The organism is Actinoplanes lutulentus (assembly GCF_003259845.1).
GTDB classification, from domain to species: Bacteria; Actinomycetota; Actinomycetes; order Mycobacteriales; family Micromonosporaceae; genus Actinoplanes; species Actinoplanes lutulentus.
Map to the genome: position 1 here is coordinate 1 of NZ_QLMJ01000024.1, position 115343 is coordinate 115343.

106 protein-coding genes and 3 tRNA genes (1 of these 109 running past the window's edge) are annotated in these 115343 nt (G+C 67.3%); 55 read left to right on the plus strand and 54 right to left on the minus strand.

The annotated features are described in order from the left end of the window. Positions 1 to 1217: 1217 nt before the first annotated feature. Positions 1218 to 1302 (minus strand) — tRNA-Ser (locus tag B0I29_RS38225). Positions 1303 to 1369: 67 nt separating this feature from the next. Here B0I29_RS38225 and B0I29_RS38230 point away from each other — a divergent pair. The 4 genes from B0I29_RS38230 (at position 1370) to B0I29_RS38245 (ending at position 5064) form a co-directional block, all read left to right on the plus strand. Next, entirely contained in the window at positions 1370 to 2332 is a 963-nt protein-coding gene (locus B0I29_RS38230) for an NAD(P)H-quinone oxidoreductase (protein WP_111654205.1), read from the plus strand. A 118-nt stretch (positions 2333 to 2450) separates the two neighbouring features. Then, complete coding sequence (locus B0I29_RS38235) at positions 2451 to 3143, plus strand: DUF4352 domain-containing protein (protein WP_245973113.1); 693 nt, start codon at positions 2451 to 2453, stop codon at positions 3141 to 3143. 639 nt (positions 3144 to 3782) lie between these two features. Next, positions 3783 to 4202 (plus strand): C40 family peptidase, encoded by a 420-nt coding sequence (locus B0I29_RS38240; protein ID WP_245973114.1) that lies wholly within the window; start codon positions 3783 to 3785, stop codon positions 4200 to 4202. Between the two features lie 331 nt (positions 4203 to 4533). After that, complete coding sequence (locus B0I29_RS38245) at positions 4534 to 5064, plus strand: YbhB/YbcL family Raf kinase inhibitor-like protein (protein WP_111654067.1); 531 nt, start codon at positions 4534 to 4536, stop codon at positions 5062 to 5064. A 75-nt stretch (positions 5065 to 5139) separates the two neighbouring features. Here the strand turns inward: B0I29_RS38245 and B0I29_RS38250 are convergent, their stop codons facing one another. Next, complete coding sequence (locus tag B0I29_RS38250; RefSeq protein ID WP_111654068.1) at positions 5140 to 5853, minus strand: class I SAM-dependent methyltransferase; 714 nt, start codon at positions 5851 to 5853, stop codon at positions 5140 to 5142. 278 nt (positions 5854 to 6131) lie between these two features. Between B0I29_RS38250 and B0I29_RS38255 the strand changes: the two genes are divergently transcribed. Next, a complete protein-coding gene (locus tag B0I29_RS38255) occupies positions 6132 to 8120 on the plus strand; it encodes a DUF6311 domain-containing protein (protein WP_111654069.1) in 1989 nt (662 codons plus the stop codon). Positions 8121 to 8171: 51 nt separating this feature from the next. On the opposite strand, the gene B0I29_RS38260 is transcribed toward B0I29_RS38255, so the two are convergent. After that, a complete protein-coding gene (locus B0I29_RS38260; protein ID WP_111654208.1) occupies positions 8172 to 8888 on the minus strand; it encodes an IucA/IucC family C-terminal-domain containing protein in 717 nt (238 codons plus the stop codon). Between the two features lie 329 nt (positions 8889 to 9217). Here B0I29_RS38260 and B0I29_RS38265 point away from each other — a divergent pair, with 329 nt between their 5' ends. After that, positions 9218 to 10747, plus strand: coding sequence for a peptide deformylase (locus B0I29_RS38265; RefSeq protein ID WP_111654070.1), 1530 nt, complete (start codon positions 9218 to 9220; stop codon positions 10745 to 10747). Here B0I29_RS38265 and B0I29_RS38270 read toward each other — a convergent pair. Continuing rightward, complete coding sequence (locus B0I29_RS38270) at positions 10744 to 11856, minus strand: globin domain-containing protein (RefSeq protein WP_111654209.1); 1113 nt, start codon at positions 11854 to 11856, stop codon at positions 10744 to 10746. The genes B0I29_RS38265 and B0I29_RS38270 overlap by 4 nt on opposite strands. A 118-nt stretch (positions 11857 to 11974) precedes the next feature. Here B0I29_RS38270 and B0I29_RS38275 point away from each other — a divergent pair, with 118 nt between their 5' ends. After that, positions 11975 to 12751 (plus strand): CPBP family intramembrane glutamic endopeptidase, encoded by a 777-nt coding sequence (locus tag B0I29_RS38275; RefSeq protein ID WP_111654071.1) that lies wholly within the window; start codon positions 11975 to 11977, stop codon positions 12749 to 12751. Here the strand turns inward: B0I29_RS38275 and B0I29_RS46140 are convergent. After that, entirely contained in the window at positions 12709 to 13422 is a 714-nt protein-coding gene (locus B0I29_RS46140) for a hypothetical protein (protein ID WP_181558193.1), read from the minus strand. The two genes, B0I29_RS38275 and B0I29_RS46140, sit on opposite strands and share 43 nt — an antisense overlap. 561 nt (positions 13423 to 13983) lie before the next feature. Between B0I29_RS46140 and B0I29_RS38290 the strand changes: the two genes are divergently transcribed. The 9 genes from B0I29_RS38290 (at position 13984) to B0I29_RS38330 (ending at position 24669) form a co-directional block, all read left to right on the plus strand. Continuing rightward, a tRNA-Ser gene (locus tag B0I29_RS38290) sits at positions 13984 to 14073 on the plus strand. A gap of 41 nt (positions 14074 to 14114) precedes the next feature. Continuing rightward, positions 14115 to 14187: transfer RNA gene (locus tag B0I29_RS38295), tRNA-Arg, on the plus strand. Positions 14188 to 15036: 849 nt separating this feature from the next. Further along, positions 15037 to 15894 carry an alpha/beta fold hydrolase gene (locus B0I29_RS38300; RefSeq protein ID WP_111654074.1) on the plus strand — a complete coding sequence of 286 codons (858 nt, stop codon included), beginning with the start codon at positions 15037 to 15039 and terminating at the stop codon, positions 15892 to 15894. A gap of 83 nt (positions 15895 to 15977) precedes the next feature. Further along, on the plus strand, positions 15978 to 16649 hold the full coding sequence (locus B0I29_RS38305; RefSeq protein ID WP_111654075.1) for a TIR domain-containing protein: 672 nt from the start codon (positions 15978 to 15980) through the stop codon (positions 16647 to 16649). Continuing rightward, the gene (gene fsxC, locus B0I29_RS38310; protein WP_146617038.1) at positions 16646 to 17848 is read left to right on the plus strand and encodes an FxsC protein; all 1203 of its coding nucleotides are present in this window, start codon (positions 16646 to 16648) and stop codon (positions 17846 to 17848) included. The genes B0I29_RS38305 and fsxC overlap by 4 nt, the downstream gene beginning before the upstream one ends. After that, positions 17841 to 21728: an FxSxx-COOH system tetratricopeptide repeat protein gene (fxsT, locus tag B0I29_RS38315; protein WP_111654077.1), complete on the plus strand. Its 3888-nt coding sequence runs from the start codon at positions 17841 to 17843 to the stop codon at positions 21726 to 21728. Before fsxC ends, fxsT begins: the two co-directional genes overlap by 8 nt. Positions 21729 to 21935: 207 nt before the next feature. After that, positions 21936 to 22139, plus strand: coding sequence for a hypothetical protein (locus tag B0I29_RS38320; RefSeq protein ID WP_146617039.1), 204 nt, complete (start codon positions 21936 to 21938; stop codon positions 22137 to 22139). A gap of 3 nt (positions 22140 to 22142) precedes the next feature. Then, positions 22143 to 23393, plus strand: coding sequence for an FxsB family cyclophane-forming radical SAM/SPASM peptide maturase (locus B0I29_RS38325; protein ID WP_245973115.1), 1251 nt, complete (start codon positions 22143 to 22145; stop codon positions 23391 to 23393). Further along, positions 23380 to 24669, plus strand: a complete 1290-nt coding sequence (locus B0I29_RS38330; protein WP_146617040.1) for an aKG-HExxH-type peptide beta-hydroxylase — start codon at positions 23380 to 23382, stop codon at positions 24667 to 24669. Before B0I29_RS38325 ends, B0I29_RS38330 begins: the two co-directional genes overlap by 14 nt. Here the strand turns inward: B0I29_RS38330 and B0I29_RS46440 are convergent. The 3 genes from B0I29_RS46440 to B0I29_RS38340 form a co-directional block, all read right to left on the minus strand. After that, entirely contained in the window at positions 24647 to 25117 is a 471-nt protein-coding gene (locus tag B0I29_RS46440) for a hypothetical protein (RefSeq protein WP_220091547.1), read from the minus strand. The genes B0I29_RS38330 and B0I29_RS46440 overlap by 23 nt on opposite strands. Continuing rightward, the gene (locus tag B0I29_RS46445; protein ID WP_220091548.1) at positions 25114 to 25557 is read right to left on the minus strand and encodes an HIT family protein; all 444 of its coding nucleotides are present in this window, start codon (positions 25555 to 25557) and stop codon (positions 25114 to 25116) included. Before B0I29_RS46445 ends, B0I29_RS46440 begins: the two co-directional genes overlap by 4 nt. A gap of 359 nt (positions 25558 to 25916) precedes the next feature. Continuing rightward, positions 25917 to 26408, minus strand: a complete 492-nt coding sequence (locus B0I29_RS38340) for a MarR family winged helix-turn-helix transcriptional regulator (RefSeq protein WP_245973116.1) — start codon at positions 26406 to 26408, stop codon at positions 25917 to 25919. Positions 26409 to 26529: 121 nt separating this feature from the next. On the opposite strand from B0I29_RS38340, the gene B0I29_RS38345 reads away from it, so the two are divergent. The 3 genes from B0I29_RS38345 to B0I29_RS38355 all read left to right on the plus strand — a co-directional run bounded on the left by B0I29_RS38345 (position 26530) and on the right by B0I29_RS38355 (position 29346). Continuing rightward, a complete protein-coding gene (locus tag B0I29_RS38345; RefSeq protein WP_111654080.1) occupies positions 26530 to 27780 on the plus strand; it encodes an amidohydrolase family protein in 1251 nt (416 codons plus the stop codon). A 187-nt stretch (positions 27781 to 27967) separates the two neighbouring features. Beyond that, entirely contained in the window at positions 27968 to 28276 is a 309-nt protein-coding gene (locus B0I29_RS38350; RefSeq protein WP_111654081.1) for a hypothetical protein, read from the plus strand. 14 nt (positions 28277 to 28290) lie between these two features. Next, positions 28291 to 29346, plus strand: a complete 1056-nt coding sequence (locus B0I29_RS38355; protein WP_111654082.1) for a hypothetical protein — start codon at positions 28291 to 28293, stop codon at positions 29344 to 29346. Here B0I29_RS38355 and B0I29_RS38360 read toward each other — a convergent pair. From B0I29_RS38360 to B0I29_RS38375, 4 genes are read right to left on the minus strand one after another with little or no spacing between them, the layout of a single operon-like run. Beyond that, complete coding sequence (locus tag B0I29_RS38360; RefSeq protein ID WP_181558194.1) at positions 29270 to 31069, minus strand: sensor histidine kinase; 1800 nt, start codon at positions 31067 to 31069, stop codon at positions 29270 to 29272. The genes B0I29_RS38355 and B0I29_RS38360 overlap by 77 nt on opposite strands. Then, on the minus strand, positions 31066 to 32283 hold the full coding sequence (locus tag B0I29_RS38365) for a sensor histidine kinase (RefSeq protein WP_111654084.1): 1218 nt from the start codon (positions 32281 to 32283) through the stop codon (positions 31066 to 31068). The genes B0I29_RS38360 and B0I29_RS38365 overlap by 4 nt, the downstream gene beginning before the upstream one ends. Beyond that, on the minus strand, positions 32273 to 32938 hold the full coding sequence (locus B0I29_RS38370; protein ID WP_111654085.1) for a response regulator transcription factor: 666 nt from the start codon (positions 32936 to 32938) through the stop codon (positions 32273 to 32275). Before B0I29_RS38370 ends, B0I29_RS38365 begins: the two co-directional genes overlap by 11 nt. Continuing rightward, positions 32929 to 33477 carry a sensor histidine kinase gene (locus tag B0I29_RS38375; protein ID WP_181558195.1) on the minus strand — a complete coding sequence of 183 codons (549 nt, stop codon included), beginning with the start codon at positions 33475 to 33477 and terminating at the stop codon, positions 32929 to 32931. Before B0I29_RS38375 ends, B0I29_RS38370 begins: the two co-directional genes overlap by 10 nt. A gap of 97 nt (positions 33478 to 33574) precedes the next feature. Between B0I29_RS38375 and B0I29_RS38380 the strand changes: the two genes are divergently transcribed. The 8 genes from B0I29_RS38380 (at position 33575) to B0I29_RS38410 (ending at position 42640) form a co-directional block, all read left to right on the plus strand. After that, the gene (locus tag B0I29_RS38380) at positions 33575 to 35833 is read left to right on the plus strand and encodes an Hsp70 family protein (RefSeq protein WP_181558196.1); all 2259 of its coding nucleotides are present in this window, start codon (positions 33575 to 33577) and stop codon (positions 35831 to 35833) included. Positions 35834 to 36085: 252 nt separating this feature from the next. Beyond that, complete coding sequence (locus tag B0I29_RS47635) at positions 36086 to 36214, plus strand: hypothetical protein (protein WP_260329692.1); 129 nt, start codon at positions 36086 to 36088, stop codon at positions 36212 to 36214. Between the two features lie 122 nt (positions 36215 to 36336). Beyond that, positions 36337 to 36837 (plus strand): SigE family RNA polymerase sigma factor, encoded by a 501-nt coding sequence (locus B0I29_RS38385; protein WP_111654212.1) that lies wholly within the window; start codon positions 36337 to 36339, stop codon positions 36835 to 36837. Beyond that, positions 36834 to 37880, plus strand: a complete 1047-nt coding sequence (locus B0I29_RS38390; protein WP_111654088.1) for a hypothetical protein — start codon at positions 36834 to 36836, stop codon at positions 37878 to 37880. Before B0I29_RS38385 ends, B0I29_RS38390 begins: the two co-directional genes overlap by 4 nt. Before the next feature lie 309 nt (positions 37881 to 38189). Then, a complete protein-coding gene (locus tag B0I29_RS38395) occupies positions 38190 to 39284 on the plus strand; it encodes an SGNH/GDSL hydrolase family protein (RefSeq protein ID WP_245973117.1) in 1095 nt (364 codons plus the stop codon). Positions 39285 to 39619: 335 nt separating this feature from the next. Next, a complete protein-coding gene (locus tag B0I29_RS38400) occupies positions 39620 to 40684 on the plus strand; it encodes a WD40 repeat domain-containing protein (RefSeq protein ID WP_245973118.1) in 1065 nt (354 codons plus the stop codon). 185 nt (positions 40685 to 40869) lie between these two features. Beyond that, positions 40870 to 41613, plus strand: coding sequence for a hypothetical protein (locus B0I29_RS38405; protein ID WP_111654091.1), 744 nt, complete (start codon positions 40870 to 40872; stop codon positions 41611 to 41613). Between the two features lie 211 nt (positions 41614 to 41824). Further along, complete coding sequence (locus B0I29_RS38410; protein WP_111654092.1) at positions 41825 to 42640, plus strand: DNA adenine methylase; 816 nt, start codon at positions 41825 to 41827, stop codon at positions 42638 to 42640. Here B0I29_RS38410 and B0I29_RS38415 read toward each other — a convergent pair. Genes B0I29_RS38415 through B0I29_RS38445 form a run of 7 tightly spaced genes read right to left on the minus strand, consistent with a single transcriptional unit; the run spans position 42618 to position 50616 of the window. Further along, entirely contained in the window at positions 42618 to 44033 is a 1416-nt protein-coding gene (locus B0I29_RS38415) for a calcium-binding protein (RefSeq protein WP_111654093.1), read from the minus strand. The genes B0I29_RS38410 and B0I29_RS38415 overlap by 23 nt on opposite strands. 27 nt (positions 44034 to 44060) lie before the next feature. Continuing rightward, positions 44061 to 45485 (minus strand): calcium-binding protein, encoded by a 1425-nt coding sequence (locus B0I29_RS38420; protein ID WP_181558197.1) that lies wholly within the window; start codon positions 45483 to 45485, stop codon positions 44061 to 44063. 50 nt (positions 45486 to 45535) lie between these two features. Further along, positions 45536 to 46957, minus strand: a complete 1422-nt coding sequence (locus B0I29_RS38425; RefSeq protein WP_111654095.1) for a calcium-binding protein — start codon at positions 46955 to 46957, stop codon at positions 45536 to 45538. 44 nt (positions 46958 to 47001) lie between these two features. After that, positions 47002 to 47760, minus strand: coding sequence for a heme ABC transporter ATP-binding protein (locus B0I29_RS38430; protein WP_111654096.1), 759 nt, complete (start codon positions 47758 to 47760; stop codon positions 47002 to 47004). Next, on the minus strand, positions 47757 to 48758 hold the full coding sequence (locus B0I29_RS38435) for a FecCD family ABC transporter permease (RefSeq protein ID WP_245973119.1): 1002 nt from the start codon (positions 48756 to 48758) through the stop codon (positions 47757 to 47759). The genes B0I29_RS38430 and B0I29_RS38435 overlap by 4 nt, the downstream gene beginning before the upstream one ends. 50 nt (positions 48759 to 48808) lie before the next feature. Beyond that, the gene (locus B0I29_RS38440) at positions 48809 to 49834 is read right to left on the minus strand and encodes a heme/hemin ABC transporter substrate-binding protein (RefSeq protein WP_181558198.1); all 1026 of its coding nucleotides are present in this window, start codon (positions 49832 to 49834) and stop codon (positions 48809 to 48811) included. Beyond that, positions 49831 to 50616, minus strand: coding sequence for a hypothetical protein (locus B0I29_RS38445; protein ID WP_111654098.1), 786 nt, complete (start codon positions 50614 to 50616; stop codon positions 49831 to 49833). Before B0I29_RS38445 ends, B0I29_RS38440 begins: the two co-directional genes overlap by 4 nt. A 119-nt stretch (positions 50617 to 50735) precedes the next feature. Between B0I29_RS38445 and B0I29_RS38450 the strand changes: the two genes are divergently transcribed. From B0I29_RS38450 to B0I29_RS38460, 3 genes are all read left to right on the plus strand, one after another. Continuing rightward, positions 50736 to 51911: an HtaA domain-containing protein gene (locus B0I29_RS38450; protein WP_111654099.1), complete on the plus strand. Its 1176-nt coding sequence runs from the start codon at positions 50736 to 50738 to the stop codon at positions 51909 to 51911. A 76-nt stretch (positions 51912 to 51987) separates the two neighbouring features. Beyond that, the gene (locus tag B0I29_RS38455; RefSeq protein WP_111654100.1) at positions 51988 to 52968 is read left to right on the plus strand and encodes a WxL protein peptidoglycan domain-containing protein; all 981 of its coding nucleotides are present in this window, start codon (positions 51988 to 51990) and stop codon (positions 52966 to 52968) included. Between the two features lie 118 nt (positions 52969 to 53086). Continuing rightward, entirely contained in the window at positions 53087 to 53740 is a 654-nt protein-coding gene (locus tag B0I29_RS38460; protein ID WP_111654101.1) for a biliverdin-producing heme oxygenase, read from the plus strand. Positions 53741 to 53901: 161 nt separating this feature from the next. Here the strand turns inward: B0I29_RS38460 and B0I29_RS38465 are convergent, their stop codons facing one another. Next, positions 53902 to 57192, minus strand: coding sequence for a DUF4132 domain-containing protein (locus B0I29_RS38465; RefSeq protein ID WP_111654214.1), 3291 nt, complete (start codon positions 57190 to 57192; stop codon positions 53902 to 53904). Between the two features lie 59 nt (positions 57193 to 57251). Between B0I29_RS38465 and B0I29_RS38470 the strand changes: the two genes are divergently transcribed. Continuing rightward, the gene (locus B0I29_RS38470; protein ID WP_111654102.1) at positions 57252 to 58355 is read left to right on the plus strand and encodes a threonine aldolase family protein; all 1104 of its coding nucleotides are present in this window, start codon (positions 57252 to 57254) and stop codon (positions 58353 to 58355) included. Here B0I29_RS38470 and B0I29_RS38475 read toward each other — a convergent pair. Both B0I29_RS38475 and B0I29_RS38480 read right to left on the minus strand, forming a co-directional pair. Beyond that, the gene (locus B0I29_RS38475) at positions 58324 to 59976 is read right to left on the minus strand and encodes a pectate lyase family protein (RefSeq protein WP_220091549.1); all 1653 of its coding nucleotides are present in this window, start codon (positions 59974 to 59976) and stop codon (positions 58324 to 58326) included. The two genes, B0I29_RS38470 and B0I29_RS38475, sit on opposite strands and share 32 nt — an antisense overlap. Positions 59977 to 60098: 122 nt before the next feature. After that, positions 60099 to 61913 carry a sigma-70 family RNA polymerase sigma factor gene (locus tag B0I29_RS38480; protein ID WP_111654103.1) on the minus strand — a complete coding sequence of 605 codons (1815 nt, stop codon included), beginning with the start codon at positions 61911 to 61913 and terminating at the stop codon, positions 60099 to 60101. Positions 61914 to 62189: 276 nt separating this feature from the next. Here B0I29_RS38480 and B0I29_RS38485 point away from each other — a divergent pair, with 276 nt between their 5' ends. The 6 genes from B0I29_RS38485 to mgrA all read left to right on the plus strand — a co-directional run bounded on the left by B0I29_RS38485 (position 62190) and on the right by mgrA (position 69248). Continuing rightward, a complete protein-coding gene (locus tag B0I29_RS38485) occupies positions 62190 to 64070 on the plus strand; it encodes a calcium-binding protein (RefSeq protein WP_181558199.1) in 1881 nt (626 codons plus the stop codon). Positions 64071 to 64203: 133 nt separating this feature from the next. Beyond that, entirely contained in the window at positions 64204 to 65352 is a 1149-nt protein-coding gene (locus B0I29_RS38490) for a Gfo/Idh/MocA family protein (RefSeq protein ID WP_111654105.1), read from the plus strand. 1 nt (position 65353) lies between these two features. Then, the gene (locus B0I29_RS38495; RefSeq protein ID WP_111654106.1) at positions 65354 to 66496 is read left to right on the plus strand and encodes a dihydrodipicolinate synthase family protein; all 1143 of its coding nucleotides are present in this window, start codon (positions 65354 to 65356) and stop codon (positions 66494 to 66496) included. Beyond that, positions 66493 to 67308, plus strand: coding sequence for a sugar phosphate isomerase/epimerase family protein (locus B0I29_RS38500; RefSeq protein ID WP_111654107.1), 816 nt, complete (start codon positions 66493 to 66495; stop codon positions 67306 to 67308). The genes B0I29_RS38495 and B0I29_RS38500 overlap by 4 nt, the downstream gene beginning before the upstream one ends. Before the next feature lie 122 nt (positions 67309 to 67430). Further along, positions 67431 to 68219 carry a protein kinase family protein gene (locus tag B0I29_RS38505; RefSeq protein WP_111654108.1) on the plus strand — a complete coding sequence of 263 codons (789 nt, stop codon included), beginning with the start codon at positions 67431 to 67433 and terminating at the stop codon, positions 68217 to 68219. Positions 68220 to 68270: 51 nt separating this feature from the next. After that, a complete protein-coding gene (mgrA, locus tag B0I29_RS38510; protein ID WP_111654216.1) occupies positions 68271 to 69248 on the plus strand; it encodes an L-glyceraldehyde 3-phosphate reductase in 978 nt (325 codons plus the stop codon). On the opposite strand, the gene B0I29_RS38515 is transcribed toward mgrA, so the two are convergent. Then, a complete protein-coding gene (locus tag B0I29_RS38515) occupies positions 69234 to 70151 on the minus strand; it encodes a sulfotransferase (RefSeq protein ID WP_111654109.1) in 918 nt (305 codons plus the stop codon). The two genes, mgrA and B0I29_RS38515, sit on opposite strands and share 15 nt — an antisense overlap. A 668-nt stretch (positions 70152 to 70819) precedes the next feature. Between B0I29_RS38515 and B0I29_RS38520 the strand changes: the two genes are divergently transcribed. Continuing rightward, complete coding sequence (locus B0I29_RS38520; protein ID WP_111654110.1) at positions 70820 to 71689, plus strand: NAD(P)-dependent oxidoreductase; 870 nt, start codon at positions 70820 to 70822, stop codon at positions 71687 to 71689. On the opposite strand, the gene B0I29_RS38525 is transcribed toward B0I29_RS38520, so the two are convergent. Further along, complete coding sequence (locus B0I29_RS38525; RefSeq protein ID WP_111654111.1) at positions 71686 to 72045, minus strand: ArsR/SmtB family transcription factor; 360 nt, start codon at positions 72043 to 72045, stop codon at positions 71686 to 71688. The two genes, B0I29_RS38520 and B0I29_RS38525, sit on opposite strands and share 4 nt — an antisense overlap. A 220-nt stretch (positions 72046 to 72265) precedes the next feature. On the opposite strand from B0I29_RS38525, the gene B0I29_RS38530 reads away from it, so the two are divergent. Further along, complete coding sequence (locus tag B0I29_RS38530) at positions 72266 to 72637, plus strand: hypothetical protein (RefSeq protein ID WP_111654112.1); 372 nt, start codon at positions 72266 to 72268, stop codon at positions 72635 to 72637. Positions 72638 to 72661: 24 nt separating this feature from the next. Here B0I29_RS38530 and B0I29_RS38535 read toward each other — a convergent pair whose 3' ends face one another. The 4 genes from B0I29_RS38535 to B0I29_RS38550 all read right to left on the minus strand — a co-directional run bounded on the left by B0I29_RS38535 (position 72662) and on the right by B0I29_RS38550 (position 76757). Then, entirely contained in the window at positions 72662 to 73216 is a 555-nt protein-coding gene (locus B0I29_RS38535; RefSeq protein WP_311733586.1) for a GNAT family N-acetyltransferase, read from the minus strand. Positions 73217 to 73297: 81 nt separating this feature from the next. Beyond that, complete coding sequence (locus B0I29_RS38540; RefSeq protein ID WP_111654218.1) at positions 73298 to 73897, minus strand: biotin transporter BioY; 600 nt, start codon at positions 73895 to 73897, stop codon at positions 73298 to 73300. A gap of 149 nt (positions 73898 to 74046) precedes the next feature. Then, positions 74047 to 76008: a M4 family metallopeptidase gene (locus B0I29_RS38545; protein ID WP_111654113.1), complete on the minus strand. Its 1962-nt coding sequence runs from the start codon at positions 76006 to 76008 to the stop codon at positions 74047 to 74049. Between the two features lie 107 nt (positions 76009 to 76115). Further along, a complete protein-coding gene (locus B0I29_RS38550; protein ID WP_181558200.1) occupies positions 76116 to 76757 on the minus strand; it encodes a DNA mismatch repair protein MutL in 642 nt (213 codons plus the stop codon). 28 nt (positions 76758 to 76785) lie between these two features. Here B0I29_RS38550 and B0I29_RS38555 point away from each other — a divergent pair, with 28 nt between their 5' ends. The 8 genes from B0I29_RS38555 (at position 76786) to B0I29_RS46450 (ending at position 84295) form a co-directional block, all read left to right on the plus strand. Beyond that, positions 76786 to 77472 carry a response regulator transcription factor gene (locus tag B0I29_RS38555; protein ID WP_111654219.1) on the plus strand — a complete coding sequence of 229 codons (687 nt, stop codon included), beginning with the start codon at positions 76786 to 76788 and terminating at the stop codon, positions 77470 to 77472. Then, a complete protein-coding gene (locus tag B0I29_RS38560) occupies positions 77469 to 78788 on the plus strand; it encodes a sensor histidine kinase (protein ID WP_111654115.1) in 1320 nt (439 codons plus the stop codon). The genes B0I29_RS38555 and B0I29_RS38560 overlap by 4 nt, the downstream gene beginning before the upstream one ends. Before the next feature lie 90 nt (positions 78789 to 78878). After that, the gene (locus B0I29_RS38565; protein WP_111654116.1) at positions 78879 to 79724 is read left to right on the plus strand and encodes a lytic polysaccharide monooxygenase; all 846 of its coding nucleotides are present in this window, start codon (positions 78879 to 78881) and stop codon (positions 79722 to 79724) included. Then, positions 79721 to 80341 carry a DUF305 domain-containing protein gene (locus tag B0I29_RS38570; protein ID WP_111654117.1) on the plus strand — a complete coding sequence of 207 codons (621 nt, stop codon included), beginning with the start codon at positions 79721 to 79723 and terminating at the stop codon, positions 80339 to 80341. Before B0I29_RS38565 ends, B0I29_RS38570 begins: the two co-directional genes overlap by 4 nt. 118 nt (positions 80342 to 80459) lie before the next feature. After that, positions 80460 to 81632 carry an outer membrane protein assembly factor BamB family protein gene (locus B0I29_RS38575; protein WP_111654118.1) on the plus strand — a complete coding sequence of 391 codons (1173 nt, stop codon included), beginning with the start codon at positions 80460 to 80462 and terminating at the stop codon, positions 81630 to 81632. A 235-nt stretch (positions 81633 to 81867) separates the two neighbouring features. Next, on the plus strand, positions 81868 to 82104 hold the full coding sequence (locus B0I29_RS38580; RefSeq protein WP_111654119.1) for a hypothetical protein: 237 nt from the start codon (positions 81868 to 81870) through the stop codon (positions 82102 to 82104). Positions 82105 to 82241: 137 nt separating this feature from the next. Beyond that, entirely contained in the window at positions 82242 to 83519 is a 1278-nt protein-coding gene (locus B0I29_RS38585) for a DNA cytosine methyltransferase (protein ID WP_111654120.1), read from the plus strand. 395 nt (positions 83520 to 83914) lie between these two features. After that, positions 83915 to 84295, plus strand: a complete 381-nt coding sequence (locus tag B0I29_RS46450; protein WP_220091550.1) for a very short patch repair endonuclease — start codon at positions 83915 to 83917, stop codon at positions 84293 to 84295. Between the two features lie 101 nt (positions 84296 to 84396). Here B0I29_RS46450 and B0I29_RS38595 read toward each other — a convergent pair whose 3' ends face one another. Genes B0I29_RS38595 through B0I29_RS38610 form a run of 4 tightly spaced genes read right to left on the minus strand, consistent with a single transcriptional unit; the run spans position 84397 to position 90359 of the window. Continuing rightward, complete coding sequence (locus B0I29_RS38595) at positions 84397 to 85008, minus strand: hypothetical protein (RefSeq protein WP_111654122.1); 612 nt, start codon at positions 85006 to 85008, stop codon at positions 84397 to 84399. A 9-nt stretch (positions 85009 to 85017) separates the two neighbouring features. Then, a complete protein-coding gene (locus tag B0I29_RS38600; RefSeq protein ID WP_111654123.1) occupies positions 85018 to 87861 on the minus strand; it encodes a Z1 domain-containing protein in 2844 nt (947 codons plus the stop codon). A gap of 8 nt (positions 87862 to 87869) precedes the next feature. Beyond that, positions 87870 to 88838, minus strand: coding sequence for a PD-(D/E)XK motif protein (locus B0I29_RS38605; protein WP_111654124.1), 969 nt, complete (start codon positions 88836 to 88838; stop codon positions 87870 to 87872). A gap of 15 nt (positions 88839 to 88853) precedes the next feature. Beyond that, complete coding sequence (locus tag B0I29_RS38610; protein ID WP_111654125.1) at positions 88854 to 90359, minus strand: ATP-binding protein; 1506 nt, start codon at positions 90357 to 90359, stop codon at positions 88854 to 88856. A 534-nt stretch (positions 90360 to 90893) separates the two neighbouring features. On the opposite strand from B0I29_RS38610, the gene B0I29_RS38615 reads away from it, so the two are divergent. Beyond that, positions 90894 to 91394 carry a DUF4259 domain-containing protein gene (locus B0I29_RS38615; RefSeq protein ID WP_181558201.1) on the plus strand — a complete coding sequence of 167 codons (501 nt, stop codon included), beginning with the start codon at positions 90894 to 90896 and terminating at the stop codon, positions 91392 to 91394. A 73-nt stretch (positions 91395 to 91467) separates the two neighbouring features. Beyond that, positions 91468 to 91800 carry a hypothetical protein gene (locus B0I29_RS45430; RefSeq protein WP_146617041.1) on the plus strand — a complete coding sequence of 111 codons (333 nt, stop codon included), beginning with the start codon at positions 91468 to 91470 and terminating at the stop codon, positions 91798 to 91800. A gap of 598 nt (positions 91801 to 92398) precedes the next feature. Here the strand turns inward: B0I29_RS45430 and B0I29_RS38620 are convergent. After that, positions 92399 to 93298: an Eco29kI family restriction endonuclease gene (locus B0I29_RS38620; RefSeq protein ID WP_181558202.1), complete on the minus strand. Its 900-nt coding sequence runs from the start codon at positions 93296 to 93298 to the stop codon at positions 92399 to 92401. A gap of 222 nt (positions 93299 to 93520) precedes the next feature. On the opposite strand from B0I29_RS38620, the gene B0I29_RS38625 reads away from it, so the two are divergent. Continuing rightward, positions 93521 to 94381, plus strand: a complete 861-nt coding sequence (locus B0I29_RS38625) for a phosphoribosylaminoimidazolesuccinocarboxamide synthase (RefSeq protein WP_111654128.1) — start codon at positions 93521 to 93523, stop codon at positions 94379 to 94381. Between the two features lie 44 nt (positions 94382 to 94425). Here B0I29_RS38625 and B0I29_RS38630 read toward each other — a convergent pair whose 3' ends face one another. The 4 genes from B0I29_RS38630 to B0I29_RS38645 all read right to left on the minus strand — a co-directional run bounded on the left by B0I29_RS38630 (position 94426) and on the right by B0I29_RS38645 (position 95956). Then, entirely contained in the window at positions 94426 to 95037 is a 612-nt protein-coding gene (locus tag B0I29_RS38630; RefSeq protein WP_111654129.1) for a malonic semialdehyde reductase, read from the minus strand. Positions 95038 to 95114: 77 nt separating this feature from the next. Then, positions 95115 to 95441, minus strand: a complete 327-nt coding sequence (locus tag B0I29_RS38635; protein WP_111654130.1) for a winged helix-turn-helix transcriptional regulator — start codon at positions 95439 to 95441, stop codon at positions 95115 to 95117. 21 nt (positions 95442 to 95462) lie between these two features. After that, on the minus strand, positions 95463 to 95633 hold the full coding sequence (locus B0I29_RS38640) for a hypothetical protein (protein WP_245973122.1): 171 nt from the start codon (positions 95631 to 95633) through the stop codon (positions 95463 to 95465). Between the two features lie 8 nt (positions 95634 to 95641). Then, on the minus strand, positions 95642 to 95956 hold the full coding sequence (locus B0I29_RS38645; protein ID WP_111654132.1) for a hypothetical protein: 315 nt from the start codon (positions 95954 to 95956) through the stop codon (positions 95642 to 95644). A 272-nt stretch (positions 95957 to 96228) separates the two neighbouring features. Here B0I29_RS38645 and B0I29_RS38650 point away from each other — a divergent pair, with 272 nt between their 5' ends. Continuing rightward, positions 96229 to 97119 carry a helix-turn-helix domain-containing protein gene (locus B0I29_RS38650; RefSeq protein WP_111654133.1) on the plus strand — a complete coding sequence of 297 codons (891 nt, stop codon included), beginning with the start codon at positions 96229 to 96231 and terminating at the stop codon, positions 97117 to 97119. A gap of 67 nt (positions 97120 to 97186) precedes the next feature. Here the strand turns inward: B0I29_RS38650 and B0I29_RS38655 are convergent, their stop codons facing one another. Further along, positions 97187 to 97423: a DUF397 domain-containing protein gene (locus B0I29_RS38655; protein WP_111654134.1), complete on the minus strand. Its 237-nt coding sequence runs from the start codon at positions 97421 to 97423 to the stop codon at positions 97187 to 97189. A 259-nt stretch (positions 97424 to 97682) separates the two neighbouring features. Between B0I29_RS38655 and B0I29_RS38660 the strand changes: the two genes are divergently transcribed. Next, the gene (locus B0I29_RS38660) at positions 97683 to 97934 is read left to right on the plus strand and encodes a hypothetical protein (RefSeq protein ID WP_146617042.1); all 252 of its coding nucleotides are present in this window, start codon (positions 97683 to 97685) and stop codon (positions 97932 to 97934) included. Between the two features lie 61 nt (positions 97935 to 97995). Next, the gene (locus B0I29_RS38665) at positions 97996 to 98301 is read left to right on the plus strand and encodes a hypothetical protein (RefSeq protein ID WP_245973123.1); all 306 of its coding nucleotides are present in this window, start codon (positions 97996 to 97998) and stop codon (positions 98299 to 98301) included. 131 nt (positions 98302 to 98432) lie between these two features. On the opposite strand, the gene B0I29_RS38670 is transcribed toward B0I29_RS38665, so the two are convergent. The 4 genes from B0I29_RS38670 to B0I29_RS38685 all read right to left on the minus strand — a co-directional run bounded on the left by B0I29_RS38670 (position 98433) and on the right by B0I29_RS38685 (position 103177). Further along, positions 98433 to 99245, minus strand: a complete 813-nt coding sequence (locus B0I29_RS38670) for an SAM-dependent methyltransferase (RefSeq protein ID WP_111654137.1) — start codon at positions 99243 to 99245, stop codon at positions 98433 to 98435. A 118-nt stretch (positions 99246 to 99363) separates the two neighbouring features. Further along, on the minus strand, positions 99364 to 100965 hold the full coding sequence (locus B0I29_RS38675; protein ID WP_245973124.1) for a GGDEF domain-containing protein: 1602 nt from the start codon (positions 100963 to 100965) through the stop codon (positions 99364 to 99366). 167 nt (positions 100966 to 101132) lie between these two features. After that, a complete protein-coding gene (locus B0I29_RS38680) occupies positions 101133 to 102713 on the minus strand; it encodes an MDR family MFS transporter (RefSeq protein ID WP_111654139.1) in 1581 nt (526 codons plus the stop codon). Next, positions 102710 to 103177: a MarR family winged helix-turn-helix transcriptional regulator gene (locus B0I29_RS38685; RefSeq protein WP_111654140.1), complete on the minus strand. Its 468-nt coding sequence runs from the start codon at positions 103175 to 103177 to the stop codon at positions 102710 to 102712. The genes B0I29_RS38680 and B0I29_RS38685 overlap by 4 nt, the downstream gene beginning before the upstream one ends. 103 nt (positions 103178 to 103280) lie before the next feature. On the opposite strand from B0I29_RS38685, the gene B0I29_RS38690 reads away from it, so the two are divergent. Next, on the plus strand, positions 103281 to 103883 hold the full coding sequence (locus B0I29_RS38690; protein WP_111654141.1) for a TetR/AcrR family transcriptional regulator: 603 nt from the start codon (positions 103281 to 103283) through the stop codon (positions 103881 to 103883). Between the two features lie 121 nt (positions 103884 to 104004). On the opposite strand, the gene B0I29_RS38695 is transcribed toward B0I29_RS38690, so the two are convergent. Continuing rightward, positions 104005 to 105504: a cellulose binding domain-containing protein gene (locus tag B0I29_RS38695; RefSeq protein WP_111654142.1), complete on the minus strand. Its 1500-nt coding sequence runs from the start codon at positions 105502 to 105504 to the stop codon at positions 104005 to 104007. An 89-nt stretch (positions 105505 to 105593) separates the two neighbouring features. Beyond that, complete coding sequence (locus tag B0I29_RS38700) at positions 105594 to 106154, minus strand: TetR/AcrR family transcriptional regulator (RefSeq protein ID WP_111654220.1); 561 nt, start codon at positions 106152 to 106154, stop codon at positions 105594 to 105596. Between the two features lie 90 nt (positions 106155 to 106244). Here B0I29_RS38700 and B0I29_RS38705 point away from each other — a divergent pair, with 90 nt between their 5' ends. After that, the gene (locus tag B0I29_RS38705; protein WP_111654221.1) at positions 106245 to 106979 is read left to right on the plus strand and encodes a dienelactone hydrolase family protein; all 735 of its coding nucleotides are present in this window, start codon (positions 106245 to 106247) and stop codon (positions 106977 to 106979) included. On the opposite strand, the gene B0I29_RS38710 is transcribed toward B0I29_RS38705, so the two are convergent. The 10 genes from B0I29_RS38710 to B0I29_RS38755 all read right to left on the minus strand — a co-directional run. Continuing rightward, positions 106972 to 107400 carry a VOC family protein gene (locus B0I29_RS38710; protein WP_111654143.1) on the minus strand — a complete coding sequence of 143 codons (429 nt, stop codon included), beginning with the start codon at positions 107398 to 107400 and terminating at the stop codon, positions 106972 to 106974. The genes B0I29_RS38705 and B0I29_RS38710 overlap by 8 nt on opposite strands. Before the next feature lie 38 nt (positions 107401 to 107438). Then, a complete protein-coding gene (locus B0I29_RS38715; RefSeq protein WP_111654144.1) occupies positions 107439 to 107789 on the minus strand; it encodes a hypothetical protein in 351 nt (116 codons plus the stop codon). 6 nt (positions 107790 to 107795) lie between these two features. Further along, positions 107796 to 109415, minus strand: coding sequence for a DUF2334 domain-containing protein (locus B0I29_RS38720; RefSeq protein WP_111654145.1), 1620 nt, complete (start codon positions 109413 to 109415; stop codon positions 107796 to 107798). Beyond that, positions 109415 to 110590 (minus strand): non-hydrolyzing UDP-N-acetylglucosamine 2-epimerase, encoded by a 1176-nt coding sequence (gene wecB, locus B0I29_RS38725; protein ID WP_245973125.1) that lies wholly within the window; start codon positions 110588 to 110590, stop codon positions 109415 to 109417. The genes B0I29_RS38720 and wecB overlap by 1 nt, the downstream gene beginning before the upstream one ends. A 46-nt stretch (positions 110591 to 110636) precedes the next feature. Beyond that, on the minus strand, positions 110637 to 111971 hold the full coding sequence (locus tag B0I29_RS38730) for a glycosyltransferase (RefSeq protein WP_111654147.1): 1335 nt from the start codon (positions 111969 to 111971) through the stop codon (positions 110637 to 110639). A 323-nt stretch (positions 111972 to 112294) separates the two neighbouring features. After that, positions 112295 to 113086 (minus strand): hypothetical protein, encoded by a 792-nt coding sequence (locus tag B0I29_RS38735; RefSeq protein ID WP_111654148.1) that lies wholly within the window; start codon positions 113084 to 113086, stop codon positions 112295 to 112297. A 92-nt stretch (positions 113087 to 113178) separates the two neighbouring features. Then, positions 113179 to 113808, minus strand: a complete 630-nt coding sequence (locus B0I29_RS38740) for a GTP-binding protein (protein ID WP_111654149.1) — start codon at positions 113806 to 113808, stop codon at positions 113179 to 113181. Next, positions 113786 to 114244, minus strand: a complete 459-nt coding sequence (locus B0I29_RS38745) for a DUF742 domain-containing protein (RefSeq protein WP_111654150.1) — start codon at positions 114242 to 114244, stop codon at positions 113786 to 113788. Before B0I29_RS38745 ends, B0I29_RS38740 begins: the two co-directional genes overlap by 23 nt. Beyond that, positions 114241 to 114687, minus strand: coding sequence for a roadblock/LC7 domain-containing protein (locus B0I29_RS38750; protein WP_111654151.1), 447 nt, complete (start codon positions 114685 to 114687; stop codon positions 114241 to 114243). Before B0I29_RS38750 ends, B0I29_RS38745 begins: the two co-directional genes overlap by 4 nt. After that, a protein-coding gene (locus B0I29_RS38755) for a HAMP domain-containing sensor histidine kinase (RefSeq protein ID WP_111654222.1) crosses the window boundary here: on the minus strand, positions 114684 to 115343 show its end. It continues 2538 nt past the right edge of the window; the window shows 660 of its 3198 coding nt (coding positions 2539-3198); its start codon lies off the right edge, out of view; its stop codon occupies positions 114684 to 114686. The genes B0I29_RS38750 and B0I29_RS38755 overlap by 4 nt, the downstream gene beginning before the upstream one ends.

Below are 115343 nucleotides of genomic sequence, written 5' to 3' on the forward strand. Positions count from 1 at the left end.
TCGGCGTCAACTATCGCGCCACCCTCGACCTGGTCGAACTACTCGACTGGCTACGCGCAGTCCCCGATGGGCATGATCCGCGGGACAGAACCTAGCCGCAGCCCCAACCCCACTCCCGAGCCGAACTCCCGAGCGGCGTGTCGATTTCGGGTGCGGATTGCGCGCCTTAACTCGACACGCGAGCGGGGAGCACGGGGTGGTGCGTCGGCTTCGGATGCGGATCGAACCGTCAGTCGACACGCGTGCCGAAAATCCGTGCCACGTGTCGATTTGGGGTGCGGTCCAGGGGCACACGGTGGGGGCTTGAGCCGCGGGCCGAGAGCACACGGTGGGCCTTGGGACGCGGGGTGGGCGCGGGGGCGGAAGCACACGGTGGGCCCTGGGACGCGGGGTGGGCGCGGGAACGGGGGCACACGGTGGGCCCTGGGACGCGGAGTTGGGCGCGGGGACGGAACAGGGATGGGAGCACACGATCGCTCGGATTTGTGTGGATGGGGGCACACGGTTGCGATCTGTGCGACTTCATCACGGCCAGGGCGTTGATGGGAGCACACGTTGACGTTCTGTGCGACCTGATCCACCCTGCGCCGGCCTTGCCGGCGCCGAGTGCGTGCGGCGTGGCAAATTCGGGTGCGGGGTGGGTGGCTCTGGGCGGGACCCGCGTGATGACCTGGCTGGGCCTCTGATCGCGGGCGCGACCCCGCGCCTGCTGGGCTGGCGTTACGGCTCGGGCCACGACGGGCGGGCGCTGGCGTCCCCACCTCCGCGCAGGGAGCCGCCGAACGGCCGGCACCCGCGACTGATCGCGAGCTCGACCATGCGCCGACAGCAACGCCACCAGACGGCCTGCCCGCGTATACGGGATTCGCCGGGTGACCCAGCGACGGCGGCGCCTGGCAGCGCAGACGGATCGCGGGGGTGGCCCAGCGACGGCGGCGCCTGACAACGCAGACGGATCGCAGGGTGACTGAAGAGGTGGCCATGCGGCGCCGCCCATGCGGCGCCGCCCATGCGGCGCCGCCCGTGCGGCGGTGAACCGTGCGGCGGTGAACCGTGCGGCGGTGAACCGTGCGGCGGTGGCAGCGCAGACGGAGCGCAGGGTGGCTGAAGCGGTCGTCACGCACCGGTAGCGATGGGCGCCGGACGGCCTGGGGCACCCGCCTGCGTCGCGCTGGGGGAGGCGGAACCGCTGCGCTCACCCCGTACGAACTAAAAAGCGGAGGACGTGGGATTCGAACCCACGAAGAGTTTCCCCTTACCGGTTTTCAAGACCGGCGCCATCGGCCACTAGGCGAGTCCTCCTGTGTTGCTGGTTCAGTTTGCCACCCGCCCGAGTTTCCTGTCGTACCGGTGGGGCAGAGTCGGGTTCATGCGCGCGATCGTGATCGAGGACAAGCGGTTGGTGTGGGCTGAGGTGGGTGACCCGGAGGCGCGGGATGGCGAGGTTGTCGTCGACGTCACCGCCTCCGCGGTCAACCGGGCTGACGTGCTGCAGCGGCAGGGTTTTTATCCTCCGCCGCCGGGTGCGCCGGATTATCCGGGGCTGGAGTGCTCAGGGGTGATCAGCGCGATCGGGCCCGGTGTGACCGGGCATCATCTCGGCGAGCGGGTGTGCGCGCTGCTCTCCGGCGGGGGTTATGCGGAGCGGGTGGCCGTTCCGGCGGGTCAACTGCTGCCGGTTCCGGCCGGGTTGTCGCTGGTGGAGGCCGCCACGCTGCCCGAGGTGGCCTGCACGGTCTGGTCCAACGTGGTTGACCGCGATCGGCTGCGCACCGGCGAGACGCTGCTGGTGCACGGTGGCGGCAGCGGCATCGGCACGTTCGCGATCCAGCTCGGCGTGGCGCTGGGCGCCACCGTGATCGTGACGGCGCGGGCCGAGAAACACGAGCGGTTGCTCGCGCTGGGCGCGTCGCTCGCGGTCGACTACAAGGACGACGATTTTGTACGCGCGGTGCACGACTTCACCGGCGGCCGTGGCGCCGATGTGATCCTCGACATCGTCGGGGCGAAATATCTGGCCCGCAACATCGAGGCGCTCGCTCCGGACGGCCGGATCACCGTGATCGGCATGCAGGGCGGGCGCACCGCGGAGCTCGATCTGGGCGCCCTGATGGCGAAACGTGGCCGCATCTCGTCGACGTCGTTGCGGGCGCGTCCCACCGAGGACAAAGCACGGATCGTGGCCGGCGTGCGTGACCAGGTGTGGCCGCTGATCGCGGCGGGGCTCATCAAGCCGATCATCCACAGCACGTTTCCGCTGGCTGAGGCGGCTGAGGCGCAGCGACTGATGGAGTCCAGCGAGCACCTCGGAAAGATCGTTCTCCAGCGCTGACGACCCGTTGAAGACCCTCTGACGACCCCCTGACGACCCGTCGACAACCTGTCGATCACTCGTTAGGAGGAAGTATTCCGGAGGCATATGTCCGATAAAGTCGGATATGCGGCGAGTCGTGACCGCGTTTCGCCACGTTCAACCCCAGCATGGACGGACAGCGCGTCCGTTGGTCGCGCTGCGTATCCGACCGCTGGGGGACTTCGTGACGTACGCACCGCACCGTTCCGCACCACCCCTCGTCGAGGATGTCGGGGACGTCGAGGACGATATCTGGCTGGAACCCGGCACATCCGTGTTGCGGGCGAAGCTCTGGATAGCCGGCGGCATCGTCGCGGTCGTCGCGCTGATCTCGTTCGGCGTCTGGGCCGTGGTGACCGCCGATCACCGTTCCACAGCGGTCACCACGAACGTGCCGGGAGGCGCGATGGCCGGTCACTTCGAATTCGCGGTCGACGGCGTCCGATGCGGTCTCGACGCGGTCGGTCCCGATGGCATGGAACAGCGAGCGACAGGCCATTTCTGCCTGCTCGACGTATCGGTGAAGAACGCCGGCACCGAGCCGGAACTGTTCGACAGCGGCTCGCAGCGGGTTTACGACAAAAACGGCGTAGCGTACGCCGCCGCGGATCAGGCCGCGGTCTTTCTCAACGATCACAGCCCGACGCTGTTGAACGAAATCGCGCCTGGCGAGACGGTTACCGGCGTGCTTCCTTTCGACGTGCCGACCGAGGTTGAGCTCGTCGAGGTCTCGGTGCACGGCGCGTTGTCGACACCGGGAGTGCGCATCACTCTCCCACCGGCTGGGTGACCGCAGCACGTTTATCTTTCCGAGATCGGGGGGATCAATTAGCTGAATCCTGCCCCGGCTCAATCGATGTTGTGTTGGCATGGTCCACGGAATACGCATGGTTGTCCGGGTTCCCATTGCTCACCTTCAACGGAGGCAAAAGCGCGGCAAGCAGTTCCGCCGCGCTGATGGGATTCGCGTGAGTGCCCCGGGCCTATTTCGGAGGCAACACTGCACGGTTCGTCCACCCGCCGGGTGCTGACCGCTGGCGCGCTCGCGCTCGCCGTCATCGCACCGGCGCTAGATCCCGCCGAGCACGCCGCGGAAGCGAAAGCCGCGCCCCTGCCGGCCGTACCGGAAGTTCCCGACTCCCCGATCCGGACTGGAATCCCGGATTTCACCATGGGTCTGCTGCAGGAGCGGATGACCGCCCAGACACGGGCGTCCCGTTCGATGCCGCGCCGGCCCGGGATCCGTGCCGTGCCGAACGTTCGCCCGGTGGGCTCTCCGGTATTCCGGCGTCCGGTGGGCACGACGCCCGGCCGGATGGTCCGAGCAATCCCCCCGAAGCGCGCCGTGGCTCCCCAGAGCCGGGTCGCAACAGCACACAAAGCCCAACGGGCTCAGAAGGCCCAGAAAGTCGCCGTACAGCGCAAGCGGGTGACCGTGGCGAAGCGCGGCGCCGTCTCGGTACGCACGACGACCCGCAGCACCGCGATCCGTCGTCTGCGGGCCGGCGCCGGCCGGGACATGCGCGCGGTCCTCGCGTTCGCCCGGTCGCAGGTCGGCAAGCGGTACGTCCGCGGCGGTGAGGGGCCGGGCGGGTTCGACTGCTCGGGCTTCACGAAGCGGGCCTACGCGAGGGCCGGAGTGAGCCTGCCGCACTCGTCGGGGGCGCAGGCACGCCGCGCGCGTACCGTCGACCGTTCCCAGGCCCGTCCTGGCGATCTGGTGGTCGGCCCGGGGCACGTGGGCATCTACATGGGCCGCGGCATGATGATCGACGCCGGCAACAGCAAGACCGGGGTGGTGTACCGCAAGGTCTACCGCGGCCTGCGAGTAGCGCGCGTGGGGCAGTGACCCTGCCCAAAAAGACCCTGCCCAAAAGCAGAAGACCCTGGCCCAAAAGGCAGAAGGCCCCTGGACAAGCAGCGGGCACCCGCCGGAATGACGGGTGCCCACTCGCTCGACCGCAACCGGGCGCGGGGATCTCTGCCGCACGCACCCGGTCGGATGTCTGACAGAAGCATCCCCGAGCATGCCGCCGGGCACGCGCACCACCTGTGCGTTTACCCAATCGAGTGACAGCGCGTCGCAATACGGGCGAAAGGCGCTCGTGACCTAGGCCGGTTAATCTCGGCCCATCGTGGGAAAACCTGATCAGTTACTCACCACGCCGCCGGAGGCCTTCATGAGTCTTGACCGTGCCCTGGCTCCCGACCCGTACGATCTCCTGCCGCCGGTCCCGTCATTCACGGTGACCAGCACGGACGTGACGGACGGGCAGCCGCTTGACGAACTGTTCGCGCACACCAGCGTCGGCGGGAAAAACCTGTCGCCGCAGCTCTCCTGGTCCGGTTTCCCGGACGAGACGCGCGCCTTTGTGGTGACCTGTTACGACCCGGACGCCCCGACCGGCAGTGGTTTCTGGCACTGGGTCGCGGTGAACCTGCCGGTGTCGGTCACCAGTCTGGACCGTGGCGTCGATCCACTGCCGGACGGCGCTTTCTGCGTCCGCAACGATTACGGCGAGCGCAATTACGGCGGTTCCGCGCCGCCGCCCGGTGACCGCGCGCACCGATACGTTTTCGCGGTGCACGCGATCGACGTCGACGCCCTCGAGGTGACGCCCGACGCGTCTCCCGCTTACGTCGGCTTCAACCTGGCGTTCCACACCCTGGCCCGGGCCACCCTGCGCCCGACGTTCCAGGTCCGCGGCTGACAGGTTCTCCACACGAAAAAGCCGCCGGCTTGCCGGCGGCTTTTCGATTGCTTGCGCTTCTTGCTTGGGTACGCCTCAGCGAGGCGTCCGTGCCACGCAGAAGACCGACTGGCCGAACGGCGGCCGCACGACGCGCTCGGCGGCCTTGGTCACCGGCAGCACGACCGAGTCGTAGATCTTGACCATCGGGCCCTCTTTCGGTGCCAGCTTGAAGATGCTGGTCGCCGTGTAGTAGCCGAGGAGGCCGAGGGCGTTCGCGTAGTGGATTTTCTCGATTTCCAAGCCGGCCTCGGTGAAGGCAGTGGCGAGGGTCTTCTTCGTGTACCGCCGGATGTGGCCGGTGGCGATGTCGACCTGGCTCATCGCGAACATGAAGGCCGGCACGATGATGATCACGGCGCCGCCGGGGCGGACCAGATCCTTCATGCTGCTCAGCGCGCCCACGTGGTCCTCGATGTGCTCGAGAACGTTGTAGGACACCGCTGCGCTGTACTGCCCGTTCGCCTCCGGCGAGGGCAGCAGCATCTGCTTCACGTCGATGGCCGGGTAGTCCGCCATCCGCTCTTTGAGCAGCACGAGACGGTCCGGGTCGGCCTCGGTCGCGGTGAACCGCGGGAGGTGCTCGGACCACTCGATAGCGTAATCACCGAGGCCGCTACCGATCTCGATCGGATTATCGCCGAGGTACGGGAGCGCGAGCTCGACGAACCACCTGCGGTGGTTCACAGCCGTGGCGAGGCCTTCGAGCACTTCGGACTGGATCCGCTGGTCTCCAGTGATGTCTGCCATAGGTGAGGTTCCCTCATCTTGCCGATCTGAGCTGACAGCGGGACCGGAGAAGTTAACCATCTGAAGCGCCTATCCGAAAGTTGAGCACCGGTTCGAACTGATTTTTTGGCCTGATTGAGACATAGGTAGGTCAGGTACTCGTTTGGGTTACGCGCTGAAAGCTCCCTGAGAGTGCACCATCGCAGGACACGCGGAAAACACGCGTACATATCGGCTCTATCACGCATCGGGCGCTCATCGCTGAACTCTTCGCAACCTCGGTTAGGCTCGCCGATGCTATGACGATTACGGGTTTTGACTCGACAGGCCAGTCGACCGGTGAGAACGTTCTTCCGCCGCGCCAAGCGACCGCCGACGTCGACCTGGACGCGGAGCTGATCGCCCTTGAGGGCGACGTCGGGGTGCGTGCGCCGGCCGCTGTTACTCCGACCGTGGAGACCACCGATGAGCAGGAGATACGCCCTGCTCGACGCCGCCTTCCATGGCGTGCGCTCACTTGGCGCGACGTGTGCGCGATCGGCAGTTTCCTCGCCGTCGCCCTCTTCGTCACGGCACCGTTGTGGCTCAATCTTGATCATGAGTTGCGCGATGATCCACAGGATCAAGCATTCTTCGAGTGGATGCTGGCGCACGGTGCCCGAGTGCTCACGGATGGCGTCTATCCGTTCTTCTCGGACCGCATGAATTACCCCGACGGGGTGAACATGATGGCCAACACGTCAGTCTTGGCCGTTTCCTTGCCACTGACGCCCATCACTCTTCTGTTCGGTCCGCATGTGTCGTTCAACGTATTTCTTACCGGGGCATTGGCATTAACAGGTACTTCGTGGTACCTCGTACTCTCGCGCCGGTTCGTCGCGTCTCGGCTGGCGGCCTGGGTCGGCGCTCTCTTCTGCACCTTCGCGCCGAGCATGATCTCGCACGCGGGCGGCCACCCGAACATCGTCTCCCAGTTCCTCGTCCCGCTGATCATCTGGCGCACCCTTGAACTGCGGACACCGCGCCGGGCGATGCGCAACGGGCTGATCCTCGCCGGGCTGCTGATCTGGCAGGCGTTCATCAACCTCGAGATCCTCTTCATGACCGCGGTCGGACTCGGCATCTTCTGCGTGTTCATGGCGGTCATCCGGCGTAAGGCGTACCGCGGTGAGGTTCTGACGTTCGTCCGCGCCCTGGGCGTGACCGCGGCGGCCACCCTGGCCGCGCTGGCGTACCCGCTGAGCGTGCAGTTCTTCGGTCCGCAGAGTTACGCGGGCCTCGCCGAGTTCGTCCGGAACTTCGGCGCCGACCTCGGGTCGTTCACCGCGTACGCGAGCCGGTCGGCGGCCGGCAACAGCGCGGTGGCCGCCGGCCTCGCGCAGAACCCGGCGGAGGAGAACGCGTTCTTCGGCTGGGGCATGGTCGTCCTCTTCTTCGGACTGATCCTGTGGATGCGCCGGAGCGCCGCCGTGGTCATCCTCGGTGGCATCGCGGTCTTCTTCGCGGCGATGTCGCTCGGCCCGCGCATCTACCTCAACGGTGTGAACACCGGCGTGCCCGGCATCTGGTCGATCCTGCACAGCGTTCCGGTGCTCGACTCGGCCGTGCCGACCCGGTGGGCCATGGCGATCGCCCCGATGGTCGGCATCGTGCTGGCCCTGGGCGTCCAGCGGGCCTTCGACATGGTCCGCACCCAGCCGCAGTCCCGTGGCCCGGTCCGGGTCGCCATGATCACCGCGGTGGCGATGGCGCTCGTGCCGCTCGCGCCGACCCCGCTGCAGACCACGCTGATGGACCCGGTCCCCGAGTTCGTCACGTCCGGCGCGTGGAAGCAGTTCGCTGACGAGGACCACACCGTGGTCGCGCTGCCGCTGCCCGACTCGAGTTACCCGGACCCGCTGCGCTGGACCGCGTACACCGGGCACGAGATGCGCATCGCCGGCGGGTACGCACTGCTGCCGAACCAGGACCCGCGCAACCCGGACGACCGGACCGCGATCTTCTCGCCGCCGTGGCGGCCCACCAGCGGCCTGATCACCTCGGTCCGGCAGGGCAACCCGATCCCGGAGATCGACGACACCCGGCGCGAGATGGCCCTGGCCGACCTGCGTTTCTGGCAGGCCGGCGTGGTGGTGCTGACGCCGCAGCCCCGGGACATCGAGATGCTGCGGACGTTCTCCGAGCTGATCGGGTTCCGCCCGACCTGGACCGGTGGCGTGTGGATGTGGGACGTGCGCGCCCTGGTCGACAACCCGGACGCGAAAGTAACCGCCATCGGCATGAAGTAAAGCCACGGAGAAGACAGAGAAGGCGGGCCGATGGCCCGCCTTCTGGCTTTCCTACTTGATGCAGCAGCCGGGGCAGACCTTGGGCTTCGGGAGCGTGAAGGCCAGGCAGCAGGTCTTGCGCCGGACGTCCAGCTTGCCGTGGTGGCTCGGGTACAGCTCGATCAGGTCCCGGACGCCCAGGCTGCCGAGCAGCTTGTCGATGCTCTCCGCGGACGAGCCGGGCAGGGCGTCGGCCGACCGCAGCACTCCGTACGCCACACCGGAGGCGAGTGAGCCGAGCAGCGTGCGCTTGCCGAGCCGCACCTTGCTGTGGATCGCGTCCAGCAGCGGGCCGAGGTGCTCGTCGAAGACGGATCTGCGGAACTCGGCGAGCAGCGCGGTTTCGTCGGCGACTACGCGTACCCCAGGGTGGTTGGTGAGCGCGAGCGGGTCGCCTGGCAGGACCGCGACCGGGGTGTCCGGCCGGAGGCCGAGGGTGACCAGCGGGCGTGGGTCGTCGAAGTGCACGACGGCGTCGGTGGCGCTGAGCAGCGGGACGCGGCGCGCGGAAGCCCAGCCGAGAACGGCCGGGAGGGTGAGCCAGTAGGTGTACGCCTTCCAGGCGAGCGCGGCGGCCGCGTGGGGCTGCGCGTTCCAGCGGCGGGAGGCGTTGTCGAGGAGAGTCTCGAGGTGGGCGTCGGTGAGGCGCGCGGCGGGCATCCAGCCGGCGAGGTCGGGCACCACCAGATCGGGGGCGAGACCGGGAATCTCGGTGCTCGTGCCGAACATCGCACGGAGAGTGGTCGTCACCGGAACGAGGGGCTGATCCGCGGGGCGCGACCGGGAGAGTTCCAGGGTGGTGCTGGTCACGGACGCCTGCCTCCTCGCCAGGGGGTACTTCAAGAGGTCTGAGGCGACCCACCGTACTCCGTTAAGGGTAGCCTAACCACACCTGGGAGCGGGATCTTTCGGACGAATACCCTCGGCGACAATTACTTTACGTAGCGTTGCTGCGCTGCCGGGTTCGTCAAGGTATCTGTCGGCAACGCGCTACTAGCACCTTGCGGACACGGAGAGCCAGCGACACTTAACGTGCCGTCGCGAAGGGGACATCCGTGATGACCACCTCGCCCATTGAACGGGCCGCAGATCAGTTCGTTACGGCGCTTGCGCAATGGCGGGTCGAGCGCGGAATGACCAAGAAACAGCTCGCCGCGCGCATGGGCTTCGATCCCTCCTATGTCAGTCACGTCGAGGGGCGTCGCCACAAGCCCACCGAGGACTTCGCCCGCCGAGCCGAGGCGGTGCTCGGCGCCGGCGGCATGATCTGGCAACGCTTCCAGGAGTACGACGAACTCCGGCACGCCCGCGGCTCGTCCCTGCACCGTGACCCGCCGGTGCCGGTCCAGTGGCTGCCACCGGGAACCGGGCTGGTCGTCGAGCAGGAGATCGCCGAGTTGGCGTACACCGACGGAGCCTACCGCTGTCGCGTCCGCCGGTCGCTCTACAACGCCGGAGTCGAGCCGGTTACCCGCTATCTGGTGAAGATCGCGGTGGATCGGTACCCGCACGACCCGCCCGGCTCCAACCGCCACCACCGCGACCACCCGCTCAGCTTCGACGAGATGGACGTGCACGCCTTCGCCGGCGAGGGCAGCGCCGCCGAGCCGATGCAGTGGCGGGTCAAGCTCGACCGGGACGCGGCCAAGGAGATCTGGCTGCTGTTCGCGAACGAGCACGGCCAGTTCCCGCTGTACCCCGGCGAGCGGACCACGATCGAGTACGCGTACACGGTCGGCGAGGAGAAGTGGGGGCAGTGGTTCCAGCGCGCAGTCCGGCTACCGACCCGGTCGCTGACCGTCCGGCTGAATCTCCCGGAGAACTTCGAGCCCCAGGTCTGGGGTGTGGAGGCGTCCCTCGCCGCTGAGGTACCCGTCCGTACCCCGTTGGAACGCCGCAACGAGGGAGGTCGCGCCATCTTCGAGTGGTCTACCGACGCACCCCTGCTCAACGCCAGGTACCGCCTCGAATGGCGGTACCGCGGCGCTGATGCTCCGATCTACGACGAACTGGGGCCGCCGGAGCCGACCCTGCCGCGCGCCTCGCACCGGATGCGGGGCATCGGCATCATCCAGCGCGGATCCGATCTGCTGCGGCAGCGGGCCCGCCACTTCCAGCTTCCCCGCGAGGGCGGCGCCGCCCAGGAGACCGTGACCCGGCTGCTCACGTCCCTCGGCCGGCTTCAGGACCTGCACGAGTTCAGCAAAGGGGTCGGCCTGGCCGCCACCCAGATCGGCGTGCCGGTCGCGGCCGCTGTCGTCCAGCCACCGGAGTACGACACCCAGCCGGTGGTCCTGCTCAACCCGCGCGTCGTCGGCGAGTCCGCCGAGTGCGACGACCAGTACGAAGGCTGCCTGTCGTTCTTCGATTACCGGGGACTGGTCACCCGGCCGTTGCGGATCGACGTGGAGCACGCCCGGTTCGACGGGACCAGGGTGGTCACCACGTTCGACCGGGCGCTGGCCCGGCTGATCAGCCACGAGATCGACCATCTGGAAGGCCGGCTTTACGTGGACCGGATGACGCACGACGCGAAACTGGTGCCGGTGGCGCAGTACCAGCAGACCGGCAGGCCCTGGGATTACTAGATCTCCGTAAAGCTGTCGTACTTTATGCGCACTGACGGGACCTGGAGCTCTGCCAGCTTCTTCAGGGTGGATTTGACCATCTTGCCGGAGCCGGAGACGAAGAAGTCGTGCTCCTGCCACGGCCCGTACCGGGCCACCACGTCTGAGATGTCACCCTGCTCGCCGGGGAAGGTCGGGTCGTCGCTGCACGCGGTCACCACCGACAGCCAGGGGTACCGCGCGGCGAGCCGGTTCAGGTCGGCCAGGTCGTACAGGTCCTCGCGGGTCTTCGCGCCGAAGAAGACGTGCACCCAGCGGGTCCGGTTGTACCGGGTCAGCTCCTCCAGCAGCGACTTGATCGGGGCCAGGCCGGTGCCGCCGGCCACGAACACCGCGTCGCGGGTGGACCGGCGGTCCAGCGTCATCGTGCCCATCGGGGCGGCCACTTTGATCATGTCGCCGACCTGGAGACGGCGTACCAAAGCGCTGGAGACCCAGCCGGCGCCGACCGCACGGACATGGAACTCGAGGGTGTTGTCGCGCCGTGGCGCGTTTGCCGGTGAGTAGGTGCGCCAGAGGCGCGGCTGGTACTTCGAGCACTCGACGCTGAGGTATTGGCCGGCGCGGAACTCCAGCGGCTGCATCGGCAGAACCGTGAAGACCGCGATGTCCTTGGCGCGGCGCTCGTGCGCTGTCACCTCGGCGTACCAATACGGCGGATTCGGGTCGGCATCCGCGCCGGCCAGCATCTTCGAGGCGATCACGGCGTACGCGTCCGCCCACGCCTGGTCGTACTCGACACCCCACTGCTCACCCGCAAAGGCACGCATCGCCTCGATCAACGCTCCGCCCACGACCTCGTAGTGTTCCGGTTCCACGTGGAACTTGCGGTGATCCCGCCCCAGCCCGCGCAGGTAGTCGTCGAACTTCTCCGGATCCTCCAGCGTCTGCACCGCGGTGACGATCGCGTTCAGCAGACGGGTTCGCTGCACGTCCATGTGCACCGGGAAGAGCTCCCGCAGGTCCGGGTACGACAGGAAAATGCGCGCGTAGAAGTAGCCGGCCACCTTGTCCTGATGTTCCTCGACGAGGCTCCAGCTCTCCTTGAGCAAGCGTGCGAGGTCTCCCATGCCATTCAGGGTGGTCAGCACAGTCAGGAACACGACGCACCAAAAGTGCGACTCGTCACGGAGTCCGGCGCGTCGCTTGATGAATTAGGACCGTTTGTGCCTGCCGTAAAGTTGCCCGGTGACTCTCGAAGACCGGCAGCAGGCCACCCGCCCGGGGTATTCCGTTGAGATCGCCATCGTGCTGCTGCTGTCGCTCGGGCAGTCGGCCGCCTATGCCATCGTGTCGCTGGCGGCGAAGCTCACCGCTGCCGCGCCGCTGGCCCAGCAGACCGCGGTTCTCAACGCTCCGCAGTCGGCGCGGCCGTACCTCGACCTCACCCGGCAGCTGCTCGGCATCTTCTTCGAGCTGATCCCGGTCGCCCTGGTGCTCTTTCTGCTGCTGCGCGATCGCATCTCACCGAGCCGCGAGCTCGGCATCGATTACCGCAGACCCCGCTTCGATCTCGGCTGGGGTTTCGGTTTGGCCGCGGCCATCGGGATCCCCGGGCTCCTTCTTGTGTACGCGTCATTGCAGCTCGGAATCAACGCACAGATCGTCCCGTCGGCCCTGGCGCCGTACTGGTGGACCGTGCCGGTACTGATCCTGTCCGCGCTGCAGAACTCGATCCTCGAAGAAGTGATCGTCGTGGGGTACCTGGTCACCCGGCTGCGGACGATGAACCTGTCGCTGGTGTGGATCGTTGCGATCTCGGCCGTGGTGCGCGGGTCGTACCACCTTTATCAGGGGTTCGGCGCGTTCATCGGCAATGCGGTGATGGGTGTGGTGTTCGCACTGTTCTTCATCCGGACGAAGCGGGTGATGCCGTTGATCGTGGCGCACGCGCTACTCGACATCACCGCGTTCGTGGGTTATCAGCTGCTGCCGGACAACTGGCTGGACTGGCTGCGGGTGTAAAGCTTGCGGGCCTTGGTCGCGGTTGCCGCGATGGCGTTGTGGCCGGCCAGGATCGTGGTGAGCAGGCTGGTGCCGGGAAGCGCGCGGTTGATGTAGCTGATCGCGGCGAGGGCCGCGAGGGCTTTGGCCGGTGCCTCAACGTTCGCGGTGATCGGCGCGCAGCTGAGGATGTCCTCCGCTCGCCGCGGGTCGGTGGGGTCCAGGCCGTGGATCGCTGCCAGGTGGAGCACCAGCTCGGCGTGCGTGATGCCGATGGCCGCGATCGCTGTGGACGGGCCGGTGATCGCGGTCAGCGAGCCGCGCAGGACCGCTGCCCGGGCGAACGTCTGCGTTGTCAGGCGGGTCAGACCCTCGGGGGTGGCCGTGGGGTAGATCGCGCGCAGGTTCGCGACGTGGTCGCGGGCGCGGGGGCCGAGGGTTTGGACAGCCGTCAGGGCGAGGGTTTTCGGGGCGTTGACGGGGTCGGCCAGCAGCTGGGAGAGAAGGTCAGCGGTCTCCTCGGCCGTGGGTGCCGTGGGTGCCGTGGGTGCCGGGGTTACCGGGAGCGGGGTGGGCTCCGGCGGGGCTGTTGTTTCCGCGATCGGGATGGGCGGCTTGGCGGTGGGGGTTCGCTTGACCGGGGCCGCCTTTTTGGCCGGGGTGGCCTTCTTCGCGGGGGTTGCCTTGCTCACCGGGGTCGCCTTGCTCGGCGGGGTTGCCTTTTTGGCGGCTTTTGCTGGGGCTGCCTTTGTGGCGGGTTCTTCCGCTCGGGCGGGCTGGGCGGGGACCTGGACTTGGGCCGGGGCCTGGGCCGGGATCTCGGCCGGCGGGGCGGGCGGCCGGGGCGTTGCTTTGCGGGCGGGCTTGCGGGGGCCGACCGGCGGGGCGGGGGCATTCTTCGGTGCGGGGGTGGGGGCTTTGGGCGTACCCGGGGAAGGCTCTGAAGGGTGACCTTCGGCACTTGGGCCGGGACGCGGGGGTTGGAACGTGACCGCCGGCGGCGCGCCGCGGCGGGCCGCGCGCTGCTCAGCCGGGGCCGACTGCTCCGGGGCTTGCTGTGAATCTTGCTCTGGGGTGGTGAACGGCGACCGGCGGCGGGTGTTCTCCTCCATCGACGCAGCCTAGCCGCTGAAGCGACGTTTCGCCTGTTGGCGACCCCTTGCGGAGATCCGTGGTGTGCCGGATGTAGCCCTCTTTGTGCGGCGTCCCAGGGGTCCGGTATTGTCAAGCCTCGGTGACCTTCGGGGCACCGGGGAGACTTCGCCTAGTCTGGTCTATGGCGCCGCACTGCTAATGCGGTTTGGGTTAACCGCCCATCCCGGGTTCGAATCCCGGAGTCTCCGCGCGAAAGTCGGTGTTGTAGGCTGACTTAGCAAGTGAGTGAGCGCCCGTAGCTCAATGGATAGAGCATCTGACTACGGATCAGAAGGTTAGGGGTTCGAGTCCCTTCGGGCGCACAAACGATCAAGGCCGTGACCTGCGGAAACAAGGGTCACGGCCTTTTTGCTTCCCATTTTTATCCCTGAAAATCCCACTTTCCCCACGCCAACCGCGACCCGTCCCGCAGCCCTACCCGATTACTGTGCGTGATGCCTTGAGGTGTTCGTCATCCGGGTCAGGGCTACCGCGGGGCCGTGTCACGGCGCCGCAATCTGGGGTGTGTCCGGCGGCGACGGCGGGCAGCTCGTCCGGCTGTGCGGGCTACCCGGCTCACCAGGCTCTCCCGGGGAAGCCTGCGCCGGATCCGGCGGCGGGTGCCGCCAGATCATGGATGTCCACGTCCGACGGTTGGGACCAGTCGCTTATCGATTCGCTGCGCCTCGACCGGTTGCGCGATAGCGGAATCCAGGTCCCACCGATCGGGGGATGACGAAGCCGGCCCCGGGGTAGCCGACCTGTCACCACCGACTGGATGATCGGCGGGCGCCACGGCGACGCGGCATTCGGCCGAATCGCCATTCCGGGGCGCCCGCATACGGCGAAACCGTGCCCCAGCAGCGATGTTTTTCACCCGGTGATCCACGAGCCCGCCGTGACCTCGCGGCTACCGTCGGCGTTGAAGCCTCGAGGTTCAACCACGCCTCAAGGAATATCGTCTATAACCGGACGACTCATCGCCCGGAAGTGCAAGGATGGTCGTGACACCCTTAGAGGCGGCGTGGCACTATGACCCGATGTCCTTGGGGAAACGTCGATACCAATGGATGCTTGACCGTGGCCAAATGGGGAGGGCGTGAGTGGTCTCATCGCCTGCGACCCTGGTGCCGACTCCTGACGGCAGGAGACTAGGCGTCGAGATATCCGGAATGGAATCCGGCTCGACGGTCTTCCTCATGCACGGCACACCGGGCAGCCGCCTCGGCCCCAAGGTCCGCCCCATCGTTCTGCACCAGCTCGGGGTCAGGCTCGTGTGTTACGACCGGCCGGGCTACGGCGATTCGGACCGCCGCAAGGATCGCACCGTCGCGGACGCTGCAGAGGACGTCAGGCACATCGCGGACCACCTCGGCGTCGACACCTTCTCCGTGGTCGGCCGCAGCGGTGGGGCGCCGCACGCGCTGGCCACCGCCGCAATCCTCGGCGACCGGGTTGACCGGGTGGCCGCGCTGGTCACCCTGGCACCCCCGGACGCGCCCGACCTCGACTGGTACAGCGGGATGACCGACGCCAACGTCCGTGACTACTCGCACGCCGACAACGACGAGGCGAAGCTCATCGAGAGCCTGCGCCTTCAGGCCGATCGGGCCAAGCGCGATCCCGCCAGCATGCTGGACAACCTTCGCTCGCAGATGACCCGGGCGGATCAATCAGCGGTGCGGAGCTCCACGATTCAGGGCCTGCTGACCGACACCTATCGCGAGGCGATGCGCCTTGGGCCCTACGGCTGGATCGACGACGTCCTGGCGCTGCGCCGCGAGTGGGGGTTCGAGCCCGGGAAGATCCTGCAGCCGACTCTGTTCTGGCATGGCGAGCGGGACAATTTCGCACCGGTCGAACACACCCTGTGGCTCGCTCGCCAGATCGAGAACGCGGAAGTCCGCATCCAGCGAGAGACCGCGCATTTCGGCGCGATGGGGATCCTTCCCACCGTCCTCGGCTGGCTGACCGGATCAGGGGACCGGCCCTTGCAGCCCATCGGCCCCTATTACGCCAATCCACGGTAGACCCCGGCGCGAGCACTGTAGGCGGTTGGTCACTGGATGCTAGTGTCGGCCCTCTCCGGTGACGTGATCGTAGGGGGCGGGCAGTGTCCAAGGAGCTTCCGGAGACGCCGGACGCTCCCCTGTTCTTCGTCAGTTACCGACGATCGTTCATTCCGGACCGCCCCACCGTTGCCAGCCGCCCCTATGGCAAAGAGATCCTCCAGTTCTTCGACGACCTGACGGATGACGTCGGGGAACTGATCGGCGCCCCGCTGAACTACAAGCCCGGATACCTGGACCGCGCTGACAGCTTCGGAACGGAGTGGGAGCGCCAGCTGCTCACCGCGATCGGCACCTGCCAGGTGCTGGTCTGCCTGTTGTCCGAGCCGCTGTTGCGGGACAGCGAGTGGTGCGCCCGGGAGTGGCACGCCTTCGCCCGGCGCGAGATCATCCGCGACCCGGCCCTGGCGCGAGAGCACCAGCGCGCGATCGTGCCGGTGATCTGGATGCCGCTGCACCCCACCCTGGAGCTTCCGAAAAGGGTCTCCCAGATCGGCATCTACTTTCCGCCCGGCTTGCCTGATCCTGGTTATGAGACGGCATATCGCGAGAACGGACTGCTCGGCCTCATCCGTTCCGGCCAGCACACGGCTTACCGCGCCATCGTCTGGAAGATCGCGATGCACGTGGACCACGTACGCCGGTCGTGTCTGGTCAGACCGGATGTGCCAGCGGACAGCTCCATCCTGTCGACGGACTTCGAGGAGGATGTGTGACACCATCCGATCCGGCTCGATACGCGTTCTACCTCAGCTATGCGAGGACGGCCCCGATGGGCCCGGGGACGCCGGGGGACGGCGACAGCACGGTGCGCGACCTGTTCACCAGGCTGTCCGATGAGGTCCGGGCACTTCTCGGCAGCAACAGTCCCCCGGTCGTGGGGCACTTCGACGACATCGACCAGCCGTCGGCCGACTGGAAAGCGGACCTGAGCCGGGCGCTCAGTCATGCGGACGTCTTCGTGGCGCTGTACTCGCCGAAGTACTTCAACAAGACCCTCCCCCTGCAGGAGCGTGCCGCCTACGTGCGACGGCTGACCGGGCGGGAGCGGGCACTGCGCCTGCTCCCGGTTCTCTGGGTGCCATGGGAACCCTGGAATCATCAGGAGGAGCGGCTCGCGTCGCTGACGCTGGACACTCAGGCCGAGGCTTACAAGGAAAACGGCCTGCGGGCGCTGTGCCGGCTGGCCGCTTACGAACCGGCGTACCACCAGATCGTGGGCACCCTGGCTCGCCGGATCGTCGCCATCACCAAGGCCGCCGGGCCGCGCCCGGCCACCCCGGCGGTGATCGACGACGCGGAGGCGCCGGAGCCCGGCCCGGCCGGAATGCGGCTCACCGTCATGGTGCTGGCGCCGGTCCGCGCCGCACTCCCCCGCGACCGGCCCCGAGCCGGTTACGGTCAGCTCGCCGTCGAGTGGCATCCGTTCGGGGGCGAGACGCCGCTCTCACCGGCGCAGATGGCCGCCAACCTCGCCGAGCACCGCCATCTGGCGCCTCGGCTCACCGACGCGCAGATCGGATTCGGGCCGCTGGCCGAAGGCGCGGTTCTGGTGCTCGTGGATCCGTGGATCCTGGACTCGCCGGGGGGACGCGAGACCGTGGACGCCGTCGCGGATCGGCTGCCGGAATGGGCCGAGGTGGTCGTGATCGCCGACAGCGACGACCCCCAGTACCGCGATCGGGGGGCGGAACTCACCGCCACCGTGAACGTTATCCTGGGAAGCGTCCGGCGACAGGTGCGACGCATTCTGTACGCCGATCAACTGGTCGAGAGAATGCCGATCGTAATCGATGAGACCCTCCGGGCATATCTGAAGACGGCGCCCGTCTTCCTGCCCAAGGGCGCTGTGGTTCCGATGCCCAGGATCACCGACGATGCTGGTCCATCCCAGGAAGAGGACATCGATGACTGAGAACCGCGATGGCACCGTTGTCACGTTCTATTCGTACAAGGGTGGCACCGGCCGGACCATGGCCCTGGCCAACGTGGCCTGGATCTTGGCGAGCGCGGGTCATCGGGTGCTGGTCGCCGACTGGGATCTGGAATCACCGGGATTGCACCGATTCTTCCACCCGTTCCTTCGACCGAGCGCCATGCAGGACGCCGACGGCGTCGTCGAGATGGTCAACCGCTACGACGAGGCCACCCGGCGGGACGCCGACCGGCCCAGCGACTGGCAGGCCGAATACGCCCGGGTCAGCCAGTTCGCGTTCTCGCTGGATTGGAAGCACTTCCCCTCGGGCGGCAGCATTGATTTCATGCCGGCCGGCCAGAACAACACGAGTTACGCCCGGAGCGTCTATGAACGCAACTGGGACGAGTTCTACGACAAACTCGATGGCGGAAAACTGTTCGACGCCTTGCGCGCGGACATGAAAAAGAACTACGACTACACGTTGATCGACAGCCGGACCGGCGTGAGTGACGTCGCCGGAATCTGCACGCGCCATTTGCCGGACGTGCTCGTCGACTGTTTCACCTTCAGCGACCAGGGCATCTACGGTGCTGCCGAAGTCGCCGCGAGCATCGGCCTGAGCGTACGCCCGGTCCGCGTTCTGCCGGTGCCGATGCGCGTCGACTCCGCCGAGAAGGAACGCGTCGACGCCGGCCGGTTCCTCGCCCGTGAGCGATTCGCCGGGCTGCCGGCCGGCATGGAGGCCTCCGAGCAGGATCGATACTGGGCGACGGTCGAGGTTCCGTACCGGGCGTTCTACGCCTTCGAGGAGACGCTGGCGACCTTGGGTGACCAGCCCGGCGTGCCCACCTCGATGCTGGCGTCCTACGTCGCCCTAGCCGGATACCTGACCGACGGGGTGGTGACCGAACTCCCGGCGATGAGCGAGGATCTCCGCATCCGCACCGTGGCGCAGTTCGCCCGGCGGGTGACCCGGGCCGAGGAGAAGGTCGATCTGAGGTACGCCCCGGTCGATCGCCTGTGGGCGGAGTGGGTGTCCGATGTGCTGCAGGCGGCGGACATCACGGTCACCATGGTGGAGACGGGCATTCGAGCCGACCCGGGCACCGAGGGCGCACGCCAACTGAGCCTGGTGTCCCAGACCAACGCTGAAGCCGAGGCCGCGCGGATCTCCCTCGACCGCCCCGACCCGCGCGCTCCCCTCGTGGCCTATATCGCCGACGTGCGGCCGTTCCGTGGCCGCGCCGCCGAGGACAACGCGTTCCTTTTCGGGCAGCCGGAAGCGACGGCCATCGAGCGCCTTCTCAAGCTGGTCCGCCGGCCGACGGCCGATATCGATATGAGCCGGATCGGCGTCCGGTTTCCCGGCACGCCGGCCGCAGTGTTCAACGCCCCGATCCGCAACATGCTGTTCACCGGCCGCGAAGGGGACCTTCTCCGACTCCGCGAACAGTTGCAGGATCAAGGCGCCAGCGCGCTCCTGGGCAACCAGTCGGTGGCCCTGCAGGGCATGGGCGGCATCGGCAAGACCCATGTGGCGCTGGAGTACGCGCACCGGTTCCGCAACGCGTACGACGTGATCTGGTGGATCGACGCCTCCGACGTCCCCTCCCTGGACACCCAACTGGCGACGCTGGGCAAGCGCGTCGAGTCGGGCGAGGAGGGCACGATCGCCGATCAGGCCGCGGCGCTGCTGCAGAAACTGGAACGCGGCGACGTGGTCGACCGCTGGCTGGTGGTCTTCGACAACGCGGAGGACATCGAGAAGGTCAAGCCGTACCTGGCGTCCGGGCCGGGCGGCCACGTGCTGATCACCGCCCGCAACCGGCAGTGGTCGGAGCATCAGGCGACCATCCAGATGGACGTCTTCCAGCGCGCGGAGAGCGTGGCGCACCTCCAGCAGCGGCTGCCCACGATCCGCAAGGAGCACGCTGGCCGGATCGCCGAGCTCCTCGGTGACCTGCCGATCGCGGTCGCCGCCGCGGGCGCGTGGCTGGCCGAGACCGGGGCGCCGGTCGAGGACTATCTGCGCGACATTCAGGAGCGGCCGGACGGCGTGCTGTCCAGTCCCGGTAACCCGTCGGTGGAGAAGACCTGGGACCTGTCGCTGTCCCAGCTCCGGGAGACCTCGGCCGGGTCATACCGCCTGCTGCAGCTCTGCTCGCTGCTCGCGCCGGAGATCTCGCTCGAGTTGATCTACGGCGACCGGATGGCCGAGGTCCTGCGTCCCTTCGACCCGGCCGTCACCGAGACCGCCTATCGATGGTCGCTCGTCCACACGATCAGCAAGCTGGCGCTGCTGCGGCTGGACGTGTCCAACCGCCGGGTGCACGTCCACCGGCTCCTCCAGCACGTGGTCAAGCAGCGCATGTCGGAGGAGGAGATCGCGGCGACCCGGCTCGAAGTGCACGCCGTGCTGGCCGCCGCGCGGCCCCGTGACGACGTCGACAACCCGTTGACCTGGCCACGATTCCAGATGATCTGGCCGCACATCGAGCTGTCCGAGGCCTATGAATCGCGCGATGAGGCGGTCCGCCGCCTCATCATCGACCGGGTGCGCTACGTCTGGTTGACCGGTGACAACAAGGGCGCGCGTGCCTTCGCCGAACGCCATGTCGAGCGATGGCAGGACCTGATGGACCGGCTGGTCACCGACGAGGAACGCGATTCGCTGCGGCGTCAGATCCTGCACCTGCAATTCAACCTGGGCAACATCATCCGCGACGAGTTCGCGTTCGCCGAGTCCCGCGCGCTGAACGAGAAGGTGCGGGCCGAACAGAGCGACCTGCTCGGCGCCAATCATCCGCACACTCTGATGACAGCGGGCAGCCTCAGCGCCGACCTGCGTGCCCTCGGGCTCTATGCGGAGGCTCTGGAGCAGGACAAGGTCACCTATGCCGCCTGGTCGACGGTCTTTGGCGAGGAACATCCGCGCACGCTGACCGCACTGAACAACCTCGCCGCGTCCTATCGGCTCGTCGGCGACTTCAGGTCCGCACGCGAGCACGACCAGACGGTGTATCAGCGCAGCACCGCCAATCTCGGCGACGACAGTCCGATGACGCTGCTGGCCGGTACCAACCTCGGCCGTGACCTGCGCGAAGCAGGCGATTATCGGGGCTCGGCCGAGTTGCTCGCCCAGCTCGCTGAGCGGTTCCGGGCCGCCGTCGGCGAGCGGACCCCGCGGTACTACAACCTACTGGTCAACCAGGCCGTGTCGATGCGCAGCGCGGGCCAGATCGATGAGGCGGCGCCGCTGCTCGAGAGGGCGTACGAGCAGTTGAACCATCTGCTGGGCCCGGACAAGCCTGATACCCTCGGCGCCCGGCTGAGTCGTGCGGTGAACCTACTGGCGAGTGGCGAGGTGGACAGTGCCGGCTCGGAGTTCGAGTTGATCGACAGCTCGTACGAGCGATTCGGCCTGAGCGACACCCACCCGCACCGCCTAGCCTGCGCGACGAACCGGACCGCGACGGCTCGCGCGGCGGGCGACCTCGTGCGGGCGCGCAGTCTCGCCGAGCACGCCAGCCGAGGCCTCGTCACCGCGCTCGGGCCCGAGCACCCGTACACGATCGCCGCGGGCATGAATCTGGCCATCGTGCTGGCCGAGCAGAACGACCTGGCCGGCGCGCGGGAGAAGTTCGAGTCGCTGCTCCGGGAGATGCACGACGTGCTCGGTCCGGACCATCCCGACTCGCTGCTGTGCGAGGGAAACCTCCTGCTGGTCCGCCGCGAGCAGGAGGGCCGGCGGTACGAGTCGGAGCTCAACGACGTCGTCGCCCGGCTCATCTCCTCGCTGGGCGCGGAGCATCCCGCGGTAGGCGCTCTGCGCGAGGCCTGGTACCTGCCCCGCACCTTGGACCCGCATCCGTTCTGACCGTTGCAATCTCATCGAATTGCTAGATCAAGAATTTTCCCACCACATCACATATTCGCAGCATGCCACCATTACCGGTGACGTGATTGCAAGATCGCATTTATCGACGTCGTGGCGGCTGGTTGTTCACGGACGACGGACATGCGATCCTGTGAATGCCAGACCGCCGAGACAGATGCCGGTTTGGCAGGAGGTATGGAGGTCACAATGACTGTCGTCCACTCGGACGAAACGCGCGACGCGACCGATTGGGCGGCCACGCCCGACGTGTCCGCCGAGCCCGTCACGCCGCTGGACGCGGACGACGGCACCATCGTCGGCCGATGCGCCGACCAGGTGCTGAGGTCGCTCGACGACCCCGACGGCGTCTTGAGCGCATTCAGCTCGCTCACGCCTCCGCCGAATCCCTGAGGCTTGCCATTGACTCCCGCCACGCTGTTCGGCCGTGTCCGGGACGTCCAACGCACCATGGCGCCCTGGCCCTATGCCGAACTCGACGTCGAGGCGCTGAAGGCCACCGGCTGGCGCCCGAAACCGTTCAGTGAGGTCATCCTCAAGGTCCACCAGCGCTGCAACCTGGCCTGTGACTACTGCTACGTCTACGAACATGCTGATCAGAGCTGGCGGGACCGTCCGCCGGCGATGCCCGGCGAGGTGCGTGACGCCGCGATCGCGCGGATCGCAGCGCATGCCGGGCGACACGGCCTGAAGGACCTGCGGGTGGTGCTGCACGGTGGCGAGCCGATGCTTTACGGCATCGACCGGCTGACCACCCTGGCCGAGTCCCTGCGCCGGGCGGTGCCGCCCGGCTGCCACGTCGAGATCGGCATGCAGACCAACGGCGTGCTGCTGACCGAGGCGACGGTCCGCGCCCTAGTGGCCCATCGCATCAGGGTCGGCATCAGCCTCGACGGCACCGCGGCCGCCCATGATCAGCACCGCCGGTTCAAAGACGGGCGTGGGAGCTTCTCGGCCGTCGCCCGCGGGATCGATCTTCTTCGCCGCCCGGAGTACCGCAATTCGTACTCAGGACTTTTGACAACGGTGAACGTCAATACGGATCCGGAACTCGGATACCAGCAATTGATGGCCTTCGAGCCGCCGGCGATGGACCTTCTATTGCCGCACGCGACGTGGAGTGATCCGCCGCCACGACCGATGGGCGCACCCTCGTACGCCGAGTGGCTTATCGCATTCTTCGACCGCTGGTACGCCGATCAGTCGCCGACACGCGTCCGCCTGTTCGAGTCGGCGATCCGGGTCCTGCTCGGCGGCCGCAGCGACAGCGAACAACTCGGGCTCAGCCCGTCCGGCGCCATCGTCATCGAGTCGGACGGGGATATCGAGCAGGTCGACGCGCTGAAGGTCGCGTACCCGGGCGCAGCGGCCACCGGCCTGAACGTCCGCACCGACGACCTCGACGCGGCCCTCGACGATCCGGGTGTGGTGGCACGGCAGATCGGCCGGGCGGCGCTGGCCGACGAGTGCCGGGCGTGCCCGCTCGTCGAGGCGTGCGGTGGCGGGCACTACGTGCATCGCTACCGCGCCGGCGCGGGCTTCCGGTCGCCTTCGGTCTACTGCACGGACCTGGACGTCTTCGTCCGGCACGTGCAACGGACGGTGTCCGCCGATCTGCGTAGGAGACGATCTGTTGACGGTTCATAGTCTGGCGTCGGCGATGTTCGACCGGGTCGGCAGCGGTCTCGGCGGCGCCGCGGCGGTGAACCGGCTCACCGAGGTCCGGCGCAGCCGGCACCTCATCATGCTGCGGCGCTTGCTCACGCACTGGCCCGGTGACCCGGAGCCGCTGCGTGACGTCCTGGAACGGTCCCGGATCGCCGCACCGGATCGCTTCGCCGACGTGGTCAGCGCGCCGATGGTCGGTGGCTGGGCGGCCATCGCGGGCCGCGGCGTCACCCGTGACCCCGCGGACGTGCAGGCGATGGGACATCTGGCCGCCATCGCGCTGGTGGCGGCCGCCGCCGCGGAGATCGACGCCTCGGTCCGGATCCCGGTGCACCACGGCGCGGCCATGCTGCCCGGTCTCGGCGCGGTCGTGGCCGGCGGCCACCACGAACTCGAGGCGACGACGAGCCACGGCCGCATCGTGGTCTTCGTCGACGGCGCCGGGCTCGAGGTCCCGGCGGATCCGGCGGACGAGGCCCGGGGATGGCTGCCGCTGCGCAAGCTGGACGGCGGCACGGCCCGGGTCGACCTGGAGGACCTGCACCCGTACCGGCACGGTCACCACACGCCACCGGCCGGGCGGCTCAGCACCGAGGACGCCAAACGGTGGGAGGCCCTGTTCGGCAAGACCTGTCAGCTGCTGACCGACCATGTGGCACCGCGAGCTGTCGAGCTGAGCGCCGGGATGAGGTCGCTGGTGCCGCTGCACCGGGTGAATCCCGACGCGGCGCAGAGCGCGTCGCTGCGGCACGTTTTCGGCGCGTGCGGGCTGACCCAGCCGCTCTCCGCCCACGACTTCGCGGTGACGCTGGTGCACGAGTTCCAGCACTCGAAGCTCAGCGCCTTCCTGGACATGTACCAGCTGACCAATCCTCGCGACCGGCGTCTGCATTTTGCGCCCTGGCGCGTCGATCCGCGACCGCTGGCCGGCCTTTTACAGGGGGTTTATGCCTTCGCCGGCGTCGCCGACACGTGGCGGTCGCTGCGCGACGAGATCACCGAGGCGGAACTCCGGTTCGCCGAGTCCCGCCTCCAGGTGGATCGGGGCCTGACCGCCATCGAGCGGTCCGGCTCGCTCACCCCGGACGGCGTGCGGTTCACCGCGGCGTTGCGCCGCACCGCCGACGAACTGCTCACCGAACCGGTCGCCCCGGGCGCCGCCCGGTCCGCCGAGCGCCTGCTGGCCGACCTCAAGGCCGGCTGGGAGGCGCGCAACACCCTCGACGCCGACGTCACCGCGCCACGACGAGCGTGATCAGCCCGATGACCGCCAGCCCACCGTAGAACGGCGCGATCGACCAGGACAGCCACACGTCCGCGCCGGGAAACCATCGGGCCAGGCCGCGCCGGACCTTCGCGCCGAACGTCGTCGCCACCGGGCCCGCGTCCTCGGCGTCCGCGGGGTTGAGCGAAAAAGATGGAATGGTTTTGGTCCCACGCGCCACCGCGTCGTAGAGCCGCCGGTACGCCTTCTCCTGCCGCAGATAGTTGGCGTCGAGGAGCGAGAAGAGCAGCACGGCCGCGATCCCCAGCAGGGCGATCGCGAACGCCTTCTTGGTCAGCGCGAACCCGTAGGTCGCGGTCACGACCGGGAGTAGCCACCCTTTCGCCGTGCTCGACGCCGCCGACATCCGCGTCACGACGGCCTGGATGTAGTCGAGATGCTTGCGCCGGTCGTCCGCGGCGATGCCCGGCTGCGTCACCGTTCCCCCACAGCCAGGCACTCGCGCCGCACGGCCTGCCAGACGTCGTCCGTCTCCGGTGCCCGCCTCGCGGCCGGCCAGATCGGGCCCATCCGATCGTCAGTCCACCGCGGGACGATGTGGACATGCAGGTGGAACACCGTTTGCGCGGCCGCCTTGCCATTGGACTGAATGATGTTCAACCCCTCCGGATCGGTGGCTCGCCGGACCGCTTCCGACAGCCGCAACGTCGCGCGCGCCAGGTGCGCGGCAACGTCACCGTCCAGTGACCACAGATCCGGGACGTGTCCGCGTGGCACCACCAGCGTATGACCCGGTGTCGCGGGCTCCAACGGCAGAAAAGCGACCACGTGCTCGTTCTGGAACACCTCGCGCGCGCCCGGATCCTCGCCCCGGACGATCCGGCAGAAGGGGCACCCGAGTTGATCGTTGTCAGTCACCTTGCGAGTGTGCCCGTCCGAGCCGTGGGAAAGAACCCTGACCATCCTGGGCATTCAAAAGAAAGATCAAGTGCAAATTCTCCGGGTACGGGTAATCGCCCGCGTACGTCCGCCATTCGCTCGATGTCAGTTCCCGCCCACCATGCGGCAGACATGCGCTACGTCCTCTGGTCTCCCGGATGTCGCCTGGTTCCTCACCAACGGCTATGGCCCGGAGCGGGTGGTCACCGACTGCGGCATCGGCGTCGGCGGCGGGCGTGTTCCGGATCTGACGGTGTGGGCGGACGGGATGCCGTCGCGCGAGATCTCACCCGGTCACCGCAGCCCTGGAAACCAGCTGCACGGGTCAGCGTGTGTTCTCAGTCGGTGCTCTCGGCTGGTGCGGGGAGGCGTGCGGAGTCCTCGGCGTACTTGATGAGCAGCCTGGCGAACTCCAGTCGCTCGGCTCTCGGCCAGTCGCGGGTGACGTACTCGAAAGCCTGCCTGTGTTGGTTTCTGAAGTGGCCGAGAAGTGCGCTTCCCTCGTCAGTCAGTTGAATGACGGTGCGCCGGCCGTCCTGTTGGGACGCTGCGCGAACGAGGTAGCCGTGGGTGATGCAGTCGGTGGCCATGCGGCTGGCCACCGAGGGGTCGACCAGGAGCGCGTCGGCGAGATTGCCCACGGTCATTTCCCGCCCGGCGCTCTGCGCCTCCTCCACCAGGTTGAGCACCAGGTTGCGGGTGAGGTCCTTGCGGCCGCTGGGTTGGTCGACCGGCGCCTGCATGGTGCGCCGCCGCATCCGGGCGAAGGCGCCGCCCACATCGGCCATCAGGTCTCGTTCTTGCTGTTCGGAAGCGTTCTCGATGGTCACTGATCTAGCCTACTTGAATGTGCCGTCAGGCACATACATGCTTTGTTGCATGTAATTGAGTTTGAGCATTAGTGTTCATCTGGGCACGCAAGTAGCGTCCGCTCAAGGAACGAGGTCTGCCATGGTCACCGCCATCACGAACGCCCGGATCTTCGACGGCGAGCAGGTGATCGAGGCGACGACAGTCGTCATCGACGGCACCCGGATCGCCGCCGTGGGCGGTGAACCCCCGTTGGCGGCTGAGGTCATCGACGCAGCCGGGGCCACGCTGCTGCCCGGCCTGATCGACGCACACACCCACAGCTCGGACGGCACCCTCGCCCTCGCGCTGCGCTTCGGCGTCACCACCGAGCTCGAGATGCAGGGCATGAACACGCGGTTCAGCCGGTCACACATCACCGACGACGACACCCTCGCGGACGTCCGCTCCGCCGGGTTCGGTGTCACCCCACCCGGTGGACACCCCAGCGAGCTGATCCCCGACGACTTCGAGTTCGGTCCCGGGCCGGGCGAGGACGATCACAATGACGGACACGACGGGCCGATGCCGCTGATGCCGTTCGCCTCCACTCCGGAGGAAGCCGCACGCTTCGTTCCGCAGCTGGTCGAGGCCGGCTCCGACTACATCAAGTTCATGGTCGACGACGGCTCGGTAGAGGGCCACCCCGGGCTCCCGATGCTCGACCAGGCAACCCTCGACGCCGGCGTCGCCGAAGCTCGCCGGCTCGGCATGCTGACCATCGCCCACACGCTGACCGCCGACGCGACCCGTATGGCGATCGACGCCGGTATCCACGGTCTGGCCCACTTGTTCATGGACCGGCCCCACACCGGCGACCTCGTCGAACGCATCGCCGCCGCCGGTGTCTTCGTCGTCCCCTGCGTCGTGTTGAACGCCTCGATGATGGGCATCACCGCGTCCATCCTGGCCGACGACCCCCGAGTCAGTGGCCGTCTGGACGACGACTGGACCGGCCTGCTGCGCGGCAGCTACGACCGATACCCCCAGGGTGAACTGGAGTACGTCCTCGACTCGGTCAAAGCGCTCCACGACGCCGGGGTCGAGATCCTGGCCGGAACCGACGCCGCACCGTTCCCGCTGCCATTCATGGCCGGAGTGGCACACGGCGCGAGCCTGCACCACGAACTCCAGTACCTCGTCCGGGCTGGCCTCACTCCGGTCGAGGCGCTACGCGCGGCGACCTCCACACCCGCACGGCTCTTCGGGCTCGACGACCGTGGCCGCATCGCCGTCGGCCTGCGCGCCGACATGCTTCTCGTCGACGGCGACCCCACCACCCGCATCGATGACACGCTGAACCTGCGCACGGTCTGGCGCCGAGGTACTCCAACTCATCTGACAGTCAGCTGAATGCCGGTCTTGTAGTCGTCGCGCCGCGGTCGAAGCTGAGTTCTCACCATAGGCGGGACCGGGGGCTAACCCCCGGAAACCCCGGGTGGCGATCCGGGGGTCTGCACGATTCTGCGGGAACGCTCTGACCAGCAGTATTAGTCCTGTCAGCAAGACAACGGGAAACCGAACAGACAGGACAGAGACCATGTGGCAGAGCAGCTACTCATACGACGACAGCCAGACCTTCGCCTACGGCCACCAGAGCAGCGGCTCCTCCGGCTTCGGGGGCCAGTGCGAGAACAGCGCCCCGCAGAACGGCGCCCCGCAGCAGGACGATTTCCCGCAGCACGGCGACTTCCCTCAGCAGGACGTGCAGCCGGACGTGCAGCCGGGCGGCTACCTGACCGACGACTTCCAGCCGCAGGACTCGAACTACGGGGAGCACTACCAGACCCAGGAGTTCTACTACTACCACTCCGAGCACCACGTCGACTCGTCCGCGTTCCAAGCCTGAGCCGAGGGGCCCCGATGACCGTCACCGTCGACCACGATGAGCTGCGGGAACTGAACCGGCTGGTCCGGCTGGGCGCGCAGGCGAATGCGCGGCCTGACCTGCTCGCCCGGTTGTCGGCCGGCCCGTTCACCGCCGACCAGGTCATCCGGTCCCTGCAGTCACTGCAGATCGATCTTCGTAACCGGCGTGCCGGGATGTGCGATCCGGGCCGCGGCGCCCGGCTCGCAGCCGAGGCCCGGCACGCCGAAACCCGGCTTCGCCGGTTTCGCGAACACAGCGCACGCTGGTCTCGCATGCTCAGCGAAGCGGTGGGCACTGCCGATTCAGATCTTGGGTACGGGATTCAGCGCCGCGTGCGGTGCCTGATCGACGAGGGCACCGCGCTGATCGAGTCCCGTGTGCCGCGCGGCGAGTTCGATCGGTGGCTGCAGTACAGGCTCGCCGTCGAGGTGACCGACGGCGATCGGGCCCTGCGGACGGCCGCCACGACGATCACCGGCCGGATGAGCGCCGCGCTCGGCCTGAGCGCCGCGATCGTGCCGGTGCCCCAGGTTTTCGGGGCGCCGGCCGTGGTCGCCGCGCCCTGGCCCACCCCGGCCGGCCGGCAGCCGCTGGCATCACGGCTGACCAGCATTCTGATGCCCGCCTACAGCGGAATCGCCATGTCCTCCGTGCTCCTCAGGGATCACGTGCCGGGATGGCTGCTGGCCGTGGCCGCGATCACCGGGGCGATCGCCCTGGGCGGCGCCGCGCTTGCCGGTGACCGCTGGCGGCAGGCCGACCGGGAACGGGCGGAAGCGCTCACCCGGTTGCGCTCGACCGCCGACGCGTTCCGGCTGGCACTGGCCAAGCAGGCCCGAGACGGTCTACGCGCTATCGAGCAGCAGGTCCACGCCGCGGTGGACGCGGCGGTCACCGAGCACACCGGGCGGCTCGCGGCAGCCGCCGGCACGTCCCAGCGGGCGGCCCAGGCGCAGGCGACGGGCCAGGCCCTCACCGAAATCGACGCGGATCTGGAGTCGATCCGTGATCTGCTGCTGCGGGCTTCTCGCCTGGCGGCGACACGGTGAGCAGCATGTGCTCACACGAGCGGACCACGGTCGCGGCAACCCTCCGGACACTGTGGGCGGTGCCCGGGTGCGAGGCCCGCGCCCGCCACTGAGCCAGCGCGCGTTGCACGGCCTGCGTGATCTGCGCCGGGCCGGCGTCCGGTTCGAGCCCGAGCCGGTGGCAGTTGTCCGCTGCACCGTCGCCCAGCAGCCGCGCGGCCGCCTCGACGTCGTCCGGACTCAGGTCGCCGGGCTCCGAGCGCAACTCGTCGATCGCTGTCACCTCGGCGACCTCCCGGCTGTCGGCCCGGATGCGGTCCAGCCGGTGCCGCAGGTGCTGTGTTCCGGTGGCGGGCGGATCGTCGCGTACCAGCTCGTCTAGTGCCTGCAGCGCCGACCACGCCGCCAGCACGGTGTCCCGCCGTGTTCCCTGCTGATCGAGACCGGCCCGGATCCGGCGGATGCGTTCGACCGCCTCGGCGTCGCCGTAGACGGTCGCGGCCTGCTGGATCGCCGCTCGAACGGCGCCGGCCAGCGACACGTCATCGGCTGGCACGTCACCCAGCGCGACCCAGCCGTCGACGCGGGTGCCCTCGCCCGGTGCGGACCGGACCGCGACCAGCCCGCCGACCGCGGTCACCCGGGCCATCACGTTGCGCATGCCACGGCCGGGTGAACCGATGTCCGCGGTGGTGTCGAAGCCCGGACCGTCGTCATGGATCCCGAAGCTCAGCCGGTCCGCAGCGGAGGTCAGGCTGATCCGGACCGGCGCGCCGGGTGCGTGCTTGCGGGCATTGTTGACCGCCTCCAGGCAGCAGAACCAGACCGCTGACTCCAGGTCGGCGGCGAGTCTGCAGCCGTCGTCCATTCCCATGACAACCACTGGCACATCCGGCCCCAGTTCCGCGCGCAGCGCGGCGGCCAGGCCCTGCTGGGCCAGCAGCGGGGAGGTCATGCCGGTGACCGTACGGGCCAGGATGGTCTCGGCGTCGTCGATGCGCCCGGAGACCCGGTCGAGCGCGGTGGTGGCCTCGGCCAGACGCCCGGCGCCGGCCTGGTGCTCGGCCAGGCCGAGGGCGAGCCGCAGCGAGACCAGGTGATGCTGCGCCCCGTCGTGCAGGTCGCGTTCGATGCGGCGGCGTTCGGCGTCCATCTCGGCGACCAGCCGTCGCCGGGATCTGGCGATGTCGGCGGCGTGGGCCCGTACCGCCCGCAGCTGCCTTTCCAGTTCGATGCCCAGCCGGTTCGCGGCGAGCACGGCGCCCAGCCCGTCGGCGATGTCCTGAACGAGCCGGCGCCGGTGGCTGTCCAGGCCTTCGGCCGCGCTGGCCCGGTCCACGGTGATCGACCCGAGCCGCTCGTCGCCCCGTACGATCGGCAAGGTGATCACCGCGTCGGCCGATCCGGGGCTGGGCCAGGAATAAGTGCGGTCGGGGAGCCCGGGGCGGTGCACGGTCAACTGGCAGAGCCGCGCGCCCAGTGAACGCCCGACCATCTCGGGGACCTGGGACAGGTCGGTGCCGGACAGGGCGCCCAGACCGGCCAGCACGGTGTACGGAGTGGGCCGGCGCCCGTGCAGGATGCGCTCGGCGTAACGCTCAGCCCGTACCAAAGCGGGGTTAAGAAGCAGCGCCACCGGCGCTGCCGCGAGTGGCGCCGCGACCATCGTGTGCAGCAGAAGGAACAGTCCGCCGCCCAGCAGCGCAACCGGGATCACGCTGAGCAGGCGGAATAGGGGTGTCACAGGGAAGGCTCGGCGTCGAGTCGGTCTGGCAACCAGGCGAGCAGGCGCAGCCCCGGCCGCCCGTCCTCGTCCTCGTCCTCGTCCGTGCCGGGCTTGAGCTCGCCGCATTCCAGGCCACCGCCGAGCGCGGCCAGCCGTTCGGCGTCGGGGGCGAGCATGGCCCTGACCTCGTCCGCGGTGACCGGCGGTACCGGATCCTCGATTACTGCTCGGATCCGGTTGTCCATCATGGTCAGGCTGACCTGGATGGTGGCACCGGGTTCAGCCGCCAGGACGTCCAGCGCGGCTGCCACGATCTGGTAGATCGCCGATTCGATCTCCCAGCCGGCGCGGGCTCCGAGGCCGCTGGTGAGGTGCACGCCGCGGCGCAGGTCGGCGGCCAGCTCCTCGACAGCCGCTTCCGGCCCCTGACCGCGCAGTACCGCCGGGTAGACGCCGCGGGCGAACACCCGGAACCGGTCGAGCAGGTCGTCGACCTCGGCGCGGGCCCGCGCCAACTGAGGTCCTCGCGGGTCGGCCCGGGCCGCTGCCACGTGTTCGCGCAGCGCGGCCAGGCGCCCGGAGGTGGCCCGGGACAGTTCGGTCAGCAGCCGGCGCCGTTCCACCTCGCGCGCCTGCACCAGCCGCTGCCGGGAAGCGGCCAGTTCCTGCGCGAGATGCCCGGCTCGGCGGACCCGTCCGGCGAGTTCGGCGTTGAGCGCCACCGTGCGCAGCAGCAGCGCCGCCCCGCTGGCGATGTCGCGCATCAGCTCCCGATCGCCGGAGGTGACCGGCAGATTCGGCTTCTCGATGGTCAGCACGGCCCGCAGTTCGGTGCCGTCGAGCACCGGCACGACGTGCCCGATGTCGGGCCGGGCGAGCAGGACGGCGAGGTTGTCCACGGTCTCGGCGCCGGTCTGCAGCCGGGCGCCGGCGGCCAGCCAGATCGCGGCGCGGCGTGCGCCGGTGCCGTCGGCCAGGACGCGTTCGAGCTCGGGCAGTGCTTCCTGTATGGACACCGACCGCAGGTGCCGGGTCGCGTCGGCCAGCGCGGCGTACGGGGTGACCTCGCGCCGTCCGGTGAACCGTTCCAGCAAGCCGTCGGTGCCGTGGCGCAGCCAGGGCAGCAGCGCGGCGAGCACCGCGCAGACCACGAATGGCAGCGCGAGGGCACGCCCGGCAAAGGCCAGTGGCAGGAACGCGGCGCCGGCCAGCAGGATCGCCCTAGGCGACATCCGGTTGTGACCTCAGATAGGTCAGCACGGCCAGCACCCGGCGGTGGTGTTCGGCCGCGTCGGCCGGCAGTCCCAACTTGGCGAAGATGTTCGCGATGTGTTTCTCGACGGCTTTGGGCATCACCACCAGCTGCGCGGCGATGCCGTTGTTGGACCGTCCCTCGGCCATCAGCCGCAACACCTGTCGTTCGCGTGCCGACAATCCGGCCACCACGTCGCGGCGCTGGCTGCTGGGCCGTTCGACCAGACGCTGGGCCAGCACCGGCTCGATCACGATCTCGCCGTCGCGGATCCTGGTCAGCGTGTCACTGAGGACCTCGACGCTGCCGACCTTCTCCTTGAGCCGGTACCCGATCGCCTCGGTGCCGATCCGCAGCACCCGCATCAGATAGTGCGTCTCGGCGTAGTGCGAGAGAAACAGCAGGCCGAGCTTCGGGTGGGCGGCCCGCAACGTTTCGGCGGTGGGCAGGCCGCCGTCAGGTTCGGGCGGCATGCGGATGTCGAGGATCGCGACGTCAGCCGGCTCGCTCGCCAGCAGGCGCACCATCGAGTCACCGTCGGCGACGCATCCGACGACCTCATGCCCGGCCGCCTCCAGGAGCATCACCAGGCCGTCGCGGAACAACGCCCCGTCCTCGGCCAGCGCTACCCGCACGGAATCCGGACCCTGATCGTGGGCAACGCGGTACCTCCGACAATCTCGACCGCCCCGCCCAGCCACTGGATGCGGTCACGCACGGCTACGACCTGGTCAGTATCGACACCGGCCAGGTGCAGTACCAGCCCCTGGTCATCCCGGCGGACGGTGATGTCCACCGTTCGAGTGGGGTTGCCTCCACCCTCGAGGACCTCACACACGGTGTAGTAAGTGACGCCCTCGACCGCGGCCTCGAACCGGCCGCCGCCGGCATCGACCCGAACCGGCATGGGCAGGTCGGCCGTGAGCTCCCGTAGAGCCGGGCCGAGCCCCTGCTTGCGCAGTAACGGTGGATAGATCTGGTCGGCGATCACGCGCAGTTCCTGCATGGTGAGGTGCAGTTCGTGCTGCAAGCCCTCGATGTCGGGCTGCAGATCCGCGGCCTTCTCCCCGAGCAGGCCCAGCCGTAGGGTCAGGGCTGCGATCCGCAGGGCCGGGCCGTCGTGCAGCCGCCGTTCCAGATCCAGACGCCGGTTCCAGTACTCGTCCGGCGTCATGGTCCTATTGTGCGGTTTTCGCCCGTGCGGAGCATTCACCCCATGCGTACGGGTTGTCTTTCTTGAAAATGCTCGCAAAGGCGTTGAAAATGGACGGGTGGGCTACAACCTCGGCGTCGATCTGGGCACCACGTTCGTGGCCGCCGCCATCGCGCGCGACGGCCGCCCCGAGATGTGCACCTTGGGCAGCCAGACCATGGTCAGCCCGGCGGTCGTCTATTTCACCGAGGAGTCGCGGCTGGCGTTCGGTGACGCCGCCGAGCGCCGGGCGCTGAGCCAGCCGGACCGGGTGGAGCGCGCGTTCAAACGGCGCCTCGGCGATCCGACCCCGGTCGTGCTCGGTGGCGTGCCGCACGCGGTCACCGCCCTGATGGCGGCCCAACTGCGTGACGTGCTCGACACCGTGTCCCGGGTCGAAGGCGAGATGCCGGAGCGGGTCGCGCTGACCTATCCGGCGACCTGGGGTCCGTACCGCCGGGAACTGTTCGAGGAGGTTCCCCGGCTGGCCGGCCTGCACGATCATGTGGCGCTGACCGAACCGGAGGCGGCAGCCGCGTTCTACGGCGCCTCCCGGCTGCTCGGCGAGGGCGACACTCTGGCCGTCTACGACCTCGGCGGCGGCACCTTCGATGCCACTGTGCTGCGCAAGCGCGGCGGCGCGGTCGAGGTCGTGGGTGATCCGGACGGGATGGAGCGACTCGGCGGCATCGATTTCGACGAGGCGATCCTGCAGTGGATCGACTACCGGAACGGCGGCGCGCTCAGCGACCTCGACCTGTCGCAGCCTGGGGCCGCCGCGGCCATGGCCCGCCTGCGCCAGGAGTGTGTGCACGCCAAGGAGGCGCTGTCGGCCGACATCGAGACGAGCATTCCGGTGCTGCTGCCGCATCGCCAGTTCGTCGCCCACCTCACCCGGGCCGAGTTCGAGGGACTGATCCGGGCTCCGGTCGAGTCCACCATCGGCACCCTGATCAGGGCGGTGCACACCGCCCGGCTGGATGTCGGGCAGCTGTCAGGGGTGCTGCTGGTCGGTGGGTCGTCCCGGATCCCGCTGATCGAGCGGATGGTCGCGGCCGAGACCGGCCGGCCGACGGTCACCGACGCGCACCCGAAGTACGCGGTCGCGCTGGGCGCGGCGGTCGTCGCCGGCCTGCGGCCCGCCTCGGCCATGCCGCCGCCGCTGGTTGTGGCTCCATCGGAACCGGTGGCCGAGCCCACTGCGGTCGATGCGCCGATCGTGCTTCCCCGGCGCCGGCGGATCGCGGCCATCCTGGCGATCGTCGCCGCCGTACTGTTGCTCGCCGGCGCGGCCGTCCACCTGGCCGGACGCGACAACGGCCAGCCGACGAACGCCATCGCGCCCTCGCTGGTGCCATCCACAGCCGCCCCCACCGCCAGCGTCCCCACCGCCAGTGCCGTCGCCGCTGTGGCTGTCGCGCGCGCTCCTGCGGTCGCGGTGCCCTCGATCGGCCGGTCGATCGCGCTTGGGCGCGCGCCCGACTACGTCGCCGTCGCACCGGACGGGCGGCGGCTCTACATCGCCTCCGGCGAGCAGACTGTCTCCGTACTTGACGTGGCCACCGGCACGGTGACAAGTGAGATCCCCACGCCCGGGCCCGCCCGTTTCGTGTCCTTCTCTCCCGACGGCCGATACGCCTATGTGAGCCTGTGGGACGAGCGCGACGGCGAGGTGCATGCGGTCAGCGTCGTCGACACCGACGACAACACCATCAAGAAGACCTTTCCCGTACGGACGCGGCCCTACCTGGCAGCGGTCACGCCCGACGGCAACTGGCTGTACGTGCCCAACCACGACGGTCACACGGTCACCGTTATCGACGCCAGGCGGCTGGTCCAGGTCGCCGAGATCACCGTTCCGCCCGAGCCGCACTACGTGTCGTTCTCCGTCGACGGCACCCGGGCCTACGTCGCCGACCACGAGTCGAACAACATCAGCGTCGTCGACACCGCGACCCGCCGGGTGCTCACCAACATCGACGTCGGCCACTCGCCGCACGCCGTCGAGCAGAACCCGCACCGCCCGCTGCTGATGAACGTCAACTGGGACGACGGCACGGTCTGCGTGATCGACACGACCGACGACACGGTGCGCCGGACCATCAGTGTCGGCACCCAGCCACTGGCCCTTCGCTGGTCAGCGGACGGCCGTTACGCCTACGTGGTCAACAGCGGCAGCGACAACGTGTCGGTGATCCGGGCCGACACCATGCAGGTCACCGCGACCCTGCCGACCGGTGACGCTCCGACGTCGATCGCCGTCCTGCCCGACGGTTCCCGCGGCTACATCAGCAACAGCAAGGCCAAGACCCTGACAGTGCTGAACCTGACCCGCTGACCGCGGCTCCCCTCTCCGTTTCGATGGACGCGGCGGCCAATGCTGTCAAGGTCCCGTTTCACGCCCGGTTCCAGATCTCGCGGTAACCGGCCGGAGCGGGGTTGACCAGCGGTTCCGGCGTCGTTTTTGGACGTCCTGCGGGGTTACGCGAGATCTTGCGTCCCGATTTACCACTCTCTGCGTCGGTACGGTCGCCACGGCTGGTCGGAGGTAGGCCCGACCGGTGCGGACCGAGCAGGGAAGGGAGGCGAGATGAAACGAGTGATTGTTGCGGGCGTGCTGGCCCTGGCCTTCGCCGTGACCGGGGTGCTGATCCCGGCCGCGGCGAGTGCCGACAGCGGCGCACCGACGCAGGGCTTCGAGTGGGGATTCGAGTGGTGACGCTCTGCGCCGAGCCGTGAGCAGCGGCGGGTGCCGTCCCGGGCGGGGCCCGCCGCCACACGCGAACAGAAACTTCGCCGGCCGTGTCTACGCTGGGGGGCAATCGCAGCGTTCAATCGGGTGTGACATTCGAGGACTACACGTTTGCTCGCGGGCCGGCGCTGATGCGGTTGGCGCGCCTGCTGAGCGGCGATGAGCATCGGGCCGAGGACCTGGTCCAGGATGTGCTCGCGCGGGCCTATGCCCGGTGGCGACGGATCTCGCGCATGGAGCAGCCGGACACCTACGTTCGCCGGATGCTGATCAACGCCCATCACTCCTGGTGGCGGCATCGCGATAACCGTGACATGTCGGTAGCAAATGTCGTGGATCGTCCTCAGGTCCGTGACGCGGCTGCTGAGATGGACCTCCGGGATGAGCTGTGGCGACTGGTCTGTGCGCTGCCCAAGCGTCAACGCACTGTCATCGTCCTGCGTTACTACGAGGATCTGGACGACAACGCGATCGCGGAGATCCTCGACTGCGCGACCGGAACGGTTCGTACGCATGCCAAGCGAGGGCTTGCCGCGCTGCGTCAGAACCATGGCATCCGGGTTGCCGAAACGATGGGAACTTTTCAATGAGTCCTGATTTGGAGGCGCAGCTTTCCGAGACGCTGAAGGAGCGCGCCGGCGGCGAGGTCGATCCGGCTGCTCTGGTCGAACAGGCACGTCGCCGCGGCGCCGGGGTTCGTCGGCGCCGACGTGGATTGGCTGCCGCGGGCGTGTTGGGGGTTTGCCTGGCTGTCACGGGTGCGTACGTGGTCTCGCCCGTCGGAGGGGTGAGCGATGTACATGCGGCATCCGTCGCCCTGCCGTCGGCACCGAATGAGCCGGGTGCTCGGCAAGACCCTGACGTGGTGGGAACGGATCCCGGATTTCTGCACTTCACAGCGGACAAGCTCATCGCCGGATCTCAATACGTCAGTTGGAGCGCGGGCAGAGGCACCGAAATAGTGGAGTTCCGAGGCACCTCGGGCCACGGTCGTTTCGCGCTGGGGCGTGATGCGGCCACCCTCGACGCGCTTCAGCAGACGTTGACGTCGTCAGGGCAGCCGGGGCAGCCGAGCCACGTGGTTGTCAGTGGGCGCCCCGGTACCGCGACGATGGATCCCGGCATCGCGGGCAGCCCGGACCTGTGGATTCTGCGCTGGCAGCCTGTCGATGGAATCTGGGCACGCCTCGATCTGTATGCCACTGACAGCGATGCGCTCACCGCTGCGGCGAACGGGGTGCTTTTCGACAGTTCCCTGCGCTGTGCTGTCCCCTTCCGGCTGGCGGTTCTGCCCGCTGGCTCCCAGGTCGAGCAGTGCTCGGTTGATCTGAGCCGGGACGAGTCGGAGACATTTGCCGAGGGTTCGCTTGTTGTCGGTGACGAGCAGGGCCGGTGGCTCACCGTCCGAGCGCAGCGCGCGGAGCAGTTGGGTGGAAGGCTGTCTGCCACGGTCACCGCCGGCTCGCACAAGGCTCGCTGGCAGGGGGCCGACATCTTGGAATCCTGGGTCGAGCCGTGTGCCGTCGAAATCTTCTTGAAAGGCAAAGGGCAGGGGTACGCGGCTTCCGACGCGTTGGAGGTTCTCGGTGGGTTCGCCCTCGTGGACCGGATCGATGACCTGGACGCCTGGTGATGATGGCTGAAAGTTCCGGGCAATCCCGGGGATCGCACCGATCATCAGGTCCTTGACCGTATAGATGTGCAGCTATACGTTGCAGGAGAGTTACCGAGGTGAGTCCGGAACTTTCGGCCGTGGCTGACAAGGAGATTTCTTATGGCTTCCCGACGTCAGCTACTTGCTGTGGGCGGCGCTGCCGCTGCGGCCGGGGTTGCTCTTCCCGGTTCGGCTCATGCCTCTGGCTCCCGTGGGTGGGTTGCCACCTGGGCGGCTGTGCCCACCACCGTTCCTCCTGGTGAGCCCGCCGTCCTCAGTAACCAGACGGTGCGGCACGTTGTGCACGGCAGCGTCGGTGGTGACGAGTTGCGGATTCGGCTCACCAACGAGTTCGGGGAGACTCCGCTGCACGTCGGCTCTGTGCGCGTCGCGCTGAGGGCCGGTTCCGGGGCGAGCACCGATGCGGTGGCCGGCACTGATCGGCGGGTCACCTTCGGCGGGCGTGCGGATGTCACCATTCCGGCCGGCTCGCCGCTGGTCAGTGACCCGGTGCGGTTGCGGCTCGCGCCCGGCGGGGACCTGGTGATCAGCCTTTATCTGCCGGATCGCACGCCGGTGACCACGCTCGCCGCCTTCGCTTTCCAGGAGAACGTGATCGCGAACGGTGATGTGGCCGCCGCCCGTACCGTCACCGCGGTCGCCACCGTGGCGCAGGATCTCTTCCTCTCGGGCGTCGCGGTGCGGGCGAAGGGGTCGGCCGTGGTGACGCTCGGGGACTCGATCACCAACGGTGCCAACACCGAGGCGAACCTCAATCAGCGCTGGCCGGACCTGTTCGCCGCTCGGCTGCGGGCCGCCGGGATCGACCGCGGTGTGGCCAACGTCGGCGTCTCCGGCAACCGGCTGCTGCACGACCCGAACCCGCCGGCGGGGAGTGGTGCCGAAGCGTTCGCCAACTACTTCGGGGTGAGCGGGTTGCGCCGGTTCGACCGGGACGTGCTCGCCCAGCCCGGCCGGGAGTACCTGATCGTGCTGCTCGGCGTGAACGATCTCGGACACCCCGGCACGGTCGCGCCGCTGTCCGAGGTGGTCTCGGCCGACGACCTGATTTTCGGGCATCGACAGCTGATCAGCCGGGCGCACCAGGCCGGCCTGCGGGTTTTCGGCGGAACGGTTCTGCCGTTCAAGGGCGACACGCTCGGCTTCTACACCCCGGAGAACGAGCGCAAGCGGTCAGCGTTGAACCGGTGGATCCGCAGCTCCGGGGATTATGACGGGGTCATCGACTTCGACCGTGTCATGGGCGATCCGGCGGATTCGCAGCGGCTCAACCCGGCGTACGACAGCGGCGACCACCTGCACCCGAACGCCGCAGGCATGGCCGCGATGGCCGCTGCCGTACCGGTGCGGTGGTTCCGGTGAGGCGGATGCGTCTTTGAACGCCACAACGCTGTACTCGGCTGGATGAACGGTCTGGCAGAGGGCGAACATCCGGGTGGCGTGATCGTTACGGTGCGGGGGTGACTACCGAGAGCTATCGCGCAGGCGCTTTCAGTGACTCCTCGTTTGGCGGCCTCCGGCGACGTGCCGGCAGGGTCGTTGCCGCGGCCATGATCGGGCTGCTCGCACCCACTGTTGCTGCCACCGCCGCACACGCCGATTCGCACAATGCGCCCGCTGCTGAAAACGCCGCGGCCACCAGCGCCGCTGCCGCTCGCTTTCGCAGCGTCATGCCTGGTGCTGGCGGGATCATCGCTGTGCGAGCGGACGGGAAGGTGTTCGCCACGGTCAGCCGGGGGACGGTGAGGCAGTGGAGCACCGCGAACGGGCGCCGAGTCGGTACGCCGTTCGCCGCTCGCGCCGGGGCGGTCCACTCCGTTGGGTACAGCCCGAACGGCAAACTCCTCGCCGTTGCCGGTGAGCGTGCCGTGGCGTTGTGGGATTCCGCCACCGGGGAGCAGTTCGGGGCGCCGCTGGTCGGGCACGAAGGGGCGGTGCGGTCGGTGGCCTTCGGCCCCACCGGGAAGCTTGTTGCCACCGCCGGGGATGACGGCACGGTTCGGCTGTGGAATCCGCTCACCGGGCGTTCGGTACGCACGCTCATGGGTCACACCGGCACGGTTCGTTCGGTCGTGTTCAGCCCGGACGGCAAAAGCCTCGTGACAGCCGGCGGCGACAAGAGCCTCGCGGCAGACGGCGGTGACAAGAGCGTCGCGGCAGACAGCGACCAAAGCACCGCGGCCGGCAGCGACAAGAGCGGCAAAGACAGCACCGTCCGGCTCTGGGAGACCAGCACCGGCCGGCCGATCGGTACGGCGCTGACCGCGCGTACCGCCCCGATCTACGCGATCAGCTTCAGCCCGGACGGAAGTCTGCTGGCCACCTCCGACGCCAGCGACGTCATCCGCCTCTGGGATGCCACCACCGGTGAACCCGCGGGCAAGCCGCTCACCAGCAGTTCCGGGCCGGTTCTCGCCCTCACGTTCAGCCCCGGCGGAGATCTCCTGGCCACCTCCTCCGGCGGCGACAACACCGTGCAGCTGTGGGACACGGAGACCCGCCGGCCGGCTACCGAGCCGCTCACCGGTCACACCGGGCCGGTACGCGCCCTGCGGTTCAGCCCGAGCGGAGACCTGCTGGCCACCGGCAGCGACGACGGTACCGTCCGGTTGTGGGACACCGAGACCGGCGGCCTCGAAGGCAAGCCGCTGATCGGGCACAAGGGCCCAGTCTGGGCACTGCGAATCACCCTGGACGGCAAACGCCTGATCACCGCCGGCGACGACAACAAAGCCCGCCTGTGGCGCCTAAGCAACAAGTAAGCCAGCAAGCAGGCCAGCAAGAAAGCGAATGACCGAGAGGCCGCCACCAGGGAAACCAGGTGGCGGCCTCTCCACGTCGACGGACCCCGCAGCCGATGACTGTGATCTACCCGATCGGCTAGGTTGCGTCGTTACCGTACCGTCCTATACTCCGACGGCCCCCTTCTTCTGATCTTGGGACAGTCATGACTTCTGTACGCGTCCGTGCCCTTGCCGCGCTGCTCGCCACCGTTCCCGCCGCCGGCCTTCTCGTTGGCGCTTCGCCCGCGCAGGCCGGCACGCTGAAGGTCACCGTCAAGTCCGCCTCGATCAGCAAGAACGCGTTTGTGCTGTCCGCGAAGGCCGGTTGCACCAACGTCACCGCGACCGCGACGCTGAGCGCGCCGATCCCGACCGAGGGATACATCTACAGCGGCGTCGGCGTCGACCTCGTGGTCGCCGCGAACACCGACAAGTCGGTGGCCGATGCCGAGCTGAAGCGGGTCGGCACCACCAGCACCTACAAGGGCGCCTTCCAGGTCTGCGGCAAGTACGCGCCGGGCAAGTACTCCGCCCTGATCTACGGCGGTGCGATCGACAAGGACGAGAACGTCGACCTCACCAACATCGTCACCAAGACGCTGACGATCAAGCGGCCGTCGAAGGTCACCCTGGACGCTTCGCCCGAGCCGGTGAAGAAGGGCAAGAAGATCACCGCGAAGGGCACCCTGAAGATCGACGGCAAGGTGCTGGCCGGCGCCAAGGTGAAGATCTACTTCAAGAAGAAGGGCGCGACGTCCTACTCCCTGAAGGCCACCACGACGACAAACAGCAAGGGCGTCTTCAGCAAGAAGTTCACCGCGACGAAGACCGGCACCTGGAAGGTCGTCTACGCCGGTACCGGCACCAAGGTCGCCGCGGCCGCCACTGACGCCGTCAAGGTGAAGTAACCAAAGACCCCGGAACGCCAGACGGCGGCGCCTCTCCTGTGAAGGGGGCGCCGCCGTTTCTGCGTACCCGGGGGTCCCGGCTGGCGGTCCGAGACCCCCGCGTAGGGATCACCGTGACATCGGGTAATCCCAGGGGGTGAAAAGACGCTATTTACCTTTTCACCATGCTAATCGGCACTAGACATGCACTTGTCCACCATATCAATACTGGATGGACACCAGTGGAGAGATGGTGCCGGTGCTTTCCCGCAGGTCAGCCGCGCTGCGTTACCCCGGCGCGAAGTGGTCCATCGCCGGCGCGGTGGCCGCCCACTTCGGAAGCCACTATCACTATCTTGAGCCGTATTTCGGCAGTGGCGCGGTCTTCTTCACCAAGGAACCGTCACCCCACGAATTGATCAATGACACCAATGGCGCTGTCGTCAATCTGTTCCGGATGCTGCGTGATCGCACCGAGGACCTGTGCTGGGCGCTGGAGACCACACCCTGGTCCCGGGATGAGTACACGATCTCCGACGCGGTGACCGGCGACCCGCTGGAGGACGCTCGCCGGTTCGTGGTCCGAGTCTGGCAGGCACACGCCAGCGACCTCGCCAAGAAGACCGGATGGAAGACCCGAGGGGTACGCCAGAGGGCACGCGGCATGTCCGACCGATGGAGCCGGGTACCCGACGAGCTGCGGTCGATGGCGTGGCGGCTCGCCGAGGCGGAGATCGAGAATCGGCCGGCGATCGAGGTGATGCTGCGGTTCTCGGCGGCGGACTGCCTGATCTACGCGGATCCGCCGTACCTGCCGGAGGTGCGCACGCAGCGGATGTACGGCCAGGAGATGACAACGGCGGAGCACATCGAGATGCTCGACGTGCTCCGCCGTCATGCCGGCCCGGTCGTCCTCAGCGGGTACGACAACGCGCTTTACAACCGAACTCTGCCCGACTGGCGGCAGGTGACGCTCAAACCGCCGAAGGTGGAGAAGGGCGCCGTGCGTACCGAAAAGCTTTGGATCAAAGGGTTGACTCGCAGCTGACCACGATGTCTCCGGTGACCTGGCGGCAGCGGTCGCCGACCGGGCTGTTCGCGCCGCCGTCGAGCCGGTCGACCTCGTTGCCGTTGTAGTCCTGGCCGTCGAGGAGGTCGTCGCCGGCATCGCCGTAGATGCTGTCCCGGCCGTTGTTGCCGATCAACTCGTCGTTGCCGCCGCCACCGCGGATCACGTCGTTGCCGTCGTTGCCCCAGATCACGTTGGCTGCGCCGTTGCCGGTCAGCCGGTCGCTGCCGTCGCCTCCGGCCAGGTTCTCGACGTCGCTGCCGACGGTGTCGCCCTCGCCGGCCTGGCCGTCGTCGCCCTTGGCTCCGTCGAGGTCGACGGTGACCGGCTTGGTGTAGCTGCCGTACCAGACCCGGTCGTTCCCGGTGCCGCCGCGGATCACGTCGGCGCTCACCTTGCCCTCGTTCGGGTCGTCACCCTGGAGGAAGTCGTCGCCGGAGCCGCCGTCGAGCACGTCGGCGCCGGGACCGCCGAGCAGATTGTCGATGCCGCCGAGGCCGTAGAGAACGTCGTTGCCCTTCCCTCCGAAGAGGATGTTCGGCTGGCTGCCACCGGAGATCCGGTCGTTCTTGTCGGTGCCGTAGATGATCTCGATGTCGTTCTTGACGTTGTCCTTCTCGCCGGACGCGCCGTCGTCGGCGACCCCGTCGGTGTCCACCCGGACCGCGTGCTCGTAGTACCGGTAGGCGTTGAGGGTGTCCTCGTCGCTGCCGCCGGAGAAGACGTCGTTGCCGGTGCCCTCGTAATCCGTCCAGCCGATGTAGTCGACACCCGCGCCGCCGCTGAGCCGGTCGTTGCCGACCCCGCCGCCGACGTAGTCGTGGCCGTTGTTGCCGTAGACGACATCGTTGCCCGTGTCGCCGTCGATCACGTCGTCGCTGTCGCCGCCGCTGATCCAGTCGCCGCCGGTGCCACCGTAGAGGTAGTCCTTGCCGGCCAGGCCCCAGATCTTGTCCTTGCCGGTGTTGCCGTACAGGGTGTCGCCGCGCGGGCCGCCGGTGATCGAGTCGTTGCCGCTACCTGCGTCGGCGGTCATGCCGAGCCCGGTCTTGTTGACGATCGAGTCGTTCCGGTCGTAGGTGTAGACCTTCACCCTCGTCGGCGTTTTCGACGTCGTGCAACGCACCCTGGTCTTGTCGCCGGAGACCTTCTTGCAGCCCTTGCCCGGCTTGACCGCGACCTTGTCGTCGACCGTGATCGTGTTGCCCGACCGGGTCACGACTACCTTGTTCTGCTTGCCCTTGGCGGCCTTGTAGACCACCTTCGTCCCGGTGACGGTGGCGACACCGATGGCCGCGGCGGCCTGCGCCGGTGCGGCGAACAGACCGAGTGTGACCAGGGCTATTCCGGATATGGCGATGACGCGTGGCATATGGATTCCCCCGTACGAAAAAAGGACTTAAACAACGCTTTCGCAGCTGACCATGACGTCATCCGGCCACGGGCGGCACAGGTCGTCGCCGAGAGCGCCGTCCAGCCGGTCGGGCTCGGCAGCGGAGCCGAAGTCGGTGCCGTCCAGATAGTCGTCGCCGGTCTCGCCGTAGATGTAGTCGTTGCCGCCGTCGCCGCTCAGCTCGTCGTTGCCGGGGCCGCCGAAGATCGTGTCTTTGCCGTACCCGCCGAGGATGTAGTTGGCAGCGGCGTTGCCGGTCAGCCGGTCGTTGCCTTCGCCGCCGTAGATGTTCTCCACGTCGGCGCCGACGGTGTCCTTCTCGCCGGCCTGGCCGTCGTCACGAGCAGCGCCGTCGAGGTCGACGGTGACCGGCTTGGTGTAACCGCTGTAGTTGACCAGGTCGGTGCCGGCGCCGCCGCGCAGCACGTCAGCGCTCACGCCGTCGGGCGGGAAGTCGCCGATGAGCTCGTCGTTCCCGGCTCCGCCATCGAGGGTGTCGGCGCCGCGGCCGCCCGAGATCTGGTCGACGCCCCCGTTGCCGTAGACGGTGTCGTTGCCGGCGCCGCCGTCGAGGTACTCGCCGCGGCTGCTGCCGTAGATCCGGTCGTTCTTCGGGCTGCCGAGGATGTTCTCGATGTCGTTCCTGACGTTGTCCTTCTCGCCGGACTTGCCGTCGTCGGCTGCGCCGTCGATGTCGATCCGCACCGCGTGCTTGTAGTACTTGTACGCGTCGAGGTAATCGAATCCGGCCCCGCCGGAGTACACGTCGTTGTCCGCGCCGGTGACATCGGCGTCGTCCCAGCCGATGACGTCGTCGCCGGCCCCGCCGTTGAGCTTGTCGTTGCCCGCGCCGCCACCGAGCAGGTCGCGCCCGTTGTCACCGTTCACCGTGTCGTTGCCGGCGTTGCCGAACATCGTGTCGTTTCCGGTGCCGCCGCTGAGCCGGTCGTTGCCGCTGTCACCGGTGACGTAGTCGTTGCCGCCGGCGCCCCAGATCTTGTCGTTGCCGGTTCCGCCGGAGAGATAGTCAGCCGCCGAGCCGCCGGTGATCGAGTCGTTCCCGCTGCCGCCGTCGGCGGTCATCTTGATCCCGGTCTTGTTGACGATCGAGTCGTTGCGGGTGCCGGTGTAGATGTCCAGCCAGGCCGGCGCCTTCGTCGTGGTGCAGCGGACCTTGGTCTTGTCACCCTTGACCTTCTTGCAGCCCTTGCCAGCCTTGATCGCGACCCGGTCGTCGATCGTGACGGTCCGGCCCGAGACGGTCACCACGACCTTGTTCTGCTGGCCCTTGGCAGCGGTGTACAACACCGTCCGGCCGGAGACCTTCGCGGTGGCGGGGGTGGCGGCCTGCGCCGGTGCGCCGACAAGGGTGGCGGACAGGCCGGTGAGCAGCGCGACGCCCCAGGCAGCACGGCGAGCGGACGGTGACACGTGATCTCCCGTTCGAAGCATTCGAAGCATTCGCGGTGTTCGAATAACGATCATGCCGTGCGCTCGCAACTGACCAGGGTGTCGCTCGGCCTGGGCCGGCACAGGTCGTTCCCGGCGGAGCCGCCGTCGAGGTGGTCCGGCTCGTCCGAGCTGTCCCAGTCCCGGCCGTCGAGGTCGTCGTCGCCGGCCTCGCCGTAAACCGTGTCGCGGCCGTCCGAGCCGTCCAGCTCGTCGTTGCCCGCGCCGCCCCGGATGACGTCGTTGCCGTAGTCGCCCCAGATCACGTTGGCGGCGGCGTTGCCGGTGAGCCGGTCGTTGCCGTTGCCGCCGAGGATGTCCTCGACGTCGGCGCCGACGGTGTCCTTCTCGCCGGCCTGGCCGTCGTCGCGAGCAGCGCCGTCGAGGTCGACGGTGACCGGCTTGGTGTAGCCGGAGTACCAGACCCGGTCGCGGCCGGCGCCGCCGCGCATCACGTCCGCGCTCACCGCGCCCATGGTGGCGTCGTCACCGGCCAGCTCGTCGTTGCCGGCGCCACCGTCGAGCACGTCCGCGCCCAGTTCGCCGACCAGCACGTCGTTGCCGCCGTACCCGTAGATGGTGTCGTTGCCCGGGCCGCCGACGAGGGTGTCCGCGCGGCTCGTGCCGTACAGACGGTCGTTCTTCTGGCCGCCCTGGATCCGCTCGACGTCCGGCTTGATGTTGTCCTTCTCGCTGGCCTTGCCGTCGTCGGCGACCCCGTCAGCGTCCGCTTTCACGGCGTGCTCGTAGATGAAGTAGTTGACCTCGTCGTTCCCGGGGCCACCGGAGAAGACGTCGTTATCCGGCTCGGAGTAGTCACCGTCGGCCCAGCCCAGGATGTCGTTTCCGGCACCACCGCTGAGGCGGTCGTTACCGATTCCGCCACCGAGCGAATCGTCGCCGTTGTCGCCGTAGACGACGTCGTTGCCGTCGGAGCCCTCCAGATGATCGTGGCCGTCGCCACCCTTGATCCAGTCGTTGCCCTCGCCGCCGTCGATGGTGTCGCTGCCGGCCAGGCCCCAGATCTTGTCCTTGCCGGTGCCGCCGCGCAGGGTGTCGCCGCGCGGCCCGCCGGTGATCGAGTCGTTCGCGCTGCCACCGTCGGCGGTCATGCCGAGCCCGGTCTTGTTGACGATCGAGTCGACCCGGTCATAGGTGTAGACGCCGACCCTGGTCGGCGCCTTGCTCGTCGTGCAGCGCACCTTGGTCTTGTCGCCGGAGACCTTCTTGCAGCCCGCCCCGGCCTTGACCGCGACCCGGTCGTCAACCGTGATCGTGTTGCCCGATCGGGTCACGACGACCTTGTTCTGCTTGGCCTTGCCCGCCTTGTAGATCACCTTGGTGCCGGAGACCGAGGCCACCCCGGTGGCGGCGGCCTGCGCCGGCGAGCCGAGGAAAGCGCTGGCGAGCAGCGCGACACCCACCACAGTGGGCATCCGAAACGACCGTGACATGGATGGATGATAGGACGTGACCGTACCGTCGTGCAGCCCTTGTTTCAGGATCGATGCGGAACGATAAGCGGCGTTCCCGTGCGAGGGTGGTCGATCACCTCGACCCGGTGTTGATAGACCTCGCTGAGCAGCTCCTCGGTGAACACCTCGGCGGGCGGTCCGGACCGGCGGACCTTGCCCGCTGCCAGCACATATGCCCGGTCCGCGTACGCCGCAGCAAGCCCCAGATCGTGCAGGACGACCGCCACCGCGGCGCCGTCCCCGGCACGAGCGCGTGCCGCGGCCATGACCAGCTCCTGATGGCGCAGGTCGAGTGCCGCAGTGGGTTCGTCGAGCAGCAGCACCGGCGTGCGCTGGGCCAGCACCCGGGCCAGCGCGACCCGAGCCTGCTCGCCGCCGGAGAGCGCCGGGAACGGGCGCTGATCGAACGCGCTGGTCTCGGTCCACTTCATCGCCTCGGCGACGGCATCCTCGTCATCGGCGCTCTCGGGCCGTCCGTTCCACGGCGCCCGGCCCATCCGGATCACCTCGCCGGCGTTGAACGGGAACGACAGCGTCGCCTTCTGGGGCAGCACCGATCGCTGACGGGCGAGCTCGACGGCCTTGTAAGCGGTGAGGTCGCGGCCGGCTATCCGGATTTCCCCGGAATATCCGATATCGCCTGCCAGTGCCGCCAGCAGCGTCGACTTCCCGGCCCCGTTCGGCCCGACCAGCGCGACCACCTCACCTGGATCGACGTGCATGTCCACTCCGGACACCACCTCGCGACCACCCAGCCGCACCGAAACCCCGGTCGCTCTCATCCCCAGCCTCCGGCACGTGCCCGGGTGCGCCGCAGCAGCCAGAAGAAGGCCGGCCCGCCGACCACGGCGGTCAGCACCCCGAGCGGTAGTTCCTGATAGTCGATGGCGGTCCGGGCGATCAGATCACCGGTCACCACGATCACCGCGCCGGCCAGCGCGCTGGCCGGGATCAGCACCCGGTGCCCCGGCCCGGCGATCATGCGGATCAGGTGCGGCACGACCAGCCCGACGAAGCTGATGATCCCGGTGAACGCCACGGCCGAGGCGGTGAGCAGCGCGGTCGCGATGATCGCGATGATCCGCAGCCGCTCGGTGTCGACGCCGAGGTGCCGGGCCGGGCGTTCGCCGAGGGCCAGCAGGTCGAGCTTGCGGGCGCAGATCGCCGCCACCACGAGACCCGCGATCATGCACGGACCGGCGACCGCGACCGAGCCCCAGGTGGCCTGGGCCAGGCTGCCGAGCTGCCAGAACGCGATGGCGCGGACACCGTCGTCGTCGGTCAGGAACATCAGCAGCCCGAGCAGGGCGCCCGCGGTCGCGTTGACCGCCACGCCAGTGAGGACAAGCGTCACGACCTCGGTGCGGCCGGCGGCGCGCGACATCGCGTACACAAGAAGGGTTGTGATCATGCCGCCGGCGAAGGCGGCGGCCGCGGTGCTCCAGGCCCCGAAGATCGTGACGCCGCTGACGATCGCCGCCGCCGCACCCACCGCCGCGCCGGAGGAGACGCCCACGACGCCCGGCTCGGCGAGCGGATTGCCGAAAACGCCCTGCATGAGGGCGCCGGCGCAGCCCAGCGACGCGCCGACGATCACCGCGAGCACCACGCGCGGGAAACGCACCAGCCAGAGCGCGTTCTCACCCTGCACCGCCGAGGGCATCGGTCCGATGTCGAGCCCGAGCCGATGCAGCAGCGAACCGGCCACCTCACCCGGCGAGATCGGCACCTGCCCCTTACCCGCCGCGACCAGGCAGACAATGACAAGACCAACTGCCAACCCCAAGATCAAGACCGCTTTTTTGTACGCTCTGAGCGGGCTTTCTTTCGTCAGCTGCACGGGCCGTAAACCGCCTTGGCCAGAGCCTCGACCGCCTTGCCGGTCCGAGCGCCGAAGTTGAGCAGGATGCCGTCGTCCATGTCCACGATCCGCCGGTTCATCCCGGCCGGAGTCTGCGCGACACCGGGCAGCTTGAGCAGGCCGTCCACGCCGTCGACCGAGTTCAGGCCCTCGGTCATCACCAGGATCACGTCCGGCGCCGCGTTGATCAGGCCTTCGCTGGTCAGCGGCCGGAACTTCTTGAGCCCGATCTCACTGCCCGCGTCGACCGCGCCGATCGCCTCGATCATCGAGTCGGAGCCGGCGCCCTCGCCGCCGATCAGGAACACACCCGCTGTGCCGCGGACGTAGAGGAACGCGATCCGCGGCGGCGTGCCACCCGTCGGCGCGGTCTTGCGGGCCGCGTCGATCTCCGACTGCACCCGCTGGACCAGCTGCTCACCGGCCTCGGGTACGCCGAGCGCGGCGGCAACGGCCCGGATGTGCTCGGGCACCGCGGCCAGGGTCTGCGTGTCGTCGACGATCACGACCGGGATGCCGGCCTCGCGGATCTGGTTGAGCACTGTCGGCGGGCCGATGCTGTCGTCGGCGAGCAGGACCGTCGGGTTCAGCTTGAGGATCGCCTCGGCCGACAGGTCGTGTCCCTGCGGCGTGACCAGCGGAAGCTTCGCGGCGGCGGGGAACGTGGTGGACGTGTCCCGGCCGATCACCCGGTCACCGAGGCCGAGGCTGAAGACGATCTCGCCGAGGGAGCCGTACAGATTCACCGCGAGGATCCGGTCGGCGCTCGTCACGGTGACGTTGCGTTTGTCCGCCGAGTCCACGGTGACCGGCAGCTTCGGTGCGGGCGCGGGGTCGAGCGGGGTTATGTCCTCGCTGGCGAGCTTCGCGGTGGTGACACCGCAGCCATTGGCCGAGGCAGCCTCGGCCTCGGGTCCGATCTCGCTCACCGAGGTGCAACCCCCGGTCAGCAGGGCGGTCGTCACCAGCACCGCGGCGACATGGCGGATCTTCATGCTTTCTCCTGCTTACGGCGCCGAATCCGGCCCATCACGGTGGTGGCGAGAATGCCGACCAGGAACGCGCCGCCGATCGCCCACCAGTGGCCCATCGGGGTAGCGGTGCTGGTGCGGCTCAGCATCGGCTCGGCGACAGCGATCGCGGCGGCGGTCGTGGCGGCCGGGGGAGCGGCCGTGGCGAGACGTCCGGTGGGCGGGCCGACGGGGGTCTTGCTGCCGTTCGGCTTCGCGGTCGTGGTGGTGTTCTGCGGGGTTTTCTGCGGCGCGGTGGTGGAGGTCACTCCGTCTGTGGTGGAACCCGCGGCCGCCGCGAAACGCACCGGAATGCGGACGTCCTGGGACCGATCGCTCGTCCTGGTGTGGTCCGCCCTGGTCACGATCGCGCAGCCGCGGACGGCGCAGTCGATGTCGCCGATCATCTGGTTGACCTTCAGCGACACCGTGAACGAGCCACCCTTGCCGTACGGCTTGGTGAGTCCTTCGGCATAGGACGGTGGATTGTTGGAGATCCACACGGACGCTCCGGAGTCGCCCGACATGTCCGCTCCGCCACCGCACGGTGACGGCAGCACGCCGGCGCCGTTGTCCAGGCAAAACGCGACGTAGATGCCCTTCTCCACGTCGTATCCCCGGCCGGTCACGGTGACGGTCTCGCCGGCCCGATCCAGCCCTTTCGTCTTGGAGACCGTGAGACGCTTCGCGGCCTGCGCGGGTGTTCCGCCCGCTGTCACCACGATCAGCGCCAGGGCCGCGACCGCGGCTATCCGGCCGATGCGCACCGTTGTCCTCCAGGGATTTCCCAGCTCACATGATCTTGCTTTTGATCATGAGTTTAGGTGAGGCTAGCCTAACTCCGCTCGCATCAGCGAGCGTCTGCCCTCATCGGAAGGAAACGAGCATGGGCAACACCAAGGGCCCGCATCGGGTCGCACTGTTCGCTGGTGCGATCGCGATCGGCGCCGCCACGGCGCTGACCGGGGTCAGCCCGGCCCTGGCGGCACCGGTCAACGTGGCCGGTGGCAGCCTGGACTGGGGTTTCAAGGCGTCGTTCCGGGCGTACATCGGCACTGGTAACGGCACCCCGCCGATCGCCGTGAGTGATGGTGCGACCCGCAACAGTGACGGCACCTTCGACTTCGCTTCGAAGGGTGGCAAGTACGACACGGCCGCCGGCACCGCCACGGTCAACTACAAGGGCACTGTCGTGTTCTCGTACCCGGCGCACTTCTTCCAGATCACGCTCGCCAACCCGACCCTGGTGGTCGACGGCGACGGCACCGGCTCGCTGCTGGCCGACGTGGAACTGGTGAACGGCGGGGCTGTCGCCTCCGACCTGGAGCAGGCCGAGATCGCCTCCGTGGTGACCACCGCTCCCACGGTCACCGGCGGCGACATCTCGTTCTCGAACCTCGCCTCCACCCTTACCGCCTCGGGTGCCGCCGCGTTCGCCGGTTTCTACGCCGCGGGCAGCGATCTGGACCCGATCACGGCGACCGCGTCGGCCGAGGAGACCACGGAGCCGACCGACCCGACCGACCCCACGGACCCGACGGATCCGACCGACCCCACCGACCCGACGGACCCGGAGCCCGGTAACGGCTCCGCGTCGCAGACGATCAAGGCGGCGGTCACCGGTGGTGCGCTGACCCTCACGTCGGCCGGCTCCAATGTGGCGCTCTCCGCCGCGACCCCGGGCCAGACCGCGACTGGTGCTCTCAACTCGGTCACCGTGAGCGACCTGCGTGGCACCAACTCCGGTTGGGACCTGGTCGGTCAGGTCACCGAGTTCTCGTCGACCGGTGGCGGCAAGATCCCCGCTGCCAACCTCGGCTGGAAGCCCTCCGCCGCGGTGGTCGACAGCTCGCTCGTTGACGCCGCCGGCGTCAGCAACAAGGTGACGGCCGGTAACCCGGTCGCGCCCGGCACCGGCCTCGGTGCCAGCCGCACTCTGTGCAGCGCGGAGACCGGGAGCAGCCTCGGCAGCTCCACCTGTGGCGCCGCTCTGGAGCTCGGTATCCCCGAGTCCAGCGCAGCTGGTGAGTACAGCGCCGTTCTCACCCTGACGCTCGCCTGATTTTCACTGGGCGAGGGAACCGGCCGGGAATACCGCAATTATTCCCGGCCGGCCCGGCCCCATCGTAAGGAGCAACATGTTCGTCCGGGGCCTTCTGGCCGCCGTTGTGATCGTGGTGTCGATCCCCGCTCCGGCCTCGGCGGCACCCGGTGACTCCGGTGTGCGCTGGTCTGTGCAGCCGTCGAGCGCCAAGGGCCCCGACGGGCGGGACTTCATCATCCGGCGTGCGTCGCCCGGCGAGCGGATCACCGATTACGTCGGCATCACCAACCTCACCGCCAAGGCGCAGACCTTCCAGGTCTACGGCACTGACGCGTACACCACCGATGACGGCTCGTTCGCGCTGCTCGCCGCCGCGCAGCAGCCCACCGACATCGGCGCGTGGATCGGTCTCGGCGCCAAGCAGTACACGGTCCCGCCGAACACCCGGCTCGACGTACCGTTCTCGATCACCGTGCCGGACAACGCGACGCCTGGCGACCACGCCGGCGGAGTGATCGCCTCGATCGCGGAGGAGCAGGTCGACGCCAGCGGCCAGAAGGTCCTGGTGGATCGCCGCATCGCGGCCCGCGTCTACCTCACCGTCGCGGGCGCGGTCGCGCCCACCATCAAGATCGATTCGGTACGCCTTGAGTACAGCCAATCCACGAACCCGGCCGACGGCGGCGTGATGACAGTCCGCTACCTCGTCCGCAACACCGGCAACCTGCGGCTCACCGGCATCGGCTCGGTACGCGTGACCGGCCCGTTCGGCTGGGAGCTGGCCCGCACCGGTGCCATGGAGATACCCGAACTGCTACCTGGCGGCTCGATCACGATCACTGAGAAGATCACTGGTGTGCAGCCCACGGTGCGTCTCGCCGCCGAGGTCAGCGTCGTGCCCGCGACCTTCGACGAGCAGCTGCCGGCCGTCTCCCGCAGCACCGGAGTCTGGGCCTGGCCCTGGGCACTTGTCGCCCTGCTCGGTGCCGCACTTCTCTACCTTCTTGTCCGGCTTGTCCGCCGTCGAGTGCGCTCCCGGCGCGCTCGTGTCGTCCCGGATCCGGTAACCGCCTAATGAGGACCGCCCCGGAACCCCGATACTGGAAGCTCGGTATGGCTTCCACACCGCATTCGCCGAGCACCGCCGCTTTGCGAATCGCTGCTGCTCCGCAGATCAGGAAGGACGAGCCGAGATGACCGGTTTCGCAGCCCGTATCCGCCGCGCCACCATGGTCGAACACCGTGAGGCCGAGACCAGGACCTTCATCTCCCGTCTGATGGCGGGCACGATCCCGGTGGCCGGCTTCGCCGAGCTGACCAGCCAGTACTTGGTGATCTACCGCGAGCTGGAGGCGGCCGCCGAGGCGATGCGCAACGACCCGGTCGCGGGCGCGTTCGCCGATCCGGCCCTGTTCCGCGTGCCGGCCCTGGAAGCGGACCTCGCCCACCTGCACGGCGCCGGCTGGGAGTCCACGGTCGTCCCGGTCGAGGCCACCCAGGGGTACGCGCAGCGGCTCCGCGAGAAGTGCCGCACCTCCCCGGAGCACTTCATCGCCCACCATTACGTCCGTTACCTGGGCGACCTGAGCGGCGGCCAGCTGATCGGCCGCACCCTGAGCGACAAGTACGGCCTCCCGCCGGCGGCGACGAACTTCTACCGCTTCGAGCAGATCCCCGACGCGAAGGCTTACAAGACGGCGTACCGCCAGCAGCTGGACGCGCTCGACCTGCCGGAGGAGCGCCTAGAGGTGATCCTCGCCGAGGCCCGCCAGGCCTTCGCCTTCAACGGCGCCATCTTCACCGAGCTGGGCACAGCCTGGCCCGAAGACGTCCCCGCAGCCGCCTGACCCCCTGACCCCCGCAGCAGCCTGACCACCAGCTGTCGCCTGACCACCCGCAACCGGTAGCCCGCCGCGCGCTCGGGCGCGTCCAAGTGGTCGGGTCCGGTCAGGTGGTCGGGCGTGCTCGGGCGTGGTCGGGCGGTCGGGCGGTTGGGTGGTTGGGTCTGTCAGGTGGTTAGGTCGGTTAGGTCGCGTAGTAGTTCGGATGTTGTTACCGGGTCCAGCGTGGAGAGGGGAATTTCGCCCTCGGGGTTGTGGCGCCAGCGGGGGCCGGTGCCGTTGTGCAGGTAGGCGGCGGTCACCTTCTGCTCGGGGAAATAGTCGATCGAGCCGATCGCTATGCCGGGGTCGATGTCCAGGGCGAACTTTAGGCCCGGGGCGATCGGTAACTCCATCCGGCTCTGCATGCCGGCGTCCTGGGGTTCCTCGCGGCGCCAGCCGCGGCGTTCCAGGCTGAGGACCTTTGTTGTCGGCAGTGTGGAGCCCTGGAGCCGGGTCAGCACCTCGCCGGCCGCCTCCAGGGCGAAGACCGGCCTGTTGAGCTGCGGGAACGGCTGGATGATCTCGTAGTCGCCGAACAGCTCGACCCAGGTGCCCAGCGAGTCGCCGAGGTGCAGCGGATGGGCGACACCGACAACACCGTTCTCGGGTGGGAGCAGCGGCTCGTCGTCGACTGTTGAGAACGTGCGGTCCTCGGCGATCCGGAACGCCGGCCCCGCGTCGAGACGCCAGACCAGGCGGCGGGCGATGTGCCAGACCAAGGGGTGCTCGACGAAGAACTGCTGGAACTCGGGGAGTGTCCAGCGGCGGCCGTGGACCATCGCCTGCTCCAGGCGGCGTACCTGGTCGGTCGCGATGGTCCGGACGTCTTTTTTCAGCGCGGCGAACTGTTTCCACGCGGCCGGCGCGAGCTCCGCGTCGTCCCGTGCGCCCGGCTTGGGCAGTGCCTTCAGACGCTTGCCGGTTGCGTCCGCCGCGAACGGGCGGAGCTGCTCGTCGAAGCCGATGACGAACTGCCGGGGGCCGTAGTCGAGGCGCAGGCTCCCGTCGGCGGCCAGGCCGAAGTCGGGGACCAGCCGGTCGGCCAGCTGCTCGGCGGTCAGCCCGAGGGCCTCCGCCACCTCGGCCATCCGGGTCTGTGCGGCCGCTTTCAGCCCCTTGAACTTGGCTCGCTGGGAGATGCCGTGCAGGTGCATGAGGGCCACGTCGGTGCCGATGGTGGAGAGCACGGTGACGCCGGTGACCGCTTTCTGATGGCCGCCGTCGCCGGGCCAGGCCAGGATCAGCGGGGTGAGGCGGCGGACGGTCTCGTCGTTGCCGAGCAGGCCCAGGGCGTCGAGTGCCCAGTTTTCCCTCGACTCCGCGCCGGCCGACTGCCAGCGGTGGAAGGCACCCCAGGCGAACTCGGCGAGGTCAGCCGGGTCGCATGCGTCCTGGACGATCTCCAGTCCGGCGTACGCACTGTCGATCTTGGACAGCGCCAGCATCGTCACGAGGTGGCCGATGGACTCGGGTGGCAGCGCGCCGGAGCCGTCCCGCAGGCGCACCGGCGGGAGCAGACCGGGCACGGCCCAGCCCGGGGCCGGTGGCATTTTCGCAGGCAGCACGGCAAGCGGGTCGGTGGTGAGCAGCGTTTCGATCGCGGCGGCGGCGTCTCGCCCGTACCGATGGGCGGCGGTCTGGACCGTCTCGCCCAGGCCGTGTGTGTGCAGCGCGAGAAGTGCGCCCTCGGCCTGGCGGCGAGCCTGGCCCGGCTTGCCGAGCGCGGCCGGGATCAGGGCGGACGCGGCGTCGGCCGGGTGCCGGAGCAGCCAGGCGAGCGCGGGGCGGCGCAGGCTCTTGAGACGGGCCAGCCAGCCGGCCATCACCGTGGCGACCTCGGGTGAGGTGAACGGCATGAGCAGCGCCGCGGTGTCGGCCGTGCCGTGGTTTGCCAGGTGGAGCAGGGAGGGCAGGGCGTCGACCTCGAACCGGGCGGCGGCGACCCGCATCCACGGGCCGGCCTCCCACCCGTATCGCGGGCGCCACTGCCGCATGATCGGGCGGGCGACGATCGTGGGTGCGCGGGTGAAGAAGCCGGCCGCCTCGCTCCACTGACCGCGGCCGGTCAGCAGCCGCTCGGCGACCTGGATCCAGGACAGTTTCGACGTGAAGGCTCGGGGCAGGCCGGCCGGGTCGGCCCACTGCTCGCGCTCGCCCGGGAGCCAGCGGGCCGCGGCCGGATCGGAGCAGGTCAGGCCACTGATCACGATCGTCCGGGCAGGCTTGGAGCGGCTCAGCCAGGGCGGGCTGACCAGGATCGCCGGGATCGCCGAGGCGGGGGCGGTCACCAGCGAACGCGACTCGTCGGCGATCTGCCGGATCTGCTCGGCGGCGGCCGGGCCGAGGCGCGGCGCCACCTCGTCGACCAGCTCGGGGTGGGTCAGCACGTGGCCGCGCAGCAGGTCGGCGACCTGCTGTTTCGCCGCGCCCTCGGCGAAGAGCCGCAGGGCCCGCTCCGGGTCGAGAGCGGCGGCCTCGGTCAGCGTGGGCACCACGTATTTCGCGTCGACCCGCTCGACCAGCCCTCGCATCGCGTCGTCGCCGGGGAGGGCGGCGAGGGCGGTGAGCAGGCGTTTCTGCACGTCGGCGTTGCCGTAACCCTCGTCGAACCAGTGGAACAGCGCCGGTGCGGCGGCCGGGCCGGTGCCGTCGACGATCGTGGCGATCATCGCGGTGGAGCCGACCACGGTCCAGGTGTTGGCGACCGGGACGAGCGCGTCCAGCTGCGCGCCGGTGGCGACCGCGGTGGTCAGGGCGGCAGCACGGTACGAATCGGAGTCGGCCACCGCGGCCAGCACGTCCTGCTCCACCCAGTCATCACGGGATGGGACGAGGATGGAGGTGGCCGCTCGTGCGTACGCATGAAGGGACCGATAGGGAAGCAGCGCCTGGACCACCTCGTTGTGCTCGGCGTCGCTCGCCGTGGCGAGCGCACGGCGCACGCGGAGCAGGACCAGCAGCGGGGTATCGATCTGCCAGCCCTGCCGGTTCTCGCCGGAGCGCAGGTGGCGCACGCCGAGGTCGTCACGGCCGGGGCCGTCGTCGATGATGATCAACGCGTTCAGCGTGACGGCTGCCTCGGCGGCGAACCGCAGACCGTGCGCGGCGATCAGCAGGTCGGCCCAGGTGGCGAGCTGTGGCCGCGGCGAGAAATTGCCCAGCGCGCTGATCGCCGCGATCGCCGCGGCACCGAGCGGTGACGCACCGGGCTTGCTCTCAAGCCAGGTGCGCGCGGCGAGGGCCGTCGACTTTTCCGTGGTCGGTGCGGCGAGGATCTTGTTGACCAGGCCGGGGCGGCGGCCGATCTCCTCCTGAACCACGGCGCGAGCTTTCGCATCGGGGACGAAAAGGGTCACCCCGGCGCTGCCGCGACGCGGGTGCCGATGCCGGTGCCAGGGCTCGGGGAGGGTTTCCATGGGCGGCACGTTAGCGAGACGGTACGACAAAACCGGGAACGCTCTGCGACCATCCGGCGATGCCGGAAAACTTGATGCGCCACCGACTGTCGGTCATGCGAGCCTGCGATCGGATCCTTTCCGGCGTACGCCCGGCGACCATGCGGGAGCGGCTGACCGATCTGTCAGGCGGCGCTGACCTGGACGAACTGCCGGACTACTACGGCGACGGACCGGTCACCGTCCTCGAACAGCGGGTCGCGAACCTGCTCGGCACCGAGGCGGCCGTCTGGTTCCCCACCGGGACGATGGCTCAGCAGGTCGCCCTGCGGTACGGCGCCACCGAATCCGACGCGGTCGCCCTGCATCCGCTCGGCCACCAGCTGGTTCACGAGCGGGACGCGTACGCGAGCCTGACCGGACTGCGAGCCGTCACCTCGACGACCGCGCCGCGCAATCCGACCGCCGCCGATCTCGCCGAGCTGGACGAGCGGGTCGGCACTGTCGTCTTCGAGCTGCCGTTACGCGACGCCGGCTTCACGCTGCCGACCTGGGACGAGCTGACCGAGGCCTGCGAGGAGGCGGTGAACATCGGCGCCCGGGTGCACTTCGACGGCGCCCGGATCTGGGAGTCGACGCCCTATCTGGGCAGGTCGCTCGTCGAGATCGCGGAGCAGGCCGACAGTGTTTACGTCTCGTTCTACAAGACGCTGGGCGGGTTCAGCGGAGCGGCGCTGGCCGGCACGGCCGATCTGGCCCGGTACGCGCGAGCCTGGCGTCACCGGCACGGCGGCAACATCTTCCAGCAGTGGCCGGCGGTGCTGACCGCCCTCGCCGGCCTCGACCGGGAATTGCCGCGGATCCCGGATTACGTACGGCACGCCCGGGTCGTCGCCGATGCGCTCGCCGCGTTGCCAGGTGTGCGGGTGCAGCCCGAACCGCCTCACACGCATCAGTTCCGGCTCTTTATCCCGTACCCGGCAGGGGTTTTGAATGCGGCGGTGACCGAACTCGCGGAGAAGGAGTCGGTCTGGTTCTGCGGTGTCTGGCAGGACACGCCGGTGCCGGGGGTCGCGATGACCGAGATGACGATCGCGGCGGCGGCCCTGGAGTGGACCGCCGCCGACGTCATTGATGCGGGTGAGCGACTGCTCAGAGCTTGCCGGCTCCTGCACCGGCCTTGACCAGGGCGGACACCGAGGCGGTGGCGTCCAGGGTCACCGAGTACGGCGCCGAGGTGAAGGTGCCGGTCTGGGTGATCACCGGAGCCTCACCACCGAAGTCGTTGCCGGAGATGACGGCGAAACCGTCCAGATCGGAGTCCTCGGTCGTCCAGACCGGCAGCTTCACGTTGACGAACACGTTGTTCTGCACCAGGCACTGCGACTCCATGAGGCAGTGGATGCCGCTGGTCTTCGCGTTGGTGAAGAGGTTGTTGTAAAGGTGCACGGTGCCGAAACGCAGGCGCGGCAGCCGGGAGGCGACGTTGTCGAACCAGTTGTGGGAGTACGTGATGTGCAGCTTGCCGGTGTCCTCGGCAGCGTTGCTGTCACTGTGGCCGAGCAGCGAGCCCTTCGAGTGGTCGTGCAGGTAGTTCCAGGAGACCGTGACGAAGTCGGTGGCGTGGGTCAGGTCGACCATGCCGTCGTAGAAGTCCTTGTCGTGGCTCGTGTCGTTGAAGAGCTCGTTGTGGTCGATCCAGATCTTGGTGGACTTCTGCGCGGCGATCAGGTCGACCGGCGCCTGCGCGAACGAGATCTTCAGGTTGCGGACGATGACGTTGCTGGCCTTCTTGATGTAGATGCCGGCACCGGTCAGGCCCGCGTTGGCGCCGACGCCCACGAGGGTCTTGTTCGAGGAGACGACGACCTGGTCGGTGCCGCTGCCGGTGAGGATCGTGGAGATCTGCAGGATCTTGGCGCCGTCCGAGGCGGCCTCGGTGATCAGCTGGTCCAGCGAGGTGATCTTCACGGTGGAGCCGCCGGCGCCGCCGGTCGTGCCCGCGCCGAAGCCGATCGGGCTGGTCTCGAACTTCCCGGACGAGGTGGCACTCGCGCTGGCGCTGGCGCTGGCGCTGGCGCTGGCCGAGGCGGTCGTGCTGGCCGAGGCCGAGGCCGAGGCGGTCGCGGTGGGCGACGCGGTGGCGGTCTTGGTGGGCGACGCGGTCGCGGCCGGGGATGAAGCCGACGCCGTGGTCGTCTTCACGATCACATCGTCGAAGGACGCGGTCGCGTTGTACGTCTGGAGCCCGACCCGCCCGGTACCGAACGCCGACGCCGAAGCGGTCAGGATCGAAGCCCCGTTGACCGACCCGGTGAGCGTGTTCCCCTTGACGGTCAGACCCAGGGTGTACGAGCTGCTGGCCGAAACGGTCAGGGCGGCCTCGCTCAGCACCGTGGCGTTGCCCGACTTGACCGACTCCAGCCGCACCTTGTTCGCGCCGGTCAGCGCCAGTCGGTAGAAGCTCGTCGAGCTGGAGGACCGCGCCACGAGGGCCGTGTACCCGCCGGCCCCCACGGACAGCGGCTGCACCTTCGCCGACACCGTGTAATCGGCCCAGTCGGTCAGCCCGACGAACTGCCGGGACAGCGTCGCGCCGGTCTTGGTCTGCCGCAGCGCCTCACCCGTCACTGCCCAGGTGCCACCGGACTTGCTCCAGCCCGAGGTGTCGCCGTCCGCGAAGTCGTCGCTGAAACCCGCGGCCGTGGCAGCTTCGGTGCCGGCGAACGAGACCGTCGCGAGCGCGCCGATCCCGGTCACCACCGCGGCCATCCCGGCCGCGATGTAGATGTTCCGCTTCTTCATGTGCTCCCTTTCGGTCCCGCGCCGTACCGCGGCGGGGATGAGGGGGGCGTGGGGGCGCCCCGGACAGTCCAGAGGTGGTCCGGGACGGCGAATTGGTTGCGCCGCTGCTTATGTGACGCCGATCACTGCCGTACGCAGCGCGCGTACCCGCTCTCGATTTTGCGGTAGTTCGTGTAGCCGTCGTCGTAGTTGAGCGCCCAGCGCTTGCCCGGTTCCGGATCGGCTTTGTCGGAGGTCCAGTACCAGCCGTATTTCAGCGTGTCCGGGAACGCCTTGACGCTGATCGCCGGCGCGACCCGGGAGTCGTCGACAGTGGTGGACAGCTCCCGCACAGTCGGCAGGCGCCAGCCGTCGCCGAGGCCGTCGCAGAACGCGGTCGCCGCGGTCGCGGACATCTCCTTCGAGGTGGCGCGCCGCCAGATCAGCCCGGTCTGCGGGTCGGTCACCTGGCCGCCGGAGATCTGATAGGCGGGCTTGCCGGTGCCGCTCACTGAGCGTACACATCGGACCTGGAACGAACCGTCCTGGAACGCTCCGTTACTGGCCAGACCCTCGTAGAAGTTGATGATCCAGGCGCGCAGCGGCGTCTTGGTCACCGCCCAGGGCGTCGAGGTCCAGAAGAACTGAGCCGGCGTGCCGGGGAACGCCGTCGTGTTGATCGCCGGGCCGGAACGGGAGTGGTCGACGATCGAGGTGAGCTCGATCCGGGTCGGCAGATGCCACCCTCCGCCGTCGGCTCCCAGCCCTTCGCAATAGGCCTTGGCCTGGGTGAACGTGTAGGTCTTGGAGGCGGTTTCGCGCTGCCACTCCAGCCCGGTCACGTTGTCGCGGACCGTGCCGTTCCCCAAATTCTTGTAGCTCGCCTTCCGCTCCGGACCCGGCACCGGCCAGCTCGCCCAGCGGCTCGCCAGAGCTTTCCGCGGGGCCGGGTTGGCGCTCTTTGCCGGTGCGGTCGTCTTCGAAGCGCTGGGTGAAATCGAGGGGATCACACTGGGTGAAACCGTGGGACTCACGCTGGGTGCCGCAACGGCAATCTGGGCGGTGGGTTCCGGCCGTTCCGGCTTAGAGATGTACGCGTAAGAGCCCACCACCACGGCAACCAAAGCCGTGGCAGCGATCCCCGCGAAGGCCGGAGTGATCTGCGAAGCGGCCCCGCCGGAACCGCCCGCCGCCGTGGCCACGGCCGCCGTCAGCGCGGCAGGCACCGGTAGCAACGCGCACCCGACGAGCAGCCGCTCCACCGCGACCTCTCCGCCGGACCGGCCGGCGCAGATCCGGCAATCCCGTACGTGCCGATCGATCCGCTTGCGCCACAGTGGACTGGGCTGCCCGTCCCAGACGGCGACAGCACCCTCCAGCTCGATACAGCGCGGCTGGCTCTCCAGCGCCGCGACCAGCGCCCGACAGCGATCAAGCTGCCCGCGCATCCGCTGGATCCGCACCGCCGCATAGGCGACAGTCGTCTCCAGTGCGCCCGCCACCTCAGCCCGGCTCAGCTCGCCGGCGGCCTCCTGCCACCAGAGCGCGAGCACCGCGCGGTCCTCGTCATCCAGCCACCGGCTCGCCTCGGCCACCTGCCGGCGTTCCCCGGTGAGCCGCAGCCGCAGGATCGCGAGTTCCTCGAAGTCCGAGGAAACGGTCCCTGCCGAAACTGCCGGCACCGTCGCCATTTGAGCCGCCCGCTGCCGGTGCGCCCCGATCTGGTGCATCGCGATCGCCAGAACCCAGGCCCGCACACTGTCCGGCTGCCGCAGCGACGACAGATCCCGCAGGACCAGCAGCATCGTCTCCTGAACCACGTCCTCGACGTCCGGATGCCCGCCGAGCGCCCGCCCCACCACGTTGTAGACGAGCGGCAGGTAGGCGCGCGCGAACTCGTCCCGCGCCCGTTTGTCGCCGCCCTGTGCCGCAGCGACGAGATCGCCGATCCTGCTCATCGCCGCCTCCAGACGTGGATGGAAAAGCGGACCGAGGCTAGATATCGCGAACAGCGCCTGTCAACGCGCGGTGATAACACCGCCGCCGGCATATCAGTTTTTGCCGAGACGTTCCTCACCAGCGAAAACGTGGACTCCGGAATCCAAATAATCATTTCCCCGAACGGTATTCCACGTCAATTACGGAAGGTTCCCGGCCGGAAACGGGGCAGCGCGACGGGACCGTCCCGTCCTATCATCCTCAGCAAGATCGTCGACCGGCTCGAGGAGAGTTCGTTGATTCGTCCACAGTGGTCGTACCGGGTCGGGATGGCCTTGCTCACCACGATCTCGGCCGGTGCCCTCGCCGCTCCGGCCCAAGCCGCGACCACCGGTGTTGCGTACGTCTCCGGCGCCACGGTGACGTTCACCGCGGCGGCCGGCAAGGTCAACACCGTGACGCTCCTCCGCATCGGGCGCACGGTCACCATCGACGACCGGGTGGCGCTGAAGCCCGGCAAGGGCTGCAAGAAGGTCGACAAGACCAAGGTCAAGTGCACCACCGCGAAGAAGACGAAGCTGATCCAGGTCAAGCTCGGTGACAAGAACGACAAGCTGTTCAACGAGTCGGCGGCGAACTCGCGGATCTTCGGCGGCGCCGGCAACGACCGGATCATGGGCAGTCTCGGCGCCGACGCCGTGTACGGCGAGTCCGGCAACGACACCATCTTCGGCAGCGAGGGCAACGACGCGATCGACGGCGGAACCGGCAAGGACCTGATCTCGGGCGAGGACGGCAACGACCGGCTCTACGGCGCCGCCGGGAACGACCAGCTCTCCGCGGGCGCGGGCAACGACGAGGTACGGGCCGGCGCCGGCAACGACACCGTCCACGGCGATGCCGGCCACGATCGTGTCTACGGCGAGACCGGCAACGACTACATCCAGACGGACGCCGGGAACGACGTGGTCTACGGCGGTGACGGCAACGATCAGTTGCTGACCGGCAGCGGTTACGAGGACTGGGAGAAGGGCACCGGGACCGACGCCGTGGACGGCGGCGCCGGGAACGACTACGTGGTGGTCGGCGACGGCGACGACAAGGTGTGGGGGCAGAGCGGCAGCGACATCATCGCGCTGGGTTACGGCCACGACCGCGCCGACGGCGGGCTCGGCGCGGACACGATCGACGGCCAGGGCGGAAACGACACCATCGCCGGTGGCGCCGATGAGGACTACGTGTACGGCGGCGACGGCAATGACGTCGTTCAGGGTGGTGCCGGAAACGACCTGCTGGCCGGCGGCCTCGGCAACGACAAGGTCTACGGCGGTCCCGGAACCGACGGGTTCGATGAGGGCATCGCGCGCGCCGCGGGCACCGCGGACTCGGACCTGCTGGTCAGCGGCGGCGGCGAGGACTCGGTGTCCTACGCGTACCGCGTCCGGGGTGTCTCGGCCGACGCGGACGGCGTGACTGGCGACGACGGCGAATCCGGCGAGCGCGACACGATCGGCACCGGCTTCAAGAGGCTCACCGGCGGCAATGGCAACGACCGGCTGGTCGCATCGGCGGCCGGCTCGGACCTGGGTGGCGGCGCCGGGAACGACACGCTGGTCGGGGCCGGCGGCGCCGACCGGATCTTCGGTGGTTCGGGCCGGGACAACGTTTCCGGCGGCGGTGGCAACGACCTGCTCGTCGGCGACGGCGAATACGGCGCCTACCCCGCCGTGCAGCCGGCGGCTGACGTGATCTCCGGCGGTGCCGGTGTGGACACGGTGGACTACGGCGGCTCGGTCCGCGGGGTCGCCGTCGACCTCGACGGCGTAACGGGTGACGACGGTGTCTCCGGCGAGGGTGACACCCTCAGCACCGACATCGAGAACGTGATGGGCAGCGCGTTCACCGACCGGATCACCGGCAACGCGGCGGACAACCGGATCGAGGGCCGCGCCGGCGCTGACGTCATCCACGGTCTCGGTGGCAAGGACACCCTGCAGGGCGGATCCGGCGCCTACCTCTATGGCGACACCGGTGACGACATCGTGTGGGGACAGGCTGAATTGGACGCCGCGCCGATGCACCTTGACGGTGGCTCGCACGACTCGGCAACCGGTGACATCTGCGTCGTCAACCAGGACGGTCCCGACATCTGGACCAACTGCGAAACCTTCTGGTAGACCACCCCGTCCAGCTCCCAAGACCTGCGCCTGCCACCACTGGCAGGCGCAGGTCTTGTTTCGACCGGGATTTGCGGCCTACCCTACGAGCAGCAGGAAAGCGCTTTCCTCCTGTCCTCGAAGGGAACCCCGCATGGCAGCGCGCAGATCGATCGGGATCGTCATCAACGGTGTCACCGGCCGGATGGGATATCGCCAGCACCTGGTGCGGTCCCTCCTTGCCATCCGTGAGCAGGGCGGTGTGCCGCTGACCGGCGGCGGGCACATCTGGCCCGAGCTGATCCTGGTCGGCCGCGACCCGGACAAACTCGCTTCGATCGCGGCCCGGCACGGCCTCACCGAGTGGACCACCGACCTCGACGCCGCGCTGTCCCGGCCGGATGTGGAGGTCTATTTCGACGCGCAGGTGACTGCCCAGCGGGAGAAGGCGATCCGCCAGGCCATCGCGGCCGGCAAGCACATCTACACCGAGAAGCCTCTCGCGGAGAGCTCGGGCGCCGCTGAGGAGCTCGCCGAGCTGGCCGCCGCTGCCGGCATCCGCAGCGGCGTGGTGCAGGACAAACTCTTCCTGCCTGGCCTGCGCAAACTCAAGCGGCTGATCGACGGCGGCTTCTTCGGCAAGATCCTTTCGGTACGCGGCGAGTTCGGCTACTGGGTCTTCGAAGGTGACTGGCAGACGGCTCAGCGCCCGTCCTGGAACTACCGGCTGGCCGACGGCGGCGGCATCGTGATGGACATGTTCCCGCACTGGAACTACGTGCTCGAAGAGCTCTTCGGCGCGGTCCGCGCGGTGCAGTGCACGACGGTCACCCACATCGAGAGCCGGGTCGACGAGCGCGGCGAGACATACCAGGCCGACGCCGACGACGCCGCATACGCGATCTTCGAGCTGGAGGGCGGGATCGTCGCCCAGCTCAACTCGTCCTGGGCGGTCCGCGTCTACCGTGACGAGCTCGTCGAGTTCCAGGTCGACGGCACCGAGGGCAGCGCCGTCGCCGGTCTGCGCGGCTGCCGGATCCAGCACCGGGCCACCACGCCGAAACCGGTCTGGAACCCGGACCTGCCGGTGACCGAGTCGTTCCGCGACCAGTGGACCGAGGTGCCGGACAACGACGAGTTCGACAATGGATTCAAGGTCCAGTGGGAAGCGTTCCTGCGGCACGTGGTGGCCGGCGAGGAGTTCCACTGGGACTTCGAGTCCGGCGCCCGGGGCGTGCGGCTGGCCGAAGCGGGCCTCCAGTCAGCGAGCGAGGGCCGCCGCATCGAGCTGGGAAACGCCTGACATGGCTACGGTGAACCTGCCCGGCGGCCGGAAACTCGCCCTCGAAAACCGCCAAGCCTGGGAAAAACCCAAAAGCCCGATCAAAAGCCGCATTGCGTACGCGGCCGCGCACGTCGTCGCCGACCCGAGAGCCGAAAACGCCCCAGGCGCTCCGGCTGTCGTCGACTGGGACACCACGCTGAAGTTCCGCCACCATCTGTGGCAGCACGGCCTTGGTGTGGCCGAGGCGATGGACACCGCTCAGCGGGGCATGGGCCTCGACTACGCCGCGACCAGGGAACTCATCCGCCGCAGTGCGGCCGAGGCCCGTAGCGTCGGCGGAAAGATCGTGGCCGGCGTTGCCACTGACGACTTGGCCCCAGGGCAGGCGACTCTGGAGCAGGTGCTTCACGCGTACCAAAGGCAGTTGGGTGATGTGGCAGAAGCCGGCGCCGTGCCGGTTTTGATGTGCAGCCGCCATCTGGCGGCGGTCGCCAGGGACGCCGACGACTATCTCGGCATTTATCGCGACCTGCTGGAAAAATCTGACAAGCCGGTCGTGCTGCATTGGCTCGGGACCGCGTTTGATCCGGCGCTCGAAGGCTATTGGGGCTCGACCGATGTCGACAAAGCTACCGAAACCGTCCTCCAGCTGATCGCCGGAAACCCTGCCAAAGTGGACGGCGTCAAGATCTCGCTGCTCGACGCCGACCATGAGATCCGGCTGCGCCGGCGGCTGCCCGACGGTGTCCGGCTCTACACCGGCGACGATTTCAACTATCCGGACCTGATCCGCGGCGACGAGCAGGGGCACTCCGACGCGCTGCTCGGCATCTTCGCGGCGATCGCCCCGGCCGCGTCCGCCGCGCTGGCCGCGCTCGATCGGGGTGACCTGGCCGAGTACGACCGGATCTTCGCCCCGACCGTCCCGCTCTCCCGGCACATCTTCGAGAAGCCGACGTTCTACTACAAGACCGGCATCGTCTTCCTGGCCTGGCTCGCCGGTCACCAGGACCACTTCACGATGGTCGGCGGTCTGCAGTCGGGCCGGTCGGTGCCGCATTTCGCCAAGCTGATCGAGCTGGCCGACGCGGCCGGCCTGCTCGGCGACCCGGAGCTCGCGGCCGCGCGGGCAAACAGCTTCTTCAAGGTGGCGGTGGGATGAGCCGGTTCTCCTTCAATCAGATAACCGCGAAGCATTGGGACCTGGTCGACCTGGTCAAAGGCCTGGTCGAGGCGGATGTCGACAAGGTGGCGCTGTGGCGCGAGCCGGTGGCCGAATACGGTCTTGAGCGCTCTGCCGCCCTGGTCCGGGATGCCGGGCTCGAAGTCACGACGCTGTGCCGCAGTGGCTTCTTCCAGGAGCCGGGCTGGTTCGACGACAACCGCCGTGCGATCGACGAGGCGGCTGCTTTGGGCACCGGAGTTCTGGTGCTCGTTTCCGGAGGCCTTCCTCATGGGTCAAAAGACATAAAAGGCGCCCGCCAGCATGTTGCCGACGCGATCGCTCAGCTCGTGCCACATGCGACCAATGCCGGCGTCACCCTCGCGATCGAACCCCTGCACCCGATGTACGCCGCCGACCGCTGCGTGATCAACACCTGGGATCAGGCCATGGCGATCGCCTCAGCTTTTCCGTCCGACCAGGTAGGTGTCACTGTCGACACCTACCACCTGTGGTGGGACGACACGGTCCTCGACAAGATCGAGCAGGCCGGCGACCGGATCGCGATCTACCAGCTGGCTGACTGGATCACCCCGCTGCCGGCGGGCGTGCTGACCGGGCGCGGCCTGCCCGGCGACGGCTGCGTCGACATCGCCGCTTTCAACGCCGCCGTAGAGAAGGCCGGGTACACCGGCCCGATCGAGGTCGAGGTGATGAACGAGGAGCTCTGGCAGCGCCCGGGCCGGGAAATCCTTGCGGCCGCCTATTCGGGTTACTCAGGTGACATCGATCCGGCGAAATCCACGCCCTGACGCAGCCAGAGATTCGTCGAAGGCCATCCTCCGAAGCTACGCTTTTTGCTGGCTAGGAACAGGTTGCCCGGCGCCTCCCGGTCCGGTGAGATCTTGATTCCGAGACTTCGGGGGGTGCGAGGGTGGCGGGGATCGACACCCCGGCCGGTTACACCGGCTTGCAGCGGATCAGCACCGGCGCCGAAGCCGATCTCTACCGAGCCTGGGACGAGTACGCCGCCAAGGCGGTCGTCCTGCGGCTCTATCACCGGTTCGCTCGCGGGCGGGCCGAGGAGGCCGCGTTCGCCGAGTACTGCGCCACCGCCGTCAGTCTCGGCCGTCATCCGGGGATCGTCGCGGCGCGTGCCGGTGGGATCACCGCCACCGGCCGGCCGTGGCTCGCCCTGGACCTGATCGAGGGCCGCACCTTCGAAGAGGTCCTGCGCGACGATCCGCCCGCCCCGGCCGATGCGATCGACCTGGTCATCACGCTGGCCGACGCGCTGGCCTCGGCACACACGTCGATGACGCACGGTCGCCTGCGCGCTGCCCACGTCCTGATCACCGCGGCCGGCGTCCCGCTCGTGCACGACTTCGCGCTGCGGAGCACCGCGACGCCGCGTGACGATGTGACCAACCTCGCGGCGCTGCTGTTCCGGGCGCTCACCGGCAGTCACTGGCCGGACGGCGACGACCGGATCATCAAGTCCTGGCCGGGTCTGACCCAGCTTCTCGACGAGACCCTCACGCCGGTGCCCTCGGTCGACACCATGGCGGCCTTCGCGGATCGGTTGCGCCAGGTGCGGCCAGCGGCCTCGCCGCCGGCCCCGGTGGTCCAGCCAGTCGCTCCACTTCCTCTGCCTTTGGTACGCCCTAAGCGCACCGTTGCCCTGCTGGCGCTTCTGCGAGCGGCGTGGCTTCGTGTCCGGTGAGCATCCGGACGCGTCATCTGATGAACTCGTCGGGTGAGCCGTTACGACACCATGGAATACCGCCGCTCCGGGCGAAGCGGCCTGAAACTGCCGGCCGTCTCGCTGGGCCTCTGGCACAACTTCGGCGATGACCGCCCGCTGGACACTCAACGGGCCATCCTGCGCCGGGCCTTCGACCTCGGGATCACCCACTTCGACCTGGCCAACAACTACGGCCCGCCGTACGGTTCGGCCGAGGCGAACTTCGGTCGCGTCCTGACCGCGGACTTCGCCGCACACCGCGACGAGCTGATCATCTCCACGAAAGCCGGTTACGACATGTGGCCCGGCCCGTACGGCGAGTGGGGTTCCCGCAAATATCTCACCGCGTCCCTGGATCAGTCGCTGAAGCGAATGAACCTGGACTATGTGGACATCTTTTACTCGCACTGCTTCGACCCGGAGACCCCGCTCGAAGAGACGATGGGCGCCCTGGACGCGGCCGTCCGGGCCGGCAAGGCGCTGTACGTGGGCATCTCGTCGTACTCCGGCGCCAAGACCGCCGAGGCCGCGGCGATCCTGCGTGACCTGGGCACACCGCTGCTGATCCACCAGCCGTCGTACTCGATGCTGAACCGCTGGATCGAGCAGGACCTGCTCGACACCCTGGAACGCGATGGCGCCGGCTGCATCGCGTTCTCCCCGCTGGCACAGGGCCTGCTCACCGACCGTTACCTGGACGGCTCGAACCAGCCGGCCCGCGGATCGTTCCACGCCGACTGGCTGACCGAGGAGAACCTCGGCAAGGTCCGCGCGCTCAACACGATCGCCCAGCGGCGCGGCCAGACCCTCGCGCAGATGGCGATCTCCTGGGTGCTGCGCGACCCGCGGATGACGTCGACGGTCCTCGGCGCGAGCAGCGTCGCGCAGCTGGAGGCGAACGTGGCCGCCCTCGACTTCGCCTCGTTCTCCGACGACGACCTGGCCGAGATCGACGAGCACGCCACCGAGTCCGGCATCAACCTGTGGGCCAGGTCAAGCGGCTACTGACACGCTGTATCCGTACCGGTGCAGCATGGGCAGGGCCAGCGCGGTCACCGCGAGCCGGGGACCGATCGGCTGGTCCGCCCGCCACCGGTCGTCAGCTTTCAGGACGACCTCACCGGTACGGAAGCGGCTCGGGTTACCGGAGACGGTGTGGTTCGGCTCAAGCCGCACGGTCGACTCGTCAAGGAACGGTCCGGTGGTGCTCTGGGTGTCAGTGAAGTCCAGCAGACTCTCGATTCCGTTCTTCGGCGCGGCCGCGAAGTCCTCGTACCGCAGCCGGCGGTGCCGGTTCGGATAAGCCCGGGACAGCCGCTCGGCGAACGCGTTCCAGACCAGCCAGTGCATCGTGCTGTCGGCGGGCCGATGCTGCTGCATCAACTGCGGCTTGGGCCGATCCAGCTGCGGCGTGGCCCGCATCCAGGAATGCGTCACCGCCCGCGGATCACGAACCATGTGCAGAAGGTACGGCTCAACACCCCGCATCCTCGGCAGCAGCGCCGCCCCGGACGGCACCTTCGACGAGTCGACGAGAAGTTCCGCCCCGGTGACCTCGGCGATCGCGTGATAGAGCCGGGTCAGCAACCGCCGGTACTCCTCGGCCTCGTCCGACAGCGGTCCGCTGAGCAACGAGGGCGTGTGCCGTACCCGGGTGATCCGCTTCTGCATCTCATCAACGGTCCTCGGATCGGGCTGCCGGTTCCCGTAGGCGACGTCGAGAATCTCCCGCCACAGCGCACAAGCGGCGAGCCGCGCCCCACACCCACACTTGCGCTTCTGCAGAAGGCCGCGCCGCCACAGGTAGAACAGCTCACCGGTGGAAAAGACCGACGGGTACGAGTTGAGGATGTTGTCGACAATCGTCGTCCCGCTGCGGCCCCAGCCCACGATGTACAGCACCTTCACCATGCCGCGGATCCTCAGCCCCGACCCTGGCCCCACCCTGAGCCCACCCTGTCCGCAACATTTGAAACCCTCCCGCAAAACTCGCCCGCCCGCACTCGCCAGGCAGGCAGGCAGATCTTGTGAGTTTGTGCCGCCGGGCCGACCGCAAACTCACAAGATCGGGGAGAGCGGGTGGGTGGAGCACCGTCGGCTGCGGCGGCTCGCCGATCTTGTGAGTTTTCGCCGCCAGGTCAGCCACAAACTCACAAGGTCAGCCCCGGCCCTGACCTGCGCGCGCCCGGCCGGGATCATGGGGGCGTAGCGGACCCGTAATCGACACAGGCGGGTGGTTCGCGGGGTGCGTGTCGATTTTGGGGGCGTAGCGAACCCGAAGTCGACACGCTCGCTCTGGCCTGCGCGATCTTGGGCCGCTGTTCCTGCTGGGCTGTGGTTCGGGGACCACGATCGCCCGCTCAGCCCGCTCAGCCCGCTCAGCCCGTTGTCCCGGGCTTGCCTCGGCGGGATCTTGGCGGGTTCTGGTTGCCATGTGGGCGGAACTCACCTAGATCGCGGTGGGAGACGCTGCCGCGGCCCTCTCTCCTGGTGAGGGCTGGTGCGCTGTCACTGGCGGGCGTTTGGGCGTACCCAAGGAGTTGGGTTGCTGGGTCTCCGTGTCGGAGAGGATGGGGGGTATGAGTGGACTCACTGTTGGTGTTCTTGGCACCGGGATCATGGGGGCCGCCATGGCCCGCAACCTGGTCAAAGCTGGACATGTAGTACGCGTCTGGAACCGCAGCCCCGACAAGGCGGCGCCGCTCGAAAAGGATGGCGCGCATCTTGCCGCCAGCCCGGCTGACGCGGTCAGTGAGGCGGACGTCGTGCTGACCATGCTCTATGACGGCGACGCGGTGGCTGAGGTGATGCGGCAGGCGGCGCCGGGATTGCAGGCCGGGGCTTCGTGGGTGCAGTCGACCACGGCGAGCCTGGAGTCGGTCGCCGAGATGGCGCGGTTCGCCGAGGAGCAAGGGGTGGTGTTCTTCGACGCGCCGGTGCTCGGTACCCGGCAGCCTGCTGAGGCGGGGCAGCTCACCATCCTTGCGGCCGGGCCCGTCGAGCACCGGACCGCGGTGGAGCCGGTTTTCCAGGCGGTCGGCGCGCGTACCGTCTGGACCGGGGAAGACGGTTCGGCCGGATCATCAACGCGGCTCAAGCTGGTCGCCAACAGTTGGGTGCTGGCGGCTACGCACGGCATCGGTGAGGCGCTGGCTCTCGCGAAAGGGCTCGGCGTCGACCCGGAGGACTTCTTCGGTCTGATCAGCGGCGGTCCGCTGGACATGGGCTACCTGCGCGCCAAAGGCGACGCGATTCTTCAGGGCAGGCTTTCGCCTGCGAGCTTCGCGGTGGTCACCGCCGAGAAGGACGCGCGGCTCATCGTCGATGCGGGTCGCAATCATGGGGTACGCCTAAACGTGGCCGAAGCCGGCGCGGAACGGTTCCGCCGAGCGGCCGAACTGGGGCACGGCGACGAGGACATGGCCGCGTCGTACTACGCCAGTTTCTAGCCGTTCCCGTGAGCGCGTAACTCCACGCTCCCGTGAGCGCGTAACTCCACCAGGAGTCCGTCGCGATCGGTGAGGACCGCGCCGAGGATGCGCCGGCCTGCCGCCAGCAGGTCGGCGACGTCCGGGGTGCTCAGGGCGTACATCACCAGGGCGCCGTCGCGGAATGACGTCACGATGCCGGCGCGGCGCAGGACCGCGAGTTGCTGCGAGAGGTTCGAGGCTTCCACGTCGATCTCGGCGAGCAGGTCGCGGACCGGTTTCGCGCCGTCCTGCAGGAGTTCGAGCACCCGGATCCGCACCGGATGACCGAGGGTGCGGAACATCTCGGCCTTCGCCTGGTACAGCGGCACTGACACGTTGCGTCCCTCCGCATAGACCCCGAGTGGACACAACGCGGCAGGCGCGGACCGGTTACGGCGCTTTCGCAGTTTCGGAGTTGAAGAAATCTGCAACTCGCTGGTTCGACTCTATGGACATTTTCACGGGCCCGACTGTCCGAAGCGGACATTGTGTGCGATCGAATACGTCCTGCGTCCCTCAGTGTCGATCAGACCAAAGGACGTGGGAGGACTTGAGATGCCGGACATGGACGTAGCCCTCAAGGACGCGATGCAGGTCGACGGCGCCATCGGGGCCGCACTCGTCGACCGCGGCAGCGGGATGGCGCTGGGCATCGCCGGAGGGGGCAAGGACTTCGACCTCAGTGTGGCCGCGGCCGCGAACACCGAGGTGATCCGCGCGAAGCTGCGCACGATGGAGATGCTCGGCCTGCGCGAGAACGTCGAGGACATCCTGGTGACCCTGGACTCGCAGTACCACCTGCTCAGGCCGTTGACCGGCCGATCCGGTCAGGGCCTGTTCCTGTACCTCGCGCTGAACAAGGACCGCGCCAACCTGGCGCTGGCACGGCACCAGCTCAAGCGGATCGAGGAGAACCTCGATATCTGACGCTGATCGCGGCGGATGGTGGTCTCAGTGCTGATGCCGCCACTCCGCCGCCAGCATCGCGAACTGAAGCTCGCTGCTCCACTCGCCCTTGAAGAACTCGTTCTCCACGAGCAGCGCTTCCTGGCGCATGCCGAGCCGGCGGGCGACGTTCGCCGAGGCGGTGTTCCGTTCGTCGATGCGGGCCACGATGCGACGCAGGCCGACCTCCTCGAAACCGAGGCGGAGCATCGCACGGGCGGCTTCGGTGGCGTACCCATGACCGCCGAAGTCCGGGTTGAAGACGTATCCGACCTCGCCGCCGAGATGTTCCCGGCTGCGGTAGAAGAGCGTCACATCGCCGACCAGCTGGCCGGTCTCGCGCAGCTCGACGCCGAGCCCCAGGGCCTGGCCCTCGTCGGTCAGCTCGGTGTTGGTGAAGACGGTGTTGAGGCGGTCCAGGGCCCGCTCGCGGTCCCATGGTTCCGTCGGGATGTAGGGGTGAATCTCCGGCCGCGACCGGTAAGCGAGCAGGCCATCGGCATCGGCGACCGTCAGTGGGCGAAGCAGCAGACGCTCGGTCCGGATCGGGTAGGTCGGCACGAAGTCGATCGTGCCATTCGAACATAGGTTCGAGTTATCCACAGCCTGTGTGCACAGCCTGTGGGTTTCGCCGCGGAAGGGTCAGAACCGCCGGTCGGGTGCGGCGCTGGCGCGCCTCCCGACCAGATTCCAGACGCCCGGGAGCAAGGCTGCGGCCAGGAGCGTCTTCAGCACGTCGCCGATAAGGTACGGAATAAGCCCGGCACTGACCGCGGCGGCGAGGCCCATGCCCGTCGCAAAGGCGAGCCAGGGCACCCCGATCAGATAGATCAGTGCGCTGCCGGCGGCCATCAAGCCGATGGTGTGCATCGGCCGGCGGTCCGCTCCGAGGGCTGCCAGCTGCCCGGCGAGGGCGGCGGCGAGGATGAAACCGATCAGGTAACCGCCGGTCGCGGCGGGCCAGCCCGCGGTGCCGCCGGCGAACCAGGGAACACCGGCCGCGCCGGCGATCGCGTAGATCAGCATGCTCACCGCGCCGCGGGAGGCGCCGAGCGCGGCACCGGCGAGCACGACGGCGAACGTCTGGCCGGTGATCGGGACGGGCGAGCCGGGCACCGGGATGGAGATCTGCGCGGCCAGGCCCACGGCACTCGCCGCACCGAGGACGAGAACCATGTCGCGGACGACGGAGCGGCCCCAGACATCAGCCAGAACACCTGTTGGCCGACCAGGTACCACCATGCCGTACGTCACCGCGTGTCCTTCCACTTGCCCAGATCTTGATCGCACTGTAAGCCCGTGCCGTTCAGAACGGCAGGGGCCCGGGTGCGAATGTGATGTTGTGGTGATCCTGTGGGGCCGCCGGGCCGGAACCCGGCGGCCCGTCCAGGTCAGACGGTCAGCGTCCAGGTGTTGATGTACCCGGTGTCCGTCGAGTACACGTCCTGGGCCTTGAGTCGCCAGGTGCCGTTCGCCGCCTCGCTGGAGACGTTCACGGTGTACGTGGTGTTCACGTTGTCCGCGCTGTCCGAGCTTGAGGTGGCCTTCAGGTTGTAGGTCGTCCCGTCCGGCGCGACCAGGTCGACCCGCAGGTCACCCCGGTACGTGTGAACGATGTTGACCGCAACGGTCGAGGTCGACGAGGCGTTGCGGGCACAGCTGAGCGTGATGTTGCTGTAGACCGCGGCGCCGGCGTCCGGAATGGACACGTCGGTCGCGTTGGTGCCGGTGCAGGAGGCCGGCGGCGTGCTCGTCGAGGTGGTCGGGCTCGGCGAAACGGTCGTCGAGGGGCTCGGCGAGGTCGTCGTCGTGGTGCACGTCGGGTCGGCGGTCTGCGCCGGAACGCTCACCGCGTCCCAGGCGGCCTTCGTCTTGTTGAAGAGGCCACACGTGGTGTCCAGAGCCTTCGCCGCGGTCAGCGTCCAGGTGCGGTACTTCAGGTACGACGAGCTGGACGTCTTCATCAGCATCGCGTTGTACATGATCTTGGTAGCGGTCTGGATGCCGACGCCGGTGAGCGCGCCGGTGCCGCTGCACCGGGTGCTGGCGGGCTGGCCGTTGGTCGGGTTGGTGCCCTCGGCGAGCAGGTAGAACCAGTGGTTGCCGGGGCCGGCCGCGGCGTGCACTTCCTGCGTCGGGGTGCTGCTGGAGTAGCAGTTGTCGTCACCGGCGAGCGACGGGTTGTACATGTACCGGATCGGGCCGCTGCCGACCAGGTTGACCTCTTCGCCGACCTGGTAGTCCGGCGGGTCGTTGGGGTTGTTCGCGAACGCCTCGGTGGCCGCACCGAAGACGTCGCCGACGAACTCCTGGGTGCCGTTGCCGGAGATGCCGCCCGGGGTGTTGTCGTCGATGCCGTGACCGACCTCGTGGCCCACCACGTCAGGGGAGGCGATCCACTGACCGGCGGAGTTCTTGCCGATCTGAATCTGGGTGCCGTCGTAGTACGCGTTCGTGTCGTTCAGGCCGACCCGGATCGGCCAGGCGCCGCCACTGCTGGTGAAGCCGGTGCGGCCCAGCCAGCTGGACAGCATGCCCTTTTCCTTCTGCGCCGAGTAGAAAGCGTCGACGCAGCCGGTCTCCTTGGCGGTGCCGGTGCCGTTGCCCCAGACGTTGTCGGTGCCGCTGAAGACCGTGTTGGTCGACGAGTCCTGGCAGCTCAGGGTGGTGATCGACGGGTCACGCAGGCTGTAGGTGGAGCCGGACAGCGTGGTGTCCAGGCTGACCGAGCCGGTGATCCAGCCGGTTCCGGTGCCGGCCACGTCCATCACGTGCTCGTACGTGCGAAGCACCGAGCCGGTGGCCGCGTCAACGTCGACGGTGAGCCGGCTGACGCCCTCGTCGCCCGTACCGTTGATGGTGGATTCCCAGGCCAGGGTGGGGTCACCGGTCGTGGTGACGACGACGAGCTTGGTGCTCTCGACGTTCTTCACCGTCTTCAGTTCACTCTTGGCGATCTTGAGGGAATCCGCGGCCGTCAGCTTCGGCGTGATCGCGAGTTCGCCGATCGGGCTGCTCTGCGCCACCGAGGTGTATTTGGTGTTACCGGCGTGGTCGGTGACGACGACGAAGTCGCCGCCGATCACGTTCAGTCCCTTGTAGGTGCGCTCATAGGGCACGTACTGGAGTTTGTCGGTGGAGATCACCGGACGTTGGACGTAGGCCTCGCCATCGCTTGCCTGCAGGGTGGCAGGCTGGGCGGCAACCAGGTCGGCGGCGGAATCGGCTGCTGTCTCGGCCGCTGCGGACGGGCTCACCGGCTGGGCGGTCGCCGGGCTGGTGACCCACACCATCGCCGAGGCGGCCGCGGTCGCGGCGGTCACGGCGATGACGACAGGGGTACGGGATTTCACGCTGCGTGCTCCTTACCGCCCGTGGGGTGTCCGGGCAGGCGTGGGATTAGTTGACGCAGACGCTAAGCATCGATGAACTTCACCGAATCAGGGAAAACCCTCGTCGTTCATTCGCCGACTTCACTGACCTCAACAAACGGGGCGCCGTTGAACCACTGCGCGTGAATGATGAAGCTGTGGCCGGTCTCGTTGAAGTAGACCGCGAGGTTGACGTCGGAACCGTTCTTCTCGACCGTGTAACCGTCGGCCGGCGTCGCCGTGACCAGGTAAACCGTGCCGTCGCTGATCATCTTGATGACCGCGCGACCGCCGTCGGTGGTGAACGTCTTCACGTACGTCTTCACGCCGTCGTCGCTGGTGGTAACCGTCCAGCCGTCCTCGGTCGTGGTCGTCGGCCGGGTCGTGGTGGCAGCCGCCGTGGGTTTCGCCGTCGCGGGAGCAGTCGGGTCCGCGGTGGCCGGTTTGGACGTTGGCTTACGAGATGTCCGGCTCGGCTGGGCGGTAGCCGTCTCCGACTCGTCATCGGCCGGAACCGACGGTTCGGTTGCTGTCGGTGACGGTGCTTCGGTCTTTGTGGTAACCGCCACTTCGGCCGCCGGCACCCGTCCCAGATCCGGTAGCGCTCCCACGTCGGTCTTCGCCGCGTTCAGGACCGGAGATAGTGCGAAGGAGGAAAGCACGATGCTGGTCGCGGTGGCAAGACACCACCCGGCTATCGGCACCCACCTCGTAGATCGCACGAACGGCATCCTCTCACCTGGCCCTATGGTTTACGCCATGGCGATGATCCTGTTGGTCGAGGACGACCGCATCATCACGGCTGCGCTGACCCGTGCGCTGACCGATGCCGGGCATGTGGTGCGCCCGGTCGGTCAGGCTGCCCAGGCATTGCGGATCGTCACTCAGGAGCGTCCTGACCTGGTGATTCTCGACCTCGGACTGCCTGACATCGACGGCACGGACGCGCTGCGGATGATGCGTACGGTCTCTGACGTTCCTGTGATCGTCGCCACCGCGCGGCGGTCCGAGGCGGACATCATCGCACTGCTGTCGGCCGGCGCCGACGACTACGTGACGAAGCCGTTCTCCGGCGGGCACATCCTGGCCCGGATCTCGGCGGTGCTGCGCCGGGCGCGCACGATCGAGCAACAGCAGCCGAACGCGATCACCGTCGGCGAACTGGTGATCAAGCCTCGTCAGCGGCGGGTCGAGCTCCGCGGTGAGCCGTTGCAGCTGACCCGGCGGGAGTTCGACGTTCTCGCGTACCTCGCCGAGCGGGTGGGCCAGGTGATCAGCCGGCGTGAGTTGATGAACCAGGTGTGGCAGCAGGCGCGGATCGGCGAGGAGCAGACCATCGACGTCCACATCTCGTGGCTGCGCCGCAAGCTGGGTGAGACCGCCGCGAAGCCGCGCTTCCTGCACACCGTCCGAGGAGTCGGCGTCATGATGGTCGATCCGCAATGAGATGGGCGCTGAACCGTCTTGCATTGGCGATCACGTCGATGGTCGCCCTGGCGTTTCTGGTCCCGCTCGCGGTCGCGACAAGGCAGATCGCGTACGACCGGGCGATCTCCGACGCGCGGCAGCAGGCCACCTCGATGGTGACCGTGCTCGGCGTCAACAGTGATCTGACCGAGCTGACCAACGCGGTGGCCAGCACCGCGGCGGGCAGCGCCGGGCGACTCGCGATCCACCTGCCCGAGCTGGACCCGATCGGCGTCACGCACCTCACCGACGCGACGGTCAGCCGGGCCGCATCCGAACGCCGGTCGGCCACCGCCGAGGCTCCGGGCGGGATCGCGTACCTGCAGCCCACGGTGCTCACCGACGGTCGTACCGTCGTGGTCGAGGTTTTTGTCCCTGAGGAGGAGACCCGGCGTGGGGTCTCGTCGGCGTGGCTCGCCCTCGGTGGACTCGCGATCGTCCTGGTGGGCGGCTCGGTGCTGCTCGCCGACCGGCTCGGCAGCCAGCTGGTCAAGTCCACCCGCCAGCTCGCGGCGGCCACCCGCCGGCTGGGCGGCGGTGAGCTGAACGAACGGATCACCCCGACCGGGCCGCGCGAGCTGCGCGACGCAGCCCGGGACTTCAACGCGATGGCCGACGACCTGCGCCGGCTTCTGGATCGCGAGCGCGAGCTGGCCGCGGACCTTTCACACCGATTGCGTACGCCGTTGACAGGCCTGCGCCTCGATGTCGAAGCGATGCCGCCCGGGCCGATCGCGGAACGGATGCAGCAGGCCTGTGACCTGCTCGACGAGGAACTCGAAGCGATCATCACGGGCGCCCGGCTGGGCAGTGTCGAAGTCCGCGGCACCGAGGAGTGCGACCTGGTCGAGATGCTTGCCGACCGGCTGGCGTTCTGGTCGGTGCTGGCCGAGGACCAGGAACGGCCGTGGGAAGTGGTCGGCGGGCACGAGCCGGTCATGGTCCCGATGTCGCGCAGCGACGTGATCCTGGTGGTCGACGCGATGCTCGGCAACGTCTTCTCGCACACGCCGGACGGTGTCGCGTTCCGCGTCATCGTCTCCAGCAGCGGCCTGCTCGTCGATGATGCCGGCCCCGGAATCCCGGATCCGGAGAACGCGGTGAAACGCGGATTCAGCGGCGCCGGATCGACCGGACTGGGCCTGGACATCGTTCGCCGCGCGGCGGAAACTGTGCGCGGGCAATTGGTCATCGACCGCAGCCCACTGGGCGGCGCCCGCGTCGGACTCCTGCTCCACGCGGCTCCCGAAGAGCCCGAACCCCAGCCTCGGCGGCGTCGTCGCGCGGTTTCGTAAGGATTTTCGGTCGCTTTAAGGATCCGTTATGGCGGCACTCCCTAACGTTCTGGCACGTAACCGCCAGGACGAAATGTTCGGAGAGCTGACATGCGCAGGAAGATCGCCTACCCGCTGGCTACCCTCGGGATGGTCGCTGCTTCGACCGTCGCTGTCGCGTCACCGGCCCTGGCACACGGATACGTCTCCTCGCCCCCGAGCCGCCAGGCGAACTGCGCCGCGGGAACGGTCACGGGCTGTGGCGCGATTCAGTTCGAGCCGCAGAGTGTCGAGGCTCCGAAGGGGTCATCGCAATGCAACGGTGGAAACGCGAACTTCGCGGAGCTCAACGACGAGTCAAAGGCTTGGCCGTCCAAGAGCGTCGGGACCTCGGTGACCTTCAACTGGGTCCTGACCGCCCGGCACCGGACCGCTACCTGGGTGTACTCGGTCGACGGTACCGAGGTCGCCACGTTCAACGACAACAACGCGATCCCCGAGGCGACGGTGTCGCACACGGTGGACCTGAGCAAGTTCTCCGGCAACCACACGGTTCTCGCCGTGTGGAACATCGGGGATACTACGAACGCCTTCTACAGCTGCGTGGACTTGAACATCGGTGGCGGCGGATCCTCGACGACGCCCACCAGTTCGCCGACCACCGCGCCGACCACGGCACCCACCACTGCGCCGACGACCTCCCCGACGACCGCGCCGACCACGGCAGCGCCGACGGCGACCTCGACGGCAACGGCGACGGCCACCGCGACCGCCACTCCGACGAAGACCGCGACGTCCGCTCCGGCGAACGGGACCGCGTGGGCGCCGGGCGTGTCCTACAAGATCAATGACGTGGTGACCTACCAGGGCGTGAAGTACAAGTGCCGCCAGGCCCACTCGTCGATCCGCAGCTGGGAGCCGTCGATCTTCACGCTCGCTCTCTGGCTCCCGCTGTGAAGCGCCGCCTCGTAGCTCTCGCGCTGACCGCGCCGTTCCTGCTCGGCGCGTGTGGCACCGCGGTCTCCACCGAGCCCGTGGCCTCCGGCAAGACCGCCGCGACGGCGCAGACGCAGAACGTCAAGACGGTCGCTGAGATCACCGCCGGGTCGACGTTCAATGACACCGACGTGATGTTCCTGCAGATGCTGGTGGACAACCAGGAGCAGGGCCAGCAGATGGTGGAGATCGCCATCGACCGGGCGCAGCGCCAGGACGTCATCGACATGGCCAAGGCCGTGGAGCTCACCCAGAACGACGAGCTCGGAATGATGAAGAACTGGCTCACCGAATGGGACAAGCCCACCAAGCTCGACGAGCGGCAGAGCCTGCACGCCGACCACGGTGGCCTGCCCAGCACCGGTGACGAGGAGATCGCGTCGCTGAAGACGGTCAAGAAGGCGGACTTCGAGACCGCTTTCCTCAACCTCTTCCTCGCCCACCAGCACAACGCTGTCGAGTTCGCCGCGCTGGAACTGGACAAGGGCAGCAACGAGCAGGCTCGCGCCTATGCGGAGCGGGTCAAGGAATCTCGCGCCGACCAGGTGCAGCAGATGCTGAAGCTGCTGAACAGCTGACACTTTTCTCGATAGACACAGGGCGGCCCGCCAGGGGAACGGCGGGTCGTCCTGTTTCCACATTTGCCGGGCATTTCCGGGCATAGGTCGCGTGCGTTGGAGCTTCTAGGAGGCTTTTGTGCGTACCCATGCCCTTGTCTTGTCCCTGGCCATCGCCGCAGCCGCAGGCGCGGCAGCGAGCCCAGCCACCGCGGCGCCGGCGCCCGGCTGGGAGCACCCCGGCTTCGACGCCGAGGACAGCCACTACAACCCGGCCGAGTCGGTGATCAACGCGGGCAGCGTTGAAAGGCTCGTCAAGAAGTGGTCAATGCCGCTGCGGGATGCCCCGGAGAGCTGCTCCGGCTGGTCACCGCCGCTGGTCTCGGGCGGGCGGGTGATCGTCAACGACAAGCTCGGGATCTCGGCCTATGACGCGGGTTCCGGGGCGGTCAGGTGGCATTTCGACTGGGATCAGCCGGACGACAACACGACGCCGATTCTGGGGGTCGGCGGTGGCTTATTGATCGCCGCCAACGGTGACTGCAACTCACAGAGCGACCCGGACGGGCAGCTTGTGGCCCTGGACCTGGCGGACGGAAAGGTTCGCTGGAAGCTTTCGGTGGATGCACCGGTCCGGTCGGCGGTGGTGGACCGGGGAGTGGTGGTGATCTCCGGCTGGTCACCGTCCGATGAGGAAGTGGTGGCGGGGTTTCGGGCCTCGGACGGGAAGCCGTTGTGGGATAAGCCGGGCTGGTCCACTTCCGGGGTTTCGGCAAACGGCGTGATTCTGATGCGCAAGACCGACGGATCCGGGGCGGCCGACGGCGGGTCGTCGGCTATCGACGTTCGTGATGGTTCGTTGCGGTGGAGCCGGCTGGAGAATTGGGTGGTGGAGGCGGCTTTTGACGGCAGCTTCTACGTGACCGATGAGCGGGGGAGCCTGATCGCCGTTGATGAGACGGATGGGTCGGTGCTCTGGAGGGCGAAGGGGAAGGCGAGCGCGCTGATCGCGGTGGACGGGCAGCGGGTTTACCGGTCTAGTGGTCGGGTGGTCGAGGCCTTAGACGGCCGAAACGGCCGGCGGGTCTGGAAAACCCCGATGGGGGTTGAGGCAGGACAGCCGGTTCGGGCTGGAGGCCTTCTGTACGCCGGAGGCCCTGTCCTTACCGCCTCCAGAGGCGAGACAGCCGGCGCCGCCTTCAACAGCCAGGTGCTAGTCACGGACAGCGCCCTCTACCAGGTCGAAAAGGAAACGCTTGTCGCGTATGAGCCCAAATTTGACCGCTGGCGAGGTGCTGAACTGTGGCGTTAGCTTGCGGCCTTTAACAGGAGCGGCTTGATCGTGTTCCGGCGCAGTCGTCTGGGAACTTTCGACTTTGGCTTAGAAGTTCGCGCGCTGACGTCCTTCCTTGTCGCATAGCCGAACGCCGCTCAGGTCGGTCATGGATTGCTACTGCCTCTCTACCTATCCGGTAGGGAGGCAGTAGTCTTCGGGCTTCGCGGGAGCCCGCGAGCTAGCCAAGGCGCTTACCTGGAGGTGCAGGAACATGGCAGTCATCGGTTCCTTCTTTCCAAACAAAGATAGTAAGGGCGGCGTTCATCGCACCGAGGTTGAATGCGGATGGCAGCTGGTCGATCGACGCGGCGAAACCCTGCTGCAGCTGAGCACCTATGGCTCGGAGCAGCGTCAGTCTGAGAAGAAGGTCAGCCAGACGATCCAACTCGACCGTGCGCGGGCTGAGGAGCTCCTCGAGATCATGCGACGCGCCTTTCCCGGCCTTTGAGGTGATGGCGAGGCGTCGTCGACGGGGCTAGTGGACGTGGTTCCGCAGGTGATCCGTTCGTTGAACGACCCGCTCTAGGTCAAGAATCACGCGTGTCGAACCGTGCTAGATCGCGAATTCCGCGGTACGCTTTTGGTATGGTTGAGCAGTCAAAACTATCGATTGATAGGACGAGCGTCGAGCTCTTCGCGGGGGGTGGCGGCCTCGCGATGGCGGTCGAGCGTGCCGGTTTTCGACCGCTCCTGTTCAACGAGTTCGCGAAGCGCGCTTGCGAGACGCTCGTGGAGAACAAGGCTGATCGATATGAGCTGGACGCCGGGACTCCTCCCATCCCTGAGGTTGGTGATCGCCCTCCGCTGATCGAGGGTGATGTCAGCAAAGTGGATTTCGACTACCTCAAGGATCGTGTCGACGTCCTGGCGGGCGGTCCTCCCTGTCAGCCGTTTAGCCTCGGTGGTGTAGCCAAAGGCGATGGAGATGAACGCAACGGATTCCCGCATATGTTCCGCGCTATTCGCGATATGAGCCCCAAGGCTGTTATCTGCGAAAATGTTCGTGGTCTTTTACGGCCGTCCTTTATGCCATATTTTAGATACATCGAGCGAGAACTCTCTCTTCCGTTCGTTGAGCGGAGGGAGGGGGACTCGTGGACCGACCACAATGAGGTTCTCCAGGAACTCCTGTCCACGGGGAATGTGGATCCGAGCCAGGGCTACGAAGTAAGGCACTATCCGGTCAATGCGGCGGATTATGGTGTTCCGCAGATCAGAAATCGGGTAATAATTGTTGCCTTCAGGAAAAATCTCAATGCGGATTGGGATCTCTTCGAAGAGATGGTGGCTCCCCGATTCAGCGAGGCTAGCCTTTACGAGGCGATGAATAGCGGCGAATATTGGGAGCGGCACCCCGAGGTTTCAGCGGAGATCCGTGAACGGGTGATGGAACGGGTGCCGCATCATGTCGCGAAACCGTTAGGGGGGGGAGAAACGCTGCCGTGGCGCACCCTGCGTGACGCTATTAAGGGAATCAACGGCCTGCCGACGTTGCCGCCGATTGAGCATCTCGATCGCCAAGAGCGGAAGGTCGGCGGATTTGTCGACCACATCGGGTGGCCGGACGCGCGGATCTATCCTGGGCACACACCCAATGAGCTGGATCGCCCCGCTAAGACAGTGAAGGCCGGCGTCCATGGAGTTCCGGGCGGCGAGTCGGTGATGCTCCTCGATGACGGCACTCACCGCTACATGACCGTGCGGGAGACCGCCCGTGTGATGACCTTCCCGGACGAGTGGAAACTAGCTGGGCCACGTGGCGAGAAGATGCGGCAGCTTGGAAACGCGGTCCCTGTGCTATTGGGGCAGGCGTTTGCCGGCGCGGTTGCCGCCGTTCTGGACAAGGCGGAGCTCGTCCGTTGAGTGACGAGCTTGAGATGCCCTCGGGGCGGTGGGCAGACAAGGCGCCACCACTTCGTGCGTGGAAAGGGCCTGCGGGGTTACCCAGGGCGGTGAGGTCCGCAGAGCAGGACAAGGCGTCCGGTGGCCGTATCAGACGGACGGTCGATGTCGGCGATGGGGTGACGGCGTGCGCCTCGATCGAACTGAAAGTCCTGCCTAACACACGGCGAATCAGGGCCTATCTTCGCTGGTCCTTTAAGGGCAAAACCGTCGAAAAATATGTGGGCGAGGTATCTGAGACAACGCGCACCCGAAACCTTGAAGCCGCGTGGCGCCTGGTGTTTGACCAGAGACTTGTGATTGTCTCAGAGAAACCGGCTGGGTCATGGGCTAGCTCGCCATCAGTCCGTAGTGTCATGAAAGCTAATCGAGCGCGTGACACTAAGCCTGAACTAGCGTTGCGATCCGCCGTTCACAAGTTGGGACTGCGCTACCGAGTCGATGTAGCTCCCCTGAAAGGGCTTCGGCGAAGGGCAGACTTGGTATTCACGCACGCGAAGGTGGCAGTCTTCTCTGACGGGTGCTATTGGCATGGTTGCCCAGAGCATCACAGGCCATCGCATAAAAATAGTAATTTTTGGAAAGAAAAAATATCGGGTAACAAAGACCGGGACCGCGATACGGATGCGCAGCTCGCTGATCACGGTTGGTTAGCGGTCCGGGTCTGGGAGCATGAGGAAGTGGAGGCGGCCGCCAACCGAATCGCACGAGTCGTTCGCGACCGTGCCGGACGATAACTCCTGTTCGGAACGAGGCTGCCTCGACCGATTGGCGAGCCGGACAGTTCAAGTTCGCGCCCAGCAACCATATTCGGAGCTGTGCTGTCCGGCATAGAGCACTAGAGCACTACGGTCGGTGCGGTGTTCCAATGTCGCCGCGTGAAGTCCAGGTCGATCCCACAATGCTCAGCGATCGAGCGAAATCGAGCGGCCCGTTTGGGATTAATTGGAATCTCGTCTGACACGTAAACGATGACCATGGGACGCTGGACTGAATCTACAGCTTCATTCAAGGCCGCCCAGGTGAGATCGCGGAAGTTGCGAGCCCGGCCCCAACAGACGTAACGTTCGATCGATCCATTGGTGGCCACACAATGCATGGGTTTCTCGCCGATGCTTCTTGCTTGGACGCTCCACTCAGCGCCAAGGAGGCTCGGGATGAAATCGCTCGGCGGCGTTAGGAACTTCGCTACATATCGGGAATAAGGGCCGAAATTTTCTACCGCGCGTGCGTATTCTTTCAAGGGAACATCTTTGAGCCATACTCGCATGCCCTCGGCCGTCATGTAGTCGGCGAGAGAGCCACCTATTGCGTGGTCTTCCACCCATCGGGTGTAATAGGTGGTTCTGACTCGCAAGGGGATTTCCTCCCAGTCAAGCGCGTCCACCTGTCGGTAGAGCTCACGTAACACCTTATCGCGTACATTTTCAGGAACCAAAATTTCGGGCATTTTAGGACTTCACCACGACTCGGTGTTCGCAGTGGGAAGCCGTTTCACTACAGACTTGTAAATCAAGGGTTTAGTACCCACAGGGAGTGCCCTTTCGGGCAATTCGAGCCGGAGTGCCATGACGACGCCTTCCGGCCACTCACCCTCAATAAGTACCTCATTTCCTCGTTCTTTGTCGATCACCGGGTACAGGATGACGCAAGCTGTCATCGACGTTCGGTCGGCGAGTGAGGCGAGCGCTTCACGATGAAGGCTTTCTGAGTTGCCGCGAACGCTGTCGTTCTCGATCTTGCGACCGTGTAACGAGAATTCACCAAGGCCGCGGATAGTAATACGACGTTTCGACTGCGGAAGAACCACGATCCAATGATCGATATGTTCTTCGCCAAGGCCTTCGATCCAGGCGAGATCCGGCTTAAATGTGTCGTCGTGACGCCATTGAAGTTGCTTAAGTGCCTTGACCATTTCCGCTTGCGTGACCCGCCCGGTCAACGCGTCGAAGCGGCGACCGGTCGCCGTAGTCAGGTTCTCTGGGGTTGACGCGGCCCGGAGTAATGGAGTGACTGCCGTGATGTTGTTCTTGAGCTTCGCTGACTCGGTTAGTGTCGGGTATCCGGAGCTTGGCTCCTTGCTGCGGCTACGCCGCTCCACTAGCCGTGTGTAGCGCATCTTGTTAGCTGCGGTGGGGCGTAGTCCATGGCGGGCGACTAGAGGTTGAATTTCTTCCGGCGTGACCAGTGGTCTTCCGTCGGCCATCACAGCGAACTGACGAAGCTCTTCGCGGAATTGCTCCTCGTCACGGCAAGCCGCTTCGAAGGAATCCCGAATTTTGGGCGTGATGAATAGACGAACGAGGTCTCGATAGCCGGGGCGGAACCCAAACCAACGGCCCATCTGCATCAGCGCCTCGGCATGGCCAACGCTGCGGGCGTAGTACGTGATCGTGAGGCCCTCGACGGTGAATCCTCGAGCGAGCTTGTTGCCGCCGACCAAGATCCGCCATACCGGCCGGCGATCGAAATCGAGCTCTTCCTGGTCGAGCTCCTTGTTGTCGCTGTTGATCACGAGTACGGGATCGCCGTTCGGTGCGATCTCTCGCACCACCTGGCCGATTAGTGGCTCGAGTTCGGCGAACGAGCTCGGCATCGGATATCCCAGGCTAAGTCCGTGGCTGACCGGGACAAAATCCTGATCAAAAAGAGATTGGAGCCGCCGGAGGCCAGCGGATCGATAGTAGTCCGCCGTTCTCCAGAGTTCTCGTACGGCCTCTCGGCGAAGTTTGTGGTTTGCCTTCTTGGCGGCCTCGTGTACAAGCATCGTGTGGTGCTTGTAGTCGTTGATGCCCAGTTGACGCCGGTAGAGCTTGATCGCACCGGCTAGAACGAAGGAGTCGAGCGCGCGTCGGAGCTCCTGTTCATCGTCACCATCGCCGAGTAGCCGAACGTGCGCCTTTTCCTTCGAATTCACGAAGGTTCGCTCTGATTCGGGGACTGACGAGTCGATATCGTGGAAGTCTTCCACTCCCATGTAACCAAATGGGCGCCGTAGAGCGAGGATGTAGTTCGACGGGAAGATGTCGTTCTTGTCGGTGAAGTCAGCGAAGACGTTCGCGAATGGGGTTGCCGTGTACCCGACGTACTGTGCGCGCGGGAGCATCCGGAGGAGGGTAGAAATCCGCTCGTTGATCGCAGTGCGTTCTTTCTCCGCGTCCGCCGGTTGCTTGTCCGGGTCAACTGTGTTGATGGACGCCTGGTCAGACTCGTCGTCAATTATCAGAGCCGGGATGTCGTCAAGACGATCGGCATTGCTCTTCAGGTCCGCGACTAGATTCTTCAGAACCGTGGCATTTTTCTTCACTACGATCAGCCGGGCATCCGTGGAGTAGAGGTTATCTGGATGCCAAAGCGGCTTCGATTTGTCGGCACGCTCGAACTCCAGCGCCGGCAAACCCTGCTGCAGGGATCGGTAATCGAACCGCCGCGTGGTCATCCTTCGAATTTCCGGCTTGCCGACTGCTGTCGGGCGGACCCCGTACCGGTTGAATCTATCGTCGATCCAGTCTTGGTCATCCAGGTAGTCGATGCGCTGGGCAGCGTCGGGGCCGTTCTCGTCGGCACCTCGGAGGATGTTCTCTCGTCCGACGAGTTCCATGTCCAGCCGTCGCTGAGTCTGCTCGCGGAGCAGGTTTGTGGTGCCGGTCATCACAATGATCAGGCGATAGCCGGCATCGATCGACTTTGCGATGACGCCCGCGAAGTTCGCGGTCTTGCCGCTCTGCACATATCCGACAACGAGACCCTTAGTCTGAGCTGGCAAGGTCTGTGACGGATCAGTAAGACGCTCGACCACTCGGCTGGTAGCGGTGTCGAGTGCGGTGATCGCCGAGGCGCCCCAATTCCGTCGGGTACGGAGGTAGCCGATGTAGTGGCCCCAATAAAAGTCCCGCTTCCGCTGTACATCAGCCGTATACCAAGGTTCCCACTCGCCGGCGATCAGTGTCTCGTTCTCTGCGATGGAGAATTGAGTCGAGAACTCGGCGGCCGTTTTTTCGCTGAGCGCGAGAAGTTCCATGATTCGCGCTCGCCGTACTCCGGTGTTCGGTCGCGTATCACGCATCCACAAGCCATCCTCGATCGGGGCGTTATCCCACTTTGCCAGCCGAAGATGTAGCTCTACGCGGAGTTCATCATTGACGTCGCAGTCAGCGACGTATCCCCGCAAGCGATCCTCGGAGACGTCGACACTCGGGTCGAGGTCCTCCGCCTCAAGAGCGGCGCGTCTCACCAGAGCCTTCGGCCCGCTGACCATCGCGCCGAGCGCACTCAGATACGCGCTGACAAATGACTCGTTCATGTTTGTCCCTACGATCCGAGTGCGGCCTGGATGGTTGATGGGGTGAAGTCCGGATCCGCCAGACCGTCCAAGTCGACCCGGTAGCGGACCTGGACCAGCCGGTCGATCGCGATGCCAGCCTGCTGTAATGAGTCGGGCACCAACTTTGGGAACTGTTCGTCAACCTCGAAAGCAGCGCTGCCTCGACGACGCTCCCACCGGGACGAGACCTGTGTAGCGTATGCGGCACGCCAGCCGGCAAGCCCGACCTTCGATTCAAAGTCGGCTCGGGCTGTGCCGGCAAGAGCTGCTCCGACCTCGTCGATGAGTTCTGGCAGGGTTCGCCCGAAACCAGTGCCCGCGCCGGTTAGCTGGTGCGAAATAAGCCATAGTGGCCGGCTTGTTGTCGGCTGCAACTGGGTGAACGAGTCAATCCAGTGAGCTCGTCGCTCGCTGATCGTTGTCTTTACCTCGACGTCCGTGTCGGCTAGGCCGAAGTCGTGCTCCTCGCCTCTTGGCCCTCGCCAGGCCTCCACGGCCGGAAGGCCCCCGAGTACGGGGACTAGACCTAGAAGCGTCAGTAACTCACCAAATAGGCCGATTTCTCGCTCCATGGAGATCGACTCGGGTTCCCGAAGCAGCGAAGTCAGCTCTGCGAGCGTCTCGCGTAAGGCGGCGGCTGGCGGCATCCTATCGATTTGGACTCTGTCGGTCATTGAGCACAACACTGGATAGGCGATCCGAAAGAGTGCGGTCTCGACCACGACCACTTCCAGCCAGAATCGTCCCTCGTGTCTAGCTAGTCGGGTGACGATGTTGTGTAATCCGGTATCCGGAATATGAGCGCCTGCACTGACCTCGATACGCAAACCGAGTTCGGACTTAGAAGGCCGAATGAACACAAATGTCTCAGGAGTTCCGCGGATTGATAGGTCTACGGGAACATGGCTTTTGAGGTATCGGTCAAAGCTTTCGACCGAATGATGGCGACTATCCATGGGCCTTCCCCAAGGTCATCGACGCTCCGCCTGAACGGCAGTGGTAAGGACCGACTGCCACAACTCGATGTTGTCCTTGTCTCGAGCGCCGTGGTATTCACCCTCAAACGAATCTGCCACCAACAGGTATAACAACGCCTTGACGAGTGGGAGATCGTTAAGGCCACCGTGTTTGTCGCCAAGTAACATCTTCCGATATCTCTTGTTTATCCACAAGGTATTCTGCTCGCGGTCCACTCGGAAGAACGAGTCATCGACGAACGTATCCCATCGAATCTCGATTGGATCTTGGCCGATGATCGGGGGGACCTCCTTCCGGATGACGTCTTTGACCGAGGACGGCAGGCCAGACCCAGGGTGGATCATTGAGCGCCGCTTCATTGACCGGCTATTGGACGTCCGAAATACCTGCTCAGCGAGGTCGAAGTACTCGTTGAAGCCGATGCCGTCCGACGAGCGTGCCGCTGCGGCAAGGCGAGCGAACTCCAGGCTTACCAGAACCCGCGATTTCTCCGCGTTCATGTGAAACAACCCGGTGATGTCCCCGTCGATGTCGACTTCGACCCGGGCCAGCTGCAACTTCGGGTGCGACACATGGATTCCCTCCCAACCACCGAACTGCAGAAGGCGATCGCGACGATAGAAGTAGAGACCTTGGTGATCGGTTGCTACTCCACGTAGACGAAAGGAAGGTGTGTTGTTCTTGCCGGGCCATATGTGGCATTTGAACGAGACGGTGACATCGTCGATCGCGGCGGTCAGCGTTTTGGGGAATTCCGGGTCGCCCGAGCGTAGATAACCAAAGGGGTTGAGTGGCGTGACTGGAATCGGTGGCCCAACGTATGAATCGTCTACGTCGTAGACCTCGAAATCGACGGTTAGGCGTCCTTGCTCTAGAAAGCGGTGGAAAACTATCCCGAGGTGTTGGCACGCGCCAGTGATCATGCGGTCGATGAAAGCCTCTACCCGGTGTGACTCCGAGCCGGCCGGAAATGTTACTACATCGTCCCATCTGACGATGGTGCCGGAGTTCTGGAACGAAATTCGCCAATTCTGCTCAAACTCCGCTACTACGAACGGCATAGGCACTACATCGCAGGAGAAGTTGCGGTTCGCGCTCGCATGGACCCGCCATCGGCGGCCAACCGGCTCATGGCCGGCTGAACGAGACAGGACCGTGAGACTTCGTGCCTGGCTGAACGACGCAGCCTTAAGCCCGAGCCCGAAATGTCCCAGATCGGAAGCTGCGTACTCGCGGCGGCCGCCAACTGTCATGGCTGCGTCAATCTTGTCCGGTTCCATGCCAGAGCCGTTATCAGCGACATAGAGCGCACGCGGAAGGCCATCGGCGATAACGAGCCGGATCACGACCTGAGTCGCGCCGGCATCGACTGAATTATCCACGAGGTCCGCGAGTGCGGTCTCGAGCGAGTGGTTTCGCCCGATCGCGTCGAGAGCTCTCGGGTCAGGTGGCAGCTCGATGGTGCCAGCAGTCGGGACATCCGGGGTCCAGTCGCTCACGATGCCTCTCCAACATTCCTCGGTCGCAAACGGTTCACAGCATATGGGTTGAGCTTTCAGGATCAATACTGGCCGCAGCGACCGAATTGCCGGCGAATGTGGTCTGTGCGTCTCCTGCCGGTGAGGCTCAGGCGGTGTCCGATGAATTTTTGGGCGCTGGGCTTTGCGGTCGCGTGGTTCCGGGACCCCGATGACCAGGTTTTCTAGGCGCGGATCGTGCGGATGTGGCCTATGTGGCCATCGAACGCTGTCTTGAACACGCCACGCATGCGGTACGACCCGAGTGGATCGTGCCGGCAAACGCTTTGGGCTGGAATATGCGAACCGGTCGGCTAACTAGATCCAACCAGGGGTCTGGGTACGTTCAGCGAATCGGCCAGGCTTTCGCGAGGGGGGTTTGGAGCTGCCAGGCGGGCGCGATCGGTCTCGCTGAGGTGCCGTTCATTCCTCAGGCCGCGGTTGGCACGACACGCTAGCTTTGCCGAGCTAGCAGAGGTGCGCAGCAGGAAGTTCATGGTCTCGCTGAGAGCCTGCGTGAGCCTGTTCGCGAAGACTTCGAGGTGTACCATCTGTCCGGTTACCTGTGGCGAAGTCTTGGCCGATTTGAGGACGATGGCGACCTGGCATTTCGGACCCTTCGACAACGACGACGCGGTCGACTGGTGTTCTCGGTTAGAGTCAGCGATCGGGGCGGCTCGTGCCGCGATTGTGCGAGATGCCATGACTGTGGTTACCACGCAACGTACGGGCTTTTCCGATGCGGAGGCCTCTGAGGCATTAGCAGCCGCTGCCACGGTGCTTCAAGTGATGAGCGGTAAAGCCGATTCTCGATCGGGTTATGCTCCCAGATTTCTACTCGAGACGCAGGATGTCGCCGGCACGCCGGAGTTGCGCGCTCTAGCGGTAGCCGCTCTCGATGCCATCGTGGCTGACGGATCCCCCTGGCGGACACGATGGATGCACGATGTCGAGGAAGATGATGCGATCGACGCGGTCGAACGGATGCGGTCGGCTCTCGACGTTGGTGAATGTTGATGTCAACAGAGTCCCCTATCACGGGCAGCTACCTCCCCGCCCGAGCGGTAACATCGATTGCCAGCGATGAGTGGTGCTCGATGTTCGGATGGGAGAGTTGGGTTGTCGGGACGGCGGCGTCCGCCAGGATCTGTTGAACCGACTGGCTGCGTTGACCTCGGAGATTGAGTCGGCCGATATTGCTGCCGCAGTGGGAAAGAACTCGTTTCGCGAAGCATTGGTGGATGCGGCGGGCAGGCTCGAAGCCGCTTCTGGTCGTTTCGATCCTGTAATACGACCGCGCGGCCTATTTGACCCCACTGATCTCGACCAATTGGCGCCATCGGGCGGCATGGCGGATCCGGCCATCGGCTGCCATGAGTCGAATTCTGATACCGCGTACGGCGAACCAGAAAGATTATTCTAGTACTGGCAAGCCCTGCATTTTCAATGAGCCCTTTTCAATCTGCGTAGGGGTTGGCTTCGACGTGGCGTGGAAGGAGTGTGGCGTGCATGATCACGCAATGCCTCTTGTGCTTGCCGGAGTGGTGCGTACGCTAATTGGCGACTCGGTCGATCGCGATCAGGGTGACGCCGAGGATCGCGAAGGCCGGCCGGGCGGGGTTCGGCCCATAGCGATGACCATGTCGTCCGCAGCGGCGGAGAGCAGGTCGACGGTTCGCGGACGTAGCGCTAGACGGTGAACACACCGATGCTGAGTTGGGCGGCGAGACGATTGTAGGTGTCTCCGTTACGCAGGTGAGTCAGCGCTAGTAATGCCTGCTCACCAGAATTTGAGGTGTCGTCAGCGGACGCCGTGTTCACGGCAACGGGCCCGGATGCGGTCAGCGAGGTGGTTCAGACTCCGATTGGACAGTGGGATCTTGGCGGTCTAAGACAGGACACCGAGGCTTTCGGTTGGGGCATAGGATTTTGGTCGTGTCCTGTCTTATCGGGACACTCGTCCTAAGTCGATACTACCCACCGCGCCTGCGCCTGACCAGCACTGTCAGCTTGAAAAGGGCTTACCCTGGCAGCGCATCCAGCGCTGAAGGTGATGTGCTTCTTTCTGCCAACATTTCTGGATCATTCGAGGCGAAGTTTTCATCACTGACCACTCGGTACTCAGGAATCTCGAGACCGAGTCGATCCATCTCAGCCGTGAAGCGATCGATGTCTTGAACGACGACGCGGGGCCCGCTTTCGCGACCTAGTTTTGGTCGCCAGATCGGTCGCTTTCGATAGTCCTCAAGTGTTGCAATAGCGTCATCCTGTTCGTCTTCGTCTATCGCAACAGAGGCAGCGATCGCCAGCCGAACACGTTCATGCATCTCAGCTAGAGTGAATCGGCGGTTGCATAGACGTCCGGCACGAGGGCGTCCAGGATGCACCGTGTCCCAAATGGATCGAGCATTCTGTCGATCGGACCCGGGGACATTGGAACCGAAGCCGGGCATGACTGTATTCCAGATCACCGGACGGTACGAACGTAGCAGCGCTCGTTCGGCGAGCACGATCCACGCGTCATCGATCGGTAAGTAGCGAACACGGAAGTCCCTGACATCGAGGGTCTCAGTCGCCTCTGCGACTGACTTCGCATGTTTCTCGATCCTCTTTATTAGCTGCAAGCCGCCTTTGTCGGCGGGATCTCCGTAGCTGGAGTTTCCCGCCTCTGCCTTGCCGACGTAGATAGGTACGCGGCATTGACTTTCTCGCAACGGTGCGTAGAGGTCGAAGTCTCCGACGTAGTAGAGGGCGTAGACACCGGCGCCCAGGAAGTCGTCGGGAGGAAATTGTTCCGGCTGAACTCCTTCAAGGCGCTCGCGTATGACCTTCTGCAGGCTGTCGAGCGATAATGGGTCGAACGCATCGATTTCACGCGCTCGTTGGCGCCTGTGCGGGGGGTTCGCTTGGCTTTGCGACACCTGATGATGATAGCCATCGTTGTCCTGGAGCTCGCTCCGCCAGCGACGAATCCTGCGACACTTCGTCCTGGCGGAAGTCGTGGAGAACGAGCGACAAGGTCGCAGCGGCTTGTCTGGTATTCAAGGACTTTGCGCCCGTTTGCGGTCTTGACGTGCCGGCGATGGAGTCGGCGAGAGTCCGCGGCAGCGCACTCGTTACCGTTGATCCGACTAGGCCAATACATGACCAGGGGGAACACTCACGTGGAGCTGCTGCACTCCGGCAAGGTTCGGGACGTCTATGCCGACGGGGGCGACCTTCTCCTGGTCACCTCGGATCGGATTTCGATCTATGACGTCATCCTGCCCACGCCGATTCCGGACAAGGGCAAGATTCTCACTCAGCTCTCACTCTGGTGGTTCGAGCAGCTCGCCGACGTGGTGCCGAACCACGTGATCTCGGCGACCGACGTGCCGGCCGAGTTTGCTGGGCGGGCCATTCGGTGTGAGCGCCTTGAGATGGTCATGGTGGAGTGCATCGCCCGGGGTTACCTGGCGGGCTCGGGGCTCAAGGATTACCAGCGGGAGAAGAAGATCTCCGGCAACCTGCTGCCGGACGGGCTGGTGGAGTCGTCGCGGCTTCCGGAGCCGATCTTCACGCCCAGCACCAAGGAGCCGGTCGGTGGTGGGCACGACGAGCCGCTGACGTACGAGCAGACGGTGGAACGGGTCGGCAAGGAGCTGGCTGAGGAGCTGCGCCGCGTCACGCTGGAGATCTACCGGCGGGGCTCGGAGATCGCCGCGGCCAAGGGCATCATCATCGCGGACACCAAGATCGAGGTCGGTACGTCCAACGACGGGACGCTGAAGCTGGGCGACGAGCTGCTCACGCCTGACTCGTCGCGCTTCTGGAGTGCCGACGAGTGGAAACCGGGCAGTGTGCCGCGGTACCTGGACAAGCAGTTCCTGCGCGACTGGTCCGGCCAGCTGACCGATTGGGATCGGACCGCACCTGGACCGGAGATTCCCGAAGAAGTGGTTGAGGCGACTCGGAACCGCTACGTCGAGGTCTACGAGCGGCTCACCGGCGACACCTGGAAGTAGAGATTAAGGGCCCGGCGGAGAAGCGCCGGGCCCCAAAAGCACGATCAAGCCCACTGCACCGTCGTTGCCGGCTCCAGCCGCGGCAGCCGGTCGCGCCACGGGTTCTCACCCGGGTGTCCGAGGTTGACCACGGCCAGAGACTTGAACCGGCCGTCCGGGAAGAACTCGGCGTCGACGCCGGCCTTGTTGAAACCGGTCATCGGCCCGGCGACCAGGCCGACCGCGCGGGCCGCCAGCACGAAGTAGCCGACCTGCAGCGCGGCGCTGAACGTGCCGTTGGTGATCCGCAGGCCCTCGTTCGCCTCGTACACATCGCGCAGGCCCGGGTTGTGCGGGAAGATCTGCGGCACGTGCTCGTGGAACGACGTGTCGAGCGCGAGCACGGCCACGGCCGGCGCGCTTTGCGACTTCGCCCGGTTGCCCTCGTTGAGGAGCGGGATCAGTCGGTTCTTGCCTTCTTCGGTACGCACGAACAGCACCCGCAACGGCTGAGTGTTTGCCGCGGTCGGCGGCCATTTCGCCAGGTCCCAGATCTCGGCGAGTTCCTCGTCGGTGACCGGGGTCGGCGCGAAGGCCGAGGCGGTGCGTGCGTCGGTGAAGAGGAGGGCGCGCCCGTCAGCGCTCAGGCGAGGGCTCGCTTCAGAAACAGTATCCACTTCTAAAAAAGTAGCGCCCCGCCATCAGAAAGCCGTCAGAAAGTCGCCGGAAGCCACGTGAAGATGATCACCAGGGATCAGGGAAGATGCTCGTCGGCCCAGAGCGCGATCTGGTGCAGCGCCGGGCCCAGTGCCCGCCCCGAATCCGTCAGTGTGTACGTGACCGAAATCGGTGGCCCCTCGTCGACACTGCGATCGATCAGGCCGGCGGCCGCCAGAGACGACAGGCGGTTCGACAGGACGGAGTCGCTGATGCCGTCGATGAGGCGGGACAGCTCCCGGAAACCGGCCGGTCCGTCCTGCAGCTTGCCCAGCACCGCGGCGTTCCACCGGCGGCCCAGGAACTCGAATGCGCGGGACAGGGCGGCGTCACGCTCGGCGCACGTCAGACCCACGACCGTCATGAACGCAAAAGTACCGCAGCCTCAGGAGTGCAGGGGCTGCTCGGCCCGGTGACCCAGGCTCAGCTGGCAGACGCCGCCGCAGGTGAGCTGCTCACCGCAAGTGGGGCACCAGTCGTTGGTACGCCGGAGGTACCACCCGAGGGCCACTCCGGAAAAGAGGCTCAGCAGTCCGACTATGGCTGAGACGGTCACGGCGCCGGTCATGAAAGCGGGCCTCTGTTCATCGGCGTGCGGCGCACCAGGCGCAGGCCGCGGTGATCGAGCGCCGGGTCGCTGTCGAGGCGCGACGTCACGTAAGGCGCGGTGAACGTGTCGACCCCGGTGCCGCGGTGGCTGTCCGGCCGGTAGGTCACCGTGACCGCGCGAGGAGAGGACGCCTCGATGACGCCGGCCCGCCAGCCGTCTCGGTAGACCCACACTGGATCCGCCGGGCGGTAGCTCTCGGACGGAGCCACGTCGGCCGCGTCGCGATGCGGCGGCGTGACGGTCGGCGTGGACGCCATGGTCTTCGACATGTGTGTGCCTCCACTTTTCTCACTGAGGCTGGTGGCGGGGACCACACATCGTCCGAGCAGTCTGACTTTTCGGCACGCTGTGTTAGCGGTCGGTACGTGTCTGTCAGCTATCATGCTCGTCATCAAGTGCGTCCGCAAGGCCGTCTGCACGTGCATCTGCTCCGCGCAGATGCGCCCGGTCGACTGCCAGACGTGGTTTCGCGGCGGACGATCTCCGCTCTAGGATGCTTGTGACTGTGCCGGGCAGTCACATCGTGGCGACGAGGAGTCAGGTGAGCGCGGGTTCGCAGGAGGAGGCGCCGGGCGGTGGCCCGACCGTCCTCCGCATTCTGCTCGGCTCCCAGCTCCGGAAGCTGCGAGAGTCCAAGGGAATCACCCGTGAGGCGGCCGGTTACGAGATCCGGGCCTCCGGTTCGAAGATCAGCCGGATCGAACTGGGCCGGGTCAGCTTCAAGGAACGCGACGTCACCGACCTCTTGACCATGTACGGCGTGGTCGACGATGACGAGCGCGAAGCATTGATCGGGCTCGCTCGGCAGGCCAACAGCCCGGGTTGGTGGCATCACTTCAGCGATGTCCTTCCCGGCTGGTTCCAGGCGTACCTCGGGCTGGAGGCGGCGGCCTCGCTCATTCGTACCTATGAGATCCAGTTTGTTCCGGGCCTTCTGCAGACGCCGGACTACGCGCGCGCGGTGATCATGCTGGGTCACGCGGGCGCGAGCGCCGCGGAGATCGATCGCCGTGTCGAGGTCCGGCGCCACCGGCAGCAGATTCTCACCCGCTCGGGTGGCCCGCAGCTCTGGGCCGTGATCGACGAGGCTGTGCTGCGCCGGCCGATCGGCGGCGTCGAGGTGATGCGCCAGCAGATCGAGGCACTGATCGAGGCGTCGAAGATGCCGGGCGTGCGGCTCCAGATCATCCCGTTCCACGCCGGTGGGCACGCCGCGGCCGGCGGCCCGTTCGCGATCCTGCGCTTCCCCGAGCCGGAGCTGCCGGACGTGGTCTACGTCGAGCAGCTGACCAGCGCGATCTACCTGGACAAGCGCGAGGACGTCGACCACTACGCGATGGCGATGGAGCGGGTCTGCATCGACGCCGAGCCGCCGAACCACACGCCCGAGATCCTCGGCAAGCTGCTGCACGAGATCGGGCGGCCCGCCTGAGAGCCAAGGGCGGGACACAAAAGCACGGTCCGGTCGCCGCGCGACCGGACCGTTTCTGTCTCCGGTCTCAGGCGACCAGGTTGTCGAAGTCTCCGTCACGGACGCCACCGAGGAAGGCCTCGATCTCGGCGCGGGTGTAGATCAGCGCAGCACCCTCGGGGTCCCTGGAGTTGCGCATGGCGACATCGCCACCGGGCAGGACAGCGCACTCCACACAGTTGCCACTCGGGTTGCTGCGACGGCTCTTCTGCCAGACAGCGCCCTGCAGTTGGCCGGCTGGCATGCCGTTGACCATGTAGGCCATTCCAAGCTCCCTTGGTCAGCCCCGGACCGCCGATCGATCCGGGGGTGGTGATGTCACGTGCCAATCGGGCCGAGAATGCAGATGCACGTGCATCTGGCCTTGCGTAGTCACGTGATTTTGAGCATGATAACGCACGTACTGGTCCCCATGGTTGTCACTTAGGGTGACATCTTTAGGTGATGGGTCGGTCGCGGAGCGACGTCTGCGGCCTCAGCGCGAGGCTCCCTGGCGGGGGCGTTCTGAGCGAGAGGTGACGAGTGTGTCGATACCCAACATCGGCCCGGAACATCCTGATCCGACGAGTCCGTCGGTGCCCGAGCTGACGCGCCGCGGGAATCCGGCGCTGCTGTTCCGAGATGAGCCCGCCATCGGCGAAGTTGTCGCGGCGGACTCGCGGGCCAGCACGGTCTCGCACCGGTTCGGCGGGGTGAGGTACGCGTTGAGTCGGCCCGGTGGTTGGACCACCACCGGGTCGCCTGTCGAGGAGGGTGAGTCCGACGCGCGCGAGTGACCTCATTCGTTGCCGCCAGCCACGGCCGGCCGGCCCACGGCCCGCCCGGAGCAGGTGGGGCGTGTCGGCGCCACGGATCCGTAACGATCGGTTGCGGCCGAGCAGCCCGCTCTGGCCGGTGTACGAGTTCGCCGAGACGGATTACTGCTACGGCGTCGGCTCGATCCGGCTCCGGGTGACGCGTGTCGACCGGTCGAAGCCGATCCCGCACGACGGTGACACCTGGTTCGGTGTGCGAGGCGTGGTCGTCGACCGGGCCGGCCATGCCGGCGAGGTCCGGGAGATGTTGATCCGGGCGGGGCGGTTGCCCGTCCCGCCGGCGTGCAAGCGTCCGCGCTTGCGGGTGTTACGGAGTACACCCGTCTGACGCCGGATGGACGGTCCGGTTCCCCGTGCTGGACCGCCCATCCGGTCTTGGAAATTCCCTGAAAAATCGAGCTTTACTGGAAAACCCCCGCCGGGCCGAGCCGGCGGGGGTTTTCACATGCGTGACGTGTCTCAGGGTTTGCGCGCGACCCCGGACCAGTAATAGGCGGCTTTCGGGTCGGCGACCTCGTCGTCGGGCCGCCAGCTCGACACCGGGACCAGGCCCGGCTCCAGCATCTCCCAATCACCGAAGAAGCGCCGCACCTCGTCCTCGGTGCGGGCCACCAGCGTCATCCCGGCGCCGGTTGCGGCGGCGACTGCCGCGTTCACCTCGTCGGCGTTGAAGTCGGCGGTCGGGTGGGTGATCGCCAGCAGGCTGCCGGACGGCAGAGCGTCGCGCAGCGCGGCCACCGTGGCCCACGGGTCGTCGGTGTCGGAGAGCAGCATCAGGATCGCGATCAGGGTGAGGCCGACCGGTTTCGTCAGGTCCAGCGTCTCGCGCAGCGCCGGGTCATCGAGGATCGACCGCGGATCGCGGATGTCGGCCGAGATGTACTCACTGCGGCCCTCCGGCGTGCTGATCATCAGGGCGCGGGCGTGGACCAGCACGATCGGGTCGTTGTCCACATAGACAACCCGGGCCTCTTTGTTGAGCCCCTGGGCGATCTCGTGGAGGTTGGGCCGGGTCGGGATGCCGGTGCCGACGTCCAGGAACTGGCTGATGCCCTCTTTCGCCACCAGGTCGCGGGCGACCCGGTGGACGAACTTGCGGTTTTCCCCTGCCATGTAACGCATGCCGGGGATGGCTTTCATCATGGCCTCGCCGACGGCTCGGTCGACGGCGAAGTTGTCCTTGCCGCCGAGCCAGTAGTCGTAGATGCGGGCGGAGTGCGGGACGTTGATATTGACCCCGGGCGGGGCCACCTCGTTGCTGGCCTTGTCCACGACCGCCTCCTTGCGCCACGACCCCGTCGCCGATCAACTCGGCCCGTCCAGGGTAGCGGCAATGATTGACCGACTTAACCCCCGGAGACCGAATACGGCTACCGAATGTGCCGGGTCGTCAGGCTGCCGAGGCGTGCGCGGCATGCCCTCTCGTGCCGCCCCGATGGTCGGTGGCGGAGACGACGCGGTCACGTCCTGCGTGCTTGGCAGCGTACAGGCGACTGTCTGCTGTGGACAGTAGGGTCGGCTGGGTCGGTGCCGGGACCTCGTCGGAGACCGCGACACCAATGCTCACCGTGACCGGCAGACCGTGGGTGATCGGTGCCCAATCGTGAGCGCGGACCGACCGCCGGATGTTGTCCAGGATCGTTCTGGCTCGGCGCGGGTTCGTGCTCGGCAGCACGATCAAGAACTCCTCGCCGCCGATCCGGGCCGCGAAACCGTCCGGGCAGGCGCCCGCCACGCCTCGGGCCAGCAGGTCGGCGACCGCGACCAGAACCTGGTCGCCGACGCTGTGCGAGAGCCGGTCGTTGATCTGCTTGAAGTGATCGAGGTCGACCAGGGCGACGGTGAGGGCGGGGTCGCTCTGGATCAGCTCCGGCAGCCTCTCGTCCACGAACCTCCGGTTGTGCAGGCCGGTCAGCTGGTCACGCCGAGCCTGCTCGCGGAACCGCTCGGCCTCCTGCCGAGCCTCGTCGGTCTCGAACATCGCCTGCCGGGTCCGGGTCCGTGCCTCCCGCTGCAGCGAGTGCCTGCTTTGGTACGCACTAAAAAAGACCTTGTGCGCCTCGAACGCTTCCGCAAAAGCACCCTGGGCGGCGTGCAGTTCGGCCTGCTCCTGGTGAACGCGCACCAAGAGATCGCCGAGGTCACGCTCCAGGCACATGCCGCGGGAGGTGTCGAGGGTGGACTGGGCCCGCTGGTACGCACCGAGGCCCCGCTGCGCCCGGGCCAGCGTGAGCAGGTACATCGCCAGCGCGTCGGCGGCGTCGTACCGGCCCTCCTCGTGCCGTTCGATGCACTTGTGCATGGTGGCCTCGGCATCGGCGAACCGGCCGTTGCCGATCTGGATCCAGCCGACGGTGTCCAGGTACGCCGGCTCGAGCTTCTCGCCCCGCTCGTCGGCGAGCAGCAGCAGCCGGTCGGCGACCTCCTCGGCACGCTTCTGGTTGCCGGTGTCGAACTCGGTGTACGCGTAGTTGTTCAGCAGGCAGAGCAGGGCCGGAGAGCCGGTCTCGACGGCCAGCTGCTCGGCCTGCTGGTAACGGATCCGGGCCGCGTCCATCGAGCCGGCCGCCCAGAGCGCGTCAGCCAGCTTGGTGCGGTGCCAGATGTGCATGTGCGTGGTGGCGTCGCCGTCGAGCAGCTCGACCGCGAGCACGGCCTGCTCCAGCGCCTGCTCAGCGTCGCTGAGGTGCTGGTGGATGTAGGACCAGACCAGGTGGGTACGCGCCATCAGCCGCCGGTCGTCGTGGCTGAGCGCCCACTGGTGCACCTGCCAGATCTGTGCCGACGCGGCCGCCACGTCCCCGGACCGCAGCCGCATGTTGGCCTGGCAGAGCTGCGCCCGGGCCACCAGCGACTCGTCGCCGAGGGCGAGCGCGGCCTGTTCGATCGCGAGGGCGTTCCGCAGCTCGGCCGCCGCGTTCCAGGACCGCTCGTCCTCGATCTTGAGGAGAGCGTCCGAAAGTGCCTCGATGCTGTTCACGAGCTCGTCCACCCGGGTTCTCCTCTCACCTGCTGAGGGCTCCGATCGGCCGAGCCTTGCCAAGCCTGAAGGATTTCGCTCTGCGTTCGTCGAGAGTAGCTCTGCGTAAACGGACAATCGCCCACATGTGACGACGCCCGCACTCATCGTGAGTGCGGGCGTCGTGAACGCGGATCGAATTACTTGGCGAGGACCGGCTCCTTCTCGACGGCGACCGGCGGGGTGCCGATGTCGACCGTGCTGCGCAGCTTCGCGGGCTTCATCGCGATCGCCGCGATCACACCGATCACCGCGACAGCGGCGGAGATCAGGAAGATGTGGCCGGTGGCGTCGCCGTACGCGGCCCGGACCATGTGCTGGACCGCCTCCGGAAGGCTGCTCAGGTTGAGCACGCTGACGCCTTCGCTGCTGCCGCCCGACGCGCCCGCCGCGGCGAGCTGCTCGGTCATCGACTCGGACACCCGCCGGGCCAGGACCGCGCCGAGGACCGAGACGCCGATCGTGCCACCGAGCGAGCGGAAGAAGGCGATCGTCGAGCTGGCCGCGCCGATGTCCTTGAGCGAGACGGTGTTCTGAACCGCGAGGACCAGGTTCTGCATCGACATGCCGACACCGATGCCGACCAGGGCCATCGAGGCGCCGACGTACCAGAGCGAGGTGTCGTGGTCGAGCATCGAGAGCCCGGCGAAACCGACGACCAGGGTGATCGTGCCGGCCACGATGTACGGCTTGATCAGGCCGCTCTTGGTGATCATCCGACCGGCGATGGTCGAGGAGATCAGGATGCCGATCATCATCGGGATCATCAGCAGGCCTGCCTGGGTCGGGCTGTACCCGCGGCCGATCTGGAAGTACTGGCCGAGGAAGACCGAGCCGCCGAACATCGCCATGCCGACCGCGAGGCTGCCGATGATGGCGAGCGCCGTGGTGCGCTGGCGGACGATCTGCAGCGGGACGACCGGCTCGCTGACCCGCGACTCCACCCAGACGGCGAGAGCGAGCAGGACCAGGCCGCCGCCGACCATGGCGAAGGTCTCCCAGGACATCCAGGCGAACGTGCTGTCGACGAACGAGACCCAGACCAGGATCACGCTGACGCCGGCCGCGATCAGGCTGGCACCGAGGTAGTCGATCTTCACGTTGTCCCGGCGCATCACCGGCAGATGCAGGGTCTTCTGCAGGACGACCAGGGCGATCACGGCGAGCGGCGCGCCGATGAAGAAGCACCAGCGCCAGCCGAGCGCGTCGGTGTCCACGATCAGGCCACCGAGCAGCGGGCCGCCGACGGTGGCGAGAGCCATGACGCCGCCGAGGTAACCGTTGTAACGGCCGCGCTCCCGCGGCGGGATCATCGCGGCGATCGCCACCTGGACCAGCGCCTGCACGCCGCCCATGCCGAGGCCCTGGAACGCGCGGGCCGCGATCAGCTGCTCGGTGTTCTGGGTGAAGCCGGCGATCAACGATCCCAGCACGAAGACGACGATCGAGATCTGGACCAGCATCTTCTTGCTGTACAGGTCGGAGAGTTTGCCCCAGATCGGTGTGCTCGCGGTGGCCGTGAGCAGAGTGGCCGTGACGACCCAGGTGTACTGGGTCTGGCTGCCGTTCAGATCACCGATGATCTTCGGAAGCGCGGTGGAGACGATGGTGGAGCTGGCCATCGCGACGAAGAGCACGAGCAGGAGCCCGGAAAGGGCTTCCATGATCTCGCGGTGCGTCATCGCGGTCTGGTCGGCCCGGGTTGTTGTTGGGGCGCTCATCGCGCTGCCTCCAAGCTGGGCGTGCCGAGTTGGGATTGCTGAGTGATCAGGTCTTGGGCGAAGCGCTGCAGTGATGCCGCAAAGGCGGCGATCTCCTCAGGGCTCCACTCGGAGAGGGCGCCGGCGAGCCGCTGGTCGTAATGCGCGATGACCTCGTCGAGCGCGGTGTTGCCCTTGCCGGTGAGGCGAAGGGTGCTGGCGCGGCCGTCGTCCGGGTCGGCGGCGCGGGCCACCAGGCCGGTGCGGACCAGGGCGCCGATCGTGCGGCTGATGGTCGACGGGTCGAGCGCGTGCTCGGCGGCGAGGTCCTTCATGTGGCAGCCGAGGGGCTCGCTGCGGCGGATCGCGGTGAGGACGCCGACGGTGCCGACCGGTGTGACCGAGCTCTGCTTCATCAGGCGTACCGCCTTGAGCAGCTCCTGCAGGGCCGCCACCAAGCGGTGCGAACCGCTGTCGTTCTCCATGGCACCTCCCGTGATGCTTGCTGCATACAACTATCTACCCAAACTTGCCTGCTGCGCAAGTTTTCTCATTGGGAACTGAGTCACACGCCGATATGCTCATCCCATGAGCGTGCCGACCACCGAGCCGGGCCTTCGCGAGCGCAAGAAGGCAGCTACTCGCCTCTCCCTGTACGAGGCGGCATTCCGCCTCGCGTTGGAGCACGGCCCGGACCGGATCACGGTCGAGGCGATCGCGGACGAGGCCGGCGTCTCCCGGCGTACGTTCTCGAATTACTTCGCCAACAAGGAGGAGGCGCTCTTCTACGGCGACCGCCTGCGGATGCGGCAGATGGCGGACATGGTCCGCGCCCGTCCGCCGGACGAGCCGGCCTGGGCGGCGCTCAGCGCGGCCGCCGCGGAGTTCTACGGAGAGCGAGGCGATCTTGATCCGGAGTGGACGGCGCGCACGCGCCTGATCCGCCGGCACCCGTCGCTCGCCGCCGCACAGATGCAGAGCTTCGCAGCGATGGAGCGTGAGATCGCCGCGGAGGTTTCCGGCCGTCTGGGTCGTTCCGACCCCCGAGGGGTACGCGCGAGGCTCATCTCCGCCACGTTCCTGGTGACGTTGCGCGTCTCGTTGACGGTCTGGCTGGAGCACCCGGCGGACACGACGTTCTGGGACCTGGCCGGCGAGTCGCTGGCCGAGGCCGGCCGCGGTTTCGCCTGACCCGACGAGCCTGATCGAAGCCTGACTCGACGAGCCTGATCAAAGCCGGTCAGGGCAACGAAAAGCGCTATTCCGGGACGGGGGGACCCGGAATAGCGCTGCTCGTGACTTACCCCGAGGGTCAGCCGGTGAAACCTGCCAGGATGCGGGAGAACTCGAACGCCGTCTGCGTCACGTTGGTGCACTGGAACAGCGCGCCCGAGCAGGCGTTCTTGTCACGGTGCATCTCCCAGAGCGAGACGAACCCGATGTGGTTGGCGTTCGCGAACGTGACCAGGTCCTTCGCGTCCGACTGGGTGAACGTGCCGTTGTCGTCGTTCACGCCGATCATCGGGGTCACGCCGACCATCTTGAACGCGGCCGCGTCGCTGTTTCCGTACACGGACTTGATCTGGTCCTTCGTGGACTTGACCGCCTGGATCGCCAGGTCGCCGTAATCCTGGCCGGAGCGGCCGTAGTCCATCGCCATGATGTTGACGAGATCCAGGTCGACACCGGCGGTCTTGGCGGACTTCACCACGTTGAGGCCGTCCGCGGTGAGGCCCTCGGGCAGCACCGGCAGGGTCAGCGAGATCTTCAGGCCGGGGTTGGCCTTCTGCAGAGCGGCCAGGGCGGTCGAGCGGCGGGCCACCGACGCGCTGTCCGCGACGGCCGCACCCTCGATGTCCAGGTCGATGTAGTTCAGGTCGTACGCGTCGACGACGGCCTGGTACTCGGCCTGCAGAGCGGAGACGCTGGTGCACGCCTGGGCCAGCTCGGTGCCGGTCGCGCCACCGAACGAGACCTTCACGTCGCCGCCGGCCGCGCGTACCGCGGTGATCTGGTCGGCGAACTGCTTGGCCCGCGGGTCGAACGCGGCGAACCAGCTCGCCTTGCAGCCGGAGCTGGTCACGAACGCGAGGCTGAACGACTTGACGTTGCCGCCGGCCGCGAGCGACGAGAGCGTGGTCGCGCCGTTGGAGAGCAGGCCCATGTCGACGTACGGCGCGACCAGGACGTTACCGCTGGTCCCGGAGGTGCTGGTCGGGCTCACGGTCGCGGTCGCGGTGGCGGTCGGCGTGGCGGTGGCGGTCGCGGTCTTCGTCGCGGTCGGCGACGAGGAGGCCGTCTTGCTCGCGCTGGGCGAAACCGTCGGAGAAGCGGTGGCGGTCTTGGTCGCCGTGGGAGAAGCAGTGGCGGTGGCGGTCGGCGCGGTGGTCACGGCCGCTCCGCCGGTGCACGAAGCTCCGTTGATGGTGCAGCTGATCGGAGCGCCGCTGCCGGCGACGATGAAGCCGAACGACGCGGTCGCCCCGGCCGGGATGGTCCCGTTCCAGGCCGCGTTCTTCGCCGTCTTGACCGCGCCGGATCCAGTGAGCGTGGTGTCCCAGGAGCTGCCCAGCTTCGCGGTCGTGGGCAGGCCGAAGGCCACCTCCCAGCCGTTCACCGTCGCGCCGGTGCCGTTGGAGATCGTGTAGTGCGCCTGGTAACCCGTACCCCAGTCGCTGTCCTTCACGAAGGCGGCGGTGAGCTTGCCCGAGGACGCGGGCGTGGTGGCAGCGACCGCCGCGCCGATGCCGCCGCCGACCGCGACGACCGCGGCTGTGGCGTAGATGGCGAGCCGCAGACGGCTGCGTTGCATGAGTGAGCTCCGATCGCGGAAGAGGACGACGGATGATCACTCTCGTCCGGTACGGCTTAAGGAGTCTCGCGTTCCGGCTTAAAGGATCCCTAAATACGGGTCGCCAGGCCGCCGAGCAGCAGAGCCAGCTGACGCCGCCAGGCCTGCGGGTCGGTGGAGTGCTGGGCCACCCCGGCGTTCGCCATCATCAGCAGCGCCAGGTCGGTCCGGGTGAAGTCGGCGCGCAGCCGGCCGGCCCGCTGGGCGCGGACACACACGTCGACGGCACGCTGCTGCGCCGAGGCGCGCAGGGCGGCGAGCCGCTCGTCGTCGTCGAAAGCCGTGGTGACCAGAAGTTCGGCCAGCCCGCGGTCGGTGGCCTGCAGTTCGCACACCCGGGTGAGGTAACCGACGAACGCGGCCCACGGGTCGGGGTGCTCCAGGGACTGCTCGGCGAGGCGTACCGCCGCGGTCATGTGGCTGGCGAAGACCTCGGCGATCAGGTGCCGCCGGCTGGGGAATCGACGGTAGAGGGTGGCGTTGCCGACGCCGGCCCGCCGGGCGATCTCGTCCAGCGACGCGTCGAGCCCCTGCGCGGCGAAGACTTCACGAGCGGCGGCGAGCAGGGCGGCTCGGTTTCGTCGGGCGTCCGCACGCAGCCGGGTGGCCATGCGCATGAGGATACGACGTTCACAGGGAAAGACGGAGATCCGATGTTACGGTCCGGACGATCATCATCAGACGTGCCGGAGGTCAGCGAAATGCGGCAACAGGTCGATATCCCGACGGCGGACGGCGTCGCCGACGCCTACCTGGTCACGCCGGCCGGCGACGGGCCGTTTCCGGGAGTCCTGCTCTTCATGGACGCGTTCGGTCTGCGTCCGCAGATCATGGAGATGGCGAGCAGAATCGCCGAGCGTGGGTACGCGGTCCTCGCACCGAACCTCTTCTATCGCAGCGCGCGCAGTCCGCTCGTCGACCCGGCCGACCTGGTCGACGAGGAGCGCCGTGGTGCCGCGTTCGGCCGGCTCATGCCGATGATGCAGCAGCTCACCGCCGAGCGGGTGGTCGCCGACACCCGTGCGTACCTGGACTTCTTCAAGAAGGAGCAGGTCGGCATCGTCGGCTACTGCATGGGCGGGCGGAACGCGCTGATCGCGGTCTCCGCGCTGCCGGACCGGTTCGCAGCGCTCGGCAGCTTCCACGCCGGGAAGATCGTGACCGACGATCCGGCCAGCCCGCACCGGCACGTCGGCCCGATCACCAGCGAGGTCTATTTCGGACACGCCGACAACGACGGTTCGATGACGCCGGACAACATCAAAGCGCTGGAGGAGGCCCTCGCCGAGGCGGGCGTCACCTACACCTCGGAGCTTTACGCCGGCGCGCCGCACGGTTTCACGATGGCCGACACCGCGATGCACGATGCCGCCGCCGAGCAGCGGCACTGGGAGGCGCTGTTCAGCCTGCTAGGCCGCGCACTCCCGGTCAGGTGAGGCAGAACTCGTTGCCCTCGGGGTCGGTCATCACGAACCACGAGTAAGGCCCCTGCTGACCGGCCTTGACGAAAGCGGCGCCGCGCGCGATCAGTTTGTCGCGCGCGGCTTCCCGGTCCTGGTCGCCCACCCGGACATCGACGTGCACCCGGTTCTTCACCGTTTTCGGTTCCGGCACCGCCTGGAAGAGGATCCGGCTGCGGCCGGCGCCGTCCGGGTGCACGATCGCCCCGCCGATCCGCCAGACCAGCTTGCCGTTGTGCATCTTCGTCTCGTCGCCGGTCGCGAAACCTTTGTCGACCATGTCCTTGATGAACGCCTCGTCCTGCGGTTCCACCTGCCAGTCGAGGGTCTCCGCCCACCAGTCGGCGAGCGTGTGCGGGTCGCTGCTGTCGACCACGATCTGCAAGTCGTAAGGCATGACCCCGAAATTACCCACGTGATAGGCCAGAAAACGGCCTAATTGGCGTACAGGCCCGGGAAGAAGCGGTCGATCGCCGCTACGTCGTACACATGCCTGATCTCGTTGATCAAGCCATCCTCGACCGCGAGGAATTCGACGAGCCTCGCCGTGCCGAAAGGCCCGGCGAGGTCGTACATGAGCGCGGCGCCGTCGATCGCGTCGGTACGCGCGATCAGCTCGACCCGATCCGAGAAGGCAGCGATCCGGTGCAGGACCTGGAGCAACTCCTCGTCGTCCACCGGAGCGTCGAGGTTCCACTCGGTCTCGCAGTCAGGCGTGAGCACCCGGCGAGCGGCCGGCAGATCGTCGGCGGTCCACGACTGGACCCAGAAATCCACGACATCCATCGTTGATCAGCCGTTCAGCATGGTGTCGGCCGAGACGAACGTGTATCCGAGGCCCTTGACGCCGGTGACCAGCGTCTTCAGGTGGTCGGTGCCGAGGTACGGGTGGTAGAAGCAGCTCGCCACGCCGTCGCGTACGACGAGGTTGCGCTCGGCCGAGGCGATCAGGTCGGCGGGCAGCCGGACCGGGTGGTTGTTGAACGCCTCCGGCTCGACGTTGCCGATGTTCTCCGGCACCACGACCGAGCCGTACACATCGCGGACCGTGTACGGGAAGAACTGCCCGAACTGGCGTGCGTAGTCGTACTTCGCGCCGGTCAGCACGCCCGGGAAGTACAGGCCACGGTCGTATCGCTTGCCGAAGAGGGTGTTCACCGCCTGGTAGTCGGCCGGGCTGGCCGCGTAGTGCGGGAACTCGAAGATCTTCGGAGCGCCCAGGCCGGTCGCCAGGAACACCGCGCCGGAGGAGACCATCCGAGTCGTCGCCCAGGTGACCGAGTCCTCGGTGACCGGACCGTCGTAGATCACGCTGTCGTTCGCGTCGACGTGCGCCGTGTAGAACTCGAAGTCGTTCGCGCTCACACCGTCGTACGGGTTCGCCACCGCGCCGTACTGGTGGGTGTAGCCGTGCATGATCAGGGTGCCGCCCTTGGACTGCATGTACTTCAGCGCGGCGACCACCTTCGGCTTCGACGCGAGGGTGTAGTCCTCGGCCTTGCCGTTGTTCTTGACGCCCTTCGGGTCCCGGTACCGCGGGTAGACGGCGACGCTGAACGGCACCTTCTCGGCAGCCAGGTAATCGGCGATCGCCTTGAGGTCGGCGGGGTCGGCGTCCGGGCCGACGTCCTCGAGGCGGATCAGGGCGCGGTGCCGCTCGGTCGTGCTGCCACCGAGAGCGTCGAAGAGCAGGTCCGCGAAGACCAGGTACCGGTCGTCGTGGGTGACGTACGAGAACGGGATCTCGCCGATGTAGGTGAGGTTGCCCGACTTCACGGCCCACGGGAACGTGGTGCCGTCGGCGCGTACCGCGGTGGCCAGCGTGCTGACCTTGGCGGTGTCGCTGATCGGCAGGTTCATGATCCCGGAGTTGTTGTCCGAGCTGCGGGTCAGCTTCTTGCCCTTGTACGCGACCTCCGTGACGGCGGCGAGGTCGAAGGTGCCGCTCGCGAAGCCGTACTTCGTGGTGAAGCCGTCCTTCGCCGCGAGCTGCCAGATGTTGTCGTAGACCCAGACGACCGGCTTGCTGGTGGCCATCACGTCGGTCAGGAACGCGGCCGGCAGCGGCTCGTCGTACGTCGAGCCCAGGTAGATGACCGCGGTGTACGCGTTCAGGTCGCCGGACTTGTACTTCGCGACCGGCGCGGCCGTCCAGGTGCCGAAGTGCGAGGCCAGGTTCGCGGTCTGGGTGGCGTAGACCTCGCCGAGCCAGCCGTAGTCGTTCGTCGTGTCGTACAGAACGAGGGTCTTCGCGGAGCCGGCGCCGGGCGCCGCCTTGCCGGTCTTCGACGTGCTCGTCGTCGTGGCGGGAGCGGCGTCGGCGGCCATGCTGTTGACGCCGACCGCGACGGCTGCGGCCGTGGCCGCGCCGGCGCCGAGCAGGGTGCGGCGGGAGATCTTCGGGGCGCGCATCAGGCAAGTGCTCCAGACGTGACGACGTTCTGCGAAACGGGCATGGCTTCGGGGGCGGGTGCGAGACCCAGGAGCGCGGCGGTCGCCTGCGCGGTACGCCGGGCGGCAAGCCCGTCACCGTACGGATTTCCGCCGGCGGTCATCGCGTCGCGGCGGACCCGGCTGTCGAGCAGAGCGGACGCCTCCTCGACGATCCGCGCGGTGTCCGAGCCGACCAGCTTCGCGCAGCCCGCGGTCAGTGACTCGACGCGCTCGGTGACATCGCGCAGCACCAGCGCCGGAACACCGAACGACGGAGCCTCCTCCTGGATGCCGCCCGAGTCGGTGAGCACCAGGTACGCCTCGGAGAGCAGCCGGGACAGGTCCGGGTACGGCAGCGGGTCGGTGATGGTGACCCGCTCGACACCGGCCAGAGCGGCGTCCACCTGGGCGCGGACGGCCGGGTTCGGGTGGCTCGGCAGCACGACCTCGATGTCGTCGTAGCGCTCGATGAGCTCCTTGACGGCGGCGAGGATGCGGTCGAGCGGCTCGCCCCAGGATTCCCGGCGGTGCGCGGTGACCAGGACCAGCCTGCTCTCATTAAAAGCGCGACGTTGCAGGGCGGCGTTCTCGAACGGCAGCTTGCGGCCGGCCATCGCGAGGGTCGCGTCCACCACGGTGTTGCCGGTGATCAGGACGTCGGTGTGGGCGATCTTCTCGTCCAGCAGGTTCATCGCGGCCAGCGGCGTCGGCGCCAGGTGCAGCGAGGCGACCTGGGCGACCAGGCGGCGGTTCGCCTCCTCGGGGAACGGCGAGTCCAGGTCACCGGAGCGCAGACCGGCTTCCAGGTGGACCACCGGGATGCGGCGCCAGAACGCGGCCAGCGCGCCGGCCAGGCTCGTCGTGGTGTCGCCCTGCACGATCACGGCGGCCGGTGTGCGTACCGACCAGAGCTCGTCGAGCTCGCGGACCATCGCGGTGAGCAGCTCGGCCTGGGTGCCGGTGGAGCGCTCGACCTCAAGGGTGATGTCCGGCTCGAGGCCGAAGGCGGCGAGCGCCTGGGTGACCATCGTGGGGTGCTGTCCGCTGGCGAGCAGGACCGGCTGGAGCAGGCCGGCCTCCCGCATGGCGATGGCGACGGGGGCGAGCTTGACGGCCTCGGGGCGGGTGCCGCCGATCAGGTGAACTTCACGCATGAGAGACATGGGGGAGCCTTCTCTTCTTGCAGGGGGAGGGGGATTTTCAGGCGGCGACGGGCTGGAGGATGGGCTCCTCCACGAGGCGCTCGGTCTTGGCCCAGGACTGACGGCCGCTGGCCTGGCGGCCCAGCGCGCGGTAGGTGGCGGCAAGACCGAGAACCAGAAAGGCCGGGTACGCGAGAGCGGCGACCAGCATTCGCGACAGGCCCTCGTCGCCGCGCTTGTTGCGGTGCACCACGGCCCAGAGCAGGCCGGGGAACGTGGTGACAGCGATCCAGATGGCGCCGCTCTCGGCCAGTACGGCCCAGGTCGGCAGGAACGGGACCGGGTGGCCGATCAGCAGGCCGGCCGTGCCGGAGGCGCCCATCACGATGATCGCCACCGTGACCATCGCGTTCGCCCACGGGGAGAGCAGGTAGTGCAGCATCTCGGCGAGCGCGGTCCGGGCGATCCGCCGCGACGAGAAGAGGCGCATCAGGTACTGGGCGCACTGCATGTTGCCCTGCGCCCACCGGGTCCGCTGCCGGGTGAGCCGGCGGACGTCGACCACGGCCTGCTGGGTTACCGAGGAGCGGGAGGTGTACCGGATGGAGACGCCACCCAGGTGCATCCGCAGGCCGAGCTCCAGGTCCTCGACGAGGCAGCTGGACCACGGAGCGCTGCCCAGAGCCTGCAATGTGGAGAGTCGGCTGAACTGGCCGTTGCCACCGAGGCCGACCGTGTCCAGGACGTCGCGCAGGTTCTGGCAGGCGTCGACGATCGCGCCGAACTCCAGATCCTGTACGGCGCCGAGGAGCTTGTTGCGGTTGCGGATGCGTACCTGCACCTGGACCGCGCCGACCTTGGTGTCACGCATCAGCCGGGAGACCTCGACCAGGATGTTCTCGCTGCCCTGGCCGTCGCCGTCGATGATGCCGATGACCACGCGCTCCGGGCTGACGCCGGCCTCCGCGGTGCGCTCCGAGATGAAGCGGTACGCGGCGTTCAGCGCCTCGCCCTTGCCCTGCCGGGCGTTGGGCAGCTCACGCCGCATGACGCTCAGCCGAGGGTGATCGATAGCGGACAGGACCTCGGGGGTCCGGTCGTCCGAGCCGTCGTCCACGACCAGGACCCGGGCCAGGGTTCCGGCCGGGCCACGCAGCCGCAGGGCCGCGTTTACCGTATTGGCGACGACGGCTTCCTCGTTGAGGGCCGGGACGATGACCCAGAAGTGCTGGGGGCGTCCGTCGCCGCCGGCGACCGCCTTGTTGATCACCTTGGCTCGGTGTGTTCCGTTGTACCGGACCGCGAACCACACCAGGACGAGTGTGGAGATCGGCCAGGCCAGCAGGATGGCGTATCCCGTGATCGCGATGAGCCAGCTGTTCGCCCAGGACATCTCGTACCTCCCTCGTCCCAGTCACTGTTCGTGATGTCCGTCGAGCTCGGCGGGCCGCGCTCTTGGACGTAATAGGACATTAGGTAACTACCGAGCGTGACTCAAGAGCGGTGAGAGGAACGGCGCCGCATACCGACCAAAAGGGCTAACCCAGACATCTCACAAGGCGTGAGGCGTCGAAAATCGGGCGCGATTCGCCCGATTTGCAGGGATCGGAACTGAATTCGCGCCGGAGTGGTGTGACTGCGGAGAGTGAGATCCTGGGGCGCGACGGCACTAAAGGGAAATGGTCACTCTAGGTGACCGCCGCGTGGCCAGAACGATCAGTCGTGCGGGGCGTCCAGCAGGGTGGGGTCGTCGCGCAGGAGGGCGGCCAGCCGGCGAGCGGCCTGCTCGGTCTCCTCGGGGCGCTCCACCTTGAGCGGGATCGGTTTCGCCAGCGGCTGCGGGAAACCGGGCTGCGCGGCCGGCTGCGGAGGCTGCGGTTCGGCGTACGCCTGGGGCTCGGGGTAGGCCTGCGGTGACGCGTACCCAAGGGGGGTTTGGGGTGGAACTGGGGGTGGGGGTGTCGCGGCGAACGGGTGTGGGGCCGGCTCGTAAGCCTCCGAAGAGGACGGTGAGACGAACGGGCGCTCGGCCGTTGGGGGCTCTTCGTAATCAAAATCGGTCGGACCGAAGCGATCCTGATCGTCGCGGCTGGCCCGGGGTGGCTCGGAGTACGCAGGCTCCGCATAGACCGGCTCGGAATAGGCCGGCTCAGAGTAGGCCGGCTCGGTGTAGACGGGCTCGGCGTAAACCGGCTCGGGGTCCACGTCGATCTCGAAATCGGCGTGTTTCGCCTCGGCCTCGGCGGCCCGGGTCGCGACCGAGTTGTCGGCGCTCACCTGCACGACACCGTCGGCGAAACCGAAGTGGAGCAGCACCGGATCGCCCGCGCCCTCGACGCCGACCGTGACCGCAAGCTGGGGATTACGGGCGATCACACCCGCGATCGCCTCGACCAGCTCGGTCACCGCCGGCGGAGTGCCGGGGTTCTCTCCGGTGGCGCGCCGCCTCAGCTCATCACGCCGGGCGAGCTTGTCGAGCGCGTCGTCCAGTCCGCCTCGCACGGTCACCGTCCTCATTTTTCTCACGCGGTCGCCCGGCACTCCAACTGTGCCCCTTTTGTGGGCGGTTGGGAACCGTTACCGGGCGACCCGCGCACACACTACGACGTCTTCATCCTGATCGCCTTATCGAGTGCCTGGTCCAGAACGACGAGCAGGGCATCCCGTACGGAAGCGCGGAAACGCGCGTCGAACGAGACGACCGGCACGTCTTCGCGGATCGCCAGCGCCCAGCGGACCTCGTCGATGCTGTAGCTCATTTGCCCGTTGAAGGTGTTGATGCCGACGACGAACGGAAGCCCAGCGCGCTCGAAGTAGTCGACTGCCGGATAACAGTCATCTATTCGGTTGGTATCTACCACAACCAGGGCACCGAGTGCACCCTTCACCAAGTCGTCCCACATGAAGGCGAACCGGGTCTGACCCGGCGTACCGAAGATGTAGAGCTTGAGGGTCTGGTCGATGGTGAGAACACCGAAGTCCATGGCGACCGTGGTGCCGGTCTTCATGGTCGCCTGACCTGGATCGTCGATGCCCACGGACTCCGACGTCATCTCGGCCTCGGTGGTCAGCGGTGAGATCTCGGAGATGGCACCGACCGTCGTGGTCTTGCCCACACCGAAGCCGCCGGCCACGATGATCTTTACCGGGACCGGCGCCTTTTTGGGCGCGGGGGCACCGGGAATGCGCGCGGTGCCGACGACGCGGTTAGCTGATGGATCGAAGTCCACGGATCACTCGCATGATGGTCTCGGGGTCAGGTGTGTCATTTTCCAGGACGTGGACGTCCAGCTGGCCGGTGGCCCGAAGGTCACCGACGAGGATTCGGGTGACGCCCAAGTGCAGGCGCAACCGAGCGGAGATCTCAGCGACCGAGATCGGGCTCTCTTCGCAGAGAGACACGATCGCCCTGGTTTCCGGAGATAGCCGCGACGGTGGTGAGCCAGCCACCACCGTCACCTGAGTTTCCATACCGATGTCGGGGTCTCCTCCATCGGTCCGCCCGGACGTGATGACGAACGGGCGTAGAGCGTTGCTCGACTGCTCGACCGGCGGGTGCTCCCCGGTGGGGGTGTAGCCGCCGGTCGAGTGCTTCGAACCGGATTGCAGGAAGGGCCGGACTCCGGGCCGCGCCGGAGGCACTGCGTCAGGGTCCGGGTAGGTCATTGCTGGACGGCGTTCTTCAGCTCGGCGATGAGGCGCGGGCTCAGGGCGCCACCGGCGCGCGTGGCGAAGAGAGTCATCTCGTACGCCAGGGTGCCCAGGTTCGCACTGCGGTCCGCGATGACGCCGAGCACCGAGCCGGCGCTGATCGCGGTGACCAGGAGGTATCCGTCGGCCATGTCGATGATGACCCGGTTCAGGGCGCCCAGCCGGTACCAGCTCGCGGCACCGCCGGAGAGGCTGGTCAGGCCGGAGACCACGGCCGCGAGGCGCTCGGCGTTGGGCCGGTCCTTGATCGCGGACATGGCCATGAGCAGGCCGTCCGAGGAGACCGCGATGGCCTCGATCACTCCCGCGGTACCGGAGGTGAAGGAGTCCAGCAGCCAGTTGAAGGTTTTGGCTTCAGCGCTGAGCTGGCTTTGTGCAGCTGCATAGGGGGAAGTCATCGCGGTTGTCCCTCGTGTTGTGGCTGGCTTTCATTCAGCGCGAGTGCGACGCCGTACTCGAACTGATCCATCAGAGCCCGCGCGGCATCCGGGTCCAGCTGGGCCGGGGCCGGGGGCGGAGTCGGACGGTGCGGCTCGTCGTCCGGCAGGGTGGCGCCGGGTACGCGACGAGTCAGCGGGGTGCTCCCGGGCGTGGTCGGCGGGGCCGGCGGTGCCGGATCGGCCACCGGTGCGTTCCACGACGGGCTGGCGGCAGCCGGGGCCGGCGTGTCCCAGGAGGGTGCCGGGGTGTTCCACTCAGGCTGACCGTTGAACTGGGGCTGGCTGCCGTATGAGGGCTGCTGGCCGAATTGGGGCTGGTCGAAGTTCGGCTGGCCGTACTGGGGCTGGCCGAGCTGGGGCTGGCTGAGCTGGGGCTGGCTGACCTCGGGCGCCGGCATCGAGACGCTCGTGTCGAACTGCGCCTGGCTGACACCGGCCTCGAAGGCGTCGAACGCGGCCCGGGCAGCGAGGGCGTCGTCCTGAGACGGTGCCTTGGCGTGCTGCTGCGGAGCGCTTTCGGCCGGCAGCTGGCTACCGGGAACCCGGCGGCGCAGCGGCGTGCCGTTGCCATTCCCGTTGCCGTTGCGTGCGGGCTCGGAGCTCGGCGCGGGAGC

Coding starts and splice junctions, on each gene's coding strand:
- B0I29_RS38565 (WP_111654116.1), top strand. CDS start 78,879: ATGCGCAGGAAGATCGCCTACCCGCTGGCTACCCTCGGGATGGTCGCT.
- B0I29_RS38230 (WP_111654205.1), top strand. CDS start 1,370: ATGCGCGCGATCGTGATCGAGGACAAGCGGTTGGTGTGGGCTGAGGTG.
- B0I29_RS38560 (WP_111654115.1), top strand. CDS start 77,469: ATGAGATGGGCGCTGAACCGTCTTGCATTGGCGATCACGTCGATGGTC.
- B0I29_RS38255 (WP_111654069.1), top strand. CDS start 6,132: ATGACGATTACGGGTTTTGACTCGACAGGCCAGTCGACCGGTGAGAAC.
- B0I29_RS38520 (WP_111654110.1), top strand. CDS start 70,820: ATGAGTGGACTCACTGTTGGTGTTCTTGGCACCGGGATCATGGGGGCC.
- B0I29_RS38605 (WP_111654124.1), bottom strand. CDS start 88,838: ATGGATAGTCGCCATCATTCGGTCGAAAGCTTTGACCGATACCTCAAA.
- B0I29_RS38595 (WP_111654122.1), bottom strand. CDS start 85,008: ATGCCCGAAATTTTGGTTCCTGAAAATGTACGCGATAAGGTGTTACGT.
- B0I29_RS38555 (WP_111654219.1), top strand. CDS start 76,786: ATGGCGATGATCCTGTTGGTCGAGGACGACCGCATCATCACGGCTGCG.
- B0I29_RS38745 (WP_111654150.1), bottom strand. CDS start 114,244: ATGACCTACCCGGACCCTGACGCAGTGCCTCCGGCGCGGCCCGGAGTC.
- B0I29_RS38580 (WP_111654119.1), top strand. CDS start 81,868: ATGGCAGTCATCGGTTCCTTCTTTCCAAACAAAGATAGTAAGGGCGGC.
- B0I29_RS38350 (WP_111654081.1), top strand. CDS start 27,968: ATGTGGCAGAGCAGCTACTCATACGACGACAGCCAGACCTTCGCCTAC.
- B0I29_RS38695 (WP_111654142.1), bottom strand. CDS start 105,504: ATGCAACGCAGCCGTCTGCGGCTCGCCATCTACGCCACAGCCGCGGTC.
- B0I29_RS38270 (WP_111654209.1), bottom strand. CDS start 11,856: ATGGGAGACCTCGCACGCTTGCTCAAGGAGAGCTGGAGCCTCGTCGAG.
- B0I29_RS38415 (WP_111654093.1), bottom strand. CDS start 44,033: ATGCCACGCGTCATCGCCATATCCGGAATAGCCCTGGTCACACTCGGT.
- B0I29_RS38460 (WP_111654101.1), top strand. CDS start 53,087: ATGACCGGTTTCGCAGCCCGTATCCGCCGCGCCACCATGGTCGAACAC.
- B0I29_RS38375 (WP_181558195.1), bottom strand. CDS start 33,477: ATGACGCCGGACGAGTACTGGAACCGGCGTCTGGATCTGGAACGGCGG.
- fxsT (WP_111654077.1), top strand. CDS start 17,841: ATGACTGAGAACCGCGATGGCACCGTTGTCACGTTCTATTCGTACAAG.
- B0I29_RS38685 (WP_111654140.1), bottom strand. CDS start 103,177: ATGGAGAACGACAGCGGTTCGCACCGCTTGGTGGCGGCCCTGCAGGAG.
- B0I29_RS38265 (WP_111654070.1), top strand. CDS start 9,218: ATGACCACCTCGCCCATTGAACGGGCCGCAGATCAGTTCGTTACGGCG.
- B0I29_RS38530 (WP_111654112.1), top strand. CDS start 72,266: ATGCCGGACATGGACGTAGCCCTCAAGGACGCGATGCAGGTCGACGGC.
- wecB (WP_245973125.1), bottom strand. CDS start 110,590: ATGCGTGAAGTTCACCTGATCGGCGGCACCCGCCCCGAGGCCGTCAAG.
- B0I29_RS38355 (WP_111654082.1), top strand. CDS start 28,291: ATGACCGTCACCGTCGACCACGATGAGCTGCGGGAACTGAACCGGCTG.
- B0I29_RS38710 (WP_111654143.1), bottom strand. CDS start 107,400: ATGCCTTACGACTTGCAGATCGTGGTCGACAGCAGCGACCCGCACACG.
- B0I29_RS38465 (WP_111654214.1), bottom strand. CDS start 57,192: ATGGAAACCCTCCCCGAGCCCTGGCACCGGCATCGGCACCCGCGTCGC.
- B0I29_RS38455 (WP_111654100.1), top strand. CDS start 51,988: ATGTTCGTCCGGGGCCTTCTGGCCGCCGTTGTGATCGTGGTGTCGATC.
- B0I29_RS38475 (WP_220091549.1), bottom strand. CDS start 59,976: ATGAAGAAGCGGAACATCTACATCGCGGCCGGGATGGCCGCGGTGGTG.
- B0I29_RS38635 (WP_111654130.1), bottom strand. CDS start 95,441: ATGACGGTCGTGGGTCTGACGTGCGCCGAGCGTGACGCCGCCCTGTCC.
- B0I29_RS38450 (WP_111654099.1), top strand. CDS start 50,736: ATGGGCAACACCAAGGGCCCGCATCGGGTCGCACTGTTCGCTGGTGCG.
- B0I29_RS38680 (WP_111654139.1), bottom strand. CDS start 102,713: ATGAGCGCCCCAACAACAACCCGGGCCGACCAGACCGCGATGACGCAC.
- B0I29_RS38540 (WP_111654218.1), bottom strand. CDS start 73,897: ATGGTGGTACCTGGTCGGCCAACAGGTGTTCTGGCTGATGTCTGGGGC.
- B0I29_RS38715 (WP_111654144.1), bottom strand. CDS start 107,789: ATGGATGTCGTGGATTTCTGGGTCCAGTCGTGGACCGCCGACGATCTG.
- B0I29_RS38690 (WP_111654141.1), top strand. CDS start 103,281: ATGAGCGTGCCGACCACCGAGCCGGGCCTTCGCGAGCGCAAGAAGGCA.
- B0I29_RS38750 (WP_111654151.1), bottom strand. CDS start 114,687: ATGACTTCCCCCTATGCAGCTGCACAAAGCCAGCTCAGCGCTGAAGCC.
- B0I29_RS38430 (WP_111654096.1), bottom strand. CDS start 47,760: ATGAGAGCGACCGGGGTTTCGGTGCGGCTGGGTGGTCGCGAGGTGGTG.
- B0I29_RS38550 (WP_181558200.1), bottom strand. CDS start 76,757: ATGCCGTTCGTGCGATCTACGAGGTGGGTGCCGATAGCCGGGTGGTGT.
- B0I29_RS38480 (WP_111654103.1), bottom strand. CDS start 61,913: ATGAGCAGGATCGGCGATCTCGTCGCTGCGGCACAGGGCGGCGACAAA.
- B0I29_RS46450 (WP_220091550.1), top strand. CDS start 83,915: ATGAAAGCTAATCGAGCGCGTGACACTAAGCCTGAACTAGCGTTGCGA.
- B0I29_RS47635 (WP_260329692.1), top strand. CDS start 36,086: ATGAAACGAGTGATTGTTGCGGGCGTGCTGGCCCTGGCCTTCGCCGTG.
- B0I29_RS38405 (WP_111654091.1), top strand. CDS start 40,870: ATGACTTCTGTACGCGTCCGTGCCCTTGCCGCGCTGCTCGCCACCGTT.
- B0I29_RS38425 (WP_111654095.1), bottom strand. CDS start 46,957: ATGTCACGGTCGTTTCGGATGCCCACTGTGGTGGGTGTCGCGCTGCTC.
- B0I29_RS38320 (WP_146617039.1), top strand. CDS start 21,936: ATGACTGTCGTCCACTCGGACGAAACGCGCGACGCGACCGATTGGGCG.
- B0I29_RS38700 (WP_111654220.1), bottom strand. CDS start 106,154: ATGGCCACCCGGCTGCGTGCGGACGCCCGACGAAACCGAGCCGCCCTG.
- B0I29_RS38655 (WP_111654134.1), bottom strand. CDS start 97,423: ATGGCCTACATGGTCAACGGCATGCCAGCCGGCCAACTGCAGGGCGCT.
- B0I29_RS38705 (WP_111654221.1), top strand. CDS start 106,245: ATGCGGCAACAGGTCGATATCCCGACGGCGGACGGCGTCGCCGACGCC.
- B0I29_RS38625 (WP_111654128.1), top strand. CDS start 93,521: ATGACCAGGGGGAACACTCACGTGGAGCTGCTGCACTCCGGCAAGGTT.
- B0I29_RS38600 (WP_111654123.1), bottom strand. CDS start 87,861: ATGAACGAGTCATTTGTCAGCGCGTATCTGAGTGCGCTCGGCGCGATG.
- B0I29_RS38365 (WP_111654084.1), bottom strand. CDS start 32,283: ATGTCGCCTAGGGCGATCCTGCTGGCCGGCGCCGCGTTCCTGCCACTG.
- B0I29_RS38440 (WP_181558198.1), bottom strand. CDS start 49,834: ATGAAGATCCGCCATGTCGCCGCGGTGCTGGTGACGACCGCCCTGCTG.
- B0I29_RS38345 (WP_111654080.1), top strand. CDS start 26,530: ATGGTCACCGCCATCACGAACGCCCGGATCTTCGACGGCGAGCAGGTG.
- B0I29_RS38515 (WP_111654109.1), bottom strand. CDS start 70,151: ATGGTGAAGGTGCTGTACATCGTGGGCTGGGGCCGCAGCGGGACGACG.
- B0I29_RS38720 (WP_111654145.1), bottom strand. CDS start 109,415: ATGCGCGCCCCGAAGATCTCCCGCCGCACCCTGCTCGGCGCCGGCGCG.
- B0I29_RS38260 (WP_111654208.1), bottom strand. CDS start 8,888: ATGTTCGGCACGAGCACCGAGATTCCCGGTCTCGCCCCCGATCTGGTG.
- B0I29_RS38500 (WP_111654107.1), top strand. CDS start 66,493: ATGAGCCGGTTCTCCTTCAATCAGATAACCGCGAAGCATTGGGACCTG.
- B0I29_RS38410 (WP_111654092.1), top strand. CDS start 41,825: ATGGACACCAGTGGAGAGATGGTGCCGGTGCTTTCCCGCAGGTCAGCC.
- mgrA (WP_111654216.1), top strand. CDS start 68,271: ATGGAATACCGCCGCTCCGGGCGAAGCGGCCTGAAACTGCCGGCCGTC.
- B0I29_RS38490 (WP_111654105.1), top strand. CDS start 64,204: ATGGCAGCGCGCAGATCGATCGGGATCGTCATCAACGGTGTCACCGGC.
- B0I29_RS38585 (WP_111654120.1), top strand. CDS start 82,242: ATGGTTGAGCAGTCAAAACTATCGATTGATAGGACGAGCGTCGAGCTC.
- B0I29_RS38300 (WP_111654074.1), top strand. CDS start 15,037: ATGGAATCCGGCTCGACGGTCTTCCTCATGCACGGCACACCGGGCAGC.
- B0I29_RS38245 (WP_111654067.1), top strand. CDS start 4,534: ATGAGTCTTGACCGTGCCCTGGCTCCCGACCCGTACGATCTCCTGCCG.
- B0I29_RS38390 (WP_111654088.1), top strand. CDS start 36,834: ATGAGTCCTGATTTGGAGGCGCAGCTTTCCGAGACGCTGAAGGAGCGC.
- B0I29_RS38495 (WP_111654106.1), top strand. CDS start 65,354: ATGGCTACGGTGAACCTGCCCGGCGGCCGGAAACTCGCCCTCGAAAAC.
- B0I29_RS38645 (WP_111654132.1), bottom strand. CDS start 95,956: ATGTCGAAGACCATGGCGTCCACGCCGACCGTCACGCCGCCGCATCGC.
- B0I29_RS38470 (WP_111654102.1), top strand. CDS start 57,252: ATGCCGGAAAACTTGATGCGCCACCGACTGTCGGTCATGCGAGCCTGC.
- B0I29_RS38730 (WP_111654147.1), bottom strand. CDS start 111,971: ATGTCCTGGGCGAACAGCTGGCTCATCGCGATCACGGGATACGCCATC.
- B0I29_RS38250 (WP_111654068.1), bottom strand. CDS start 5,853: ATGGCAGACATCACTGGAGACCAGCGGATCCAGTCCGAAGTGCTCGAA.